This is a genomic window from Streptomyces sp. KL116D, from assembly GCF_030766975.1.
Taxonomy (GTDB): domain Bacteria; phylum Actinomycetota; class Actinomycetes; order Streptomycetales; family Streptomycetaceae; genus Streptomyces; species Streptomyces longispororuber_A.
In genome coordinates this window covers 1-115,343 of record NZ_JASERH010000138.1, presented here as the reverse complement: position 1 = coordinate 115,343, position 115,343 = coordinate 1, and the positions used below count along the sequence as shown (strand labels likewise).

At 73.2% G+C, this 115,343-nt stretch carries 92 protein-coding genes and 2 pseudogenes (1 of these 94 running past the window's edge); 46 read left to right on the top strand and 48 right to left on the bottom strand.

Annotated elements, in window-relative coordinates:
• A protein-coding gene (locus tag RBJ77_RS53620; protein ID WP_372351676.1) for an acyl-CoA dehydrogenase family protein crosses the window boundary here: on the top strand, positions 1-83 show its 3' end. It extends 1,096 nt beyond the left edge of the window; 83 of the gene's 1,179 nt are visible here — the last part of the coding sequence; its start codon lies off the left edge, out of view; it ends in the stop codon at positions 81-83.
• 36 nt (positions 84-119) lie between these two features.
• Here the strand turns inward: RBJ77_RS53620 and RBJ77_RS53615 are convergent, their stop codons facing one another.
• Complete coding sequence (locus tag RBJ77_RS53615; protein WP_372351675.1) at positions 120-1,136, bottom strand: endonuclease/exonuclease/phosphatase family protein; 1,017 nt, start codon at positions 1,134-1,136, stop codon at positions 120-122.
• A gap of 213 nt (positions 1,137-1,349) precedes the next feature.
• Here RBJ77_RS53615 and RBJ77_RS53610 point away from each other — a divergent pair, with 213 nt between their 5' ends.
• The 5 genes from RBJ77_RS53610 to RBJ77_RS53590 all read left to right on the top strand — a co-directional run bounded on the left by RBJ77_RS53610 (position 1,350) and on the right by RBJ77_RS53590 (position 8,882).
• Entirely contained in the window at positions 1,350-3,122 is a 1,773-nt protein-coding gene (locus RBJ77_RS53610) for an aminotransferase class I/II-fold pyridoxal phosphate-dependent enzyme (protein ID WP_372351674.1), read from the top strand.
• Entirely contained in the window at positions 3,119-3,922 is an 804-nt protein-coding gene (locus tag RBJ77_RS53605; protein ID WP_372351673.1) for a phosphatidate cytidylyltransferase, read from the top strand. Before RBJ77_RS53610 ends, RBJ77_RS53605 begins: the two co-directional genes overlap by 4 nt.
• A 104-nt stretch (positions 3,923-4,026) precedes the next feature.
• Positions 4,027-4,893 (top strand): oxygenase MpaB family protein, encoded by an 867-nt coding sequence (locus RBJ77_RS53600; RefSeq protein ID WP_372351672.1) that lies wholly within the window; start codon positions 4,027-4,029, stop codon positions 4,891-4,893.
• 51 nt (positions 4,894-4,944) lie between these two features.
• Positions 4,945-7,212, top strand: coding sequence for a tetratricopeptide repeat protein (locus RBJ77_RS53595; protein ID WP_372351671.1), 2,268 nt, complete (start codon positions 4,945-4,947; stop codon positions 7,210-7,212).
• A 128-nt stretch (positions 7,213-7,340) separates the two neighbouring features.
• Complete coding sequence (locus RBJ77_RS53590; RefSeq protein WP_372351670.1) at positions 7,341-8,882, top strand: phytoene desaturase family protein; 1,542 nt, start codon at positions 7,341-7,343, stop codon at positions 8,880-8,882.
• 14 nt (positions 8,883-8,896) lie between these two features.
• Here the strand turns inward: RBJ77_RS53590 and RBJ77_RS53585 are convergent, their stop codons facing one another.
• The 10 genes from RBJ77_RS53585 to RBJ77_RS53540 are packed head-to-tail and all read right to left on the bottom strand — an operon-like array spanning position 8,897 to position 21,705.
• Positions 8,897-9,871, bottom strand: coding sequence for an acetylxylan esterase (locus tag RBJ77_RS53585; RefSeq protein WP_372351669.1), 975 nt, complete (start codon positions 9,869-9,871; stop codon positions 8,897-8,899).
• Between the two features lie 2 nt (positions 9,872-9,873).
• Positions 9,874-12,267 carry a polysaccharide lyase 8 family protein gene (locus tag RBJ77_RS53580; RefSeq protein ID WP_372351668.1) on the bottom strand — a complete coding sequence of 798 codons (2,394 nt, stop codon included), beginning with the start codon at positions 12,265-12,267 and terminating at the stop codon, positions 9,874-9,876.
• A complete protein-coding gene (locus RBJ77_RS53575) occupies positions 12,264-13,370 on the bottom strand; it encodes a DUF1565 domain-containing protein (RefSeq protein ID WP_372351667.1) in 1,107 nt (368 codons plus the stop codon). The genes RBJ77_RS53580 and RBJ77_RS53575 overlap by 4 nt, the downstream gene beginning before the upstream one ends.
• Positions 13,370-13,990 carry a hypothetical protein gene (locus RBJ77_RS53570; RefSeq protein WP_372351666.1) on the bottom strand — a complete coding sequence of 207 codons (621 nt, stop codon included), beginning with the start codon at positions 13,988-13,990 and terminating at the stop codon, positions 13,370-13,372. The genes RBJ77_RS53575 and RBJ77_RS53570 overlap by 1 nt, the downstream gene beginning before the upstream one ends.
• Positions 13,987-15,975: a hypothetical protein gene (locus RBJ77_RS53565; RefSeq protein ID WP_372351665.1), complete on the bottom strand. Its 1,989-nt coding sequence runs from the start codon at positions 15,973-15,975 to the stop codon at positions 13,987-13,989. Before RBJ77_RS53565 ends, RBJ77_RS53570 begins: the two co-directional genes overlap by 4 nt.
• A gap of 1 nt (position 15,976) precedes the next feature.
• The gene (locus tag RBJ77_RS53560) at positions 15,977-17,797 is read right to left on the bottom strand and encodes a heparinase II/III family protein (RefSeq protein WP_372351664.1); all 1,821 of its coding nucleotides are present in this window, start codon (positions 17,795-17,797) and stop codon (positions 15,977-15,979) included.
• The gene (locus RBJ77_RS53555) at positions 17,785-18,549 is read right to left on the bottom strand and encodes an SDR family NAD(P)-dependent oxidoreductase (protein ID WP_372351663.1); all 765 of its coding nucleotides are present in this window, start codon (positions 18,547-18,549) and stop codon (positions 17,785-17,787) included. Before RBJ77_RS53555 ends, RBJ77_RS53560 begins: the two co-directional genes overlap by 13 nt.
• Positions 18,550-18,596: 47 nt before the next feature.
• Positions 18,597-19,478, bottom strand: a complete 882-nt coding sequence (locus tag RBJ77_RS53550; protein WP_372351662.1) for a carbohydrate ABC transporter permease — start codon at positions 19,476-19,478, stop codon at positions 18,597-18,599.
• The gene (locus tag RBJ77_RS53545) at positions 19,465-20,421 is read right to left on the bottom strand and encodes a carbohydrate ABC transporter permease (protein ID WP_372351661.1); all 957 of its coding nucleotides are present in this window, start codon (positions 20,419-20,421) and stop codon (positions 19,465-19,467) included. The genes RBJ77_RS53550 and RBJ77_RS53545 overlap by 14 nt, the downstream gene beginning before the upstream one ends.
• A 12-nt stretch (positions 20,422-20,433) precedes the next feature.
• Entirely contained in the window at positions 20,434-21,705 is a 1,272-nt protein-coding gene (locus RBJ77_RS53540) for an ABC transporter substrate-binding protein (RefSeq protein ID WP_372351660.1), read from the bottom strand.
• Between the two features lie 324 nt (positions 21,706-22,029).
• Here RBJ77_RS53540 and RBJ77_RS53535 point away from each other — a divergent pair, with 324 nt between their 5' ends.
• On the top strand, positions 22,030-23,073 hold the full coding sequence (locus RBJ77_RS53535) for a LacI family DNA-binding transcriptional regulator (RefSeq protein WP_255968881.1): 1,044 nt from the start codon (positions 22,030-22,032) through the stop codon (positions 23,071-23,073).
• Between the two features lie 35 nt (positions 23,074-23,108).
• On the opposite strand, the gene RBJ77_RS53530 is transcribed toward RBJ77_RS53535, so the two are convergent.
• On the bottom strand, positions 23,109-24,938 hold the full coding sequence (locus RBJ77_RS53530) for a serine hydrolase (protein WP_372351659.1): 1,830 nt from the start codon (positions 24,936-24,938) through the stop codon (positions 23,109-23,111).
• Positions 24,939-25,107: 169 nt separating this feature from the next.
• On the opposite strand from RBJ77_RS53530, the gene RBJ77_RS53525 reads away from it, so the two are divergent.
• Positions 25,108-26,214 (top strand): NAD(P)H-dependent flavin oxidoreductase, encoded by a 1,107-nt coding sequence (locus RBJ77_RS53525; protein ID WP_372351658.1) that lies wholly within the window; start codon positions 25,108-25,110, stop codon positions 26,212-26,214.
• Between the two features lie 227 nt (positions 26,215-26,441).
• Positions 26,442-27,992 carry an acyl-CoA synthetase gene (locus tag RBJ77_RS53520; protein WP_372351657.1) on the top strand — a complete coding sequence of 517 codons (1,551 nt, stop codon included), beginning with the start codon at positions 26,442-26,444 and terminating at the stop codon, positions 27,990-27,992.
• 61 nt (positions 27,993-28,053) lie between these two features.
• Here RBJ77_RS53520 and RBJ77_RS53515 read toward each other — a convergent pair whose 3' ends face one another.
• Positions 28,054-30,468: a penicillin acylase family protein gene (locus RBJ77_RS53515; protein ID WP_372351656.1), complete on the bottom strand. Its 2,415-nt coding sequence runs from the start codon at positions 30,466-30,468 to the stop codon at positions 28,054-28,056.
• Between the two features lie 137 nt (positions 30,469-30,605).
• Here RBJ77_RS53515 and RBJ77_RS53510 point away from each other — a divergent pair, with 137 nt between their 5' ends.
• Positions 30,606-32,117: an acyl-CoA synthetase gene (locus RBJ77_RS53510; RefSeq protein ID WP_372351655.1), complete on the top strand. Its 1,512-nt coding sequence runs from the start codon at positions 30,606-30,608 to the stop codon at positions 32,115-32,117.
• 9 nt (positions 32,118-32,126) lie between these two features.
• Here RBJ77_RS53510 and paaK read toward each other — a convergent pair whose 3' ends face one another.
• Complete coding sequence (gene paaK / locus RBJ77_RS53505) at positions 32,127-33,422, bottom strand: phenylacetate--CoA ligase PaaK (RefSeq protein ID WP_372351654.1); 1,296 nt, start codon at positions 33,420-33,422, stop codon at positions 32,127-32,129.
• 129 nt (positions 33,423-33,551) lie between these two features.
• On the opposite strand from paaK, the gene RBJ77_RS53500 reads away from it, so the two are divergent.
• Positions 33,552-34,394: an alpha/beta fold hydrolase gene (locus RBJ77_RS53500; RefSeq protein WP_372351653.1), complete on the top strand. Its 843-nt coding sequence runs from the start codon at positions 33,552-33,554 to the stop codon at positions 34,392-34,394.
• Here RBJ77_RS53500 and RBJ77_RS53495 read toward each other — a convergent pair.
• From RBJ77_RS53495 to RBJ77_RS53485, 3 genes are all read right to left on the bottom strand, one after another.
• Positions 34,325-35,647, bottom strand: coding sequence for an RNA polymerase sigma factor (locus RBJ77_RS53495; RefSeq protein ID WP_372351713.1), 1,323 nt, complete (start codon positions 35,645-35,647; stop codon positions 34,325-34,327). The two genes, RBJ77_RS53500 and RBJ77_RS53495, sit on opposite strands and share 70 nt — an antisense overlap.
• 15 nt (positions 35,648-35,662) lie before the next feature.
• The gene (locus tag RBJ77_RS53490) at positions 35,663-36,067 is read right to left on the bottom strand and encodes a YciI family protein (protein WP_255968901.1); all 405 of its coding nucleotides are present in this window, start codon (positions 36,065-36,067) and stop codon (positions 35,663-35,665) included.
• Positions 36,068-36,171: 104 nt separating this feature from the next.
• Positions 36,172-36,966 carry a GNAT family N-acetyltransferase gene (locus tag RBJ77_RS53485; RefSeq protein WP_372351652.1) on the bottom strand — a complete coding sequence of 265 codons (795 nt, stop codon included), beginning with the start codon at positions 36,964-36,966 and terminating at the stop codon, positions 36,172-36,174.
• Positions 36,967-37,020: 54 nt separating this feature from the next.
• On the opposite strand from RBJ77_RS53485, the gene RBJ77_RS53480 reads away from it, so the two are divergent.
• Entirely contained in the window at positions 37,021-37,794 is a 774-nt protein-coding gene (locus RBJ77_RS53480; RefSeq protein ID WP_372351651.1) for a class I SAM-dependent methyltransferase, read from the top strand.
• Here RBJ77_RS53480 and RBJ77_RS53475 read toward each other — a convergent pair.
• Positions 37,791-39,422, bottom strand: a complete 1,632-nt coding sequence (locus RBJ77_RS53475) for an acyl-CoA synthetase (protein WP_372351650.1) — start codon at positions 39,420-39,422, stop codon at positions 37,791-37,793. The genes RBJ77_RS53480 and RBJ77_RS53475 overlap by 4 nt on opposite strands.
• Positions 39,423-39,596: 174 nt before the next feature.
• On the opposite strand from RBJ77_RS53475, the gene RBJ77_RS53470 reads away from it, so the two are divergent.
• From RBJ77_RS53470 to RBJ77_RS53445, 6 genes are all read left to right on the top strand, one after another.
• Complete coding sequence (locus RBJ77_RS53470) at positions 39,597-40,397, top strand: crotonase/enoyl-CoA hydratase family protein (RefSeq protein WP_372351649.1); 801 nt, start codon at positions 39,597-39,599, stop codon at positions 40,395-40,397.
• Between the two features lie 248 nt (positions 40,398-40,645).
• Positions 40,646-41,608 (top strand): Zn-ribbon domain-containing OB-fold protein, encoded by a 963-nt coding sequence (locus RBJ77_RS53465; protein WP_372351648.1) that lies wholly within the window; start codon positions 40,646-40,648, stop codon positions 41,606-41,608.
• Positions 41,609-42,679, top strand: coding sequence for a thiolase domain-containing protein (locus tag RBJ77_RS53460; RefSeq protein ID WP_372351647.1), 1,071 nt, complete (start codon positions 41,609-41,611; stop codon positions 42,677-42,679).
• A complete protein-coding gene (locus RBJ77_RS53455; protein ID WP_372351646.1) occupies positions 42,676-43,845 on the top strand; it encodes a thiolase domain-containing protein in 1,170 nt (389 codons plus the stop codon). The genes RBJ77_RS53460 and RBJ77_RS53455 overlap by 4 nt, the downstream gene beginning before the upstream one ends.
• A 106-nt stretch (positions 43,846-43,951) precedes the next feature.
• Positions 43,952-44,194, top strand: coding sequence for a DUF397 domain-containing protein (locus RBJ77_RS53450; RefSeq protein WP_255968919.1), 243 nt, complete (start codon positions 43,952-43,954; stop codon positions 44,192-44,194).
• Positions 44,195-44,367: 173 nt separating this feature from the next.
• Complete coding sequence (locus tag RBJ77_RS53445; RefSeq protein ID WP_372351645.1) at positions 44,368-45,276, top strand: universal stress protein; 909 nt, start codon at positions 44,368-44,370, stop codon at positions 45,274-45,276.
• A 50-nt stretch (positions 45,277-45,326) separates the two neighbouring features.
• On the opposite strand, the gene RBJ77_RS53440 is transcribed toward RBJ77_RS53445, so the two are convergent.
• Entirely contained in the window at positions 45,327-46,049 is a 723-nt protein-coding gene (locus RBJ77_RS53440) for a leucine-rich repeat domain-containing protein (protein ID WP_372351644.1), read from the bottom strand.
• Positions 46,046-46,699, bottom strand: a complete 654-nt coding sequence (locus RBJ77_RS53435) for a pyridoxal 5'-phosphate synthase (protein ID WP_372351643.1) — start codon at positions 46,697-46,699, stop codon at positions 46,046-46,048. Before RBJ77_RS53435 ends, RBJ77_RS53440 begins: the two co-directional genes overlap by 4 nt.
• 63 nt (positions 46,700-46,762) lie before the next feature.
• Here RBJ77_RS53435 and RBJ77_RS53430 point away from each other — a divergent pair, with 63 nt between their 5' ends.
• The 4 genes from RBJ77_RS53430 (at position 46,763) to RBJ77_RS53415 (ending at position 53,434) form a co-directional block, all read left to right on the top strand.
• The gene (locus RBJ77_RS53430; RefSeq protein ID WP_372351642.1) at positions 46,763-47,386 is read left to right on the top strand and encodes an ABATE domain-containing protein; all 624 of its coding nucleotides are present in this window, start codon (positions 46,763-46,765) and stop codon (positions 47,384-47,386) included.
• 100 nt (positions 47,387-47,486) lie between these two features.
• Positions 47,487-50,381 carry an AAA family ATPase gene (locus tag RBJ77_RS53425; protein ID WP_372351641.1) on the top strand — a complete coding sequence of 965 codons (2,895 nt, stop codon included), beginning with the start codon at positions 47,487-47,489 and terminating at the stop codon, positions 50,379-50,381.
• A gap of 65 nt (positions 50,382-50,446) precedes the next feature.
• Positions 50,447-50,944, top strand: a complete 498-nt coding sequence (locus RBJ77_RS53420; RefSeq protein WP_255968932.1) for a hypothetical protein — start codon at positions 50,447-50,449, stop codon at positions 50,942-50,944.
• A 132-nt stretch (positions 50,945-51,076) separates the two neighbouring features.
• Complete coding sequence (locus RBJ77_RS53415; protein ID WP_372351640.1) at positions 51,077-53,434, top strand: glycoside hydrolase N-terminal domain-containing protein; 2,358 nt, start codon at positions 51,077-51,079, stop codon at positions 53,432-53,434.
• A gap of 68 nt (positions 53,435-53,502) precedes the next feature.
• Here RBJ77_RS53415 and RBJ77_RS53410 read toward each other — a convergent pair whose 3' ends face one another.
• Both RBJ77_RS53410 and RBJ77_RS53405 read right to left on the bottom strand, forming a co-directional pair.
• Positions 53,503-55,485 (bottom strand): N-acetylmuramoyl-L-alanine amidase, encoded by a 1,983-nt coding sequence (locus RBJ77_RS53410; RefSeq protein WP_372351639.1) that lies wholly within the window; start codon positions 55,483-55,485, stop codon positions 53,503-53,505.
• Between the two features lie 285 nt (positions 55,486-55,770).
• Positions 55,771-56,922: an aminoglycoside phosphotransferase family protein gene (locus RBJ77_RS53405; RefSeq protein WP_372351638.1), complete on the bottom strand. Its 1,152-nt coding sequence runs from the start codon at positions 56,920-56,922 to the stop codon at positions 55,771-55,773.
• A 231-nt stretch (positions 56,923-57,153) separates the two neighbouring features.
• On the opposite strand from RBJ77_RS53405, the gene RBJ77_RS53400 reads away from it, so the two are divergent.
• A complete protein-coding gene (locus RBJ77_RS53400) occupies positions 57,154-58,644 on the top strand; it encodes a hypothetical protein (RefSeq protein WP_372351637.1) in 1,491 nt (496 codons plus the stop codon).
• A 57-nt stretch (positions 58,645-58,701) separates the two neighbouring features.
• Here the strand turns inward: RBJ77_RS53400 and RBJ77_RS53395 are convergent, their stop codons facing one another.
• Together RBJ77_RS53395 and RBJ77_RS53390 are read right to left on the bottom strand one after the other, a co-directional pair.
• The gene (locus RBJ77_RS53395) at positions 58,702-60,126 is read right to left on the bottom strand and encodes a PP2C family protein-serine/threonine phosphatase (protein ID WP_372351636.1); all 1,425 of its coding nucleotides are present in this window, start codon (positions 60,124-60,126) and stop codon (positions 58,702-58,704) included.
• 397 nt (positions 60,127-60,523) lie between these two features.
• Positions 60,524-61,537 carry a LacI family DNA-binding transcriptional regulator gene (locus RBJ77_RS53390; RefSeq protein WP_372351635.1) on the bottom strand — a complete coding sequence of 338 codons (1,014 nt, stop codon included), beginning with the start codon at positions 61,535-61,537 and terminating at the stop codon, positions 60,524-60,526.
• Positions 61,538-61,642: 105 nt separating this feature from the next.
• Here RBJ77_RS53390 and RBJ77_RS53385 point away from each other — a divergent pair, with 105 nt between their 5' ends.
• A complete protein-coding gene (locus tag RBJ77_RS53385; RefSeq protein WP_372351634.1) occupies positions 61,643-62,890 on the top strand; it encodes a cytochrome P450 in 1,248 nt (415 codons plus the stop codon).
• Here the strand turns inward: RBJ77_RS53385 and RBJ77_RS53380 are convergent.
• Positions 62,880-63,788 (bottom strand): TIGR03619 family F420-dependent LLM class oxidoreductase, encoded by a 909-nt coding sequence (locus RBJ77_RS53380; RefSeq protein WP_372351633.1) that lies wholly within the window; start codon positions 63,786-63,788, stop codon positions 62,880-62,882. The genes RBJ77_RS53385 and RBJ77_RS53380 overlap by 11 nt on opposite strands.
• A 52-nt stretch (positions 63,789-63,840) precedes the next feature.
• The gene (locus RBJ77_RS53375) at positions 63,841-64,044 is read right to left on the bottom strand and encodes a DUF5999 family protein (protein ID WP_255968949.1); all 204 of its coding nucleotides are present in this window, start codon (positions 64,042-64,044) and stop codon (positions 63,841-63,843) included.
• 178 nt (positions 64,045-64,222) lie between these two features.
• Between RBJ77_RS53375 and RBJ77_RS53370 the strand changes: the two genes are divergently transcribed.
• Positions 64,223-65,617, top strand: coding sequence for an MFS transporter (locus RBJ77_RS53370; RefSeq protein ID WP_372351632.1), 1,395 nt, complete (start codon positions 64,223-64,225; stop codon positions 65,615-65,617).
• 63 nt (positions 65,618-65,680) lie between these two features.
• Here RBJ77_RS53370 and RBJ77_RS53365 read toward each other — a convergent pair whose 3' ends face one another.
• Positions 65,681-66,553, bottom strand: a complete 873-nt coding sequence (locus tag RBJ77_RS53365) for a universal stress protein (protein WP_372351631.1) — start codon at positions 66,551-66,553, stop codon at positions 65,681-65,683.
• Positions 66,554-66,822: 269 nt separating this feature from the next.
• On the opposite strand from RBJ77_RS53365, the gene RBJ77_RS53360 reads away from it, so the two are divergent.
• From RBJ77_RS53360 to RBJ77_RS53350, 3 genes are all read left to right on the top strand, one after another.
• Positions 66,823-67,410, top strand: a complete 588-nt coding sequence (locus RBJ77_RS53360; RefSeq protein WP_372351630.1) for a hypothetical protein — start codon at positions 66,823-66,825, stop codon at positions 67,408-67,410.
• Between the two features lie 212 nt (positions 67,411-67,622).
• Positions 67,623-68,090, top strand: a complete 468-nt coding sequence (locus RBJ77_RS53355; protein WP_372351629.1) for a Crp/Fnr family transcriptional regulator — start codon at positions 67,623-67,625, stop codon at positions 68,088-68,090.
• 96 nt (positions 68,091-68,186) lie between these two features.
• On the top strand, positions 68,187-68,888 hold the full coding sequence (locus RBJ77_RS53350) for a response regulator (protein WP_372351628.1): 702 nt from the start codon (positions 68,187-68,189) through the stop codon (positions 68,886-68,888).
• Positions 68,889-68,936: 48 nt separating this feature from the next.
• Here RBJ77_RS53350 and RBJ77_RS53345 read toward each other — a convergent pair whose 3' ends face one another.
• Together RBJ77_RS53345 and RBJ77_RS53340 are read right to left on the bottom strand one after the other, a co-directional pair.
• Positions 68,937-70,670 (bottom strand): GAF domain-containing protein, encoded by a 1,734-nt coding sequence (locus tag RBJ77_RS53345; protein ID WP_372351627.1) that lies wholly within the window; start codon positions 70,668-70,670, stop codon positions 68,937-68,939.
• A 69-nt stretch (positions 70,671-70,739) separates the two neighbouring features.
• On the bottom strand, positions 70,740-73,094 hold the full coding sequence (locus RBJ77_RS53340) for a LuxR C-terminal-related transcriptional regulator (RefSeq protein ID WP_372351626.1): 2,355 nt from the start codon (positions 73,092-73,094) through the stop codon (positions 70,740-70,742).
• Between the two features lie 329 nt (positions 73,095-73,423).
• Between RBJ77_RS53340 and RBJ77_RS53335 the strand changes: the two genes are divergently transcribed.
• Positions 73,424-74,125 carry a PP2C family protein-serine/threonine phosphatase gene (locus tag RBJ77_RS53335; protein ID WP_372351625.1) on the top strand — a complete coding sequence of 234 codons (702 nt, stop codon included), beginning with the start codon at positions 73,424-73,426 and terminating at the stop codon, positions 74,123-74,125.
• Positions 74,126-74,197: 72 nt separating this feature from the next.
• Here RBJ77_RS53335 and RBJ77_RS53330 read toward each other — a convergent pair whose 3' ends face one another.
• Positions 74,198-75,100 (bottom strand): LysR family transcriptional regulator, encoded by a 903-nt coding sequence (locus RBJ77_RS53330; protein ID WP_372351624.1) that lies wholly within the window; start codon positions 75,098-75,100, stop codon positions 74,198-74,200.
• Positions 75,101-75,181: 81 nt separating this feature from the next.
• Between RBJ77_RS53330 and RBJ77_RS53325 the strand changes: the two genes are divergently transcribed.
• The 3 genes from RBJ77_RS53325 (at position 75,182) to RBJ77_RS53315 (ending at position 77,474) form a co-directional block, all read left to right on the top strand.
• The gene (locus RBJ77_RS53325; protein ID WP_372351623.1) at positions 75,182-76,399 is read left to right on the top strand and encodes an MFS transporter; all 1,218 of its coding nucleotides are present in this window, start codon (positions 75,182-75,184) and stop codon (positions 76,397-76,399) included.
• Between the two features lie 65 nt (positions 76,400-76,464).
• Positions 76,465-77,103 (top strand): NAD(P)-dependent oxidoreductase, encoded by a 639-nt coding sequence (locus RBJ77_RS53320; RefSeq protein ID WP_372351622.1) that lies wholly within the window; start codon positions 76,465-76,467, stop codon positions 77,101-77,103.
• A gap of 110 nt (positions 77,104-77,213) precedes the next feature.
• The gene (locus tag RBJ77_RS53315) at positions 77,214-77,474 is read left to right on the top strand and encodes a DUF5133 domain-containing protein (protein ID WP_255974611.1); all 261 of its coding nucleotides are present in this window, start codon (positions 77,214-77,216) and stop codon (positions 77,472-77,474) included.
• Here RBJ77_RS53315 and RBJ77_RS53310 read toward each other — a convergent pair.
• Positions 77,451-79,253: a coagulation factor 5/8 type domain-containing protein gene (locus RBJ77_RS53310; RefSeq protein ID WP_372351621.1), complete on the bottom strand. Its 1,803-nt coding sequence runs from the start codon at positions 79,251-79,253 to the stop codon at positions 77,451-77,453. The genes RBJ77_RS53315 and RBJ77_RS53310 overlap by 24 nt on opposite strands.
• Positions 79,254-79,543: 290 nt before the next feature.
• Here RBJ77_RS53310 and RBJ77_RS53305 point away from each other — a divergent pair, with 290 nt between their 5' ends.
• Positions 79,544-81,400: a discoidin domain-containing protein gene (locus tag RBJ77_RS53305; RefSeq protein ID WP_372351620.1), complete on the top strand. Its 1,857-nt coding sequence runs from the start codon at positions 79,544-79,546 to the stop codon at positions 81,398-81,400.
• A gap of 35 nt (positions 81,401-81,435) precedes the next feature.
• Here RBJ77_RS53305 and RBJ77_RS53300 read toward each other — a convergent pair whose 3' ends face one another.
• Positions 81,436-81,990, bottom strand: coding sequence for a DUF4232 domain-containing protein (locus RBJ77_RS53300; protein ID WP_372351619.1), 555 nt, complete (start codon positions 81,988-81,990; stop codon positions 81,436-81,438).
• 132 nt (positions 81,991-82,122) lie between these two features.
• Between RBJ77_RS53300 and RBJ77_RS53295 the strand changes: the two genes are divergently transcribed.
• The gene (locus tag RBJ77_RS53295) at positions 82,123-83,769 is read left to right on the top strand and encodes a glycoside hydrolase family 15 protein (RefSeq protein WP_372351618.1); all 1,647 of its coding nucleotides are present in this window, start codon (positions 82,123-82,125) and stop codon (positions 83,767-83,769) included.
• Here RBJ77_RS53295 and RBJ77_RS53290 read toward each other — a convergent pair.
• The 7 genes from RBJ77_RS53290 to RBJ77_RS53260 form a co-directional block, all read right to left on the bottom strand.
• Positions 83,759-84,493 (bottom strand): class I SAM-dependent methyltransferase, encoded by a 735-nt coding sequence (locus RBJ77_RS53290; RefSeq protein ID WP_372351617.1) that lies wholly within the window; start codon positions 84,491-84,493, stop codon positions 83,759-83,761. The genes RBJ77_RS53295 and RBJ77_RS53290 overlap by 11 nt on opposite strands.
• A 7-nt stretch (positions 84,494-84,500) precedes the next feature.
• The gene (locus RBJ77_RS53285) at positions 84,501-88,778 is read right to left on the bottom strand and encodes an aminotransferase class I/II-fold pyridoxal phosphate-dependent enzyme (RefSeq protein ID WP_372351616.1); all 4,278 of its coding nucleotides are present in this window, start codon (positions 88,776-88,778) and stop codon (positions 84,501-84,503) included.
• Positions 88,779-88,904: 126 nt separating this feature from the next.
• Complete coding sequence (locus tag RBJ77_RS53280) at positions 88,905-90,533, bottom strand: right-handed parallel beta-helix repeat-containing protein (protein ID WP_372351615.1); 1,629 nt, start codon at positions 90,531-90,533, stop codon at positions 88,905-88,907.
• Positions 90,534-90,538: 5 nt separating this feature from the next.
• Positions 90,539-91,507: a UDP-glucuronic acid decarboxylase family protein gene (locus RBJ77_RS53275; RefSeq protein WP_372351614.1), complete on the bottom strand. Its 969-nt coding sequence runs from the start codon at positions 91,505-91,507 to the stop codon at positions 90,539-90,541.
• Positions 91,504-92,832: a UDP-glucose/GDP-mannose dehydrogenase family protein gene (locus RBJ77_RS53270; protein WP_372351613.1), complete on the bottom strand. Its 1,329-nt coding sequence runs from the start codon at positions 92,830-92,832 to the stop codon at positions 91,504-91,506. Before RBJ77_RS53270 ends, RBJ77_RS53275 begins: the two co-directional genes overlap by 4 nt.
• Complete coding sequence (gene galE, locus RBJ77_RS53265; RefSeq protein ID WP_372351612.1) at positions 92,823-93,911, bottom strand: UDP-glucose 4-epimerase GalE; 1,089 nt, start codon at positions 93,909-93,911, stop codon at positions 92,823-92,825. Before galE ends, RBJ77_RS53270 begins: the two co-directional genes overlap by 10 nt.
• Before the next feature lie 5 nt (positions 93,912-93,916).
• On the bottom strand, positions 93,917-95,761 hold the full coding sequence (locus RBJ77_RS53260; RefSeq protein ID WP_372351611.1) for a glycosyltransferase family 2 protein: 1,845 nt from the start codon (positions 95,759-95,761) through the stop codon (positions 93,917-93,919).
• 135 nt (positions 95,762-95,896) lie between these two features.
• On the opposite strand from RBJ77_RS53260, the gene RBJ77_RS53255 reads away from it, so the two are divergent.
• The 3 genes from RBJ77_RS53255 to RBJ77_RS53245 all read left to right on the top strand — a co-directional run bounded on the left by RBJ77_RS53255 (position 95,897) and on the right by RBJ77_RS53245 (position 99,054).
• A complete protein-coding gene (locus RBJ77_RS53255; RefSeq protein WP_372351610.1) occupies positions 95,897-96,628 on the top strand; it encodes a TetR/AcrR family transcriptional regulator in 732 nt (243 codons plus the stop codon).
• Between the two features lie 34 nt (positions 96,629-96,662).
• The gene (locus tag RBJ77_RS53250) at positions 96,663-97,301 is read left to right on the top strand and encodes a TetR/AcrR family transcriptional regulator (protein WP_372351609.1); all 639 of its coding nucleotides are present in this window, start codon (positions 96,663-96,665) and stop codon (positions 97,299-97,301) included.
• A gap of 139 nt (positions 97,302-97,440) precedes the next feature.
• Positions 97,441-99,054, top strand: a complete 1,614-nt coding sequence (locus tag RBJ77_RS53245; protein ID WP_372351608.1) for an MDR family MFS transporter — start codon at positions 97,441-97,443, stop codon at positions 99,052-99,054.
• A gap of 69 nt (positions 99,055-99,123) precedes the next feature.
• On the opposite strand, the gene RBJ77_RS53240 is transcribed toward RBJ77_RS53245, so the two are convergent.
• Together RBJ77_RS53240 and RBJ77_RS53235 are read right to left on the bottom strand one after the other, a co-directional pair.
• A complete protein-coding gene (locus RBJ77_RS53240; protein ID WP_372351607.1) occupies positions 99,124-99,591 on the bottom strand; it encodes a pyridoxamine 5'-phosphate oxidase family protein in 468 nt (155 codons plus the stop codon).
• Positions 99,588-100,136 (bottom strand): GNAT family N-acetyltransferase, encoded by a 549-nt coding sequence (locus tag RBJ77_RS53235; protein ID WP_372351606.1) that lies wholly within the window; start codon positions 100,134-100,136, stop codon positions 99,588-99,590. Before RBJ77_RS53235 ends, RBJ77_RS53240 begins: the two co-directional genes overlap by 4 nt.
• Before the next feature lie 47 nt (positions 100,137-100,183).
• Between RBJ77_RS53235 and RBJ77_RS53230 the strand changes: the two genes are divergently transcribed.
• A complete protein-coding gene (locus tag RBJ77_RS53230; RefSeq protein WP_372351605.1) occupies positions 100,184-100,840 on the top strand; it encodes a maleylpyruvate isomerase N-terminal domain-containing protein in 657 nt (218 codons plus the stop codon).
• Between the two features lie 11 nt (positions 100,841-100,851).
• Here the strand turns inward: RBJ77_RS53230 and RBJ77_RS53225 are convergent.
• Together RBJ77_RS53225 and RBJ77_RS53220 are read right to left on the bottom strand one after the other, a co-directional pair.
• Positions 100,852-101,949: pseudogene (locus RBJ77_RS53225) on the bottom strand (polysaccharide lyase family 1 protein); the annotation flags it as partial.
• A gap of 103 nt (positions 101,950-102,052) precedes the next feature.
• A complete protein-coding gene (locus tag RBJ77_RS53220) occupies positions 102,053-103,339 on the bottom strand; it encodes an ROK family protein (protein WP_372351604.1) in 1,287 nt (428 codons plus the stop codon).
• A 206-nt stretch (positions 103,340-103,545) separates the two neighbouring features.
• Between RBJ77_RS53220 and RBJ77_RS53215 the strand changes: the two genes are divergently transcribed.
• Genes RBJ77_RS53215 through RBJ77_RS53200 form a run of 4 tightly spaced genes read left to right on the top strand, consistent with a single transcriptional unit; the run spans position 103,546 to position 108,164 of the window.
• Entirely contained in the window at positions 103,546-104,862 is a 1,317-nt protein-coding gene (locus RBJ77_RS53215) for a sugar ABC transporter substrate-binding protein (RefSeq protein ID WP_372351603.1), read from the top strand.
• A gap of 14 nt (positions 104,863-104,876) precedes the next feature.
• Positions 104,877-105,884, top strand: coding sequence for a carbohydrate ABC transporter permease (locus tag RBJ77_RS53210; protein ID WP_372351602.1), 1,008 nt, complete (start codon positions 104,877-104,879; stop codon positions 105,882-105,884).
• Complete coding sequence (locus RBJ77_RS53205) at positions 105,877-106,749, top strand: carbohydrate ABC transporter permease (protein ID WP_372351601.1); 873 nt, start codon at positions 105,877-105,879, stop codon at positions 106,747-106,749. Before RBJ77_RS53210 ends, RBJ77_RS53205 begins: the two co-directional genes overlap by 8 nt.
• Before the next feature lie 41 nt (positions 106,750-106,790).
• On the top strand, positions 106,791-108,164 hold the full coding sequence (locus tag RBJ77_RS53200; protein WP_372351600.1) for a GH1 family beta-glucosidase: 1,374 nt from the start codon (positions 106,791-106,793) through the stop codon (positions 108,162-108,164).
• A 135-nt stretch (positions 108,165-108,299) separates the two neighbouring features.
• Here the strand turns inward: RBJ77_RS53200 and RBJ77_RS53195 are convergent, their stop codons facing one another.
• The 3 genes from RBJ77_RS53195 to RBJ77_RS53185 are packed head-to-tail and all read right to left on the bottom strand — an operon-like array spanning position 108,300 to position 109,893.
• A complete protein-coding gene (locus RBJ77_RS53195; RefSeq protein WP_372351599.1) occupies positions 108,300-108,572 on the bottom strand; it encodes a metal-sensitive transcriptional regulator in 273 nt (90 codons plus the stop codon).
• On the bottom strand, positions 108,569-109,135 hold the full coding sequence (locus RBJ77_RS53190) for a rhodanese-like domain-containing protein (protein ID WP_372351598.1): 567 nt from the start codon (positions 109,133-109,135) through the stop codon (positions 108,569-108,571). The genes RBJ77_RS53195 and RBJ77_RS53190 overlap by 4 nt, the downstream gene beginning before the upstream one ends.
• Positions 109,136-109,182: 47 nt before the next feature.
• On the bottom strand, positions 109,183-109,893 hold the full coding sequence (locus RBJ77_RS53185) for an FAD-dependent oxidoreductase (protein WP_372351597.1): 711 nt from the start codon (positions 109,891-109,893) through the stop codon (positions 109,183-109,185).
• Between the two features lie 229 nt (positions 109,894-110,122).
• Between RBJ77_RS53185 and RBJ77_RS53180 the strand changes: the two genes are divergently transcribed.
• Positions 110,123-111,085, top strand: a complete 963-nt coding sequence (locus tag RBJ77_RS53180) for an SDR family oxidoreductase (protein WP_372351596.1) — start codon at positions 110,123-110,125, stop codon at positions 111,083-111,085.
• Positions 111,086-111,142: 57 nt separating this feature from the next.
• On the opposite strand, the gene RBJ77_RS53175 is transcribed toward RBJ77_RS53180, so the two are convergent.
• Complete coding sequence (locus tag RBJ77_RS53175) at positions 111,143-111,388, bottom strand: hypothetical protein (protein ID WP_372351595.1); 246 nt, start codon at positions 111,386-111,388, stop codon at positions 111,143-111,145.
• Positions 111,389-111,430: 42 nt separating this feature from the next.
• Entirely contained in the window at positions 111,431-112,267 is an 837-nt protein-coding gene (locus RBJ77_RS53170) for an alpha/beta fold hydrolase (RefSeq protein WP_372351594.1), read from the bottom strand.
• 76 nt (positions 112,268-112,343) lie between these two features.
• On the opposite strand from RBJ77_RS53170, the gene RBJ77_RS53165 reads away from it, so the two are divergent.
• The 3 genes and pseudogenes from RBJ77_RS53165 to RBJ77_RS53155 all read left to right on the top strand — a co-directional run.
• Positions 112,344-113,258 carry a MerR family transcriptional regulator gene (locus RBJ77_RS53165; RefSeq protein ID WP_372351593.1) on the top strand — a complete coding sequence of 305 codons (915 nt, stop codon included), beginning with the start codon at positions 112,344-112,346 and terminating at the stop codon, positions 113,256-113,258.
• Positions 113,259-113,344: 86 nt separating this feature from the next.
• A complete protein-coding gene (locus tag RBJ77_RS53160) occupies positions 113,345-114,325 on the top strand; it encodes a hypothetical protein (protein ID WP_372351592.1) in 981 nt (326 codons plus the stop codon).
• A 180-nt stretch (positions 114,326-114,505) separates the two neighbouring features.
• A pseudogene (locus RBJ77_RS53155) lies at positions 114,506-115,343 on the top strand (hypothetical protein); the annotation flags it as partial.

The following is a 115,343-nucleotide window of genomic DNA, read 5'->3' as shown; positions in this document are numbered from 1 at the left end:
TCACGTTCGGCGGCGGCAACAACGAGATCCAGCGGGAGATCATCTCGTGGATCGGGCTCGGGATGCCGCGCGTGCGGCGCTGACCCGGCCCCCTCGGCGACCGGCTCGCAGGCCGGTCCTCAGCGCGGCGTGACCCGGGTGAGCACCGGCAGGTGGTCGCTGCCGGTGGCGGGCAGCGTGCGCATCCGGCCGACCGTCGCCGAGCGGGCCATGACCTGGTCGATCCGGGCCACCGGGAGGGCCGCCGGGTAACTGAACGCGAAGCCGCGCGCCGACACGTTCAGCCGGGACGTCAGCGGGTCGAGGCCGCGGTCGTCGACCGTGCCGTTCAGATCGCCGAGCAGCACGACGGTCTCCAGCGGCTCGGCGGCGATCGCCCGGCCCAGCAGCCCGGCGCTCTCGTCCCGCCGGGCCGACGTCAGACCCGTCGCGCCGACCCGCACCGAGGGCAGGTGCGCGACGTACACCGCGACGTCCCGCCCGCCGACGCGGACCGCGGCGCGCAGCCCGCGGTTCCAGGGCTCCGTGATGCCGGCCGGCTTGATGGCCGTCGCCCGGACACCGGTCAGCGGGTGCTTCGACCACAGTCCGACCGTGCCCCGCACCGCGTGGTACGGATAGCGCCCCGCCAGAGCCTTCTCGTACCGGGGCAGCGCCTCGGGCAGCAGCTCCTCCAGGGCGATCAGGTCCGGTCCCGCGGCGGCCAGGGAACGGGCCGTGCCCACCGGATCGTCGTTCTCGTCGCTCGCGTTGTGCTGCACCACCACCAGATCGTCAGGACCCGTGCCGGGACCGGGGAGCAGCAGCCCGCCGAACAGATACGTCCACGCCGCCGCCGGCAGCAGCAGGGCGACCAGGGCGAGCGCCGAGCGGCGCAGCAGCGCCAGGCCCAGCAGCACCGCGACCGGGACGGCCGACCAGGGCAGGAACGACTCCAGCAGACTGCCGAGGCGCCCCGGGGTGTTCGGGACCAGCCCGTGCCCCACCAGCACCAGGGCCGTCAGCGCCGACAGCGCGGCGAGCACCCGCCCCCGCCGCCACGGCGACGAACCCCGCCCGTCCCCGCCGTCGCCCGTGGACGCGGGAGCCTCCAGATCCGCCCGCACCGCCGTCGCGCCGTCGGCCCGCTCGCCCATGTCGTCCCGTCCGCTCGCCCAGCACCGTCGCCCCTCAGGACGAACCAGGTGGGCCGTCGGGTTCCGCCACCCCGCGCGGAGTGCGGCGAACGACCGGGGCGCCTGAGTATCCGTACTCAGACGCCGTGCGTGCGGGGGCTCTGCCGCCGTCGCGCCGGCCTTCCGAGGATGGGACCGCCCCCCACGCCACGCGCCACACCGAAAGAGGGAGCCATGGGCCGTCACCTGCAGCTGCGCGCCGCCACCCCGGAGGACCTGGACTGGATCCACGAGCTCCGCCACCGGGTGTACGCCGAGGAGTTGGGCCAGCACGCCCCCACCACGGCCGGACGGCTGAGCGACGGGCTCGACGGGGACAACGTCTATCTGGTCGCGGCGCGCGGCACGGACCGGGTCGGCTTCGTCAGCCTCACCCCGCCCTGGGTCGGCCGGTACGGACTCGACAAGTACCTGACCCGCGACGAACTCCCGCTCCTCGCCGAACCCGACGTGTTCGAGGTCCGCATCCTCACCGTCGAACCCCGCTGGCGGTCCACCGCCGCCGCGCCCCTGCTGATGTACGCGGCACTGCGCTGGATCGCGTCCCGCGGCGGCCGCCGCGTGGTGGCCATGGGCCGCACCGACCTCCTCGCCATGTACCTCGCCGCGGGACTGCACCCGGCGGGCCGGACCGTGCGCAGCGGCGCGGTGACCTTCGAGGTCCTCACGGGTGACGTGCGCGAGGTGACCCGGACCGCCCTCGACCGGCACCGCACGCTCCTCGACCGGCTGCGGGCGGCCGTCGACTGGCGCCTCGACGTGCCGTTCGCCCCCCGCGCCGACGGGTGCGAGCACGGCGGCGCCTCGTTCACCGCCGTCGGCACGGACTTCCGCAGCCTGCACCGGCGCCGGCAGATCGTCGCCGCCGACGTGCTGGACGCCTGGTTCGACCCGGCCCCCGGGGTGCGCGCCGCGCTCGCCGACGACCCGGGCTGGATGGCCAGGACCTCCCCGCCGACCGACGCCGACGGCCTCGTCGCGGAGATCGCCGCCGCCAGGGGACTGCCCGCCGGGACGCTCACCGTCGGCGCCGGCTCCTCCGACCTGATCTTCCGGGCGTTCGGGCAGTGGCTCACGGCGCGCAGCCGGGTGCTGCTCATGGACCCGGGATACGGCGAGTACGCCCACGTCACCGAGCAGGTCGTCGGCTGCCGCGTGGACCGGTTCCGGCTGCGCCGCGAGGAGGACTGGCGGATCGACCCCGACCGGCTCTCCGCGGCCGTCGCGCAGCGCCACTACGACCTCGTCGTCGTGGTCAACCCCAACAACCCGACGGGCCGTCACGCCCCGGCCGCCGTCCTGCGCGAGGTGATCGCCACGGCCCCGGCCGCGACCCGCTGGTGGATCGACGAGGCCTACCTCGGTTACGTCGACCCGGCCGAGTCCCTCGCCGAACTCGCCACGACCGACGCGCGCGTGACCGTCTGCACGTCCCTCTCCAAGATGTACGCACTGTCCGGCGCACGAGCCGCCTACCTCGTCGCGACCCCCGACACCACGGACCTCCTGCGCCGCTGGACACCGCCCTGGCCCGTCGGACTGCCCGCCCAACTGGCCGCCGTGGCCGCCCTGCGCGACCCCGCGTACTACACCGAACGCTGGCGGCGCACCCACGCCCTGCGCGCGCGGCTCGCCACCGACCTCGCCGAACTGGGCGAAGGCGTGCTGGTCGAGGAAGGCGTGGCGAACTTCCTGAACCTGACCCTGCCGGCCGGCGGACCGAGCGCCGCGCACCTGGTCGCCGAGTGCCGCAGGCACGGCGTGTACCTGCGCGACCTGTCCCCGCTGTCGCCCGAGTACCAGGGGCGGACCGTACGGATCGCCGTCCGGGACACCGCCGAGAACGCCCGCATCGTGACCGCCTGCCAGGCCGCCCTCGACGTGCTGCTTCCGCTCCTGCCGCGCCGGACCGCGTCCGCACCCCTGGCCGCCGGAACCGCCCGATGACCACGGTCGCCGGCCTCGCGCCCTACCTCGGCGGGGCCCTCGCGGCGGGCGGCGTCGCGGTGGCGGCGTCCCGGCGCCGGGAGCTGATGGTCCGCTGGTGCGCGTGGGCCGTCGGCGTGCCGCTGGTCAGCGCCGCGTTCTGGTGGGGCCGGCCGGGCGCCGCCGCGATCGCCGCCGTGGCCGGGGTGATCGCGGTGTCCGAGTTCGGCGGACTCATGCGGCTCGGCCGGGCCGACCGGCTCGTGCTCGCCGCCGCCGTCACCGCGGTGATCGCCGCCGCCTGGCTCGCGCCCGACCAGGTGCCGCGGGTCGTCGCCGTCGGCGCGCTCGCCGTGGCCGCCGTCCCGCTGCTGGCCGGCGACGCCGACGGGGGACTGCACCGGCTCGGCGCCGGACTGCTCGGACTCGCCTGGCTGAGCGTGCTGGCCGCACTCGTACCGCTCGGGGCGAGCGCGCTCGCCCTGTTCGTGGCGGTCTCCGTCGCCGACATCACCGCGTACTTCGCCGGGCCCCGGCTCGGCGGCCCGCACCTCTCGCCGCTGTCACCCGCCAAACGCTGGAGCGGCACCCTGGCCGGCGCCGTCACCGGCATCGGCGTGCTCGCCGTCCTCTCCTCGCTGAGCTGGCCCACCGCCCTCGCCGTGGCGGTCGGCGGCCCGGCGGGCGACCTCCTCGAATCCATGGTGAAACGGGGCGCGCGGGTCAAGGACGCCGCGTCCTGGCTGCCCGGCTCCGGCGGCCTGCTCGACCGGATCGACTCGCTGCTCGTCGCCCTGGCGGTGGTCCTCGTCCTGAGCTGAGGCGACGGCTCCGGTCGTGCACGACCGGAGCGGCAGGTCACCGTGTGGTCGCGGTTGTCGCGTGACCCGGGCCGGGTCCGTACCCTGCGATCAGGAGGTGCGGCATGCGCGAAGCGGACCCGGGACTCTTCGGCCCCGACTCGGTGACCTGGCAGATGCACGCCGACCCGATGATGTGGATCGCGGGCGTGCGCGCCCTCTACTTCCAGGCGCTGCACCCACGCGCCGTGCGCGGCGTCATCCAGAACTCCGACTTCCGGCGCGACGCGTGGGGCCGCCTCATGCGCACGGCGAGCTTCGTCGGCACGACCACGTACGGCACGACGGAGGCCGCGGAGAAGGCCGGGGCCAGGGTCCGCACCATCCACCGCCACCTCACGGCCACCGACCCCGACACCGGCGAGCGCTACAGCGTCGACGAACCGGACCTCCTGCTGTGGGTGCACTGCGCCGAGATCGACTCCTACCTGCACGTCGCCCGCCGCTCCGGCTTCCGCCTCACCGCGGCCCAGGCCGACCGGTACGTCGCCGAACACCGCACCAGCGCCCGGCTCGTAGGCCTCGAACCGGCCGAAGTACCGGGCAATCAGGCCGAGTTGGCCGCCTACTTCGAGAAGGTGCGGCCGGAACTCGCCGCCGGCCCCGAAGCGCGCGAGGTCGACGACTTCCTGCAACGGCCGCCCACCCCCGCCCTGCTCGTCCCGGCGCGCGCGGCACTGTGGCGGCGCGTCGCGAACCTGGCGTACGCCTCTCTGCCCTCGTACGCCCACGACCTGTACGGACGACCCGCGCCCGCCCCGGCGGTGGTCACCCGCCGCCTGCGCGCCACGGGCACCGCACTGCGGTGCGTCCCCGCCCGGGTCCGCTGGCAGCTCCCGCCGAAACACATCCTGCGCGCCATGGCCCGACTCGGTCCCGGCACCCGCCCCGCACCGTACAAAGTCGGTAGATGGGCAGCCATACTGGACTAGGTCCTGTCCGGGGAGGGCGCAGCGGCTAGGCGACGGGGGCGACAGCGGGACATGCCAGAGCTGGGGGACACCGGGAACACCAGGCTGATCCACGGGCGGTACCGACTGCTCGACCAGATCGGCCGCGGCGGCATGGGCGAGGTGTGGCGGGCCCGCGACGAGTCGCTGGGGCGGCAGGTCGCCGTCAAGTGCCTCAAGCCGCTGGGGCCGCAGCGCGACCACTCCTTCACCCGGGTCCTGCGCGAGCGCTTCCGCAGAGAGGCCCGCGTCGCCGCCGCGTTACAGCACCGCGGGATCACCGTCGTGCACGACTTCGGCGAGTACGAGGGCATCCTGTACCTGGTGATGGAGCTCCTGGAGGGCAAGAACCTCAGCCAGCTCCTGGAGGAGAACCGGCACCACCCGCTGCCGGTCGACGACATCGTCGACATGGCCGAGCAGGTCGCCGCCGCCCTCGCCTACACCCACGAACAGGGCATCGTGCACCGGGACCTGAAGCCCGCGAACATCGTGATGCTCGGCGACGGCACCGCGAAGATCTGCGACTTCGGCATCGCCCGGCTCGGCCACGACATCGGCTTCACCGCCCGCCTCACCGGCACCGGCATCGCCATGGGCACCCCGCACTACATGTCGCCCGAGCAGATCGGCGGCACCCACGTCGACCAGCGCAGCGACCTGTACTCGCTGGGCTGCGTCCTCTACGAAGTCGCCACCGGGGCACCGCCGTTCGACCTGGCGGACGCGTGGGCCGTGCTCGTCGGACACCGCGACACCGCACCGCGGGCCCCGCGCGACCACCGCCCCGACCTGCCGGCCTACGTCGACCGGATCATCCTCGACCTGCTGGCCAAGGACCCCGGGCAACGGCCGCGCGACGCCCGCGAGCTGGGCCGCCGGATCGCCGCGGGACGGTCCGGGCGCGGCGCCTACGTGCCCACGGTGCGGGCCCCGCAGGCCGAACCGCGCACCAGCACGCAGGTGGTGCGGGAGCAGCCCGCCTCCCGCGAGCCGCGGCTGCCGTCCTGGACGCGCGGCATGACCACGGGCCACAAGGCGACCGGCGGATCCGGGCTGCGCGCCACCCCGCCGGACGGCGCCTCGGGCCTCGCCGGCGAGTGGATCCCGCGCCCCGCGGGACGCACCCCGGCGACACCCCCCGACGCCGTCGAACGGCCCACGCCCGCACCGGAGTTGCTCGCCACCCTCGTCTCCCGGCACAACGCGGGCCTCAGCCTCGGCCGGCTCGGCCGCTGGACCGAGGCGGGCGAGGTGCACCGGGCCGTCGCCGCCGAACGCGAGCACGCGCTCGGCCCCGACCACCCCGACACCCTCGCCAGCCGCTACGAGGTCGCCTTCTGTCTGAGCCGCACCGGGCGCGCCGCCGACGCGCTGCGCGAGTACCGGCGGGTCGTGACCGGCCGGGAGCGGGTGCTGGGCGCCGACCATCCCGAGACGCTCGGCGCGCGCCAGGAAGTGGCGTACGTCCTGGGCAAGCTGGGCCGGCACTTCGACGCGCACCAGGCGTACACCTCGGTCCTCGCCGCCCGTGAGCGCGCCATGGGGCCCGACCATCCGGACACCCTGCGCTGCCGCCACAACCTCGCCTTCAACCTGAGCCGCCTCGGCCGCCTGGAGGACTCCTTCCGGATGGCGAGCGAGGTCGCCGACGCCCGGGCCCGCGTCCTCGGCCCCGATCACCCCGACACCCTGGTGACCCGCTGCGAAGTCGGTTACACGCTCGGCCAGTTGGGGCGCTGGAGCGAGGCGCTGCGCAGCTACCGGGACGTGGCTCAGGCCCGTGCGCACGCGCTGGGCGCCGACCATCCGGACACCCTGGCCGCCCGCTACGAGGTCGGCATCAGTCTCGGCCGGCTCGGCCGCAGCGCCGAGGCGCTCACCCTCTACCGCGACCTGATCGACGACCGCACCCGGGTCAGCGGGCCCAACGACCCGGAGACGCTGCGCGCCCGACACGGACTGGGCGTCAACCTCGGCCGCATGGCCCGCTGGGAGGAGGCACTCGCCGAGGCCCGGGACGTCTGCGCGATCCGCGAGCGGGTACTCGGTCCCGACCATCCCGACACGCTGATCAGCCACCGCGAGGTCGCCGTCGGGCTCGGCTGGCTCGGCCGCTGGCAGGACGCGCTGACCGAGTACCGCACGGTGGCCGTCGCCCGGGAGCGGGTGCTCGGTGAGGCCCACCCGGACACGCTGGCCAGCCGCAACGACGAGGCGCACTGTCTGGAGCAGCTGGGCCGTGGGACGGAGGCGGTCCAGTTGTACCGCCGGGTCGCGGCCCTGCGGCAGCGTGGCTGAGGTCGCGGGGCGCCGCCCCGGACCCCGCTGCTCAATCGCCGCAGGGGCTCGATACGGTCCCTCCCGCCTACGATCATCAGCATCGAGGCGCAACGGCGCGCAGACGTCCACCCCGAGGAGCCTGAACTGTGCAGAACCGCGACGTAGTCATCGTCGGCGGCGGCCACAACGGACTGGTGGCCGCCGCCTACCTCGCCCGTGCGGGCTACACCGTCACCGTGCTCGAAAGACTGGGCACCACCGGCGGAGCCGCCGTCTCGACCCGCCCGTTCGCGGGTGTGGACGCCCGCCTCAGCCGCTACTCGTACCTGGTCAGCCTGCTGCCCCACAAGATCGTCCGGGACCTGGGGCTCGACTTCGCGGTGCGGCAGCGCACCGTGTCCTCGTACACGCCGACCGTGCGCGACGGCCGCCCGACCGGACTGCTCGTCGGCGGCGGGGAGGACGCCACCCGTGACTCCTTCGCCCGGCTGACCGGCTCGGACCGCGAGTACGAGGCGTGGACCCGCTTCTACGAGACGACCCGGCAGGTCGCCGAGCGGGTCTTCCCGACCCTCACCGAGCCGCTGCCCACCCGCGACGCGCTGCGCGAGAGGGTCGGCGACGACGCCGCGTGGCGGCTGCTGTTCGAGCAGCCCATCGGCGTCGGCATCGAGGAGACCTTCAGCGACGACCTGGTGCGCGGCGTCGTCCTGACCGACGCGCTCATCGGCACGTTCGCCGACGCCCACGACCCGACGCTCGCCCAGAACCGCTGCTTCCTCTACCACGTGATCGGCAACGGCACCGGCGACTGGGACGTGCCCGTCGGCGGCATGGGCGCCCTGACCGACGCGCTCGCCGCGGCGGCCCGCGCGGCGGGCGCCGACCTGCGCACCGGATGCGAGGCGACCCGGATCGAGACGGACGGCCGGGCCGCCGAGGTGACCTACCGGACGGACGACGGCGAACACACGGTCGCGGCCCGGCACGTCCTGGTCAACGCCTCGCCGCAGGAACTGGCCCGGCTGCTCGACGAGGTGCCGCCGTCGCCCGCCGAGGGCGCCCAGCTCAAGGTCAACATGCTGCTGAAGCGGCTGCCGCGCCTCCGGGACACCACCGTCGACCCGCGCCAGGCGTTCGCCGGGACCTTCCACGTCGCCGAGGGATACGGCCAGTTGGCGACCGCCTACGCCGAGGCCGCCTCCGGCGCGCTGCCCAGCGCCCCGCCCTCCGAGATCTACTGCCACTCCCTGACCGACCCGACGATCCTCGCCCCCGGCCTCGTCGAGCGCGGCTACCAGACCCTCACCCTCTTCGGCCTCCACACCCCGGCCCGGCTCTTCACGGCCGACAACGACACGGCGCGGGCCGGCCTCCTCAAGGCGACGCTCGCCCAGCTGGACGCGCAGCTCGCCGAGCCGATCGAGGACTGCCTCGCCGAGGACGCCGACGGCCGCCCCTGCATCGAGGCGAAGACCCCGCTCGACCTGGAGCGCGACCTGCGGCTGCCCGGCGGGAACATCTTCCACCGGGAGCTCGCCTTCCCGTACGGACAGCGGGGCACGGGCCGTTGGGGCGTGGAGACGGCGCACCCGAACGTGCTGCTGTGCGGCGCGGGCGCGGTGCGCGGCGGCGGGGTCAGCGGCATTCCCGGGCACAACGCCGCGATGGCGGTGCTCGGCCGCTGACCCCGTGACCCGGCCTACGTACCGAACACGCCCCGCAGCGCGGAGATCTTCCGCGGCAGGTCGTACTCGGCGCCGCCCTCGTGCCCGTTGTACGGGAACACCTCGATGGCGGCGGGCCCGGCGTAGCGGTGGTACGCGGCGAAGACGGTGGAGGACGGACAGATCTTGTCCATCAGGCCGACCGAGAACCAGGCGGGACTCGTCGCCCGCGCCGCGAAGTTGACCCCGTCGAAGTAGGAGAGGGTCTCCATCGCCGCCTCGATGCCGAACCGGTGCCCCGACAGGAAGCGGGCGATCTCCGCGTACGGGCCGCTGTCCGTGATCTGCGAGGCCCGCCGGTAGTGGCACAGGAACGGCACGTCGGCGACCGTCGCCGCCACGTCGTCGCGCAGCCCGGACACGGCGAGCGCCAGACCGCCGCCCTGGCTGCCGCCGAGGACCGCGACGCGGGCGGCGTCGACGTCCTCGTGCTCCCGGACCGCGTCGACGGCCCGGACCGCGTCGGTGATCAACCGCCGGTAGTAGTGCCGGTGCGGGTCCTCGATGCCGCGGGTCAGGAAGCCGGGCGACGACGAGCCGTGGCCCTCGGGCGCGACGTCGGGGGTGTCGGCGGTGTTCTTGCCGCCGCCGCCCTGGCCGCGGTTGTCCATGATCAGATGGGCGTGGCCGAGGGCGCTCCAGGTCAGCCAGGAGTACGGGATGCTCCGGCCGCCGTTGTAGCCGATGTACTGGACGACCGCGGGCAGCGGCCCGGTCCGTCCGCGCGGCAGCAGCAGCCACGCCTTCACGGGCTGGCCGCCCCACCCGTTGAACGTCACGTCGAACACGTCCACGGTCGCCAGGCCCGCCCCGTACGGCACGAAGCGGGCGTCCACCGGGTGACGGGCGGTGTCGTCGAGCGTCTTGCGCCAGAACGCGTCGAAGTCCGCGGGCTCCTCCGGCGCGGGACGGTACTCCCGCAGCCGGTCGAGCGGCATGTCGAACAGCAAGGTCAGCTCCTCGAAAGGGTCAGGGAGACGGTCGCGCCGTGCAGGCCGGCGGTGTCGACGGTGATCCGGGTGCCGGACCGGCCACGGGCGACGGCGACGCCCCGGCCGGCCCGCCGCACCTTGTAGCCGCGCAGTTCGAGGTCGAGGACCACGCGGTCCCGCAGCTGGGTCGGATCGCTCACCGCCACCTCGACCTGTCCGTCGCGCGGCCGCACGAGGACGGAGGCCGGGCCGTCGGAGGTGAGCTCGCCCGCCTGCCCGGCGGTCCAGAAGTTCGCGGCGAGCAGCCCGTCGGCGGCGCGCCGCACCGCGTGCACGGCCGTGGACGCGGCCACCGTGCTCACCGGCGGCGCGAGGGCCACCTGCGCGGTCCGCTCGGCCGAGGCGCCCGGCAGCTGGAGCCAGCAGTAGCCCGCGTCCGCCGGCGCCGTGCCGTGGTCCTGCCACAGCGTGAGGTAGGGGCGGGTGACCGGGCTGTCCGTGCCGTACTTGATGTTGATGTCCCGCCAGGTCGCGGTGCGCTGTTCGCGCAGGGCCCGCAGCGCCGTCGGGTCCGGGAAGACGTAGCCGCCGGTCCCCGCGAGGTGCACGCCGCGCACGTTCTCGTACCCGGCGGACCAGCCCGCGTCGGACGGCGCGCGGACCCCGTCCACGGTCAACTCGGCCGCGGGGTCGCGGAGTCCGCGGTTCTCGACGATCGTCTCGACCGGTCCGGCGCCGGCCGTGATCCCCGAGCCGACGTGCACGATCACGTCGTCCAGGCAGAACCAGCTCTTGAGCGCCCTGAGGTCGCTCCCGAACGCCCGCAGGTCCTGCCCGTACGCGCCGAGCGTCGTGCCGGGCAGCGCCGCCCCGCCCGCCCAGTCCGCCGCGTTCGTGGTGCGCTGGCCCGCGGCGTCGGCGGGGCGCTGCGCGACGACCGTGGTGCCGGCCAGCCGCAGCGGGTCCACGGTCGGCCAGTAGTCCTCGCTGTAGTGGCCGAGGTCGTCGTCGTACAGCAGGACCATGCCGTCGGACAGGTGCCAGCCGTGCAGGTTCTCGTTCTGGATGGACTCGTAGTTGTAGATGCGCGTGGAGTAGGCGGAGATGCCGAGCGTGAAGCCGGGACGGTGGTGCATCGCCTTGTCCATGCGCGGGAACTGACGATGCGTCACGAGCGGGCCGCGCGGCTTCGTGCTGGAGGCGAGCAGGCGCTGCGCGGCCACGAGCGAGGCCAGGTCGGTGACGTCGAGGAAGTCCCGGTACGTGTCCTCGGTGATCCACTGCTTGACCAGCGCCGCGAACCGGTCGGCGTCCGCGCCGGTCAGCCCCGGCAGCAGCCGCAGGACCGCCTCGATCACGGTCTGCGCCGCGACGTGGCCCTGCTTGCTGGAGCGGGCGATCTCCCGGCCGCACACGCCGTGCTGCACGTCGCCGCGCGCGACGAGCGGCTCGAAGCCGTCCGTCACCCAGTGCCGCACGTTCGCGACGTCCGGGTCGGTGAGCTCCCAGGAGGTGCCGTCGAGCAGGTTCAGGAGCCGGGACAGATTGCCCAGCAGCTCCTTCCCGTAGCCGCCGTTGTAGGGGTGCTTGTAGTGCTGGAGGAAGGAGCCGTCGGAGTAGAAGCCCTCGCCGGTGCCCGAGCCGGAGTCCTGGAACGCGAGCACGCTGTTCGCGCCGCCGCCGTCCACGTCGGACAGGGCGTCCCGCACGCGTGCCAGGTCGGTGCCGTCGCCGCGCAGCACCGCGTTGACCGCGACGACCGTGCAGATCCAGACGCGGTTGGCGCCGGTGGCGATCTGCCGGTCCGCCCGCCACAGGTTCGGGTCGGGCGTGTAGTGGCGCACGGCGTCGTTGATCCGGGTCAGCCGGTCGGCGCCGAGCGCGTCGTGCAGCAGGACGGCCGCGTCGTTCAGGGCCAGGGCGCAGCCGATCTCCCAGTCCCAGTCGTTGTCGAAGCGGGTGTGTCCCGGTCCGTAGCGGTGTTCCAGCATCCAGTCGACGCCCCGGCCGAGCAGGTCGGCGAGGGCCGGGTCGCCGTACCGCGTCGTGCCGGGCACGGCCCACGCGGTGGCGGCCGTGGCGAGCCGCTTGAACGACGTGGTGACGTGGTTCGAGATCGCGGTGCTGGTCAGATCCGGCCACAGGCCGTCCGTGCGGGACGGGTCGAGCCCCTTCAGGGCGGTCGTCGCCGCCCGGTCGATCCGGGCGATCGCGGCGGCGATCCGCGGCTCGGCCGTGTCGAGCCCGGGGCCGCCGGTGAGCAGGGTGTGCCAGCGGGTGCGCAGGAGCGTCGTGTCGTCGGCGCCGGCCGCGGAGCCGGCGGCGTGCGCCGCGCTCAGCAGCGGCGTGGGCAGGGCGAGCGCGGCGAGGGTGGCGCCGGTGCCGGCCAGGACGGTGCGGCGGGTGGTGTTCATGACGCGGCCCCGGCCGAGCAGAGGGCCGTCGGGTCGTAGTCGGCGCCGTAGGTGCCCACGGAGTTCCCGCCGGTGTTGCCGCTCATCGTGTTGCTGCACACCTGGCCCTGCGGGGTGCGCATGACCTTGATGCCGCCGCCCGCGTTGTCGGTGATCGTGTTGCCGTAGACCTCGGTGTCGATGCCGTCGGTGGCGGTGTCGCCGCCGAGCCGGACGCCCGCGCCCGTGTTGTCGTGCAGCGTGTTGTACCGGAAGATGTTGCCGCTGCCGCGCGCGTCGAGCCCGCCCGAGCTCGCGTCGCGCTGCTGCGAACAGTCGTTGTACTCCACGTAGTTGTGGGTGGAGTTCTCCTTCACGTCGACGCACTCGTTGCCGCGCGTGGCGATCGTGTTGTGGTGGATGCGGTTGTTCCTGCTGACGTCGGGCGCCGCGTCCGGCGCGCCGTTCGCCCCCTGCTGCTCGGGGGCCGTGCCGAGGTAGATGCCCTCGCCGTTCTTGCCGCCCCCGCCGAACTTGAAGTCGGCGACTCCGCAGTCGCTGATCGTGTTGCCCGAGACGTCGGCGCCGGTGATCAGATAGCGCAGCCGCAGGCACTCGTCGGCCGCGTTCTTGAGCGTCATGTTCGTGATGCTCAGGGCGTTCACGCCGTTGCCCGGGGTGGTGCTCATGACGTAGACGAGCTTGAGGCGGTAGCCGGCCACGTCGCTCGACGAGCCGAACAGGCCGTCCACCGTGAACCCGTCGAGCACGGTGCCGTCGTGCTGCACCTGCACGATGCGGGCGTTGCCCGCACCCTTGACCACGGCGGTCGACGGACCGGTGAGGGTGACGTTCTCGCGGCGGGTCACGACGTCCTGCCGGTAGGTGCCCGACGCCAGGTGGACGACGGCGCCCTCCGGCGCCACGTCCAGCGCGTGCTGGATGGTGGCGAACGGCGCGCCCGACGACGTACCGGCGTTGCCGTCGCTGCCGCTCGGCGCGACGTAGTACGCGGACGCGGCCGACGCCGGTGCGGCGGGCAGGGCCAGGGCGGCGCAGGCGCCGAGGGCCAGCGCGTACAGGGCGCGCGCGGACGGTCTCGGCAGTCTCGGCGGGTTCGACATCAGGTGGTCCTCTCTGGTTGCGGTGCGGCGAGGTGCAGGGCGAGCAGGACGGGCACGCTCGGACCGAACAGCAGGGGGCCGAGCGGGACGGGCAGGGTCAGGACGACCGCGGAGACCGCGGCGCCGAGCAGGGCGGTGCCGCGGGCGGGCGAGGCGAAGGCCAGGGCGAGCGCCCGCCGGTGCCACTCGGCGGGCGGTTCTTCGGGCGCGAGGCCCGCGTGCGCCGCGAAGGCCGTGCAGTGGACGAACAGCGCGGCCCCGAGACCCGCCTGCGCGGCCAGCAGCACGAACGCGTACGGGCTCGAACGACCGGTCAGGAAGAGCGAGTTGGCGGCGAGCACGGACACGGCCGCCGCCGTCAGCGCACTGTGCCGCCACAGGACGCGCCAGTAGCGGGGGAATGCGCCGAACACCCCGGTGAAGGACCGGTTGTCGCCGTCGGAGCGCCAGCGCTGAAGCGTGTGCGCGAGGGCGGCAAGGGCCGGCAGCCAGGTGACGACCCCGAGCGCGATGACGACGAACGCGGCGCCCGCGGCGGCCGGTTGGGCGATCCGGTCGAGGACCCGCAGCAGTCGGCCGCGACCGCTGCCGCGCCCGGCGACGGACAAGGACAGCGTCATCGCTCCACCACCGCTCCGGTGTACGGCTCGGCCCACTCCCGGACCGGCTGCCCCGGCAGGGCCAGCCGCCGGGCCGCCACCACGTACGGGGCGCGGCCCGGCGCGAGCAGCACCGCCGCCGCGTCCGCCGTCACCTCGGCGGTGCGGATCGCGTGGTCGGCGGGGGAGAGCAGCACCGTCTCCGTGCCGTCCGGGGTGTCGAAGGCGACGCCGTGCGGCACGGCGCGGGCCGTCGCCGCCCCGGCCCCGGGCTCGATCGTCGTCAGGAAGCCGGCGCGTTCCCGGGCGGGGGTCGTCACCGACAGCGTGTGCAGGGTGTGCGTGATGCTCAACTCCGGTGTGCTGGACGTGGGATTGGCGGCCACGTGGGTCTCCTCCGAGGTGACGTCGGCGTCGTCGGGAGCGAGGCGGCGCAGCCACGCGCGGGCGTCGCCCGCGCGGATCAGCCGGTCCCGGCCGTCCGCCGGTCCCGCGGCGGTCGGCGCGTCCGTCTGCAACAGGAACGTCCAGGAGCGCGGCGCCCCGGCCTCGGCGTCGTCGGACAGCACGAGCCGCCCCGACGGGGTGCAGACCAGCGTGCGGTCCAGGCGTCGCACGTCGAGCTCGGCCGGGTACATCGCGCCGATCTCCGCGGTGCCGTGCGCCCAGCCGCCGTCGGCCAGCACGTCCCGCATCCGGGCCTGCTGCTCGAACGGCAGCCCCTCGTAGACGTGATAGCGGTCCTCGCCCGCGAAGCCCCGGCCGTCGACCAGCAGCAGGTTGTGGTGCGCGGCCCGCTTGCGGTTGCTGTAGCCCTCGTCCACCGCCAGGAAGGCGCCCTGGGAGGTGAGGACGAACGACCCGGAGTCCGGGTGGTGGTGCCCCTGGTTGAGGGTCTCCCGGCCGAGCTCCGCCCGGTGCTTCGCCGACGTCTCCCAGGCCTGGTGCCCGCCGCCCGGCGACGCCTTGAACGACACGAACGTCGCCGCCGCGTCCCAGCCGGTACGGGCCGTCAGCAGCCCCAGGTCGGGGAAGTACGCGTGCGTGCGCCCGGGCGCCACCGGCCGCACCGACGGGTCGTGCCACAGGTACTCCAGATACGCCTCCGCCCGGATCCCCGGCCGCACCCCGCTCAACGCGGCCTCGCCGTCGAAGAGTTCACGGTCGACGAGGTCGGCGAGCCACTGCGCCTCGCCGATCCCGAACCGGGCGGCGAGCCGCCGGTACAGGGCGACGCTGTGGCCGCTGCGCCGGTCGTGGCAGTCGCCGTGGCCGGTCTGCTCGGCGAATCCGGGCGCCGACTGGTGCAGCCGGAAGCCGAAGGTGTGCTCCATGAAGCCGCCCCGGCCCCACCAGTCCAGGCCCTCGCGCTCCTGGAGCAGGTCGAGGTGGATCGCCAGCCACGGCACCCCGTACCGCCAGTAGACGACGCCCTCCGCGTGCGAGCCGTCGGCGGGCAGCGCGTCCAGCACCCGCCGGAGGTTGTCCTTGGCGCGCTCCGTCCACTCCTCGCGGCCCAGCGCGTATCCGGCCGTGGCCAGACCCGCGTAACAGATCCAGTTGTGGTTCTGCCAGTACGAGGACGACCACCAGCGGCCCTCCGTGGCCACCGCGAACTCGTACAACCGGCGCCCCTGGACGAGGAGTTTGTAGCGCAGCAAATCCGCGAGGTCGGGGGAGAGGGCGTCGCCCAGCCAGTGGTGGGCCAGGCCGAGGCCGTGCAGCAGCCAGCCCGCGTCCAGGTCGTGATCGGGCATGTGGGCGCGGCCCCAGTGCGGGAAGCGGACCGCCGCCGCGATCCACCGCTCGGCCTCCGCCAGATGCGCCGGGTCCCCGGTGACATGGTACGCGAGCGCCGGGTTCGCGGCGGCCGGACCCAGCCAGGTGATGCTGGCCATCGGGTGCCGGGCCGGCGGCACCAGCGCCCGGTGCCGCACCGCCTCGTCGAGCAGCCGGCGCTCCTGGTACGGGCGGGGACCGGCGGGCGGCGTCGCGGACAGCAGCACGTCAGACCCCCGTCCCGTGCACGGCCCGGGAGCCGTCCGCCAGGTCCACCACGACCTCGTACCCGGCCAGCCGCACGCCCGTCACCGCCGGGCCCTCGGCCGCGCACTGGTACACGGAGACGAGCACGAACCGGTCCGTCGACGCCGTGAAGTCGACCCAGGTGCGGGTCAGTTGGGGATCGTCGGCCGGACCGGGGCCAGGCCGGGTCACCGGCCGCACGGGGACCGACGCCGCGTGCCAGCCGTGCAGCACCTCGTCGTCGCCGTACCAGGTCGTGCGGACCGGTCCCGTCGGCTGCACCTGGACGTCGAGGGCGACGCCCGGCCGCAGCTGGCCGGTCACCTGCCGCTCGTCACCGGCCACCACCGTCAGCACGTCCACGAGGTGGCAGGCGCCCGCCTCGACCCGGCGCACCGCCCGCACCCCCGGGTACGCGTCCGTCACCTCGGCGGTCACCGACGTCGCGTCCCGCGCCAGGAGCCGGCCCGCGCACTCCGCCTGCTCGGCACCCTCCACCCGGAACGCCGGATGCGCGGCCGTCGAGGCGTAGTGGTCGCGGAACTCGGCGTGCGCGTACGGCACTTCGCCCGGATCCGGCTGCCAGCACGCGCCCGCCCCGTACAGCGACAGGGCGAGCTTGTCGCGGTGGCCGTGCGAGCCGCCGTGCGGCCCGAACGCGAGGACGGCCTGCACCCCGGCGGCCCGTACGACCGCGTAGCCCGCCTCGTCGAACACGGTGACCGGCGCGGGCGCCGGGCGTTCCGGCAGGGCCGGGCCGGCGAACCAGCCCGTCCCGGCCACGAGCCGGTCCAGCCCGTCGTCCGCCGCACCCGCCTCGGCGCGCGCCCGCCGGGCGACCGCGCCGAGCCGCGGCGACGGCGTGAACTCCTGTGCCAACGCGCACAGTTCGAGCCATTCGAGGGCGAGCGGGGCGCGCAGGTAGGGGCCGTCGTTGAGGGCGGGCAGCACCCCGCCGTCCGTGGCGATCGCCGCGAGGACGTCCACCATGCCGGCCAGGCGCTGGGCCACGTCGGACGGCACGGCGGCGGGGGCGACGCCGCGCAGCGCGAGCAGCGCGGCCCGCAGCACGAACCCGTGGTAGTACGTGCTGCCCTCCCACTCCCAGCCGTCGCCGCCGACGCACGCCCGCAGCTGCGCGTACAGCCCGTGCGGGCCGTCGAGCCACTGCTTCGCGCCGTCCCACTCCGTCCCGCGCACCAGGGCCGCGGCCCGGCCCGTCGCGATCCCCGCCGCCGTCAGCCACGTCGTGTAGTTCGACGCCAGGTCGCCCCGGTCGACCAGGACGTGCCGGGCGTCCAGCGCGGCCCGCTCCAGCTCGTCGAGCAGCGGCAGCAGAGCGTCGGTGCCGGGCGTGCCGCGCAGCGCGAGCGTCCACACCGCGTGTCCGACGTTCACCGCCCAGATCGCGTCGGTCAGCGCCTGGTGGAAGAGGCGGCCGCGCAGCATCCAGGACTGGGCGCCCTCATGCCCCTCGGCGGCCAACTCCCGGTACACGTCGGCGTATTCGAGAAGCAGCCGGACCGCCTCCGTGCCCTCGCCGCCCTCGCCGCCCTCGCCGTTCTCGTCGCGCAGCGCCAGGACCCGGATGCGCCGGGCCCACGCCTGATGGGAGAGGACCGTCCACGCGCCCCGCACCTCGGGGGTGTCCACCCGGCAGCCACGGGCGCACAGCGCCCCGCCCTCGGGGAACACCCCGGACAGCACGTCGCCGTGATCCAGTTCGAGACCGTGCGCGGGACACACGAACGCGTGCCACCAGCCGCCCCGCTCCCGCGGGATCATCCGGTTCACCGGGGCCATACGCCACCGTCGATGTCCAGCGTCGTACCGGTGAGGAAGCCCGCGGCGGGCGAGGCGAGGTGGACGACGGACGCCGCCACGTCCTCGGGCGTGCCGGGCCGGCCGACGGGGATGCCCGCGGCCATCGCCTCCTGCGCCTCGGGCGCCGTGAACGTGTCGTGGAACGCGGTGCCCTTGATGAAGCCCGGCGCGACCGCGTTCACCGTCACGCCCGACGCCGCGACCTCCTTGGCGAGCGCCTTGGTGAAGCCGCGGACACCGGCCTTCGCGGCGGCGTACGCCACCGAGCCGGGCCCGCCGCCGTTGTGCGCGGCCAGCGACGACATGGTGACGATGCGCCCGGCGGACGACGCGGCCAGGTGCGGCAGCGCGGCCCGGCAGGTGCGGAACGTGGACGTCAGGTTCGCGTCGACGACCTGGTCGAAGTGCGCGTCGCTCATCTCCGCGACGGTCGCCCGGCCGATCAGATGGCCCGCGTTGCAGACGAGGACGTCGAGCCCGCCGAGGAATCCGGTGGCCTCCGCGACGAGCCGGTCCACCTCCGCCGTGACGGTGACGTCGGCCTGGAACGCCTTGGCGCGCCGCCCCAGCTGCTCGATCGCGGCGACCGTGTGCCCGGCCTCGTCGGCCGAGCTGCGGTAGTGCACGGCGACGTCGCAGCCCGCCTCGGCGAGCGCGACGGCGATGGCCCGGCCGATGCCGTGGCCCGCGCCGGTCACGAGCGCACGGGAACCCTGAAGATCACTGGACATGCGGAAGAAGACCTTTCACAGAAGGACAGAAGGGGAGTCACGAGAAGTCACTTGAGGCCGGTGTGCGCGAACCCCTGGACGAAGTAGCGCTGCCCGACGAGGAAGAGCAGCACCATCGGCAGCGTCGCGAGCGTCGTGCCGGCCATGAGGAAGTGCCACTGGGTGCCGTTCTCGGTCTTGAAGACCGACAGGCCGACCTGGATGACGCGCAGACTGTCGGTGCGGGTCACGAGCAGCGGCCACAGGAAGTTGTTCCACGACGACTCGAAGGTCAGCAGCGCCACCGTGGTCAGGGCGGGCTTGACCTGCGGCGTCATGATGCGGGCGTAGATCCGGAACTCGCCGAGCCCGTCGAGCCGGGCCGCCTCCTCCAGTTCCACCGGCAGGTCCAGGTAGAACTGGCGGAACAGGAACACCGCGAACGGGGTGACCGCGTCGGGCACGATCAGCGCCCACCACGTGTCGAGCCAGCCGCTGCCACCCTGCCCGAACAGGTCGTTGCCGCCCGCCAGCGGCATGAACCGCACGATCAGGAACTCCGGCAGGACCTTCGTGTACGTCGGGATCATCAGCGCCGCGACGAAGCAGTAGAACAGGAACTCACTGCCGCGGAACCTGATCCGGGCCAGCGCGTAGCCGGCCATCGACGCGAAGACCACGTTCAGGACGGTGTGGCTCGCCGCGATGACGAAGCTGTTGCGGGCGTACGTCGCGAACGGCGCGGCCCGAAGGGCGTCGGCGTAGTTCCCGAAGGCCCAGTGGGTGGGCAGCAGGCTCGTGTCGGCGGAGGCGATCTCCGCCGGTGTCTTCAGGGACGTCACGATCATCCACAGGAACGGCACCACCATCAGGAGCGCGACCAGGGACAGCGTGACGTAGAGGGCGACGCGGCCGGGGGCCGGTGGCCGCCGGGTGTCAGTCGTGGCCACGGGTGCCTCCCATGATGCGCCGGTTGACCAGGGTGAACCCCATGAGGAGCACGAACAGCACCAGCGACTGGGCGCAGGCGTAGCCCACGCGGAACTCGCGGAACGCCGACTTGTAGATCTCGTACGTCATCATCGTCGTGGAGCCCGCCGGGCCGCCGTCGGTGAGGATGTAGATCTGGTCGAAGGACTGGAACGCGCCGATCAGCGAGGTGATCAGGACGAAGAACGTGGCGGGCTTGAGCAGCGGCAGCGTGATCGAGAAGAACTGCCGCACCGGCGACGCCCCGTCGACCGACGCGGCCTCGTACAGGTCCTTGGGCAGGTTCTGCAGCGCGGCCAGGTAGATCAGCATCTTCATGCCGATGCCCTGCCAGATGCCGACGAGGATCACCGAGGGCATCGCCCACGACGTGGACGCGAGCCAGGCGGGGCCCTCGATGCCGAACAGGCCGAGGAGCGTGTTGAACAGGCCGTTGCGCGGGTTGTAGATCCACAGCCACACCAGGGCGATGGCCACGGTCGCCGTCACCTGCGGCAGGAAGATCGCCGTGCGGAACACCCCGCGGGCCCGCAGCCCCCGGTCGAGGGCGAGGGCCAGCAGCAGTCCGAGGAGCATCCCGAACGGCACGGTGAAGAAGGTGTAGATGACGGTGTTGACGATCGACTTGCGGAACATCGCGTCGTCGAGCATGTCGCGGAAGTTGGCGAGGCCCACGAACCGCGGCGCGGTCAGCACGTCGTACGACGTGAACGCCAGGTACACGGCGGCGACGATCGGCAGGCCGATCCACAGTGCCGCGTGCAGCAGGGCGGGCGTCACCATCAGCAGACCGGCCCGGCGGCGGCGGGCACCAGGGCCCTTGCCGCGCGGGGGAGTCGACGGACGGGGTGGTTCAGCGGGCGCGGCCGGCGGCCGCGTCTTCAGTACGGAGACGGCTCCCACGGTCAGCGCCCCTCACAGCCGGGAGATGGCCGCGTCGGCCAGCTCGCCCAGCTCGGCGATGGCGGCGGCCGCCGACTTGCCGCTCACGACGGCGGGCTCCAGCGTCGGCTTGATCTTCTCGCGGATCTCCATCCAGGCCGGGGTGCCGCCCTCGGCGCAGGCGTCCTTGAGGTTGCGCACCGAGAAGTCGACGAGCTTGTTTCCCTTCACGTACGACGACGAGCGCAGCGAGGTGATGCCGGGCACGGTCTCGCGCTGCGCGGCGGCGGCGAGGACGTTGTCCGGCGCGGCCAGGTGCGCGACCAGCGCCTGGGCGGCCGCCGCGTGCTGGGTGCGGGCCGACTGGCAGACCAGGGTGCCGCCGGTGAGCATCGCGGGCTTGCGGCCGCGCAGCACGAACGCACCGATGAGGTCCTTCTCGATGAGGTCCGGGCTCTGCTCCTGCAGCTGCTTCCACAGTCCGCTGCCGGTCATCATCATCGACGCCTTGCCGAGCTGGAGGTTCGTGGTGGCACCGGCGTCCCCGTCGGTCTTCTTCGTGTAGTCGGCGGAGCCGTCCTTCTGCAGGTCCTTGAAGAACTGCAGCGACTCCACGCCCCGCGCGCCGGTGAACGCGGGCTTGGTGCCGTCCGCGTTGAACAGCGTGGCGCCGTTGGCGTAGAGGAACGTCTCCCAGCACTGCCGCAGATCGATGGAGAACGGGTCGATGCCCATCCGGTCGCCCTTGGTCAACTCCTTCGCCATGGCGCGCAGTTCGTGCAGGGACGTCGGCGGCTTCTTGATGCCGGCCGCCGCGAAGTGGTCCTTGCGGTAGGCGACCAGGCGGGTCGCCATGACGGTCGGCAGCGCGTACAGCTTCCCCTGGTAGCGGGAGGGTTCGAGGACGCGGTCCTCGTAGTCGTACTTGGCCGCGAGGGACTCGGGCAGCTCGGCGAGGACCTTCTTCGCGGCGAACGGCGGGATCCAGCCGACGCCCATCATCAGCACGTCGGGCAGCAGCCCGCCGGCGAGCGCGGTGGTGATCTTCTCGTTGAGCTGGGTGTAGTTCGTGTAGTCGACGTTCACCTTCACGTCGGGGTGCTTCTTGCGGAACTCCTTGAGGATCTTGCCCTCCAGGAGCTGCTTGCCGTCCGCACCCTCGTAGATCGGGGCGAGCAGCGTGATCTCCCCCTCGGCCGGTCCGTCGGCCTTGCCGCCTGCGTCGGTTCCGGCGCCGCAGCCGGTGAGCGCCGCAGCCGTGCCGGCGCCGAGCGCGGCCAGGAGCGATCGTCTCGAGAGTTCCATGGGACACCCCTTAAGAGGCGAGGGAAGCGAGATGTGACTGATGCCAGTGGTGCACCGATCACTGCACCGATGCAGTGATCGGCACAGTCAGGCCCGGTGAAGTCGGCCAGGCAGAAGGCAAGATGGGGAACCCGTGGCGGGTCGGGCCTTCGGTAAATCGATGCACTGATGCTAGGAACGGCCTCAACGAGGCGTCAACAGCCAAGGCACAGTTATTTTTCCGGGAGGTTACGGGGATCAAGAAGCGCTCGGGCGGTGTTGCTCGTTCAGTAAATCGGTACACTGCTGCGTACAGTGACGTGACGAGCCGGAGGTGGCACCGCGTTGAACGGGGTAACGATCCATCAAGTCGCGCAGGCGGCAGGGGTGTCGGCGAGCACGGTCTCGAACGTTCTCAACGGACGCACGGACCGCATGCAGCCCGCGACCCTCGCCCGCGTGGAACAGGTCATAGAGACGCTCGGGTACCGGCCCAACCGCGCGGCCCGCATGCTGCGCACCGGCCGGATCCAGGTCATCGGCCTGATCGTCCCGTCCGTGGCGAACCCCTTCTGGGGTGCACTGGCACGGGAGTTGGAGGCGGTCGCGCTGGCCGAGGGCTATCACGTGCTGCTGTGCAACAGCGAGCGCGATCCGGCCCGCGAGCTCAAGTACGGCGAGGAGCTCCTCGCCGACGGGGTGAGCGGCGTCGTCCTGTGCTCCTCGCTGCCCACCCTCGACCATGTGGCACCGCTGCTCAAGCGGGGCCTGAAGATGGTCGCGTTCGACCGGGCGGCCCAGTCGGGCGACCCGGCGTCGCTCGCCAGCATCAGCGTCGACAACGCCATGGGCGCCGAGCTCGCCACCCGCCATCTGCTCGAACTCGGCCACCGCAAGCTGGCGTTCGTCTCCGGCTCGGTCAGCAGCGTCAACCGGCGCGAGCGCATGCGGGGCTTTCGCGCGGCTCTGGAGGACGGCGGCGTCGACCCGGCCTCGGCAGTGGTCTGGCCGGGCGCCGCCACCAGCGAGTTCGGCGACAAGGAGTCCGCCGAGCTGGGCCGGGCCGCGGCCCGCGAACTGCTCACGGCGCCCGAGCCGCCCACCGGGTTCGTCGCCATCAACGACATGTGCGCGATCGGCGTGTGCCGGGGCGCGAAGGACGCCGGGGTCAGCGCGGGCCGGGAGGTCTCGGTGGTCGGCTTCGACGACATCCTGCTCGCCGAACTCTTCGAGCCGCCGCTCACCACGGTCCGCCAGCCGCTGCCCGAGATGGCCGCCGAGACCTTCCAGCAGCTGCGCTCCCGCATCGAGACGTCGTCGGGCGCCGGCCGCTCGCTGCTGATCCGCCCGCGCCTGGTGGTCCGCGAGTCGACGGCGCCCGCCCGCTGACCGCGCGGGTCACGGGGCGGGCGCCGCGCGGCGCGTCAGTCCCGGGAGGCCGTCCAGCCGGTCGCCTCGATCCGGGACGAGTCGGCCGGACGCGACTCGTCGAAGGCCACCTTGCGGCCGTCGTCGACCCGGATGCCGTCCACGTACGCCCCGCGTCCGACGTACAGCTGGTCCGTCGTGTACCGCCAGCGCACCCGGGCCGCCGCCGACGTGAAGCCGCCCAGGTCCGCCGTGAGCCGGTGCCAGGAGCGGCCCGCGTAGCCGTCGATGGCACCCGCCGGACGGGCCTCCGTGCGGTCCGTCGTGAACGGGAGCGGAGCCCAGCTCGCGCCGCCGTCCGTCGACACCTCCAGGTACAGGAAGTCGGAGTGCGGCTCCGTGTCCCACCACAGCGCGCACGACAGCCGGGCGTCCGGTGAGGTCAGCCGCAGGTCCGGCAGCGTCAGCGTGGCGGAGGCGGCGCTCGCCATGCCGGAGAACCACGCGGTGCGGCCGTGCGCGGGACGCACCGCGACGGCGCGCGCCATGTTGTTCGCCGCGGCGACCCGGGGAGCGGAGCCGGACCGCCAATTGCGCACGGGGTGAACGGAGTTGCCCAGCACGATGAGGAAGGAGTCGGTCGTCGGGTCGAGCACCAGCGAGGTGCCGGTGAAGCCCGTGTGACCCGCCGTGCGGGGCGTCGCCATCGCGCCCATGTACCAGTGCTGGTACAGCTCGAAGCCGAGGCCGTGCTCGTCACCGGGGAAGGCCGTGTTGAAGTCCGTGAACATCAGGTCCACCGACTTCTCGGAGAGGATCCGGGCCTTGCCGTAGATCCCGCCGTTGAGCAGCGTGCGGCCCAGGATCGCCAGGTCCCACGCGGTGGAGAAGACCCCCGCGTGGCCGGCGACGCCGCCGAGCCCGAACGCGTTCTCGTCGTGCACCTCGCCCCAGACCAGGCCACGGTCGAGCCCCGACCACGGGGCGCGCGCGTCCTCGGTCGCCGCGACCTTCGGCTTCCAGGCGGCGGGCGGGTTGTAACGGGTGCGGGTCATCCCCAGCGGTCCCGTGATCCGCTCGCGCAGCAGCACGTCGAGCGCCTTGCCCGTGAGTTCCTCCAGGACGAGCTGGAGGGAGATGAGGTTGAGGTCGGAGTAGAGGTACGTGGTGCCCGGCGGGTTGAGCAGCTTCTCGTTCCAGACGAGCCGGATCTGGCCCTCGCGGGTGGGCTCCTTGTAGAGCGGGATCCACGAGCGGAACCCCGAGGTGTGGGTCAGCAGTTGACGGATCGTCACGTCCTGCTTGCCCGCGCCCGCGAAGTCCGGCAGGTACGAGGCGACCTTCGCCTCCAGCTCCAGGGCGCCGCGCTCGATCTCCTGCACGGCCAGGATCGAGGTGAACAGCTTCGACACCGAGGCCAGGTCGAAGACCGTGTCCTCGGCCATGTCGATCTGCTGGTCCGGCGGGAATTCGATGCCGGTGTCCGTCGTGTCGTCGTAGTGGGAGTAGCGCACCGCCTTGCCGATCGGCTGGTGCAGCGCGACCGTGCCGCCGCGGCCCGCGAGCAGCACCGCGCCCGCGTACCAGGGGTGCTTGGGGCCGCCCGGGTAGGGGCCGAGGAACTTCTCCGCGTCGACGACCAGCTGCCGCAGGTGTCCGGCGAGCAGACCCGCGCGCTCGGGGGAGCCGCGGCGCAGCGTGGGCCGCGCGCGCTCCGCGGTGGCCGCGGCCGCGGTCGCGGGGCCCGCGGGGAACGGGGCGAGGGCGAGCGCGCCGCCCAGCGCGAGGCCGAAGGCGCCCAGTTGGCGCCGGGTGGGTCCGCCCGCTGCCGGGTCGGGTCTGTCTGCTCTCTCCGGCCTGTCCGCAGCTTCGGTTGTTCCGGTCATGAACGGGGCCCTCCTGAAAGTATCTTTCGGGATCTACCGCGACGGGTGAAACTTTCATGTCAGTGGTGGCCCGTGTCAACCACTTGTGCCCGTGACCGGCCCGTGAAGAATCTGACGCTGCATCAGAAAACCTCTTCCGTCGGCCGGTTCGCTGCGGCATCCTGCGCCCATGCAGACGGAGCTGAGCAAGAAACTGGGGATCGAGCACGCCGTCTTCGGCTTCACGCCGTTCCCTGCGGTGGCCGCCGCCATCAGCAGGGCCGGAGGCTTCGGCGTGCTCGGCGCGGTCCGCTACACGGCACCCGACGAACTCAAACGCGACCTGGACTGGCTGCAGGCGCACGCCGACGGCAAGCCGTACGGACTCGACGTCGTCATGCCCGCCAAGAAGGTCGAGGGCGTCTCCGAGGCCGACGTCGAGGCGATGATCCCGGAGGGCCACCGACAGTTCGTCAAGGACACCCTCGCCCGGCACGGCGTGCCCGAACTCGCCGAGGGCGAGGCGTCCGGCTGGCGCATCACCGGTTGGATGGAACAGGTCGCCCGCAGCCAACTCGACGTCGCCTTCGACTACCCGATCAAACTCCTGGCCAACGCGCTGGGTTCACCGCCCACCGACGTCATCGCCCGCGCCCACGACCAGGACGTCCTCGTCGCCGCGCTCGCGGGCAGTGCCCGGCACGCCCGCAAGCACGCCGACGCGGGCATCGACGTCGTCGTCGCCCAGGGCTACGAGGCCGGCGGCCACACCGGCGAGATCGCCTCCATGGTCCTCACCCCCGAGGTCGTGGAGGCCGTCGACCCGCTGCCGGTCCTCGCCGCGGGCGGCATCGGCAGCGGACAGCAGGTCGCCGCCGCGCTGGCGCTCGGCGCGCAGGGCGTCTGGCTCGGCTCGGTGTGGCTGACGACGACCGAGGCCGACATGCACTCCGCCGCCCTCACCCGCAAGCTGCTCGCCGCGGGCTCCGGCGACACGGTGCGCTCGCGCGCGCTGACCGGGAAGCCGGCGCGGCAGCTGCGTACGCAGTGGACTGACGCGTGGGACGACCCGGCGGGGCCCGGCACGCTGCCCATGCCGTTGCAGGGGCTGCTCGTCGCCGAGGCCGTCTCGCGGATCCAGAAGTACGAGGTGGAGCCGTTGCTCGGGACGCCCGTCGGGCAGATCGTCGGCCGGATGAACGAGGAGCGGAGTGTGCAGGCCGTGTTCGACGAGCTGACGCGGGGCTTTGAGCGGGCGATCGACCGGCTGAACCGGATTGCGGGGCGGGACGCGTGAGCGCCGCGGGGGCGTGCGGACGTTCGCGACTGCGGGCCGGTGGTCCACCCCCGCGCAGTTCCCCGCGCCCCTGAGGGCTTGCGGCTTCGCCGCGCCCTCATGAAGGCGCACCGAGTGCGCCCTTCAGGGGCGCGGGGAACTGCGCGAACAGCCCCCACGACCCGAGGCCGCCCACCGGACGGAACCGGGCAGACGAGTGGACGGACCCACAGGAGGAGAGCCGAGCCATGAGCACACCCCCGAACGGATTCTGGGCGCAGGCCACGGCCGACCCCGACCGCACGATCCTGCACGCCCCGGACGGCGAGACCTGGACGGCAGGCCGCCTGCACGCCGCCGCCAACCAACTGGTGCACGGCCTCCGCGAGGCCGGCCTCACCCGCGGCGACGCCTTCGCCGTCGTCCTCCCCAACGGCGTCGAGTTCTTCACCGCCTACCTGGCCGCCTCCCAGGCCGGCTTCTACCTCGTGCCGGTCAACCACCACCTCGTCGGCCCGGAGATCGCCTGGATCGTCGCCGACTCCGGCGCCAAGGTGCTGATCGCGCACGAGCGGTTCGCCGAACAGGCGCGGGCCGCCGCCGACGAGGCGAAGCTCCCGGCCACCCACCGGTACGCCGTCGGCACGGTCGACACCTTCCGCCCGTACGCCGAACTCCTCGACGGGCAGAGCGAGTCGGCGCCGGACGACCGGACCCTCGGCTGGGTCATGAACTACACCTCCGGCACGACGGGCCGCCCGCGCGGCATCCGGCGCCCGCTCTCCGGCAAGCTGCCCGAGGAGTCCTACCTCGGCGGCTTCCTCGCCATCTTCGGCATCAAGCCCTACGACGACAACGTGCACCTCGTCTGCTCGCCGCTCTACCACACGGCCGTGCTCCAGTTCGCGGGCGCGTCGCTGCACATCGGGCACCCGCTGGTCCTCATGGACAAGTGGACGCCCGAGGAGATGCTCCGCCTCATCGACACCCACCGGGCCACGCACACCCACATGGTGCCGACCCAGTTCCACCGCCTCCTCGCGGTGCCGCAGGAGACGAAGGACCGCTACGACGTGACGTCCATGCGGCACGCCATCCACGGCGCCGCGCCCTGCCCCGACCACGTGAAGCGGGCGATGATCGACTGGTGGGGGACGTGCGTCGAGGAGTACTACGCGGCCAGTGAGGGCGGCGGCGCGTTCGCCACCGCCGAGGACTGGCTGAAGAAGCCGGGAACCGTCGGAAAGGCGTGGCCCATCAGCGAGTTGGCGGTCTTCGACGACGACGGCAACCGGCTGCCGGCCGGGCAGCTGGGCACCGTCTACCTGAAGATGAGCACGGGCGGGTTCGCGTACCACAAGGACGAGGGCAAGACGAAGAAGAACCGCATCGGCGACTTCTTCACCGTCGGCGACCTCGGCCTGATCGACGAGGACGGCTACCTTTTCCTGCGCGACCGCAAGATCGACATGATCATCTCGGGCGGGGTCAACATCTACCCCGCCGAGATCGAGTCCGCCCTCCTCACCCACCCCGCCGTCGCCGACGCCGCGGCCTTCGGCATCCCGAACGACGACTGGGGCGAGGAGGTCAAGGCCGTCGTCGAGGTCGCCGAGGGCCGGGCGGCCGGGCCCGCCCTGGCCGCCGAGATCCTCGCCCACTGCGAGACGCAGCTCGCCGGCTACAAACGGCCCAAGAGCGTCGACTTCATCGAGACGATGCCGCGCGACCCCAACGGCAAGCTGTACAAGCGGCGGCTGCGGGACCCGTACTGGGAGGGGCGGACCCGGGCGGTGTGAGGCCGCCGAGGGCTTCGGGCCGGCCGGGATCCCGTCCCGGCCGGCCCGTCGCCACGGCTGCCTAGTCGCGCACCCGCACCACCCTCAGTGCCGGCGACTTGCGGATGTCCTTCTCGCAGAACCGCTCCGTGACCCACTTCTGCTGCGAGTAGAGGTGCGTCTGGTCGCTGTAGTGCGGCGAGTTCGGGTTCGACGACTGGGAGTACGTGACGAGGGTGCGCGCCACCGGGCAGCGCCCGCCGTCCCAGCCGACCGCCTGGATGTAGCTCGACCCGTGCGCGACCTCCGTGTAGCCGCCGCCCGCCGCGTCCCACACCGGCTCGACCTTGTTCCAGACGCCGAGCGACTCGGTACCGCCGGGCACGGGGATGCGCTCACCGCCGCGCACCACGAACTGGTTGTCGCCCAGCTTCGCGTCCAACGGGATGCCCGCGGCCTTCAGTTCGGCCACCGTGTCGGCGAGCGCCGTCGCGAAGCCGGGCGCGTCCGTGGCGAGGGTGTTCGGGGTCCGGACCGGATCGGCCGCCGAGAAGGGGACCTTCCACAGCTGCGCCGCCGGCACCGCCGCCGTCAGCTTGCGCCAGAACCGGTCGAAGAGCAGCGCTCCCCGGCTGCCCGTGGTCATGGTCCGGTCCCAGGAGGCGAGCGCGGTGCACGCCCCGGACACGTCCACGGCCGTGCCGTCACTCGCGGTCGCCCGGCCGGCGGGCAGGGCCGCACACGCCTTCGCCGCGTCCGCCGCCGCCAGGTCACCGGCCGGCACCCGGTTCGTGAACTGCTGCCGCTGCAGGTCCGCGACCGTCAGCGAGCCCTTGTCCGCCATCGCCGCGACGTCCTCGACCGCACCCCGCGTCCGCATCGAGCGCTGCGTGCCGACCGTCCCGAAGACCCGCTCGTAGCCGGTCAGCGGCCGGTCCGCATTGGCCAGCCAGGCGCTGTCGTTGGAGTTCTCGGCGTACGGGGCGTCCTTGAGCACCGGCATCTTCGACGGTCCGAAGATGCCCGGCTGCACCGCGTCCTTGTCGCTGCCCAGCGCGCAGTCGCCGCGCGAGCCGTCGAGGACCGCGACGCCCGACGCCGGATACGTGACCTTGCCCAGCGGCGTCGAGCAGCGGGCCGCCAGGTCGTCGGTGATCCGCGGCAGGACCTGCGACTGGGTGAACAGGGAGTGGCCGGAGGAGTCCGCCGCGATCGTGTTCACCCACGGGATGCCCTGGCTGCGCCGCAACGACCTGAGCACGTCGTCCGTCGAGCGTGCCTTGCTGAAGCCGAGCGCGGTGTCCGAGGCGCGCAGGTTGGCCGCGTTCGGGTCGTTGAGGGCGTACGCCGTCGTCGCCGACCAGGGCAGGGGCAGGCCCGCGCCGAGCGAGGTGACCACCGGCCCGTACCGCGTCCACCACTGGGTCCGCGTCACGTCGGCGGCGCCCCGCACGGGCACGGTCACCGTCCGCTTCGTCATCCGCTCCCGCTTGCCGTCGACCAGGTAGGCGGTCGGGTCGGCCGGGTCGAGGGTGAGCTGGTGGACGTTGAGGGTGACGCCGGTGGCGACCGTGTGGCTCCAGGCGACGTGCGCGTTGTGCCCGATGGAGATCCCGGTGGTGCCGAGCAGCGAGCCGCCCATGACGTCGAGTTCGCCGGGGATCGTCTGCTGCGACTGCCAGAAGCGGCGGCCGCCCTGCCACGGGTAGTGCGGATTGCCGAGCAGTAGGCCCCGCCCGTTCGCCGTCGTGGCGCCGCTGAACGCCACCGCGTTCGAGCCCATGGTGGAGTCGTCCTGGGAGAACAACGCCCGGGCGGCGTCGGCCAGTTCGTCCTTCGAGGGCGCCTTGCCGGGGGCCGCGGGTGCCGTCGGCGGCTGCGCGGCCGTGATGCCGTCGATGCCGCGCCCCTGCCCGCCGAGCACCGAGATGGCAAAGCCGCGCGCCGCCACGTCCAGCGACGTGACCGGCCGCACCCAGGCCGCGCCCTTGCAGGCGGGGTCGGTGATCCGGTTCTGCTTCAGCCACGCGTTGTACCCGGCGGCCCAGCCCCGCATCGCGTCCTCGGCGTCGTCGCTCGGCCCGGCCGGCGCCGGCGTGGCGAGCAGCTTCTCGACCGTGCGCGACTCCCGTACGCCACGGAAGTAGAGGTCGCTGGAGAGGTTCTTGGTCGCGGAGGAGAGCGAACCGTCGGGTGCGCCGTCCGCGCCGAAGTAGCGCGACCGCTCACCGCGCACCGTGACGAACCCGTCGGCCAGCGTGCACACCTGGTCGGCGGCCTGCGCCCAGCCCGTGCCGAAGCCGAGGTTCGCGTAGTCCTTGGCGACGATGTGCGGAATGCCGTACTCGGTGTACCGGATCGTGGCGGACAGGCCGCCGCCGTGCGGGCGCTCGGGCCGGTCGGCGGCGGCCGACGGCAGCGCGGCGGTGGAGGCCAGCGCGGTGAACAGGGCGATCCCGGCGACCGCGAGGCGCCGTTGTCTCGGGCGGTAGCGCATCGTGCTCCCAACTGCAGTGCGGACAGGGGCGGTTGAGCGTACCAATCGGTATGTCGCCTGCCGAGGGTCGGCGGCGCCCTTGCGGGTCCGGTGTCCGGCACCTTGACCTGGCGTCCGGCACCGCACAGGATCACGCCATGACGAGGTCACAGGCAGCAGGAGCGGCGTCCAGCACCGTCGACGGAGTGCTGCGGCGCAGCGCTCGCCGCACCCCGGCGCGCGTCGCCGTCCGCTACGGGCCGCGCGCCTGGACGTACGAGGAGCTCGACGACGCGGTCTCCCGCGCGGCGGGCGCCCTGCGCGGCCTGGGCCTGGCGCCCGGCGACCGGGTCGGCGCCTACGCGCACAACTCCGACGCCTACCTCATCGGCTTCCTCGCGTGCGCCCGCGCGGGCCTGGTGCACGTCCCCGTCAACCAGAACCTGACCGGCGACGACCTCGCGTACATCGTCCACCAGTCCGGCAGCGCCCTGGTGCTCGCCGACCCCGATCTGGCCGGCCGCCTCCCCGACGGGGTGCGGACCCTGCCGCTGCGCGACGCGGACGACTCACTGCTCGCCCGCCTGGCGACCGCCGCCCCGTACGACGGGGAGCAGCCGGGCGCCGACGACCTCGTGCAGCTCCTCTACACGTCCGGGACGACGGCCCTGCCCAAGGGGGCCCGGATGACGCACCGGGCGCTCGTCCACGAGTACGTCAGCGCGATCCACGCGCTCGACCTGAAGGAGACGGACCGCCCGGTCCACTCGCTGCCGCTGTACCACTCGGCGCAGATGCACGTGTTCCTGCTGCCCTACCTCGCGGTCGGCGCCACGAACACGATCCTGGACGCGCCGGACGCCGCCCGGATCTTCGACCTCGTCGAGGAGGGGGCGGCCGACAGCCTGTTCGCGCCGCCCACCGTCTGGATCGGCCTCTCCCAGCACCCGGACTTCGCCACCCGTGACCTCGGCGGACTGCGCAAGGCGTACTACGGCGCCTCGATCATGCCGGTGCCGATCCTGGAGCGGCTGCGCGAGCGGCTGCCCGCGCTCGCCTTCTACAACTGCTTCGGGCAGAGCGAGATCGGCCCCCTGGCCACCGTCCTCGGGCCCGACGAGCACGAGGGGCGGATGGACTCCTGCGGGCGGCCCGTCCTCTTCGTCGAGGCGAAGGTCGTCGACGACGACGGCAAGGACGTGCCCGACGGCACGCCCGGCGAGGTCGTCTACCGGTCCCCGCAGCTGTGCGACGGCTACTGGGACAAGCCGGAGGAGTCCGAACTGGCCTTCCGGGACGGCTGGTTCAGGTCCGGGGACCTCGCGGTGCGCGACAGCGAGGGCTACTTCACCGTGGTCGACCGGGTGAAGGACGTCATCAACTCCGGTGGCGTACTGGTCGCCTCCCGGCAGGTGGAGGACGCCCTCTACACGCATCCGGCCGTCGCCGAGACCGCCGTGATCGGGCTGCCCGACGAACGCTGGATCGAGGCCGTCACCGCCGTCGTCGTCCGCTCGGGCGACGTCACCGAGGACGAACTCGTCGCGCACGCACGCGAGAAGCTCGCCCACTTCAAGGCGCCCAAGCGGGTCGTCTTCGTGGACGAGCTGCCGCGCAACGCGAGCGGCAAGATCCTCAAGCGCGAGCTCAGGGACCGGTTCGCCGGCTGACGCGCCCGGTCACGGGGTCCGGTCGCGCAGGTCCATGATCCGCTTGATCTTGCCGACCGAGCGCTCCAGGGTCTCCCGGTCGACGATCTCGACGGCCACCGTGACGCCGACCCCGTCCTTCATCCCCGCCGCGATGGCCCGTGCCGCCGCGTCCCGCTCCTCGCGGGTCGCGTCCGGGCGGGCCTCCGCGCGGACCGTGAGCGCGTCCATCCGGCCCTCGCGGGTCAGCCGCAGCTGGAAGTGCGGCGCCACTCCCGGCGTGCGCAGCACGATCTCCTCGACCTGCGTGGGGAAGAGGTTCACCCCGCGCAGGATCACCATGTCGTCGCTGCGTCCGGTGAGCTTCTCGATCCGCCGGAAGGCGGGCCGCGCCGTGCCGGGCAGGAGCCGCGTCAGGTCCTTCGTCCGGTAGCGGATCACCGGCATCGCCTGCTTCGTCAGCGAGGTGAAGACCAGCTCGCCGTGGGAGCCGTCCGGCAGCACCTCGCCGGTGAGCGGATCGACGACCTCGGGGTAGAAGTGGTCCTCCCAGACGTGCAGCCCGTCCTTGGTCTCCACGCACTCCTGGGCGACGCCCGGTCCGACGACCTCCGAAAGCCCGTAGATGTCGACCGCGTCGATCCCGCAGCGCTCCTCGATCTCCCGGCGCATCTCCTGCGTCCACGGCTCCGCGCCGAAGATCCCCACCTTCAGGGACGTGGAGCGCGGGTCCACGCCCTGGCGCTCGAACTCGTCCAGCAGCGTCAGCATGTACGACGGCGTCACCATGATGACCCGGGGCTTCAGGTCCTGGATCAGCCGGACCTGGCGGGCGGTCATGCCACCGGAGGCGGGCACCACGGTGCAGCCGAGCCGCTCCGCCCCGTAGTGCGCGCCGAGACCGCCCGTGAACAGGCCGTACCCGTACGCCACATGGACCGTGTCGCCGGGCCTGCCGCCCGCCGCGCGGATCGCCCGCGCCACCATGTCCGCCCACATCGACAGATCGGCCTCGGTGTACCCGACGACCGTCGGCAGCCCCGTCGTGCCGCTCGACGCGTGCAGCCGGCGCACCTCGGAACGGTCCACGGCGAACATCCCGAACGGGTAGTTGTCGCGCAGGTCCGCCTTCGTCGTGAACGGGAACCGGGCCAGGTCCTCCAGGGCCGCGCAGTCCTCGGGGCGCACTCCGGCCTTGTCGAACGCGTCCCGGTAGAAGGGCACCCGCTCGTACACCCGGTGCAGGGTCTCGCGCAGCCGCTCCAGTTGCAGCGCCCGCAGCTCCGGCGCGCTCAGCCGCTCGCCCTGGTCCCACCATTCCGTCATCGAAACGCACTCCCGACCGATCATTCGGTTGATTTGCTGGCGCCAGTAACGCAAGGCGGGACTGCCCACGTCAAGGGATGTGCCGCAAACGCGTTGCCCTCGTGACGGCGGGCCTGTGAAGATCACGGCATGTTCACGTTCACCGCACCCGACGGCACCGCCCTCGCCTGCCACGTCCGGGGCTCCGGGCCGCCACTGGTGTGCCTGCCCGGCGGACCGATGCGCGCGTCCGAGTACCTCGGGGACCTGGGCGGACTCACCGCACACCGCACCCTGCACCTCCTCGACCTGCGCGGCACGGGGGAGTCCGCGGTCCCGGCCGACGAGGCGACGTACCGCTGCGACCGGCAGGTCGAGGACGTCGAGGCGCTCCGGGTCCGGCTCGGCCTGGAGCGGATGGATGTCCTCGCCCACTCCGCCGGCGGCAACCTCGCCGCGCAGTACGCGGCCCGCCGTCCGGAGCGGATCGGCCGCCTCGTCCTGGTCACCTCCGCGCAGCGGGCCCTCGGCTGCGCGGCGAGCGCCCAGGAACGCAGGGACGCGGCCGCCCTGCGGTCGCACGAACCGTGGTTCGCCGCGGCGTACGCCGAGTACGAGAAGCTCCTCGCCGGCCGCGACGACGCCACGTACCTGTACGACGCGTTCTTCTACGGGCGGTGGGACGAGCGGGCGCAGGCGCACGCCGCCCGCACCGACGCGCAGACCAACGAGGGGGCCGAGGCGGTCTTCGCGTCCGAGGGCGCCTTCGACCCGCCCGCGACCCGCGCCGCCCTCGCCCGCCTCGACGCGCCCGCTCTGCTGCTCGCCGGGGAACTGGACGGCGGCCCGAACCCCGAACTGGTGCGGCGCACCGCGGAGTTCTACCCACGCGGTCAGGTCGTCGTCCAGCCGGGCGCCGCGCACTACCCCTGGCTGGACGACCCGGAGTCCTTCGTCGGCGTGGTGGAGGGGTTCCTGGCGGCGGAGTCCTGACCCGGTTCGTCGGGGGCGGCGGCCAGCTCCGCCGCCCTGATGGTGAGGTGGTGCCGCTCCGGCAGGCTCGCCGTGCGGGCGGCCGCCGCCCGGTAGTCGGCGATCGCACCGTCCAGGTCACCGGCGAGCTGCCGCAGATGGGCGCGGACCGCGAACAGCCGGTGGTGCGCGGCGAGCCGGGGATCCGCCGCCAGGACCCGCACCGCGTCCAGGCCCGCGCCGGGACCGTGCACCATCGCCGTGGCGACCGCCCGGTTCAGGGCCACGAACGGGTTCGGCGCGATGCCCTCCAGGACCCCGTACAGCGCAAGGATCTGCGGCCAGTCCGTGTCCTTCGCGCTCTCGGCCTCGTCGTGCACCGCCGCGATCGCGGCCTGCACCTGGTACGGGCCGACGGGCCCGCGCGGCAGGGCCGCCGTGATCAGGGCGACGCCCTCGTCGATCGCCGCCGCGTCCCACCGCGAGCGGTCCTGGTCGGCCAGCGGGACCAGCTCGCCGTCCGGACCGGTGCGGGCCGCGCTGCGGGCGTGCGTGAGCAGCATGAGCGCGAGCAGTCCGGTCACCTCGCTGTCGTCGGGCAGCAGCCGGTGCACGGCGCGGGTCAGCCGGATCGCCTCCCGCGACAGCTCCACGTGCTGCAGCGCGGGGCCCTCCGTGGTCGCGTACCCCTCGTTGAAGATCAGGTACAGCACGTGCAGGACGGCCGCGAGCCGCTCGGGCCACTCGTCGGCGCCCGGCATGGCGAAGGGGGCGCCCGACGCCTTGATGCGGGCCTTGGCCCGGCTGATGCGCTGCCCCATCGTCGCCTCGGGCACCATGAACGCCCGCGCGATCCCCGGCGTCGTCAGACCGCCCACGCAGCGCAGCGTCAGCGCGATCGCCGACGCGGGGCTGAGCGCCGGATGGCAGGACAGGAACAGCAGCGTCAGGGTGTCGTCCCGGCCCGCCGGGTCGTCCGCGTCGGCGGCCGGCGCCGCCCACAGGTCGTCCGGGGTGCGCGCCGCGACCAGGTCCTCCCGGCGCCGCCGCGCCTGCTCGCCGCGGACGGCCTCCGTCATCCGCCGCTGCGCCACCGTGATCAGCCAGCCGCGCGGCCGCTCCGGCACGCCCTCCCGCGGCCACTGCCGCACGGCCGCGAGGAGCGCCTCCTGCACGGCGTCCTCCGCGGCGTCGAAATCGCCGAAGCGGCGGGTGAGCACGCCGACGACCTGCGGCGCGAGCGTGCGCAGCAGGTCGTCGAAGGAACCCTCGATGCGGTGGGGCAGCGGTCACAGCTCCTGGGGCGGCGCCGACATCACCTGACGCACCTCGATCGGCATGTTCAGCGGGCGGCCGCCGGGACCGGGCGCCGCCGACACCTGGGCGGCCAGTTCCACGGCCCGCTCCTCGCTCGCGCAGTCCACGATCCAGTACCCCGCGAGGAACTCCTTCGTCTCCGGGAACGGCCCCTCGGTGATCACCGGAGCGCCCTGGCCGCCGGCCCGCACGATCCGTGCGGTGTCGGGCATCGCGAGACCCTGCGCGTCGACGAACTCGCCGTTCTTCTCCAGCGTCGCGTTCGTCTCGCCCATGAACGCGATGTGCGCCTTGAGCTCGTCGGGCGACCAGCTGTCGATCGGCGGGACCTCGTCGTGCTGGGCGGCGCTGAACTGCATCAACAGCATGTACTTCATGGTGTTCTCCTCAAGGTCGGTGCCCGCTTCTCGCCGGCTCTCACGAGGAGGTAGAAGCCGATGCCGCGCTTTCGACATCGCCGAGCGGATTCCCCGGAAAAAAGTTAGCGGGACTTCGGGCCGGCCGCCTCCAGAACGTACGGCGTGGTCGTCCCGAGGGCCTCGAACCCCAGCCGCCGCAGGATCGGCCGGCTGAAGGAGGACGCGTCGACGTGCACGTACGAGAAGCCGCGCTCGGCGGCGATCCGCACCCGGAACGCGACGAGCGCCCGGTAGATGCCGCGCCCGCGCCACGCGGGGACCGTGCCGCCGCCCCACAGACTCGCGAAGTCCGTGCCCGGATGCAGTTCGAGACGGGCCGCGCTGACCGGCTCGTCGCCGTGCAGGGCGACCACGGCGGGCACGGTCGACGGGTCGTGCGCGAGCTGCCGGCGCACCTGGTGCCCGATCGAGGACCGGCCGCCGTCGAAGGCCAGGTCGTGCACCCGCTCGACCAGCTCCACCTGCGCCTCGTCCGTCACGGGCAGCAGCCGCACGCCGTCCGGCGGGGCCACGTCCACGGGCACCCGCGCCGTCTCCGCGACCAGCAGTGTCTCCGTCTCCTCCGCCACGAACCCGGCGGCGAGCAGCCGCGCGGGCAGGTCGGCGGGCCGGTCGTGCCCGTACGTCTTCCACTCCATCTCGACCCCGCGCGCGCGGGCGAACCGCACCTGCTCGGCGACGGCCGCGTCCACGGTGTGCTCGTCGAGGTCCGACCACAGCACCCCGTTCCACCCGGCGGGCGGTCCGGTCTGCCGCACCACGTCGCCCACCCGCTCGACCCGGGCCCCCGGCTCGTCGGGGCGCGCCTCGCGCCGCAGCTGCCGGTCGAACAGGTTCAGCACCGCTTCTTGATCCATCGGGTCACTCCAGCAGGGGCCCGCCCGGGCGGCAACCGGATTAGGGTGCCGGTCATGTCTCCGACATCGTCATCGGTGCGCCGGTTCTACGACGAGCTGGCCCCCGACTACCACCGGATCTTCCCGGACTGGGACACGAGCATGGCCCGGCAGGCGCGCGCCCTCGACGCGCTGCTCGGCGCGGGCCCGCACCGGATCCTGGACTGCGCCTGCGGCATCGGCACCCAGGCGATCGGACTCGCGCTGCGCGGCCACGACGTCACCGGCACCGATCTGAGCCCGGTCGCGGCGGCCCGCGCCACCGCGGAGGCGGCCGCACGCGGGGCACGCCTGCCGACGGCCGCGGCGGACATGCGGGCCCTGCCCTTCGCGCCGGACACCTTCGACGTGGTGCTGTGCGCCGACAACTCCCTGCCCCACCTGCTCACCGCCGCCGACGTGCGCACGGCCCTGACCGGCATGCGGCGCCTGCTCCACGACGAGGGCGTCCTCGTGCTCACGGTCCGCGACTACGACGAACTCCGCCGCACCCGCCCCGCCGCCACGCCCCCGCAGCTCTCGGACGGGCCCGACGCCGACGGGACCATCACCTTCCAGCTCTGGGACTGGCACGACGACGGCGAACGCTACGACCTGCGCCACTTCCAGCTGCTGCCCGACGGCCAGGAGTGGCGGGTGCGGGAGCGGCGCACGACCTCCTGGGCGCTGACCGCGCAGCAGCTGACGGACCTGGCGGCGGAGGCGGGCTTCACCGACATCACCTGGCACGCCCCGCGGACGACCGGCTTCTACCAGCCGGTCCTCACCGCCCGCCGCACCGCCCGCTAGGCACTCGCGGGTTTCGCCGAGTCGGCCGCCACCGACCGAGCCCACCGGTAGTCCGCCTTGCCGCTGGGCGAGCGCTGGATGTGGTCCGCGACCACGAGCTGGCGGGGAATCTTGTAGCCCGCCAGGTGCGTGCGGCAGTGGACCTGGACCGCGTCAAGGGTCAAGTCGGCCGCGCCGTCCCTGAGTTGGACGACGGCCGCCACGTGGTTGCCCCACTTCGGATCGGGGACACCGGCGACCAGCGCGTCGTAGATGTCCGGATGCGACTTGAGGGCCTGCTCGACCTCCTCCGGATACACCTTCTCGCCGCCCGTGTTGATGCACTGCGAACCCCGGCCGAGCACCGTGACGATGCCCTCCGCGTCGACCGTCGCCATGTCGCCGAGCAGCACCCACCGCTCGTCGCCCTTCTGGAAGAACGTCTCGGCCGTCTTCTTCGGGTCGTTGTAGTAGCCGAGCGGTACGTGGCCGCGCTGCGCGATCCGCCCCACCTCACCGACGGCGACCGGCTCGTACGTCGCCGGATCCACCACCTGCGTACGGGCGTTGACCCGGAGCCGGAAGCCCTGGCCCGCGCCGGAGTCGTCCGTCGCCGTGCCGTTGAAGCCGGACTCGGACGAGCCGAAGTTGTTGAGCAGCATCACGGTCGGCACCAGGGCCTGGAACTGGGCGCGCACCGTGTCCGACATGATCGCCCCCGACGACGACACGCTGAACATCGACGAGCAGTCCGTGCCCTTCAGCGGGCCGCTGAGGGCGTCGATCAGCGGGCGCAGCATCGCGTCGCCCACCAGCGACATGCTCGTCACCTTCTCCTTCTCGATCGTGCGCAGCACCTCCTCCGGCACGAACTTGCGGTGGATGACGATGCGTTGCCCGAAGTTGAAGCCGATGAAGGCGGTCAGCGTGGAGGTGCCGTGCATCAGCGGGGGAGTGGGGAAGAACGTGATGCCGTCGCCGCCCGCGGCCACCCGCTCCGCCAGCTCCTCGGGCCGCGCCACCGGCTCGCCCGTCGGCGCGCCTCCGCCCAATCCCGAGAAGAACAGGTCCTCCTGACGCCACATCACCCCTTTGGGCATGCCCGTGGTGCCGCCGGTGTAGATGATGAACTGGTCGTCCGCGGACCGTTGCGCGAAGCCGCGCTCCGCCGACGAGGTCGCCTCCGCCTCGGTGAAGTCCACGGCCTTGAGCGGCGGCGCACCCGCCGGCGGGGTTCCCACCCGCACCAGGTGCCGCAGCTTCTCCGTGCGCGGCAGCGCCGCCGCCACGCGCTCGGTGAACTCCGCGTCGAAGACCAGCGCGGCGAGATCGGCGTCCTGGTAGAGGTAGATCAACTCCTCTTCCACGTAACGGTAGTTGACGTTCACCGGAACGACCCGTGCCTTGAGGCAGGCGAGCACCGTCTGGAGGTACTCGACGCCGTTGTACAGGTGCAGCCCCAGGTGCTCGCCCGGGCGCAGTCCGCTGTCGACGAGGTGGTGCGCGATGCGGTTCGCCGCAGCGTCCAGTTCCGCGTACGTCAGCCGGCGCTCCGCCCCCGTGCCGGGATGGTCGACGTAGACGAGCGCCTCGCGGTCGGGGACCACGTCGACGACCGACTCGAACAGGTCGGCAAGGTTGTACTCCACCGCTCCTCCTGACCCAGGCCGCATCTCGTGTGGCCGTCATCAGAGCAGAGACGGGGGGAAGGCGGAAGGGCCTCCGCACAAGAAATCTGACTGAGTGTCAGAAAACTCTTGAACTGGTCGGTCCCCTCCTGCAACCTGTTCCGGGTCCGAGCTCCGGCCGACTGGAGGACAGCCATGGGTGGGACCGAACATCTCGACGTGCGCCGCGAGGGCGCGACGCTCGTGCTCACGCTCAACCGGCCCGAGGCCAAGAACGCGCTGTCCCTGCCGATGCTCGTCGGCCTGTACGACGGGTGGCTGGAGGCCGACGCCGACGACACGATCCGCTCGGTGGTGCTCACCGGGGCGGGCGGCGTGTTCTGCGCCGGCATGGACCTCAAGGCCCTGGCCGGGAAGGGCATGGCGGGCGAGCACTACCGGGACCGGCTCAAGGCGGATCCCGATCTGCACTGGAAGGCGATGCTGCGCCACCACCGGCCCCGCAAACCCGTCGTCGCGGCGGTCGAGGGGCACTGCGTGGCGGGCGGCACGGAGATCCTTCAGGGCACGGACATCCGGGTGGCGGGGGAGTCGGCGACGTTCGGCCTCTTCGAGGTGAAGCGCGGACTGTTCCCCATCGGCGGCTCGACCGTGCGGCTGCCCCGCCAGATCGCGCGGACCCACGCCCTGGAGATGCTGCTGACCGGGCGTCCGTACGCGGCGCCGGAAGCGGCGGCGATCGGGCTCGTCGGGCGCGTGGTGCCCGACGGCACGGCGCTGGACGCCGCCCTGGAGATCGCCGAACGGATCAACGCGTGCGGCCCGTTGGCCGTCGAGGCCGTGAAGGCGTCGGTGTACGAGACCGCCGAGATGACCGAGACGGACGGGCTGGCGGCGGAGCTGAAGCGGGGGTGGCCGATCTTCGACACGGTCGATGCGAAGGAAGGGGCTCGTGCGTTCGCGGAGCGGCGGGAGCCTGTGTTCCGGCGGGAGTGAGGGTGCCGTCCGGCGGGGTTCGGGGTTCGTCTGCGGGTGCGTGGGGGCTGGTCGCGCAGTTCCCCGCGCCCCTGAGATGCACACCCTTCGGGTGGCATCTCCCCGCCGTTGAAGGCCGCGCGTCAGCGCAGGTCTTCAGGGGCGCGGGGAACTGCGCGACCAGCCCCCACCGACCCGTACCCGGCGACGTACACCGACCCGGCAGACGGCACTCCGTATCCCCCACCACCACCGAAGGAGACCGCACCATGGCAGTCGCACCTCAACCGGAGATTCTCAAAGCACCCCTGGTCGTGGAGTTTCCGTTCACCCGGTCGCTCGGACCGGTCCAGGCCGCGTTCCTGAGCGGACTGCGCCACCGCACCGTGCTGGGCGTCCGCACGACCGACGACCGGGTCCTCGTCCCCCCGGTCGAGTACGACCCGGTCACCGCGGCCGAGATACGGGACCTGGTCCAGGTCGGAGACACCGGCACCGTCACCACCTGGGCCTGGAACCCGGCCCCGCGCCGCGGCCAGCCCCTGGACACCCCGTTCGCCTGGGTCCTCGTCAAGCTGGACGGCGCCGACACCGCGCTCCTGCACGCGCTCGACGCCACCGGGCCCGACGCCGTCCACAGCGGCCTGCGCGTCCGCGTCCGCTGGGCGGCGGAACGCACCGGAGCCATCACCGACATCGCCTGCTTCGAAGCCGACGACAGCGCCCCGGATCAAGTCCAACCGGCCGCGCACAACGGCGAGTTCGAGGACGGAGTCACCGGCATCGTCGCCGCCGCCCGCCTCGACTACACCTACAGCCCGGGCGGCGCCCAGAGCCGCTACATCAACGCCCTCGCGGACAACCGCACCGTCGGCGAACGCTGCCCCTCCTGCCGCAAGGTCTACGTCCCGCCCCGCGGCGCCTGCCCGACCTGCGGCGTGGCCACCACCGACCAGGTCGAGGTCGGCCCGGCCGGCACCGTCACGACGTACTGCATCGTCAACGTCAAGGCGAAGAACCTCGACATCGAACTGCCCTACGTCTACGCCCACATCGCCCTCGACGGCGCCGACCTCGCCCTGCACGGACGGATCGGCGGCATCCCCTACGACCAGGTCCGGATGGGCCTGCGCGTCGAACCGGTGTGGACCGAGGGCGGGCGCTACCCCGACCACTACCGGCCGACCGGCGAACCGGACGCCGACTACGACACGTACAAGGAGCTGATCTGAATGCGGCCGCCGATCCGGGACATCGCCGTCGTCGCCTTCGGGCAGACCGACCACCGGCGCACCACCGAGGAGCAGTCGGAGGTGGAGATGCTGATGCCGGTCCTCCACCAGGTCCTCGACGCCACCGGCCTGAAGACCAGTGACATCGGGTTCACCTGCTCGGGGTCGAGCGACTACCTCGCGGGGCGCGCCTTCTCCTTCACCATGGCGCTCGACGGCGTCGGCGCCTGGCCGCCCATCTCCGAGTCGCACGTCGAGATGGACGGCGCGTGGGCGCTGTACGAGGCGTGGACGAAGCTGCTGACCGGGGACGCCGACACCGCGCTCGTCTACTCGTACGGCAAGTCGTCGCCCGGCTCCGTGCGCGACGTGCTCACCCGGCAGCTCGACCCGTACTACGTCGCCCCGCTCTGGCCCGACTCCGTCGCCCTCGCCGCCCTCCAGGCACAGGCCCTCATCGACGCGGGCCACACCGACGAACCCGCCCTCGCCGGGGTCGCCGCCCGCAGCCGCGCGGACGCCGCCGGCAATCCGCACGCCCAACTCCGGGGCGCGGACGTCCCGCACGGCGACTACGTCGTCCAGCCGCTGCGCACCGGGGACTGCCCGCCCATCGGCGACGGCGCCGCCGCCGTGATCCTCGCCGCGGGCGACCGGGCCCGCGAACTGTGCGAGCGGCCCGCGTGGATCAGCGGCATCGACCACCGCATCGAGGCGCACAGCCTCGGCGTGCGCGACCTGACCGACTCGCCCTCCACGCGGCTCGCCGCCGAGAACGCGGGGCTCTTCGAACGGCCCGTGGACACCGCGGAACTGCACGCCCCCTTCAGCTCGCAGGAGGTCGTCCTGCGCAAGGCGCTGCGGCTCGGCGACGACGTGGCCGTCAATCCGTCCGGGGGCGCGCTCGCCGCCAACCCGGTCATGGCCGCCGGCCTCATCCGCATCGGCGAGGCCGCCGCCCGCATCCACCGCGGCGAGTCCCGGCGCGCACTCGCCCACGCCACCTCCGGGCCCTGCCTCCAGCAGAACCTGGTCGCCGTACTCGAAGGACGTCAAGGGGAGGACCGATGACGAACAAGGAACCGGTAGCGATCGTCGGCATCGGGCAGACCCACCACGTCGCCGCCCGGCGTGACGTCTCCATCGCCGGACTCGTCCGCGAGGCCGCACAACGCGCCCTGGCGGACGCCGAGTTGACCTGGGCCGACATCGACGCCGTCGTCATCGGCAAGGCGCCCGACTTCTTCGAGGGCGTCATGATGCCGGAGCTGTACCTCGCCGACGCGCTCGGCGCGGTCGGCAAGCCGATGCTCCGGGTGCACACCGCGGGCTCCGTCGGCGGGTCGACGGCGCTCGTCGCCACCAACCTCGTCGCGGGCCGCGTCCACGGCACGGTCCTCACCCTCGCCTTCGAAAAGCAGTCGGAATCCAACGCCATGTGGGGGCTCTCGCTGCCGATCCCCTTCCAGCAGCCGCTGCTGGCCGGCGCCGGCGGCTTCTTCGCGCCGCACGTCCGCGCCTACATGCGGCGGACCGGGGCGCCCGACACCGTGGGCTCCCTCGTCGCGTACAAGGACCGGCGCAACGCGCTCAAGAACCCCTACGCGCACCTGCACGAGCACGACATCACCCTGGAGAAGGTCCAGGCGTCGCCCATGCTCTGGGACCCGATCCGCTACTCGGAGACCTGCCCGTCGTCCGACGGCGCCTGCGCCATGATCCTCACCGACCGGGCCGGCGCCGCCCGTTCGCCGAAGCCGCCGGCCTGGCTGCTCGGCGGCGCGATGCGCAGCGAGCCGACCCTCTTCGCGGGCAAGGACTTCGTGTCCCCGCAGGCGGGCAAGGACTGCGCCGCCGACGTGTACCGGCAGGCCGGGATCGCCGATCCGCGCCGGGAGATCGACGCCGTCGAGATGTACGTGCCGTTCTCCTGGTACGAGCCGATGTGGCTGGAGAACCTCGGCTTCGCCGACGAGGGCGGCGGCTGGAAGCTCACCGAGTCCGGTGTGACCGAGCTCGACGGTGACCTGCCCGTCAACATGTCCGGTGGCGTCCTGTCCACGAACCCCATCGGCGCCTCCGGCATGATCCGCTTCGCCGAGGCCGCCCTCCAGGTCCGTGGTCAGGCCGGCGAGCACCAGGTCGACGGGGCGCGCAAGGTCCTCGGGCACGCCTACGGAGGCGGCTCGCAGTTCTTCTCGATGTGGCTCGTCGGCGCCGAGCCGCCCACGCGCTGACGGACGGATGAGCATGCGGTGACCTTCGACCACCGTCGTGGCCTGTGCGGGGCACGGACCGATCGCTAGGCTGACGCACGGACGACGAACCGGGAGGAGCACGGACGTGGCCGAGAGCACCATCGACCAGCACCCGCTCACGGGGTGGGACAAGCCGGACCTGGACCTGAGCAGCGCGGACTGGCGCTCCAGCAGCAGGGGTCTGGGCGATGTCCAGATCGCCTTCGTCGAGGGATTCATCGCGATGCGCAACGGAGGAAGCCCGCAGAACCCGTCGCTGATCTTCACGCCGGCGGAGTGGGGGGCGTTCGTGCTGGGCGCCCGGGAGGGCGAGTTCGACCTGACGTAGCGGAGCGGACGGCGCCGTCCCACGAGCCGTGGACGGGCGCCGGATTTCATCCGGTTTCCGACACGTGACCTTCGGCCCTGTCCTGTGGCCCTCGCGTGAGCGACCCTGGCCACAGGAACAGCCGGTCAAATCAGGGCACGACCAGCGTGCCCGGTGTCGGAGGCGAACCAGTCATGAGCACGCCGCACAACCTGCCCGTCGTCGCCGCGGTCGACGGGTCCGACGACAGTCAGCGCGCCCTCGAATGGGCCCTTGCCGAGGCGGCCAGGCGCGGCGCCGATCTGCGCATCGTGCACGTGGCGCAGTACGCGTACCCGCTCCAGCCCGGCGTGCTGATGGCAGGCCCCCCCGAGCCCATCGAGGACCCCCTCATCGAGGAGCTGCGCGAGAAGCTGGCGGGGCGTGAGGGGCTGCCGGCCCTGGAGTTCATCAGCCGGACCGGTCTGCCCGCCGCGGTGCTGCCCGAGATGAGCAAGGAGGCCCAGCTCGTCGTACTGGGCTCCCGCGGCCGCGGCGGGTTCGCCAGTCTGCTGCTCGGCTCGAACGGCGTGGCCGCCGCCCGCGACTCCGTCTGCCCCGTGGTCGTGGTACCGCGCCCCGACCGCACCGTGGACAGCGAGGCACCCGTACCGCCGGGACCCCGCGTCGTGGTCGGCCTGCAGACCGACGACCCGGACGAGACCACGCTCTCGTTCGCCTTCGAGCACGCCGCGCGCACCGGCGCCAAGGTGCAGGTCGTCGCCGCCTACCCGTGGCCGGTCCTCGCCTGGTCGGCGTTCGGCGACTTCACGCCGACCGCCGTCGACCAGGAGGCGGCCGAGCGGGAGACGCTGAACTTCGCCAACGACGCCGTCGCCGAGCTGCGCAAGGCCCACCCCGAGGTGGCGGTCGACCTCTACGTGGCGCCCGGCGACGCGGCCGGCCACCTCGTGGAGAACTCCCGCGAGGCCGACCTGGTCGTCGTCGGCCGGCACCGCCGCCGCTTCACCCGGCCCGCCCCGATGCTCGGCTCGGTCACCCACGCCGTCCTGCTGCACGCGGCGGCCCCGGTCGCCGTGGTGCCGCCCGCCCCCGCCGACTAGCAGGTCGGCGCAGCACCACACAGCCGCGCCCGGTCAGCTCGTCGAGCAGGTCAGCGTAGTACCACACAGCCGCGCCCGGTCAGCTCGTCGAGCAGGCCGGGCGCGACGTGCACCTCGTTCCAGCGCAGGTCCAGCTTCTCCAGCGCGGGCAGCTCCGTGAGCCACCCCGGCAGCTCCCGCAGGCGGTTGCTCCGCAGGTCGAGGCGGCGCAGCCGCGGCAGTGCGCGCAGCGCCCCGGGCACCGCGCCGAACGCGTTCTCCCTGAGGTCCAGTTCGCGCAGTTCCCGCAGACCGGCCACGGAGTCGGGCAGCTCGGTCAGCGCATTGCCGCGCAGCCACAGTTCCCGCAGCGCGGAGAGGGAGCCGAGGGTGGTGGGCAGGGCCGTGAGCCGGTTGTGCTGGGCCCGCAGCTCCACGAGTCCGGCCAGGTCGCCGAGCGTGTCCGGCAAGGCGGTGAGCCGGTTCTCGCCGACGTTGAGGTAGCCGAGCCGGGTGAGCGCCCCGAGGCCGTCCGGCAGTTGCGTCAGCCGGTTGTCGTGCAGGTACAGGAACCGGGTCAGGCCGGTCAGCTCGCCGAGCTCGCGCGGGACCGACGTCAGCAGGTTGTGGCCGAGGTCGAGCGTGTGCAGGCGGTCCAGCGTGCCGATGCGCGCGGGCACGGACGTCAGCCGGTTGTCCGGCAGCAGCAGGACCTCGAGCGCCGGTTCCCGCCACACCTCGTCGGGTACGGCGTCCAGGCCCGCCCGCCAGTAGTTCAGCGTCCCCCCGGTCACGGCCACAGCAACTGCTTCCGCCAGCCGTCGCCGGTGCGCAGATAGCTGAGCCGGGTGTGGCGCCGCTCCTTGTCGCCCTGCCAGAACTCCACCGCGTCCGGCCGCACCGTGTGCAGCGTCCAGCCCGGCGCGACGAGACCGGGCTCCCGCGCGAGGCGGGCCTCGGCCTCCCGCACCGCGGCGTCCCGCTCGTCCAGGGCGGCCAGCGGCCGGGACTGCCGGCCGAGCAGCGCCTCCGCGCGCGCCGCCGCGCCCCGCGCCCGGAAGTCGGCCGCGCTCGCCTCCGCCGGCTCCCGGACGACGGGTCCGCGCACCCGCACCTGGCGGGCCAGCGGCGACCAGTAGAAGGTGAGGGCCGCGTAGGGGCGGTCGGCCAGATCGCGGGCCTTGACGCTCCCGCCGTCCGAGGCGAACTGCCAGCCGTCGGCCGTCACCGCCTTCAGGATCAGTGTGCGGGCCTGCGGGTTCCCGTCGGCCCCCGCCGTCGACAGGGTCATCGCGTGCGGTTCGCGCACCCCGGCGTCCACGGCGCCGAGCAGCCACTCGGCGAACAGCTCGGCGGGCGTGCCGGGCGCCGCGGCCGGATCGAAGACCGGCAGTTCGCCCGCGAACACCTCAAGACCGCGCAGCAGTCGACGCAGATCGTCCATGGTCCCCTCCAGTGGAAGCACGCCCCGATGCTAATGGTTGACGTGGAACCTATCATTAGGTCCATGCGTGACATCAGCACAGGACCCGACGCCGCCCGGCTCGTCCTCGACCTCGCCCTCACCATCCGCCACGACGGTCAGGGCGGAGTGGCCGACGACCTGCTCGCGCCCGAGGGCCTCACCGGCTGGGTGCGCGAGCACGCCGCCGCACTGCCCCTGACCGAGGACTACACCGGCGACCCCGAGGGCCTGGAGCGGGTGCGCGCGCTGCGGGCCGCCGTCCGCGCCCTGTTCGCCCGCGCCGTACGCCCCGGCGAGCCCAGCCCCGCCGACGCGCGCCGGCTGCTGCCGGTCGCCGAGGCGCTGGCCCGGCTGAACGCCGCCGCCGCGCTGGTCCCCGCCGTGCCCGCACTGGAGTGGCCGGACGAGGGGCCGACCGTGCGCGAGCTGGCCGTCACCGAGCCCGGCGACACCGACCTGCTCGTCGCCACCCTGGCCCGGGCGGCCGTCACCTTCCTCACGAGCGAGGACCGGACCAGGCTGCGCGCCTGTCACGCGCCGCGCTGCGTGCGCTACTTCCTCAAGGAGCACCCGCGCCAGGAGTGGTGCAAGCCCTCCTGCGGCAACCGGGCCCGGGTGGCCCGCCACCACGAGCGACACAACTCCCGCGCCCAGAACGCCACATGACGCTCCGTCCGGGGTCCGGAGGCGTACGCTGAGTGGCCTGGAACCCGCGGTGTGCACCGGCTCCCCGCGCCGGGCGCACCACCGCGGCAGGGGGTGCCTGATGGTGCAGCGCGGTGGCCGGGGCCATCGAGGACGACGGACGCTCTTCGAGCGCGAGAGCGAACTCGCCACGGTCGACGAGGCGTTGGCCGAACTGGCCGGATTGCGACGGGGCGGCGCCGAGCCGCCCGAGCGGCCGCACGGCGCCCTGCTCGCCGTCGCCGCGCCCGCGGGACTCGGCAAGACGACGCTGCTCGCCGAGGTGCGCAGGCGCGCAGCGGCCAAGGGCTGCACCGTCCTGTACGCGCGCGGCGGCGACCAGGAACAGGGCGTCGCCTTCCACGTCGCCCGCCAGCTCGTCCAGCCCCAGCTCGCCGGAACCCCCGAGTCGGAACTCCGCTCCAGGCTGGGCAGTTGGTACGCCATCGTCGGCCCCGCCCTCGGCCTGTGCGCGGCCACCGAAGGCGCGCCGCCCGACCCGCAGGGCCTGCGCGACGGCCTCGACTGGGTACTCACCCATCTCGCCGTGCAGCGCGCCCCCATGGTCCTCGTCCTCGACGACGCGCACTGGGCCGACCCCGAGTCGCTCGGCTGGCTCGCCGCGTTCGCGCCGCGCGCCGAGGAACTGCCGCTGCTGCTCGTCGTCGCCTACCGGCCCGAGGAACTCCCCGACCACGCCGAGGCGTTGCGCGGCCTGCCGGGCCGCTCCGGCCAGCGTCCGCTCGGTCTCGAACCGCTCAGCGCCCTCGCCATCGCGGGCCTGGTCCGCGAGTCGCTCGGCGCGCACGCCGACGACGCGTTCTGCCGCGAGTGCTGGGCGGTCACCGCGGGAAACCCGTTCGAGGCCGTCGAGCTGACCGCGAAGATCCACGACCGCGGCCTCGCGCCGACGGAGAACGGCGCCCACCTGCTGCGCGACCTCGCCGCCGCCGTGAAGGGCAGCGGCCTGATCGCCCGCCTCGAACGGCTCGGCTCCGCCACCGTCCGGTTCGCCTGGGCCTGCGCGGTCCTCGGCACCGAGATATCCCCCGAACTCGCCGCGGGCGTCGCGGGACTGGGCGCCGAGGAGGCCGCCGACGCCGCCGACCGCCTCCGCACCGCCCGGATCCTCACCGGCGTGGAGACCCTGGAGTTCGTGCACCCGCTGATCGCGACGGCCGTCTACCGAGCCATCCCCGGCGGCGTCCGCGTCGCCCTGCACGGGCAGGCCGCGTGGACCGTCGTCACCGCGGGCCTCGGCCCGTCGGCCGCCGCCCGCCACCTCCTGGAGACGCACCCGGACGGCGACCCCTGGGTCGTGCAGCAACTGCGGGCCGCCGCCCGCGAGACCGTCCGCGCCGGCGCCCCCGACGCGGCCCGCCGCTACCTCGCCCGCGCCCTGCGCGAACCCCCGACCTTCGACGACCGCGCGGTCGTCCTCTACGAACTCGGCAGCGCCTCCCTGCTCACCGAGCCCGCCACCACCGTCAACCACCTCCGCGCGGCGCTGGAGGAACCGATCACCGACCCGGCCCTGCGGCACGGCATCGTCTACCGCCTCTCCCAGGTCCTCGCCCACAGCGACCGGCTCGCCGAGGCGTCGGAGACCCTCGCCCGCGAGATCAGGTCCACCGGCGACGCCCGGGTCCGGCTGCGGATGCAGGCCGAGCAGTTCATGTGGGACGCCTTCCGCGCCGACGAACCCGACTCCCCGGCCCGCTCCCGCCGCCTGGCCCGCCTCGCCGACCGGCTCACCGGCCGCGACCTCACCGAGCGGTACATCATCGGCCTGCGCACCTGGGACGCCACGCTGCGCGGCGAACCCGTCGAGACCGTCCTGCGGCACGCCGACCGCGCCCTGGCCGGCGGACTGCGCTGGGCCGCCGACGAGGACCGCGGCTTCGAGGTGCCCGTCCTCGTCGCCCTCTCCTTCCTCTACGCCGACCGGCCGGGCCGCACCGAGGAACTCTTCGTCGAGGGCATCGCCGACTTCGAGCACGCCGGCTGGCACGGCGCCCACCTCTCCTTCGCGTACACGATCCTCGGCTACGTCCGCTACCGGCGCGGCCGGCTCGGCGAGGCGGAGGACTTCGCCCGCGCGGGCCTGCGGCTCGCCGAGCGCGTCGGACCCGGCACCCCCGCCCACTGGTACGCGGTCGGCACCCTCGTCGAGGTGCTGCTCGCCCGCGGCCGGGTCGGCGAGGCCAAGGAGGTGGGGGAGGCGTACTCCTTCGGACCGCCGTTCCCCGCCGCCGTCGTCTTCCCCGACGCCCAGACCGTCTACGGGCAGCTCCTCCTCGCGCTCGGCCGCACCGAGGAGGCCGCCGCGGAACTCGCCGCCGCCGGACGCCGCCTCGACCCGCGCGGCATGCGCAACCCCTCGTGGTGCCCCTGGCAGCTGTACCTCGCCCGCGCCGAGGCGTACGACGCCCCCGAGCGGGCCCTGTCCGGCGCCCACGACGCGGTCGAGCGGGCCCGTCACTTCGGCGCGCCGTCGGCCATCGGCCAGGCCCTGCGCGCCGCCGCCGAGGTGTCGTCGGGTGCGGCCCGCGCCAAGCTCCTGGAGGAGTCCGTCGCCCATCTGGAGCGCTCGCCGGCCGGCTACGAACTGGCCTGCTCGCTCGTCGCCCTCGGCGCCGAACTCCGCCGTACCGGGCGCGTCAGGGAGGCCGCCGAGCAGCTCTACCGGGGCCTGGACGCCGCGGTGGTCTGCGGCGCGGACGGTCTGGTGGAGCGGGCGCGTGACGAACTCGCCGCCGCAGGTCTGCGGCCCCGGCCGCTGCACGGAGCGGCGACGGACACCCTGACCGCCCGGGAGCGGGCCGCCGCCGGATGCGCGGCACGCGGGCTCAGCCCCGTGGAGGCGGGCGCCGAGCTGCACCTCGACGAGGCGGTCGTGGTGCGGCTGCTGTCCGCCGTGTACCGGAAGGTCGGCACGGACCAGGCGGGCCTGGCCGAGGCCATCTCACGCGAGTGACCGGCCGCCCGCTCCCACCGGGCCCGGGGCAGGTGAACCCCCGTGGGCGACGTACCATGGGCGGCATGTCCTTCCTCCGCCGCCGAGCAGCGACCCCCGCGGGCCCCGACTTCGACGTCCTGGCCATGGACCCGGGCGACTGGCCGGGCAACCTCGGCGCGGGCCTGCTGCCCGCCCCCGACGGCAGCTGCCAGGGCGTGTTCCTGCGCTACGACCTGTTCGGCGGCCGTGGCCCCGCGATGATCATCGGCAACCTCCCCGAGGGCTCCCCGGCCCGGGAGATCGCCGAGGGCGAGATCCCCTTCGAGGTCGCCCAGCTCCTGATCGCGCTGGAGAACGACGAGGAGGTCACGGTCACCGGAGTCGAGGACGTCCCCGTCATGCAGGGCGACAACCTCCTCATCGTGCGCCGTCTGAAGCTCTCCGAGACGCGGATCTCCTGTGTCCAGTTCGACCGCAGCGACAACGTCCTGGTGACCATCGCGTCCTGGGACCGGCCGATCACCGACGACCTGTACGCGCTGCTCAAGCCGCTGCCCGCGGAGCTCTTCCAGCAGGGCTGACCTCCCCTCGCCCGTACGCGGTGCGTGCACACCTCTTGCCGGAGAGTCATCGGACCTCTAGCGTCACGAGGCATGCCTTCTGGGAACCCTGAGCACTCCACGGGACACAACGGGATCACGCGAAGAACCACCATGAAGGGCGCGGCGGTTGGCGCCGCCGCGCTGACCGCGGGGACGGGGCCGTGGGCGGCCGCTGCCTCCGCCGCCGAGAGCATCGCCGATCGCCCAGTCGACCGCCCCGCCGACCCCTCCGATGAATTGCGCCTCTGGTACACGGCGCCCGCCGCCGACTGGGAACGCGAGGCCCTGCCCATCGGCAGCGGCGCCCTCGGCGCCATGGTCTTCGGCACCCTCGCCTCCGAGCGCCTCCAGTTCAACGAGAAGACCCTGTGGACCGGCGGCCCCGGCGCCCGCGGCGGATACGACTTCGGGAACTGGCGCGCCCCGCGCCCCGACGCCCTCGCCGACGTCCGGCGCCGCCTCGACGCCGAGACGAAACTCGACCCGGACACCGTCGCCGCCGAACTCGGCCAGCCCCGCATCGGCTACGGCGCCCACCAGACCTTCGGCGACCTCCACCTCGACGTCCCCGGCGCACCCGCCACCACCCCCGCCGACTACCGCCGCTCCCTCGACCTGCGTGACGCGCTCGCCACGGTCACGTACACCCACCAGGGCGTCGCGCACCGCCGGGAGTTCCTCGCCTCGCACCCCGACGGCGTCCTCGCGGGCCGGCTCTCCGCCGACCGGCCCGGCAGCGTCACCTGCACCCTCCGCCACACCTCGCCCCGCACCGACTTCACCGCCACGGCCACCGGTGACCGCCTCACGATCCGTGGCCAACTCGCCGACAACGGGCTGAAGTTCGAAGCGCAGCTCCGCGTCCGGCACGACGGCGGCACCCTCACCGCGAACAACGACGGCAGCCTCACCGTCACCGGCGCCGACAGCGTCTCCTTCGTCCTCGCCGCCGGGACCGACTACGCCGACACCTACCCGGACTACCGCGGAGCGGACCCGCACGCCGCGGTCACCGCCACCGTCGACGCGGCCGCCGCCAAGGACCACCCGGCCCTCCGCGCCCGGCACCTGCGCGACCACCGCACCCTCTTCGACCGCGTCGCCCTCGACATCCGGCAGACGGCGCCCGCCGACGTCCCCACCGACCAGCTCCTCAAGGGCTACACGGGCGGCACCACGGCCGCCGACCGGGCGCTCGAAGCGCTCTTCTTCCAGTACGGCCGCTACCTGCTCATCGCGTCCTCGCGGGCCGGCTCACTGCCCGCGAACCTGCAAGGCGTCTGGAACCAGTCGACGACCCCGCCCTGGTCGGCCGACTACCACGTCAACATCAACCTCCAGATGAACTACTGGCTCGCCGAGGCCGCCAACCTGCCCGAGACCACGGCCCCGTACGACCGGTTCGTCGCCGCGCTGCGCGCGCCCGGGGAACGTACGGCGAAGGAGATGTTCGGCAGCCGCGGCTGGGTGGTGCACAACGAGACCAACCCGTACGGCTTCACCGGCGTCCACGACTGGTCGACCGCCTTCTGGTTCCCGGAGGCCGCCGCCTGGCTCACCGCCCAGCTCTACGAGCACTACCGCTTCGGCGGCTCCACCGACTACCTGCGCACCACCGCCTACCCGCTGATGAAGTCGGCCGCCGAGTTCTGGCTGGACAACCTGCGCACCGACCCGCGCGACAACACCCTGGTCGTGACGCCGAGTTACTCGCCCGAGCACGGCGACTTCTCGGCCGGCGCCGCCATGTCGCAGCAGATCGTGCACGACCTGCTCACCAACACCCTGGAAGCGGCCAGGACCTTGGGCGACGCGCCCGCCTTCCGCAAGCAGCTCGCCGACACCCTCGACCGGCTGGACCCCGGCCTGCGCATCGGATCGTGGGGCCAGCTCCAGGAGTGGAAGACCGACCTCGACGGCCCCACCGACGACCACCGGCACGTCTCCCACCTCTACGCCCTGCACCCGGGCCGCCAGATCGAACCCGGCAGCGAGTGGGCCGACGCGGCCAAGGTCTCGCTCACCGCGCGCGGCGACGGCGGCACCGGCTGGTCCAAGGCCTGGAAGATCAACTTCTGGGCTCGGCTGCGCGACGGCGACCACGCCCACAAGATGCTCTCCGAGCAGCTCAAGGCGTCCACCCTGCCGAACCTCTGGGACACCCACCCGCCGTTCCAGATCGACGGCAACTTCGGGGCCACATCGGGCGTCGTCGAGATGCTGCTGCAGAGCCAGTTCGACGTGATCGAGGTGCTTCCCGCGCTCCCGGCGAGCTGGCCCGACGGCTCCGTGCGCGGACTGCGCGCACGCGGCGGCGCCACCGTCGACGTGACGTGGGCCGACGGCCGGGCCACCCGGCTCGTCGTGACCGCCGCCCGCACCCGTGAACTGACCGTGCGCAGCACCCTGTTGAGCGGCGGACAGCAGACGTTCCGGGCGATCGCCGGACGCCGCTACGTCTTCGACTGACCCACACGTCGGGCCCGGCTCCGCCCCCACGGCGAAACCGGGCCCGACCGCCCTGCGAACCCTGTCGGCTACGACACGGTGGACGGCGTCACCTGGACGTCCGCCGCCCGCACGTACGCCACGCGGTGACCGAACTGGATCTCGTAGTACACGTCCTTGCCCCGGACCACCCGGTGACTCGTCGTGTCGAACGTCGGGGAGTAGAAGTACTCGCCCGTCGTCCGGCCGCCGACCACGTAGCGCTGTCCGGCGAGCAGCTTGTACGGCAGCGGCGAGATCGCCTGCGGCGTCATGCCCGCGGGGTACGCCTCCTTCTCCGGGTAGGCCCGCCCGTACACCGGGACCTCGGTCGCACCGGCCTTCGGCGTGACCACGAGACCCTTGGCGTCCACGGCGGTCGGCTGCTTCGCCGGGTTCTTGAACCAGGCCTTCTGGCCCAGGTACCAGACCGCCGTCCAGTCGCCCCGGCGCTCCGCGACCGCGTACTGCTGGCCCGTGGAGAGCCGCGACGCCATGTCGTTCACGTCGGTCGTGGAGGCCTGACCGCCCGGCCGCAGACCGATGTCCTTGATCAGCGGAGCGTCCTCGCTCGGCTCCGTGTACACCCGCACGGCGCTCGACCCGTGCGGCGCGCACGTCTCGCCCGCCTTCACGCAGCCCGTGAACACCGGCTGATTCGTGGCGAACCGCGGATCGACCGTCACCACACCGCCGCCCGGACCCGCCGTGCGGTGGAACGGCTTGCCCATCAGCGCGAAGTAGTGCGCCCAGTCCCAGTACGGGCCCGGGTCGGTGTGCATCTGCGGGATGTTCACCGTCGTCGGTCCGGGCACCGTGTCATGGCCGAGGATGTGCTGCCGGTCCAGCGGGATGTCGTACTTCTTCGACAGGTACTTCACCAGGCGCGCCGACGACCGGTACATCTCCTCCGTGTACCAGGAGTCCGGCTGCGTCAGGAAGCCCTCGTGCTCCAGGCCGACCGACTTCGCGTTCACGTACCAGTTGCCCGCGTGCCAGCCGACGTCCTTCGCCTTGATCGACTGCACGATGTGGCCGTCGGTCGAGCGCAGCGAGTAGTGCCAGGCCAGATACGTCTTGTCCTGGACCAGCTTGAGCGTCTCCTCCCACGTCGCCTCCGTGTCATGGATGACGATGTAGTCGATGCTCTGGTCGTTCGGCCGGTCCGCGAGGTCGTGGTTGCCGTAGTCGCCGTCGCCGAACTCCTCGTACGGCGCCGGGATCCACTCGCACGACACCGTCTTCGGGCACTCGGTGTCCGAGGCGTTCGCCTTGCGCAGGCCCATCTTCTCGATCTGCGCCGCCTGCGGCTTCGCGTCGGACTCGGCGGCGAGCGTCACCGTCTGGCCCTCGTCCGTGGTGCGCCGCTCGCCGTCGCGGATCACCGCGAACACGTCGTTCGCGTACGTCGCAGCGGTCGCCGCGTCGTCCGCACCGGAGAACGTCGCGACCGCGCCGTACCAGTCCGCGGGGTTCTCGCTGAGCGGCTTGCCGAGCTTGTGCTGCGCCGCGGCGAGGAGGGCGGCGCCACCCCGCACGTTCGCCGCGGGGTCGCTGCGCAGCTCCTCGGCGGGGATGCCGCTGACCTGGGCCGCGCGCACCAACGTCTTGAGCCGCGCCGGGAGTTGGGCGTCCGTGGGCACATCGGCCGCGGTCGCCTTCAGCGGTGACCGCGAGTCGTCGCCGCGGGCGTCGCCCTCGGCGTGGTCGTGCACCACGGTCCGCGCCAGGGCCGTGCGCGCGTCGGTGAGGTGCATCGGCCCGTACCCGCCGGTGACGCTCGGCGCGCCGCCGTGCGCGTCCCAGCGGGACTGCAGATAGGAGACGCCGAGCAGCACGCTCTGCGGGACCCGGTACTCGGCGGCCGCCGAGGCGAACGCGCCCTGCAGACGCGCCGAAGGGGCGGCCGCCGGGCTCTCCGGCGGCGCCGCGCCCAGCAGCGGGAGCAGCAGGGCCGCTGTCGCGAGGGAGCCGGCCGCGCGTACTCCCGTACGGGAACGTCTGGCGGTGCGGGGACGGATGGACCGATGCAACGGTGCCTCCTGGAAACGCCGGGGTCGGGATGGAGCGCGGGTGCGTGCGGGGCCGATCGTGCTCAGTGGTATCGGCTCACCGACGATCCGTCAATCATCCGACGGGTCACGGGATTTCCAGGGATTGCGCATGTCAGCAGGCGTGTGCCGGGGTTTCCTCAGCGGTGGTGCGACCGCCTGCGACGCGTCAGTGGTGTGGACCTCTGGACGGTGCGGCGGCCGGGCGACACAAAGATCCGCGGTGCGCCGACTTCCTCCCGGGCGCACCGCGGATCCCCGTCCCCGTCAGCGAGTGCCGACTGCCGCACGGACCGCCCTTCGGGCCATGTTGCAGTCGTCGTGCAGGCGGCGCAGCAACAGCCGCTGCTCCTCGCCGGACGGCGCAGCACCGGGATGGGCCTGAGTCGGTGCCGCCGGGGTCTGCTCGTGCATGGAACGCTGCACGGCCGTCTCGTAGGTACGGATCTCCCTGGTCAGGACGAGCATCAGATTGACCAGGAACGCGTCCCGGGACGCCGGGCCGCCGGACTGCGCGAGCTGGCTGATCTGCCGGCGCGCGACCGGGGAGTCGCCCAGGACCGTCCAGAGCGTCGCCAGGTCGTAGCCCGGCAGGTACCAGCCGGCGTGCTCCCAGTCCACCAGGACCGGACCCGCGGGGGAGAGCAGGATGTTCGACAGCAGCGCGTCGCCGTGGCAGAACTGGCCCATGCCACCCCGGCCCGACGTGTGCGCGATGCCGTGCAGCAGCTTCTGCAGGTCCCCCATGTCGCGGTCGGTCAGCAGGCCCAGCTCATGGAACCTGTTGATCCGCTCCGCGTAGTCCAGTGGCGCCTCGAAGGTGCCCGCCGGCGGCCGCCACTGGTTCAGCCGGCAGATCGCGCCGAGCGCGGCGCGCACGTCCGCCCGCGGCGGTGCCTCGACCGGGTGGCGCTGCAGGGCCGCCACCCGGCCGGGCATCCGCTCGATCACCAGCGTGCCGTTGTCCGGGTCGGCCGCGATCAGACGCGGGACCCGCACCGGCGGCCGGTGTCGGACGAACGAACGGTATGCGGCTATCTCGTGCCGGACCCGCTCAGCCCACACGGGGGAGTGATCCAGTAAACACTTCGCTACGGCGGTGCTGCGCCCTGTCGTACCGACGAGCAGCACGGAGCGCGGGCTGCGGCGCAGCACCTGCACCGGATGGAACTCCGGGCAGATCCGGTGCACCGAGGCGATCGCCGTGCGCAGCTGGGCGCCCTGAGGGCCGGACAAGTCGAGTCTCCCGCTGAGGGGTTGCGTGCCGAGCCCCGGGACGCGCCGAGTCCTGCCGACGCCACCGAGCGCCGGGGCGGCGGTCCGCGCGGGGTCGAGGTACGGGCCGCTGCCGGGGACCGCCGGACGGGCGGGACGCAGCGGCCGGGGCGGGGCGGACACGGAGGACGATGCTGTGTACATGGGAGATACAGATCCCTTCGCGTGCCGACGAGTTGCTGCGCCGCCCGGCCCGGCCGATTCGGTACACCCTGGGGAATGCCCTGCGGCGACCGGGTCGGGGTGGCGCATTCCTACCTGACACCCGAGGGCCAGAGGCACAACAGCTGGCGCACCCTGGCGAACCATGGCGAATAGTCGCTCAGCAACTGACAGAGGGCTACTGTCAACTCAGCCGAGAACCTGGGGGCTTACGTGAACGGACAACCCAACACCCGCCTGAACGACCTGTTCGGCCTCGCCGGCTGGTCCAAGGGGGAGCTCGCGCGACTCGTCAACCGGCAGGCGGCGGCCATGGGCCACCCGCAGCTGGCGACCGACACCTCGCGGGTGCGGCGTTGGATCGACATGGGAGAGATCCCGCGCGATCCGGTGCCACGGGTGCTGGCGGCTCTGTTCACCGAGCGACTCGGCCGTGTCGTGACCATCGAGGATCTCGGTCTCGTCCGGCACGGGCGCACGGGGAAACGGCAAGGCGCCGGGGGCCTGGAACAACAGGGCCCCGACGGAGTGCCGTGGGCGCCCGAGCGGACAGCTGCGGTCCTCACCGAATTCACGGGAATGGACCTCATGCTCAACCGACGCGGCTTGGTGGGCGCGGGTGCCGCGCTCGCCGCAGGATCCGCACTCAGCAGCGCCATGCACGACTGGCTGCACACCGACCCGGCCCTCGTGGCCGACGCCCCCCGTTCCGCTGATCCCCTGCACGCCGACCCCGCTGGGTTCGACCGCTACGAGGCCGCCCCCATCGGGTCGCAGGAGATCGAGGAACTGGAGCGCTCGGTCGAGGTGTTCCGGGCCTGGGACGCCTCCCGCGGCGGCGGGTTGCAGCGCAAGGCAGTCGTGGGCCAACTCAACGAAGTCGGCGGAATGCTCTCCTACCGCCACCCCGACCACCTGCAGCGGCGCCTCTGGGGTGTCGCCGCCAATCTCGCCGTCCTCGCGGGCTGGATGTCCCACGACGTCGGCCTCGAACCCACGGCCCAGAAGTACTTCGTCATCGCCGCGCACGCCGCGCGCGAGGGCGGCGACCGGCCCCGGGCCGGCGAGGCCCTGTCCAGGGCCGCCCGCCAGAAGATCCACCTGGGCGCGCCCGACGAGGCGCTCGACCTGATGAAGCTCGCCAAGTCCGGCTCGGGGGACGCGGTGCTGCCGCGGACCAGGGCCATGCTCTACACCATCGAGGCCTGGGCACAGGCGTCGATGGGCAAGGGGCAGGCGATGCGTCGCACCCTCGGCGAGGCGGAGGACCTCTTCGTCTCGGACAAGGGTGACGTGCCACCGCCGAGCTGGATGCAGATGTTCGACGAGGCGGACCTGCACGGCATGCAGGCCCTCGCCTACCGCACCCTCGCCGAGCACGAGCCCGGTGCCGCCGTGATCGCGCAGCGGCACGCCAAGGAGGCCCTCGCGCTGCGCGCGGGCGGCCGCGACCGTTCGAAGATCTTCGACCACCTGTCGATGGCGTCGGCGTGCTTCATCGCCGACGACCCCGAACAGGCGGACCGGTACGCGCGGTTGGCGCTCTCGTCGATGGGGTCGAACTCGTCCCATCGCACCTGGGACCGGCTGCGTGAGATGTACCGGCTCACCGGGCACTACGCCGGCTACCCGAAGATCGAGGACCTGCGTCAGGAGATCAAGCTGGCGCTGCCGAGGGTGCCGGGGAAGCGCATGCAGGCGTAGCCCTGGCTCCGTACCGGAGCAGATCGACCGAGTACCCGTACGCCGCCAGGGACCGACTCAGGAGCCGATCCTGGCGACGAGCACACAGGCGTCGTCCTCGCGCTCGCCCACACCGAACTCGTCCATGATCACGCTCAGGCACTCCTGTGCGTCACGGGCCTCGGTCAGGCGCGGTGCCAGTGCGAGCAGCCGGCCCGCGGCAGCGGTCTCGCCGCGCCGTGGCACCAGGCCGTCGGTGTGCAGCAGCAGCAGATCGCCGCTGCGCAGGGTCTCCTCGGCCTGCCCGTACGCGGCGCCGGTGGTGGCGCCGAGCAGTACGCCCTCGGGCGGCGTGAGCGCACACCCCGTCCCGTCGCGGAACAGCAGCGGGGCGGGGTGTCCCGCCTGCGCCCACGCCAGTGTGCGGGCCGCCGGGTCGTAGCGGCAGCACAGGGCGCTGCCGAGGGAGGGTTGCGCGGAAGAGTCGAGGAGGTGGTTGAGCCAGCCGAGCAGCTCGGCGGGACGGGTGCCGGAGACGGCCATGCCGCGGACCGCACCGAGCATCATGGCCATGCCGGAGGTGACGGCGACGCCGTGTCCGGTGAGCCCGCCGACGGTCAACAGGGTCTGTCCGTCGGGCAGTTCGAGTGCGTCGTACCAGTCGCCACCGATCGGGGAGCCGGTCGTGGCGGGGAGGTGGCGGGCGGCGAGGTCGAGACCGCCGGGGCCGCCGTGCGGGAGCCGCAGGGAGCCACGCCACGGCGGCAGCACGGCCTCCTGCAACTCGACCGCGAGCCGGTGCTCGGTCTGCGCGATGTGCCGCTGGCGCTGGAGCGAGTCACGGGTCTCGCTCACCGCGCGCTGGCTGCGGCGCAGTTCGCTGACGTCCCGCACGACCGCCCACATCGAGGCGGTCGAGCCGTCGGCGTCGAGCACGGGCTCGCCCATCATGTGCACGGTGCGCACGGAGCCGTCCGCGCGCGCGATGCGGAACTCGCCGTCGATGGGCTTGCCGTCGATCAGGCAGTCGGTGACCATCGCGGTCAGCTTCGGCTGGTCGTCGGCGTGCACCACGGCGGGCAGTTCGTCGAGGGTGAGGGGGGCGGCGGCCGGGTCGCGGCCGAGGATCTGGTAGAGCTCGCCGGACCAACTGGCCTCGTCGGTCAGCAGGTTCCATTCGGCGCTGCCGACCCGGCTGATCAGCGAGCCGGTTCTCGATTCGGCGCCGGCCCGCTGGGGCGGCACGTTCTCGCGGGTGGCCGGACCGTCCCGCAGCTGGGCCAAGTGCCGGTCCAGGTCGTTGAGTTGGTGCACCGCCAGTTCGTACAGGGCGCGCTGCCAGCGGGCCTCGGGGTCGGTCGCGTCGACCGTGGTGCCCGTCTTCTCGCGCCGGACCGCGTCGACGTCGCCGAGCAGACGGCGGGTCTGCGTGATCAGCGCGTCGACCGTGCCTCGCTCCGGCGGCTGGCCGGTGGGGCGGTCCGCGAAGACATGGGGCGGCATGACGAACTCCGATGCAGGCACGGGTGGCCAAGGCTGACGGAAGGACCGCTACAGACTCTGGCACAGGCCGCCTGGCCTCGTAAGGCATTTCGCCATACACGATGCGGTGGTGCTTCTGGCATATGCCGTAGTCCTCGCGGACGGCTCCGAAGGGTGCCGCGGTCGAACGCGTGGCCGGGTGATGCGTATGCCAGGCTCATACGTGCGATCGCTGGACGGGGGTCGATCGGCGTAGTGCGGCCTACGCCGCGGGAGCGGATCCTCGGTGCCGCGCGAGGGCCGGTGGCGCCAGGGCGCCCGGGTGGGTCGGGCGACGGGCATGTGCACGTTGTCGCGCATTCCGCGCAAAAAGCGAAGCGTCTCCGGACGGTCCGGCGGTGTGCCGGCCACGGGTCCGTCACGCGTCCGCGGGTGCCTGCCCGGTCGAGCCGCGGACCACCAGCTCGGGCTCGAAGAGGAGCTCGCCGGGCGGCACCGTGCTGCCCTGGATCTGCGCGACCAGCAGCTCGACCGCGGCCCGGCCCATCGCCTCGATCGGCTGGCGGACCGTCGTCAGGGGCGGCTCCGTGCAGTTCATGAACGCCGAGTCGTCGTAGCCGACCACCGAGACCTCGCCGGGCACCGAACGGCCCGCGCGGCGCGCGGCGCGGACCGCGCCGAGGGCCAGGGGGTCGCTGGCGCAGATGACGCCCGTGATGCCGCGGGCCAGCAGCCGGGCCGCCGCCGCGTGCCCGCCCTCCAAAGAGAACAGGGCCCGCTCCACCGCGTCGTCGGGCAGCTCGCTGCCCAGCGATGCGGCCGCGGCGCGCGCCGCGGCCAGCTTGCGCTGCGAGGGCATGTGGTCGTGCGGGCCGAGCACCAGGCCGATCCGCTCGTGCCCCAGCGAGGCCAGGTGCCGCCACGCCTGCTCGACCGCGACCGCGTCGTCGCAGGCCACGCATGGGAAGTCGAGCTGCTCGATGGACGCGTTGACGAGCACCACCGGCACGTTGCGCTCGGCCAGCCGCTGGTAGTGCCCGTGCTCGGCGTCGGCCTGCGCGAACAGTCCGCCCGCGAAGACGACGCCGGAGACCTGCTGCTGGAGCAGCAGCTCCACGTAGTCCGCCTCGGACACGCCGCCCTTGGTCTGGGTGCACAGCACCGGCGTGAGCCCCTGCTGTGCGAGCGCGCCGCCGATCACCTCGGCGAACGCCGGGAAGATCGGGTTCTGCAGCTCCGGCAGGACGAGTCCGACCAGCCGGGCGCGCTCGCCGCGCAACTGCGTGGGCCGCTCGTAGCCGAGCACGTCGAGCGCGGTCAGCACCGACTGGCGGGTCGCCTCCGAGACGCCCGGCTTGTTGTTGAGCACCCGGCTGACCGTGGCCTCGCTGACCCCGACCTTCTTCGCCACCTGAGCAAGTCTGCGCGTCATGGAACGCAAGATTAGCGCAAGCCTTGCACCCTGTTTGCGTAGTGGGAACACCCGATCGGACGCACCGGCGTTGCCCCGCGGACACCCCGGGGAAGGCATGGGCGCGTGAACGAGAAGACCGTACGCGAGGACCTGGCGGGACCGGAACCGGTCGGCGGTGACCGGCCCGTCCGCGCCTGGGCCCTGGAGGACCTGCCCGCGCTCACCTTCGACCCGCTGCTCGCCGACGTGCTGCGCGAGGAACCGGTGGCGCGGGTGCGCATGCCGTTCGGGACGGAGCGGGACGCCTGGCTCGTCACCCGCTACCCGGACGTCCGCCTGGTCACGTCCGATCCCCGGTTCAGCCGGTCCGCGCTCGTCGGGCGTGAGGTCAACGGCATGATGGCGCACCGCGTCGCCGCCACCGTCGGCCTCAACTACGCGGACCCGCCGGACCACACCCGGCTGCGCAAGGTGATGACCAAGGCGTTCACCGGCCGCACCATGAAGGGGCTGCGGCCGCTCGCCGAGCGCACGGCGGCCGGACTGCTCGACGCCATGGAGGAGGCGGGCCCGCCCGCCGACCTGGTGGCGCACCTGCACGGCCCGTTCCCGCTCGCCGTGGTGAGCGATCTGCTCGGGGTGCCGGCCGAGGACCGGGCGCGCCTCGCGGACTGGCCGGACGTGATCCTCTCGGCGGGCCCGGGGCCCAAGTCCAGCGAGGCCGCCAAGGAACGGATGCGGCAGTACATCGTGGAGCTGCTCGCCGACCGGCGCGGCAGCACGGACGACGACCTCGCCTCGGTCCTCGCCCGCGCCGAGGCGGCCGGCGAGATCAGCGAGGCGGAAGCCGTCTCCCTGGCCACGGCCGTCCTGGTCAGCGGCGCCCACGCGGTCCGCAACAACAGCGCGAACATGGTCTACACGCTGCTCACCCGGCCCGAACTCGCGGACCGGCTGCGCGCCGAGCCGGAGCTCGTGCCCCAGGCGGTCGACGAACTCCTGCGGCACATCCCGCACCGCAACGGCGTCGGCCTGCCCCGGATCGCCACCGAGGACGTGGAGGTCGGCGGCGTGCTGATCCGGCAGGGCGAGGCCGTCTACGCCTCGTACCTCGCGGCCAACCGGGACCCCGACGTCTTCGCCGAGCCGGACACGGTCGACTTCGACCGGGCCGGGACGGCGCACCTCTCCTTCGGGCACGGGCCGCACCACTGCATCGGCGCGATGCTGGCCAGGATGGAGTCCGAGGTGATGCTGGCGGGCCTGCTCGCCCGCTTCCCCGGCCTGCGGCTGGCCGGGGACCCGGCCGACACGCGGTGGCAGAGCAAGGGGTTCATCCGGGGGCCGCAGACACTGCTCGTCAGCTGGTGAGCGCGGCGGCGCCGATGACCTTCTCGACCAGCAGCTCCAGGACCCGCCGGTCGTCGTCGGCGCTGCCCCGCGCCGCGGGGTCGCCCGGGTAGGTGTCGAACAGGACGTGCGTGGCGCCGAGTTCGGCCAGGACCTCCACGTCGGCACGGATCCGGTCGATGCTGCCGTGGCCGAGCGGCCGGTCCTCGGTGTCCGGGACCGCGCCCACGGCCAGCTGGATCCGCGGGGTGAACTCCGGCACCGGGCGCCCCGCCCGCCCGGCCTCCTCCGCGAGCCGGGGGAGCTGTGCGCGCAGTGCCGCGAGGGTCGGCCGGAAGGGGTGCCACGCCTCGCCGAGCCGCGCGGCCCGGCGCAGCGCCGCCGGGGAGTCGCCGCCCACCCACACCGGTACGTGCGGGGTGGAGGCGGGCGCGGGCGCGGTCCTGATGCCCTCGAACGAGACGTACCGGCCCTGGAAGTCGCAGGGGTCCTGCGTCCAGGCGGCGCGGATCGCCGTGAGGTACTCGTCGGTGATGGCGCCGCGCTCCTCGAACGGGACGCCGAGCGCGCGGTACTCGGCGGCTGACCAGCCGACGCCGGCACCGAGGATGAAGCCGCCGTCGGTCAACTGGTCGACGTTCGCGGCGAGTCGGGCCGTCTGGAGCGGGTGCCGGTACGGGATCACGGTGATCGTGGTGCCGAGCGTCAGGCCGGGGACGCGGCCCGCGAGATGCGCGGCGAGCAGGAACTGGTCGTAGAACGGGGCGGGATAGACCGCGTGCACGTCCGGGGTCACCGCGATGTGGTCCGAGATCATCGCGAAGGCGAAGCCGAGGTCACGGGCGTCCGTGGCCTGCCGGACCAGGCTCTCGGGGGTCGTGCCGGAGCCGAAGTTGAGGAGGTTCACGCCGAATTTCATGCTGCGCAGTCTTGTTGATCTTGGGGCTCCGCGTCGAAGCGGAGCGATCGTTTCAGGCCGCGAGGGACATCGTCGGCCACACCGGCCGCACGGGTGCCAGGGCGCTGCCGCCCGGCAGCAGTTCGCCGGTGTCGTCGAAGACGATCGTGCCGTTGCAGAGCAGGTTCCAGCCCTGCTCGGGGTGGGCGGCGACGATGCGTGCGGCGTCGCGGTCGGGGCGGTCGGCGGACGGGCACGGCGGCTGGTGGGAACACATGGGGCACCTCCTGGTCCGGCGCCGGAGAGGCGCTCGGGTCGGTACTGACGTCGGTTCGGGAGCCGGTGCTGAAGCTGTCACTGAAGTCGTCACTGAATACGACTCCAGGCGGGGCTTGTACTCATCGCTGCGCGGGCGCGGTTGTGCGGTCGGCGCGGCGCACGCTACGTTCACCGCCATGACAGTTGGAAAATCAAACTCACTCACCGTGTGGATCGTCTCCGCCGGCGTCTTCGTCGTGAACCTGGACCTGTTCATCGTGAACGTCGCGGTGCCTGCGCTCGGCGCCTCCTTCGACGGCGCGTCCCTCGCCTCCCTGTCGTGGGTCCTCAACGCGTACGCGATCGTCTTCGCGGCGCTGCTGGTCCCGGCGGGCCGCCTCGCCGACCGGTACGGGCACCGGCGCGGATTCCTGCTCGGGCTCGCCGTGTTCACGGCGGCGTCGGTGCTGTGCGCGCTCGCACCGGGCGTGGGCTGGCTGATCGCGGCCCGGGCCGTGCAGGCCGCGGGCGCCGCCGCGCTGATGCCGACGTCGCTCGCCCTGCTGCTCGTCGCCACCCCCGCACAGCGACGGCCGCGCGCCGTCCGGTCCTGGGCCGCGATCGGCGGCATCGCCGCCGGACTCGGACCGGTCGTCGGCGGACTCCTGGTCGAGGCCGACTGGCGCTGGGTGTTCCTGGTGAACGTGCCCGTCGGTGTCGCGGGGCTCGTCGCGGGGGCGCGGGCGCTGCCCGCCGACCGGCCGGACCGCTCGGGCCCGCTGCCCGATCTGCCCGGCGCGGCCGTGCTCACCGGCGCGATCGGCGCCCTCGCCCTCGCGCTCGTCAAGGCGCAGGACTGGGGCTGGAGTTCGGGCCGCTTCGCGGGGACGCTCGCGGTGGCGCTCGGCCTCGTGGCCGCCTTCCGGTGGCGGTCGGCCCGGCACCCCGCGCCGGTCGTGGAGCTGCCGCTGCTGCGGATCCCCGCCTTCGGCGTCGCGACCGTGGCGGCGCTCCTGTTCACCGTCGCGTTCGCGGCGATGCTGCTCACCGCCGTGCTCTGGTGCCAGCAGGTGTGGGGCTGGTCGGCGATCCGCACCGGGCTCGCCATCGCGCCGGGCCCGCTGGTCGTCCCCGTCCTCGCCGTCACCTCCGGGCCCGTCGTGCGCCGCCTCGGCGCCGGCGGGACGGCCGCGGCGGGCTGTCTGCTGTTCGCGGCCGGGCTCGTGTGGTGGGCGGTGGGCGCCGACACCGTGCCGCGGTACGCCACCGGATTCCTGCCCGGCATGCTGATCACCGGGATCGGCGTGGGGCTCGCCCTGCCCACGCTGGTCGGCGCCGCCGCCACCGCGCTGCCGTCGGACCGCTTCGCCACCGGCTCCGCGCTCACCACCATGGCCCGTCAGACCGGCTCCGTGCTCGGCGTCGCCGTGACCGTCACCGTGCTCGGCGCTCCCGCCACGGCGCGGGCCGCGTCGACCGCGTTCCGGCAGGGCTGGTACGCGGCGGCGGGGGCCGCGGTCGTCGCGGCGGGCATCGCGCTCGCGCTGCGTCGCCCGGCGCCGGTCCCCGTGCCGGTCGCCGCCGCGCGGTGACGGTGACGGCTCTCGCCGACGGAGTGCGGGCGGCCGTCGTCTGCTTCGGGGACCGAGTCGCCGTCAGGTGTGCGGGACCACCGCGACCGGGCTCGTCACGTGGTGCACCACCGAGTGCGCGGTGCAGCCCAGATGGGGCGAGTCGGCGCGGCGGCCGATCACCGTCAGGCTCGCGTCGGTCGACGCCTTGAGGAGGTGGTGGCCGGGCTGCCCGTAGACGAGGCGCTCGACGACCGGCACGTCCCGGTACTTCGTGCGCCACGGCCGCAGCGCCTCCGTCAGGGACCTGCGGCGCAGCGTCTCGCGGCGGGCCGCGTCACCGGGCAGCGCGTCCCCCGGCGTGTTGCCGCGCAGCGGCGGCAGCGTCCAGGCGTGCAGCGCGTGCAGCGGCGCCCCCCGCAGGGCCGCCGCCTCGAAGGCGTACGAGAGGACCTCGTCGGCGGGCGTCGTCACGTCGACGCCGACGACCACCGGCCGGTACCCGTCCCCGTCGGTGGTCCGCTCGTCCTGCGGAAGGCCGCCCGCCCGCACCAGGACGACCGGATGCAGCGACCTGGCCGTCACGGCGAGCGCCACCGAGCCGACGAGAAACCCCGAGTAGCCCGTGAAGCCGCGCGAACCGAGCACCAGGGACTCGGAGACCGCCGCCGTCTCCAGGAGCGCGGTCACCGGCGGCGCGGTCCTGCGCCGCGCGACGATGTCCAACTCCGGGTAGGCGTACGAGAGATGCAGTGCGACGCGGTCGAGGAGGCTGCGGGCCGGCAGGTCGACGTCCGGCGGCGGCGGGGCGGACCGCTCCGCCGGGCCGCCGGTGTCGGCGTGGACGAGCCGCAGGGGCAGCCTGCGCCGCAGGGCCTCCCGGGCCGCCCAGTCTGCGGCGTCCGCACTCTCGCGGGAACCGTCCGTCCCGACGCTCAGGACGCGGGTGCTGGTCATGACGGGTTACCTCTCCATGGCGGTGACGCGGACGGTGTGCTCCGGTACGGGTTCCACGCACGGGGGTGGTCACTCGTGCCGGCCTCGCGAAGCGGGCGTCCGATCCGGTGCGGCGAGCCGGGCTGCAAGGGCGCGCGCTGACTCGGACCGTGCCACCGGAGCCACCCCCACCGGGAGAGGCGAACCGGCCCTGTGCGAGGGGTCGTTCGGCCCCTGTGCCGGGACCCGGGCGGCACGCGAGCGTGGGACCTCCCGGGAGGGAGGCGGCCATGGTGACGGGCAGGTCCGCGGGACGGCGCCCAGGCAATCCACTGCGCCGCAGGTCCGACGTGATCGAGGCATGGGCGGGGGTGCTGCTTGGCGTGCTGGCCCTCCTGGTGGCCCCGGCGGCGGGCGTACTGACCGGCTGGGGCGCCCACGCCGACGCCCGCGAGCACGCACGCCGGCAGGTGGTCTCCCGGCATCTCGTCCGGGCCGAACTCATCGAGGACGCACCGGACTTCGTGGCGTCGGCCAGCGGCACGCAGGACGACCAGCGGTATCCGGTCGCGGTCCGCTGGACCGACCCGGCGGGCCGCACGGTCACCGCCCTGGCCCCCGTCCCGGCCGGTCTCGACCGGGGTGACGGCACCGCCGTGTGGCTCGACCGCAGCGGTGCCGTCACCACGCCGCCCTGGGGGACCGACGACATCTGGGCCCACACCCTCGCCGCGGCGTTCCTCGTCACCGCCGCCGTCCTCGGCGTCGCCCTGACCGTACGGCTCGTCCTGCGCGGGGCCCTGGACCGCGGCCGGTCCGCCGCGTGGGAGCGCGAGTGGGCCCGCGTCGAACCGGACTGGCGGCGCCGCCCCATCTGACGGGATCCGACAGGCCCCCAGGCCGGAGCCGTTCGGCCCCTGTCCCCCCGAGCGCCGGGCGGCGATCGTCGAGGTATCGCACGACGGCAGTCCGGACGGTGCGAGACCCGCCGCCGCGGCCCACACGCCGACGTAACTCCCGGCCCGGCGGCGGGGTGACCGGAGGGAACCGTTCCCGGCCGTCGTGCAGCGCCCCCGGAAGGAGGCCGCTCATGACCACCACGGCTCCGCGCATGGGCCAGACCCTGCCCGAGGAACACCGAGGCCGGCTGATGCGCATCGCCCGCGAGGTGGCCTTCCCGCAGGACCGTCGGCTCTTCGAGGAGGGTTCGCGCGCCGACCGGTTCTGGATCGTGCGCAGCGGCAGCATCGCCCTCGACATGCGGGTACCGGGACAGCGGTCGCCCGTCGTCGAATCGCTGGGCCGCGGCGAACTCGTCGGCTGGTCCTGGCTCTTCCCTCCGTACGTGTGGCAGCTCGGCGCACGGACCGAGATGCCGGTTCGGGCCGACGAGTTCGACGCCTTCACCGTCCGTCTGATGTGCGCGTCCGACCCCGGCCTCGGCTCCTTCGTCGCCCAGTGGGTCGGCGGCGTGCTCGCCCACCGGCTGAGCGTCACCCGGACCCGGCTGCTCGACCTGTACGCGCCCCAGGGGTCGGGAGCACTGCTCTACGGATGACGGTCCGCAGGACACGGCGATCGGGGCCGTTCGGCCCTGGCGGATCACCCCCTCCGGCCCCAGGATCTAGGGGACACCACAACGGAGGGGGTCCGCATGCCGTCACCACCACGCAGTTTCTCCGCGGACGGTCCCATTCGCATTCTGCTGCTCGACGATCACGAGGTGGTCCGTCGGGGCCTGCGCGATCTACTCGGCGCCGAGCCCGACATGGAGGTCGTCGGGGAGGCGGCCACCGCCGCGCAGGCCCTCGCCAGGGGGCCGGCGCTGCGGCCCGACGTGGCCGTCCTCGACGTCCGCCTCCCGGACGGTGACGGCATCACCATCTGCCGTGAACTCAAGGGTCTGCTGCCGGAGTTGAGCTGTCTGATGCTGACGTCGTTCGACGACGACGACGCACTTCTCGACGCCATCATGGCCGGTGCGTCCGGCTACGTCCTCAAACAGATCAAGGGTTCCGACCTGGTCTCCGCCGTCCGCACGGTCGCCTCGGGCCAGTCCATGCTCGACCCGGCGACGACGGCCCGGCTGATGCGCAGTCTGCGCGGGCCCGAGCACGACGAGACCGAGAACGGCGACGAACCGGCCACGGGACAGCTCGCCGAACTCACCGTGCGCGAACGCGAGATCCTCGCGCTGGTGGGGGAGGGGCTGACCAACCGGCAGATCGGGCACCGGCTCTTCCTCTCGGAGAAGACGGTGAAGAACAACATCTCGCGGCTCCTGGCGAAACTGGGCGTCGAACGCCGCATCCAGGCCGCCGTGATCGCCACGCGACTGCCGCAGGCACTGGACTGAGCGAGGCCGGGCCGGGCGCCGCGCTCGTGCGTCGTCCGGCCCGGCGGCTCACTGCTGCGCCTCGTTCAGCGGGACCTTCCACTCCAGGTGCGTGCCGCCGCCCTTGCCCGGGCCGACGGTGAGGGTGCCGCCGCGGCGCTGGGCGCGGGCCGTGAGGTTGGCGAGGCCGCTGCGGTGCGAGTCCGCCTCGGACGTGATGCCGATGCCGTCGTCCGCCACGGCCAGCGTCAGCGACCGGCCCCGTACGGTCAGGGCGACCTCCGCCGACGACGCCCGCGCGTGCCGGGCCACGTTCGTCAGCGCCTCGCCGAGCACCGCGAGCGCGTCGTCGGCGACCGCGCGCGGCACGTCCACGTCGAGCAGGCCCTCCATGCGCAGCGCGGGGGTGAAGCCGAGGACCCGGGCCGCCTCCTCGATGGCCCGCACCGTGCGCAGCCGCAGCCCCGCACCGGTCGGCGGCGCGTCCTGCTCGCGCAGGCCGAAGATGGTCGACCGGATGATCTTGATGGTGGTGTCCAGGTCGTCCACGGCCCGCATCAGCCGCTCGGCCGCCTCCGGGTGCTGTACGAACCGCTGCGCGCTCTGCAGCGTCATCCCCGTGGCGAACAGCCGCTGGATCGCCAGGTCGTGCAGATCGCGGGCGATCCGGTCGCGGTCCTCAAGCAGGCTCATCTGCTCCGTGTCCCGCCGCCGGTCGGCGAGTTCGAGGGCGAGCGCGGCCTGCCCGGCGAAGCCGACCAGCGGGATCAGTTCGGCGGCGGAGAACGGCTGCGAATCCGCCTTGCGGGCCAGCATCAGGACGCCCCGCACGCTGGCCGCCGTGCCGATCGGCGCGGCGACGGCCGGTCCGAGGCCGTCCCAGCGCGCCGGCTGGTAGGTGATCCGCGGGTCCTTGCGGATGTCGTCGGACGTGACCAGTTCGCCCGCGGACAGCGCCGTACCGGCGAACGTGCCCTTGCGCGGCAGCGTCACGTCGTCGTGCACCTCGGCCTGGTGGCCGAGCGCGAGCGTCTCGTGCAGGTCGTCCTGGTCCGGGAGGATCAGTGCGACCACGCCGAGGTCGGCCCCGGCGATCTCCTTGGCCCGCTCGACCATCAGACGCAGGACCTCGCTCTCCTCGGTGCCCGACAGCAGGCTCCCGGTGAACTCGGCGCTCAACTTCAGCCAGCGCTCGCGGAGTTGGACCTCCTCGTACAACCGCGCGTTCTCGATCGCGACCCCCGCCGCGGCGCCCAGCGTCTGGAGCACCGCCACGTCCTCGTCGTCGAAGTCGCCGCCGCCGCGCTTCTGCGTCAGGTACAGGTTCCCGAACACGGCCTCGCGCACCCGCACCGGCACCCCCACGAACGTGTGCATCGGCGGATGGTGCGGCGGGAACCCCGACGACGCGGGGTGCTCGGCGAGTTCCGACAGGCGCAGCGGCTCGGGGTGCCGGATCAGCTCGCCGAGGAGTCCGTGCCCGGACGGCAGGTCACCGATCTGCGACCGGAGTTCGTCGCTGATGCCGACCGGAAGGAACTGCGACAGCTTGCGCCGGTCCTCACCGATCACCCCGAGCGCCCCGTACTCGGCGTCGACCAGCACCACGGCCGCCTCCACGATGCGGCGCAGCACCTGGGAGAGGTTCAGCTCCTGACCGACGGAGAGCACCGCCTCCAGCAGACCCTGAAGGCGGTTGCGGGTACCGCGCACAGCGTCGATCCGTACTTGGAGCTCTTCGAGCAGTTCGTCGAGTCGCAGTCGGGGCACCGGTCCGGCCCCCCGTGCACCGTCCTCGCCCATCCGACCTCCGTGGGACTTCGGGCCTGCCTCTCACGGTAGCCGCTGAAGGCCCCGTGACGACCTGCTTCGTCAGACCTCGGACGACGGAACGAGTGACTCCGACCCCGGGCCGGTGTGCAGCGCGGCGATCTGCGAACGCGAGGTGAAGCCGAGCTTGGTGAGGATGTGCTCCACATGGGAGTCGATCGTGCGCTTCGACACCACGAGCTTCGCCGCGATCTCCCGGTTGGTGAGGCCCTCGCTCACCAGCGCGGCGACCTGTCGCTCCCGGGGCGTCAGCCCGTCGGCGGGACCCGAACGCTGCGGCGGCACGTCGGGTGCCGCCGCGGTCTCGTCATCCAGCGCCAGGTCCACCACCACCTCCAGCGGCAACTGCCCGCCCTCGACGAACGAGTCGTGGTACCCGTCGGCGCCCAGCGCGGCCCGTGCCTGCCCGGCCGCCCGGTCGTGCAGTTCGTGCAGCGCCGGAATGCCGAACCGGGCCTCCTTCGCCGCCCGCCGCCACAGCGCGTCGGCGGCGCCCTGCAGCACGGCGACCCGCTCGAAGTGCCGCAACTGCGCCGCGTGCCAGGCGAGTCCCTCCGCGAAGTGGGCGAGCCCCATCAGGTCGTGCAGCGCCGCCTTGCTGCGGATGCCCTCGCGGGAGCACTCGACCGACGCGTCGTGCTCGCCCTTGAGCCACAGCCCCACGCTCTTCACCCACAGCGCCCAGCTGCGCGCCCACTGCTCCGCCGGATACGCCGCGCCCCGCGCCAGCGAGTCGTCGCACCAGGCGATGCCCTTCTCGTGGTCGCCGGAGATGATCAGCATGAAGCCGCCGTAGAAGCCCAGCATCCGCAGGCCCGTGTCGTCGCCGAGCGCCGTCATCCGGGTGCGGGCCTCCTCGAAGTCGGCGGCGCAGCCCTCCATCCGGCCCAGGAAGTAGCGGCGGTGCGCCTGGAAGGCGAGCGTCCAGGCCGCGCCGTTCCGGTCCGAGATGTGGGTGGCGATCCGCTCGGCCTCCTTGAGGAGGTCCTCGTTGTTGCCGCGCTCGCCCTGGATGTCCATGTACCAGCTGGTCAGATAGAGGCCCTTGACGCGTACGGGCGTCTCGTCGCGGCAGCCGTCGAGCGTACGGCGCAGCCAGTAGCGGCCCTCCGTCAACAGGCCCGTGGTGTGCCAGTACCCCCACAGAGCCGTCGCCATCTCCAGCCCCTTGCAGTGCAGCCGGGGCGAGGCCACGCAGTGCTCCAGGGCCACCCGGACGTTGGCCTGGTCGCGGACCAGGGCGCGCAGCAGCGGGATCTGCGAGTCGCCCGTCCACTCCTCGTCGAAGCACCGGGCCACGTCCAGGAAGTACGCGAGGTGCCGCTGCCGGGTGCGCTCCTCGCCGCCGAGCGAGGCGAGCTGCTCCAGACCGAACTCGCGGATCGTGTCGAGCATCCGGTACCGGGTGCCCTCGGGCGTCTCGACCCGCACCACCACCGACTTCTCGACGAGTCCGATCAGCGACGTCAGCACGTCGTCGACCGGCAGCACGTCGTCGTCGGCGCACACCGACTCGGCGGCCTGGAGACTCAGCTCCCCGGCGAACACCGAGAGCCGGGCCCACAGCAGCCGCTCCGGCTCGGTCGACAGGTCGTGGCTCCAGCCGATCGCCGTACGCAGCGTCTGGTGGCGCGGTACCGAGGTGCGCCGCCCGCCCGTGAGCAGCCGGAACCGGTCGTCGAGGCGGCTCAGCATCTCGTCCAGGGAGAGCACCCGCAGGCGGGACACGGCGAGTTCGATGGCGAGCGGGATCCCGTCCAGACGGCGGCACAGGGCCAGCACGTCGGCCCGGTTGTCGTCGCTCACCGTGAAGCCCGGGACCGCCGCCGACGCCCGGTCCTCGAACAGGGCGAGCGCGTCGCAGTCCTGCCCCGCGGCGCCGGGATACAGCTCGGGCACGCTCAGCGGACCGATCGCGAGGACGTGCTCGCCGGCCACGTCAAGGGGCTGCCGGCTGGTGGCCACGATCCTCAACCGGGGCGCGGCGCGCAGCAGTTCGTCGCAGAGCATCGCGCAGGCGTCGACCAGGTGCTCGCAGGTGTCGAGCAGCAGCAGGAGGTCCTTGTCCTCCAGGAAGTCGGCGATCACCTCGAGTGCGGGACGCGCCGCCTGTTCCGGCAGGTCGAGGGCGGCGGCGACGGTGTTGGCGAGCAGTTCCGGGTCGCGCAGCGCGGAGAGCTCGACCAGCTGGACCCCCGCCTCGAACGTGGTGCGCAGTTCGTGCGCGGCGCGCACCGCGGTCCGGGTCTTGCCGACGCCGCCGGGGCCGGTCAGGGTGACGAGCCGGGCCCGCGTCAACACCTCGGCCACTTGGGCCAGTTCGCGCCGCCGCCCGACGAAGCTGGTGGCCTCGGCGGGGAGGTCGCCCGGCATACGGCGACCGGAGCTGCGGTTCATGGGGGCACTCATTCCGTGCGGTTCGGAAGGTTGCGGCTGTCTTTCGCCGCCACGCTAGACGGAATCGGCCAGGGGGCGGACCGCTTCGGGCGAGAACCATCCCGGACCCGTACAGAGATGGGAAACTGTCTCCCCGCCCGTGGTGGCGGAGCGTCCCGCTCCGCGGGGAGGGCGTCGTGCGCATCGTGTGCGCGCTTCGAGGAATGTGCGCACTTCGAGGAATCCGTCACACGCCGCGTCCGGCTGACTACACTTCCCCCGTCATCGCACCGGTCGCCCCACCCCCACTCGCCGGAGCCGCTGGACCGGCTCGTCCCCGGAAGGCCCCCATGACCGCCCGCCCGCCGTCGACCACTTCGCTTCCGGAGACCGTCGGCACCCTCAGCGTCAGCGCCCGCCGGATCACGCCGGGCGGCGCGTACGACGGTGGCGGCGACGTGCACGGAGTCGTCGACACGCCCTTCGGCACCCGGCTGCTCATCGGCGACGTGATGGGCAAGGGCCCCGAACTGTCCCGCACCGCGGACGCCTTGCTGCACGCCTGGCGCGAAACGGCCCCGCAGCAGCGGTCGTTGGAGGTCCTCGCCGTGCGGCTGCACACGCTCGTCGCGCATTCCGAGGAGCCCGACCGGTTCATCACGGCGACCCTCGTCACCATCGCGCCGGACGGCTCCGCCGAACTCGTCTGCTGCGGCCACCCCCCGCCGCTGCTCATCCGCGGCGGCGGCGCGGTCCCGGCCGCGGTGCCCGCACCGGCGCCGCCGCTCGGGCTGCTCGACCTCGCCCAGGGCTGGTGCGCGGCCCAGCCGATACCCAGGACCGCCTGGGACCGCATGCTCCTGCACACGGACGGCGTCACCGAGGCCAGGGACGCCACCGGCACCTTCTACCCGCTCGCCGAGCGCGCCGCCGAGATCGGCACCGTGCCGCTCGCCTCCTTCACCGCCACTCTCGCCGCCGACCTGCTGCACCACGCGCAGGGCCGCCTCCAGGACGACGCCTCGCTCCTCGCGGTGGAGGCGGCTGCCTAGGGCCCGTCTCCCGGGTCCCTCCGTCCGCCCGCGGGGCAGGAGGGACCCGGGAGACAGGCCCTGGGGCCGGCGTCAGACTCCCGTCCGCCCCGAGGCGTCCGGCACGGAGTCCAGGAACGCCGCGGCGGCGGGCGAGCGACGCGTCTCGCTCCACACGAGACGTTCCTCCCGCACCGGCCCGCCCGCCACCCGCACCACCGCGAGCCCCGGCAGCTGCGGCACCAGCCGGGACGGCAGCAGGGCGATCCCGAGCCCGCCGCGCACCAGGTCGGCGAGGAAGCCGAGGCCCTTGGCCTCGAACGCCACGTCGCGGCGCAACCCCGCGGCCTGGAACGCCTCGTCGCTCTGCAGCCGCGCCGCGAGCCCCGCGGGGAAGTCCACCCACTCCTCGCCGGCGAGCCGCTCCAGCGGCACCGGATCGCCGCCCGCCCGGTCCGCCAGCGGATGGTCGGGAGCGACCACCGCCACGTGCCGGTCGACCACCAGCGTCCGGCTGCCCAGACCCGGATCGTCGGTACGGAACGACGGCTGCACGCCCAGGAAGGCCAGGTCGAGCTCGCCCTCCCTGACCCCGCGCACCAGCGCCTCGCTCATCCCGTCGATGAGCCGCATCCTCACTTGCGGGTAGCGGTCGTGGTACGCCCGCATCAGGCCCGGTACGTCGACCGCCGTGACCGTCGCGATCGCCCCCATGGCCAGCCGGCCCCTGATCTCCCCGGTGGCCGCGGCGACCTCCGCCCTGGCCCGCTCCGCCGCCTCCAGGGCCTGCCGTGCCGCCGGCAGGAACGCCTCGCCGGCGGCGGTGAGCGCCACCCGGCGGCTGGTCCGCTCGAAGAGCCGCGCGCCGAGCTCCTTCTCCAGCTTCCCTATCTGATGGCTGAGCGCCGACTGCACGACCAGGCACCGCTCGGCGGCCCGGGTGAACCCGCCGGTCTCGGCGACGGCGACGACGTAGCGCAACTGCTGCAGCTCCATGCCGTCCATCGTGCTTCGCGATCGTTGGGATGACAAGGATGTGTTGGACTCATCGTTGGTGGTGGGCGCAGGCTGACTGCCATGACACAGACGGGAATTCGGCCGGGAACGGCCCAGCAGCAGCCGGCAACTCCGAGCGGCACCACCGACCCCCGCAGGAGCCTGCTCCTCCTCATGGCCGTCGCCACCGGACTGTCCTGCGCCGGCAACTACGTGGCCCAGCCGCTGCTCGACCTGATCTCCCGGGACCTGCACCTCGGCAGCGTCCTGGCGGGCCTCGTGGTCACCGCGTCGCAGGCCGGATACGCGCTCGGCCTGATGCTCCTGATCCCGCTCGGCGACGTGCTGGACCGCCGCAGGCTCACCGTGCTGCTGTTCTCCGCCACCGCGCTCTTCCTCACCGTCTCCGCCCTGGCGCCGAGCGGCCCCGTCCTCCTCGCGGGCACGGTCCTCGCCGCCCTCACCTCGGTCGGCGCCCAGGTCGTCGTCGCCCACGCCGCCGCCCTCGCCTCCGCCGACACCCGCGGCCGGGTCGTCGCCGTCGTCATGTCGGGCGTCCTGCTCGGCGGACTGCTGGCCCGCACCGCCGCGGGCGGACTGTCCGAACTGGGCGGCTGGCGCACCGCGTACTGGGTCCTCGCCGTGCTCATGGCGGTCGCCGCCGTCGTCCTGCACCGCAAGCTGCCCCAGCTCGCCGTCACCGCGGAGCTCCGCTATCCGGCCCTGCTCCGCTCCACGCTCGCCCTGCTGCGCGAGGAGCCGGTGCTGCGCCGCCGCGCCCTGCTCGGCGCCCTCTCCCTCGCCTCGTACAGCGTCCAGCTCACCGCGCTCACCTTCCTGCTGTCCGGCTCCCCGTACCACTGGTCCGCGCCCGCCATCGGTCTGTTCGGCCTGGTCGGAGCCGTGGGCGTGGTGACGATGACCTTCGCGGCCCGGCTCGGCGACCGCGGCCACGCACAGAAGGTCACCGGTGGCGGGGCCGCCCTGCTGGTCACCGGCTGGCTGCTGCTGCTCGCCGGGCAGAGCTCCCTGTTCTGGCTCGCGATCGGCGTCGTCGTCCTCAACGTCGGGCAGCAGGCCGTCCTCAACAGCAGCCAGACCGTGCTGTACGCACTGCGCCCCGAGGCCCGCAGCCGCATCAACTCGGCGTTCATGACGAGCTTCTTCCTCGGCGGCGCGCTCGGCTCCGCGCTCGCCTCCGTCGTCTGGGCCGCCGCCGGCTGGACCGGAGTGAGCACCCTGGGCGCGGCCCTCGCGGCGGGCGCCCTCGCCGTCTGGACCTGGGAACGCACCCGCTGACCCCGGCTCCGTCGTCCCCTGCCCGATTCCCGTCGTCCCTCGATCGATCACCAGGAGCGTCACCCATGAACATCACCGTCTTCGGAGCCGCCGGAAACGTCGGACGCCGGGTCGTCGCCGAGGCACTCGCCCGCGGCCACCGGGTCACCGCGGTCGTCCGCGACCCGGCCCGCGCCACCGACCTGCCCGCGGGCGCCACGACGCGGATCGGCGACGCCGCGGACCCGCGGTCCGTCGCGGCCCTCGCCGCCGGCCAGGACCTGGTCGTCTCCGCGACCCGCCCGGCACCCGGCAGAGAGCCCGAACTCGTCGCCGTCACCGAGGCGTTGCTGAGCGGACTGCACGCCACCGGAGTGCGGCTGCTGCTCATCGGCGGCGCCGCGGGACTCACCGTGCCCGGGACCGGCACCGCCCTCGTCGACGCCCCCGGCTTCCCGGCGTTCCTGCGGCCCATCGCCCTCGCCTGCAACGAACAGTACGAGGCCCTGCGCGCCACGGCCCGCGACGTCGACTGGGCCTACGCCGCGCCGGCGGCCGAACTGGAGCCGGGCGTGCGCACCGGGTCCTACCGGCTCGGCGCCGACGAGCTGGTCGTCGATGCCGACGGCGTCTCGGCGATCTCCATGGAGGACTTCGCGGTGGCTCTGCTCGACGCCGCCGAGCGGCCCGAGCACCACAGGGCCCGCTTCACCGCGGCGTACTGAAGGCCCCGTCCGCCCCGCCTGTTTGACCTCGGACAGGCAGGGCAGCCGGTGGGGGACCGCACCGGTCCCGACGAGCCCCGACGAGCCCCGACGAGAAGGAGCCCGTATCCATGCTGCTGGCCCACCCCGCCGTGCTGACCGATCTGGTCCGCCAGTACGAGACGCTCAGCACGCTCGACGCGGCAGGCGGACGCCCGGACGCCCGGCGCCGCATGGCGGACATCGCCTACTCGCTCTGCGTCGCCACCGGCACCGGGGACGTCGACGCGGCCCTGGTCGCGGCCCGGCACCGGTTGCCCGGCGCGCGGGTCCACGACGACTCGCTGATCAGGGCGCGGCCCCGGCCGTCAGGGGTACGACACCACCGTTGACGGCACGGTCGAGGTGCCCGACGTGGCGGCCCCGATGTCGTTGACGACGTGCTCGTACTGGCCCTGGCCGCCCAGGGACACGACCAGCAGGTCGTGGAACTTCACCCCGGGCGTGTTCGGTGCGGCGAACCCGTGTCCCTGGACGATCGTCGGGTCCACGTTGTAGTAGCAGTACGAGCCGAGTCCCCAGCCCTCGTGCGTCGTCACGGAGTCGGCGACCTTGTAGGCGGCGAAGCCCTTGGTGTTCCCGTTCTGGATCGCCGCCTGGTTCGGCGCGTCGTACGCCTTCTCGTTCTGGAAGAAGATCGTGCGCCCGCGCTCGCCGTTCCACTGCACGTCGTACTTGTTGAAGTGCTCCACGAACAGGCCCGTGGCGAGCACGTCGTCGCCGTTGACGACGACGCCGTAGTCGGCGCGGTTGGTCTCCCAGCCGACGCCGTCGCCGTGGTCGGCCCGCCACACCCAGGTGTGGTCGACGATGGTGTGCCGGGCGTTGATCACCATGCTGGTGGTCGCCTTGCCGGCGCCCGCGCCGCCGATCCGCACGAAGACGTCCTGCACGGTGATCGGGTCGGCGGAGTGGTCGGCTGCGGCGCCCTGCGGGCCGACCTCGATCAGGGTGGCGGAGTTGACGGTCCCCGCGTCGACGAGGAACCCGGCGAGCCGCACCCCGTCCACGTCGGCGACCTTCACCGCGGTCGCCCCGCCGTCCGGTACGAGGGTCGCGTAGCCGAGGCCGAGGACGACCGTGCCCGCCCGGTCCACCTGGACCGGCGTGTCCAGGTGGTAGACGCCGGGGGTCAGCAGGAGGTGGAGGCCCTGGCCGAGCGCCGCGTTGAGGGTGGCGGCGCTGTCGCCGGGCTTGGCCACGTAGAACTGGTCGAGCGGGAGCGAGGTGCCGCGCGGGGTGCCGTTGCCCCAGGTCGTGCCGCGGGCGTTCGTCCGCTTCTCCGGCAGGAAGACCTTGTAGTCGGCGCCGTCGAGGTACAGGAAGGGCTTCTCGCGGGAGACCGGGGTCGTGTCGAGGGTGGTGTACGGAGGGTCGGGGAAGCTCTGCGCGGGGGCGCCCTCGACACCGGAGAAGACCATGTTCCAGACGGCGTTGAGCCAGCCGCCCACCGACGAGTCGCGGGTGTACCACTGCTGTTGCGAGTACGGTCCGACGCTGCCGTCGATGCGGCTGTCGGCGATGTAGCCGCCGCTGGCCCAGCCGTAGCCGTCGGGCGAGAGGTTGAGTCCGCCGCGCACGTGCATCCGGCGGAACGGGGCGGCCTGGGCGACTGCCCACCGGTTGGTGCCGTTCACGGGGACCAGCGCCAGGTTCTCGGCCGAACGCCAGAAGTTCTGCGTGGCGTTGCCGTTGAACCAGCCGGCGTCGACGGTCACGTCCCCGTTGATCGTGGTGTCGTCGGGGGAGAGGCCGAGCCCGGATATCGAGGTGTAGAAGCCCAGTTGGGCGTTGAGCCCGTTGTAGGTGCCGGGCTTGAAGAGCAGCTGGTAGCGGCCGGTGCCGAACTGCGCCGACTCCTGCTGCTCGAAGATCTCGTCCAGCTTGGCCTGGATGCCGGGTGTGGACGGGTCGAACACGATCACGTTGGGGCCGAGGTCGCCGCCGCCGGCCAGCGCCTCGCGGGGTGTGGCGGCGTCCGACGCTGCCTGCGCGGTCGACGCTGCCGACGCGGTGGCCGCGCCGAGGGCGGGCAGGACCGCGGCCGTGGCGGCCGCGCCGAGGACCCGGCGCCGGGACAGTCGGGACAGGGGTGTGGGGAGGTGGGGCACAGCGGCTCTCCTGGTTCATGAAGTGAACGAGTGGGGGTGTGGGAGCGCTCTCCTGGCGACGCATGCTTCAGGTGTGTGAATCGAGCGTCAAGAGTTGTGACGGAAGTTCACGAGAATCCAGGGGACTGAGCGTCAATAAATCGCCCGTATCGGCCAGTTTGGACTTCAGGAAGTTATGGAAAGCGATTTCTTCGCCTCCGTCCCACCGGCCCCCGTTGACACGCGGCGGACCGCCCCCTACGTTCCGCCTCCGGAGCGCTCTCCTTCCGTCACGTCGTGAAGGAGACGCCATGCGCCGCCCCCTCCTCCTGCTCAGCATCACCGCGACCCTGGCCGCCCTGGCCACCTCACTCGCCCCTCCGGCCGCCGCGGCGGCCCCCGACTGGAACACCGACCTGGCGGCGGCCGCGTACGCCGCCGACCCCGCGTCCGTCACCGCGTCCGGCAGTGAGAACGCCGCCACCGGACCCGCCGAGGCGGTCGACGCGGACCCGAACTCCCGCTGGTCCAGCGAGAGTTCGGACTCGGCATGGCTGCGCGTCGACCTCGGCGCGACCGTGCGCGTCGACCGCGTGACCCTCGACTGGGAGGCCGCCTACGGCAAGCAGTACGTTCTGGAGGTCTCGAAGAACGGCACCGACTGGCAGCCCTTCTACACGGAGGACGCCGGCACCGGCGGCAGCGTCACCGCGCACACGTACCCGCAGGAGGTGACCGGCCGCTACGTCCGCCTGCGCGGCGTCGAACGCGCCACGCCCTACGGGTACTCCCTGTACTCGTTCAAGGTCTACGGCGGCACGCCCGCCCCCGCCTCGACGACCCGCACCAACCTCGCCCTGCACCACCCCGCGTACAGCAACTACTACCAACACGCCGGGAACTCACCGGCGTTCGTCACCGACGGCGGCAGACCCGCCGACCTGAAGACCGACCAGAGCCGCTGGTCGAGCGACTGGAACGCGGACCGCTGGGTCGCCGTCGACCTGGGCGCGACCTCGACCATCGACACCGTCGACCTGTACTGGGAGGCCGCTTACGCCGTCGACTACGAGATCCAGGTGTCCGACGACAACAGGAGCTGGCGCACCGTGTACCGGCCGAGCGCCGACGAGGTGGCGGCCCGGCGCGCCGACATCAAGTCCCCGGGCGAGGCGACCGGCCGCCGCGACACCGTGAAACTGCCCACCCCCGCCGCCGGCCGCTACGTCCGCATGCTCGGCAAGGAACGCCGCTCCTTCTACAACCCGGCCCCGGCCACCGCCCAGTTCGGCTACTCCCTCTACGAGTTCGAGGTGTGGGGCACCGGAGGCAGCGCGGCCGCCGCGTACCCGGCGCTGCCGGGCGAGCAGCCGGGGGCGTACCGCACGACGTTCTTCGACGACTTCACCGGTGGCGCGCTCGACCGCGCCAAGTGGCGGGTGGTCAGGACCGGTTCGGAGATGGGGCCGGTCAACGGCGAGTCCCAGGCGTACGTCGACTCCACCGACACCGTCCGCACGGAGAACGGCAGCCTGGTCCTCGCCGCGCGGTACTGCAAGGGCTGCACCCGGGCGGGCGGCGGCACCTACGACTTCACGTCGGGGCGCATCGACACCCACACCAAGCTCGACTTCCGGTACGGGAAGGTGAGCGCGCGGATGAAACTGCCGGTGGGGGACGGGTTCTGGCCCGCCTTCTGGCTGCTCGGCAGCGACGTCGACGACCCGTCCGTGTCCTGGCCGGCCTCCGGCGAGACGGACATCATGGAGAACATCGGCTACGGCGACTGGACCAGCACCTCGCTGCACGGCCCCGGCTACTCGGCCGACGGCAACATCGGCGCGCTCCAGCACTATCCCGACGGCGGCCGCGCCGACCAGTGGCACACCTACGCGGTGGAGTGGACGCCGACCGGGATGCGCTTCACCGTCGACGACAAGCTCGTGCAGTACACCTCCCGCACCAAGCTGGAGTCCACGCGCGGCCAGTGGGTCTTCGACCACGACCAGTACCTGATCCTCAACCTCGCACTCGGCGGCGCCTACCCGGCCGGCTGGAACAAGGTCACCCAGCCGTACTGGGGCCTGCCCCAGTCGAGCGTCGACGCGGTCGCCCGCGGGGGCGTGCGGGCGGACGTCGACTGGGTGCGCGTGGAGCAGAAGGGCTGACGGGGCCGGTCGAGTCCGGTCGGGGCCGGGCGGGGTCAGACGGCGAGCTTGCCCTGGCCGCTGACCTGCTCGGTGAGGACCTGCTCGGCCCGCGCCGGTGACGACTGCCAGAGCGTCGTCACCGGCTCCCACACCTGGACCCCGGCCGGGGCGCCGAGGTTGAGGGCGGGGAAGCGGCGGCCGTCGTGGTCGGGGACCGCGGAGACCGTCACGTACATGACGGTGCGGGCCTCCTTCGCGGCGTCGGCGGAGTCGGAGACCGAGCGGACGGCCGCGTACGCGGTGTCGTGCGCGCCCAGGGTGTACCCGCCGTGCGGCACCGTCGGCAGCGGCAGTGCCGCGCCGTCCAGATCGCCGTACAGGACGGTCGGGACCCGGTCGACGAGGCAGGCCTTCGCCGCGTCGTTGCGCACGCTCAGGTCCAGGACGCCCTCGGTGTCGTCGGAGAGCCCGGCCCGTACGGTCAGGTCCTTCTCCGCGCAGCGCGGCAGCGCCGCGGGGGTGGCGTCGGCCGCCCAGGACGCGGGGACGGCGAGGGCGGTCAGGGCGAGGGCGGCCGCCGTGGCCGCCGTGACGTGACGTGCGCGCATCCGATGTCCCCTGTCCGTGGTGGTGGGCCGTGCCCGTGCTGCGGGAAACAGCACGAAGAAATTCTGCCTCAATGCGGACAAATGAGCCTATCCTGAAAGTGCGGCTCTGTGTACGGCGGCGTAGTTCCGATCATGGATTTCCGTATCGAGGACCACGCCCTTCTCGGGGACCTGGAGACTGCCGCGCTGGTCGGCAGGGACGGGTCCGTCGACTGGCTGTGCCTGCCCCGCTTCGACTCGCCCGCCGCCTGTGCCGCGCTCGTCGGCACCCCGGCCAACGGCTCCTGGCGGCTCGCGCCCCGCGCCCCGGACGCCCGCGCGCACCGCGCCTACCGCCCCGGCACCCTCGTCCTGGACACCGTCTGGGAGACGCCCGACGGCGCGGTGCGGATCACCGACTTCATGCCGCCGCGCGCCACCCGCCCCTGCCTGGTCCGCCGGATCGAGGGGATCCGGGGCGCCGTGCCGGTGCGCGGCGTGCTGCGGCTCCGCTTCCACCAGGGGCGGATCGTGCCCTGGCTGCGCTCCGTGGGGCCGTGCACGGTCGCCGTCGCGGGCCCCGACGCCGTGTGGGTGCGCGCCGACGGCCCCGCCCACGAGACCCTCGACCCGGCCACCGGCACCGCCACCCTCGACACCGCCCTCGCCCCCGGCCAGCGCTGCGCCCTCACCCTGGTCTGGGCCCCCTCCCACCTGGCCGAACCCCCGGCCGAGCTGACCGTGCCGGCGCAGACCCTGCTCAAGGAGACCGTCGCCTTCTGGCGGCGCTGGACCGCGCGGTGCGCGTACGAGGGCCCCTGGCGGCCGGCCGTGCTGCGGTCCCTGATCACGTGGAAGGCGCTCACCCACGCCCCGACGGGCGCCGTCCTCACCGCGCCCACGACGTCGCTGCCCCACGGGCCGGACGGCGAGCACGACGGCGACGGCCGCAGCTGCGGGCTCGACGGCTTCGGACCCGCCCTCGGCACCCTGCTGCGCTGCGGGCTGCGGACCGAGGCGACCCATCGCCTCGACTGGCTGCTGCGCGCGGCGGCGGGCGACCCCGGCGGACTGCAGGCGGTCTACGGGATCGCGGGGGAGCGGCGGCTGCGGCAGACCGACGCGGGATGGTTCGGCGGGCGGCCGGTGCGGTTCGGCGACGCGACGGCCGGCCGGTTCCGCTTCGCGGCCCACGCCGAGGTCCTGGACGCCCTCCGGGTGGCGCTCGACGCCGGGCTGCCGACGCCGGGCCTGGGCTCGGGCCGGTTCGTCGCGGATCTGACCCGGACCGTCGAACGGGCCTGGCGGTGCCCGCGGGCACCGGTGCCGGCCGACGAGGCCCTCATGGCGTGGATGGCCGTGGACCGCGGCCTGCGCACGGCCGGACAGCTCGGCCGGGGCGACGACCCGGCGCCGTGCGGCGCGCTCCGCGCGGAGATCCGCGGCCACCTGGAGTCCCTCGGCGCCCTGCCCCGCGGGACCGCCCTGCGGATGGCCGACGTGGGCTTCCACCCCGCCTCCCACCCGCGCGTCCGCGCGGCCCTCGACGGCCCCCGGGGAGCCGCGCCGCCGGTGACCGAGGAGCTGCGGCGGATCCGCGTGCTGGCCGGCCTCGGCCGCCGGGGCGCGGCCCGGGCCGCGTTCGAGCGGGTCCTCGCCGCCCGCAGCGACGTGGGACTGCTCGCCGAGCGCTGGGACCCCGGCACCGGGCGGCGCCTCGGGAACGCGCCGAGCGCCCCGGCCCAGCTCGCCCTCGTCACGACGGCGCTCGCCCTGGACGACGCCCGGCTCACCGGGTGACGGCCGACAGGAGCACCATGCCGGAGTCCCCGTAGTCCGGCAGCGTCGGGTCCGCGTCGATCCGCGTCACCGTCAGCTCCCTCGTCAACGGAGCGAAGACGGACCGTACGGCCGGCACGTCCACCGGACAGCCCGGCCAGACGGTCGTCCCGCCGATCCGGTACGTCGGCATGTTCTCCATGAACGCGGCGATCAGCCGCCCGCCGGGCGCGACACAGCGCGCGAAGCACGCGCACAGCGCCCCGAACTCGTCGAGGTCCTCCGTCACGCCCTCCGCGACGAAGTTCATCGACGCGAGCCCGTACCGGCCCGGCACCAGCGCGCGCACGTCGCCGTGGACCACCCGTACATGGGCGAGCGCGGCGGCGGGGGAGGCGGGCAGCCGCGGATCGAGCTCCCTGGCCAGCGCGTGGAAGGGACCCCAGCTCGGATCGGGCCCGTCCGCCAACTGCCGCCTGAGATACGCCACGTTGGCGGCGCCCGCCTCGACCGCGTCGACCCGCCGGCAGACCGCGGCGCCCAGCATCAGCGGGTACAGATTGGGCCCGGCCCCGAACTCCACCGACCGCTCCACCCCGCCCGCCGGCAGGCTCCGGTAGCAGGCGCTGTGGTGGGCGAGGACGGCGGCGTCCGAGGGGTGCAGCTCCCGGTAGTTCTCGGCGAGATAGGCGTCGACGGGCCAGCCGTCCCAGTCCACGTCGTCGTTGAACGTCCGTCCGGTCACGGTCCGTTCACTTCCGCACCCGCATCGGGAACCGCTCCTTGAGGCGGGTCAGCGTCGCGTTCAGCCGGTCGATGTCCTCGTCGGAGTTGAGCGCCGTGAGCTGGATGCGGAAACCCACCCGGTCGTGCGGCACCAGCGGATACGCCGCCACCGTCACGTAGATCCCGCTGTCCCACAGGAAACGGGCCACCGCGTCCACGTCCGACGCCTGGCCCAACGGAATCTCGACGATGGGCAGTTCGTCGCGGTTGAGCGTGTCCAGGCCGAGCGCGTGCACATGGTCGAGGACCCGCTTCGTCCGGGCGTGGAGGTCGGCCCGGATAGCATCGCCGCGCCGTTCGTTCACCTCGAGCCCGGCCAGCGCCGTCGCCAGCGACGCGGTGGGCGAGGGTCCCGAGTACAGATAGGGCGCCGCCGACGTCTTGAGGTGGTCCTTCAGCCAGGTCGGCAGCGCCAGGAAGGCCAGCAGCGACGAGTACGCCTTGGAGAACCCGCCGACCAGCACGATCCCGTCGTAGGTCTCCCCGAGGTGCCGTACGACGCCGTTGCCGCGGGAGCCGTACGGGCACGGTTCGGTGGCCCCGCGCTCCCCGATCACGCCGAAGCCGTGGGTGTCGTCGATGTAGAGGGTCGCCTCGAACGACCGGCACAGCCGGGCCAGGCCCGGCAGGTCGGGCAGGTTGCCGCTCATGCTGTTGACGCCGTCGAGACAGACGAGCCGGGACACGCCCGGCGGCACCGACCGCAGCAGCGACTCCAGTTCGTCGGGCCGCTCCGCGTGGAAGCGGTGCAGCGTCGCGCCCTGCCCACGCGCCGCGACACAGCCGTCGTAGACCGTGCGGTGCGCGGTGGCCTCCACGAACACCTGGCCCTGGCCCGCCAGGACCGGGATCACCGAGGCGTGGATGAGCGTCGCCGTCGGCAGCAGCAGCGTGTCCGGCGCGCCCAGCAGGGCCGCGAGCCGCTCCTCGATGTCCGGGTACAGCCGCGGACTGCCCAGCAGCCGGGACCAGCTGGGGTGGGTGCCCCACCGCTCGACCGCCGGGCCGATCGCCGCCATGATCTCCGGATCCCGGTCGAACCCCAGGTAGTTGCAGGACGCGAAGTCGATCAGCCAGTGGTCCCCGCTGCGGATGTGCCGGCCGCGCACCTCGTCGAGGACGGCGTCGCTCATCGGGTTGGTGCGGCGCAGCCGCTCCAGGTCGCCCCAGCGCGGATCGCGCCGCACTCCCGGGGGCTCGGGTGCCGCATCGCTCATAACCGTCGTCTCCTTCGGTGCGGGGCGGTCGAGCAGCGTCAGGGCGTGCTCGGGGGTGAGCGGGCGGGCGAAGAGGAAGCCCTGCCCGAACCGGCAGCCCATCCCGGCCAGCAGCGTGCGCTGCGCCGGGTCCTCGATGCCCTCGGCGATGACCGAGAGGCCGAGGGTGCGGGCGATCCGCACGATGCCCTCGACCAGCGCCACCTGCCGGGTGTCGGACGTGATGTCGTCGATGAACGACTTGTCGATCTTCAGGACGTCGATGGGGAACTCACGCAGGTACCCGAGGCTGGAGAAGCCCGTGCCGAAGTCGTCGACGGCGATCCGCACCCCGAGGTCCTTCACCTCCTGCACGACCGTGTCGATCTGCTGGTCGCGACGCATCAGCACCGTCTCCGTGAGCTCCAGTTGGAGCGATCCGGGCGCGAGGCCCGGGGTGGCGAGCGCCGCCCGCACCTGGTCGACGAAGTCGGTCTCGCGGAACTGCCGCGCCGACACGTTCACGCTGACGTACGGCGGTGCGGCGGGCGCCACGGCCTGCAGCCGGGCGGCGCCCGCCGTCGCGTTGCGCAGCACCCACGCGCCCAGCGACGCGATGTGCCCGGTCTCCTCGGCGAGCGCCACGAACTGCTCGGGCGGCACCGTCCCGCGCGGGTCGTCGGGCCAGCGCACCAGCGCCTCGAATCCGACCACCTGGTCCGTCGCGAGGTCCACGACCGGCTGGTAGCGCAGTGCGAACGCGCCCTCGCCGACCACCGTGTCCAGCCGGGCCTGCAACTCGTGGCGGCGCACCACGCGCTCGTGCAGCGGCGGCTTGAAACGGCGCCACTGCCGCTTGCCCGCCGCCTTCGCCGCGTACAGGGCGAGGTCCGCGTGCTGCAGCAGCTCGTCGGCGTTGGTGCTGTCCAGGGCGGTGGCCACCCCGACGCTCGCGGACACGCTCACCGCGTCCTCCAGGAGCCGGACCGGCCGGCTCAGGGTCTGCAGCACCTGCGCCGCGAGGAGCTCCGCGTCGACCGGATCGCGGGCGTCCTCCATCAGCACGGCGAACTCGTCGCCGCCGAGCCGCGCCGCCGTGTCCGAGCGGCGCAGCGACGCCGAGAGCCGCTCACCGACCGCCATCAGGAGCAGATCGCCCGCCGGGTGCCCGAGGGTGTCGTTGACCAGCTTGAAGTCGTCCAGGTCGATGAAGAGCAGACAGGTCAGACCGGGTTCGCGGCGGCTGCGCAGCAGGGCCCGCTCCACCCGTTCGAGCAGCAGCGTCCGATTGGGCAGTCCGGTCAGCGCGTCGTGGAAGGCCCGCTGCGTCAGCTCCTGCTCCAGCTGCCGCTGTTCGGTGACGTCCCGGAGCGTGACCACGATCCCGTTGACCGTCGGGTCGTCCCGCAGGTCGCTGCACCGCACCTCCACCTCGGTGCGCCCTTCCTCCTGCGTCACCCACCAGTGGTCGTGGGTCTCCGGCGCCCCTTCGGTGCGCAGCGCCTCCAGGGCCTGCGTCGCCCGCTCCCGGTCGCGCGGCCCCACCAGGTCGGGCAGCACGGCCCCGACGGGCCGCGCACCGCGGAAGACGGCGTGCGCGGACGGGCTCGCGTACCGGACGGTGTTGTCGTCGTCGACGATGAGGATCACGTCGGAGGCGTTGCGCACCAGCGTGCGGAAGTACGCCTCGCTCTCCCGGCGGATGATCTCCTGGCGCAGCGCGATCCGTTCCATCGCCAGTCCCGCGTGCGCGGCGAGGCTCTCCAGCGGGCTCCGGACCTCGCCCAGCCGCTTCGGCGGCCCGGCCACGACCAGCACGCCCGGCAGATCGCCGCCGGGCGGCCGGTCGGCGGGCACCATCGGGCAGGCCAGCGCGGTCGGCAGGCCCCGCAGCCGGGCCGCGGCGGAGGGTTCCAGCTCGTCGACGGGCATCAGCCGGGTCGCATCGTGCGGGCCGCGCGACTCGGTGTCGGGGATCATCGGCAGCAGGACCGAGGCGTGCGCGACGCCCGGGCCGAGCAGGGCGCTCACCGCGGTGTCGCAGGCCGTGGCGATGTCCTGCGGATGCACGGCCGACACCAGGGACGCGGTGGCGGTGCGCAGCGCGAGCTCGCGCGCCACCGCATTGCGGTGCGCGACCACCATCCCGCCGAGCCGCAGCAGCACCAGCAGGAACAGCACGGCACTGAACCCGGCGATGGCCGCGCCGTCGTGCGCGGTGCCGGACAGCGCCTCGTGCAGCAGGATCGCCGGCGCGATCAGTGTCGCGACGCCCAGCATCACCACGCGCCGGCGCGGTGGCAGCAGCGTCGGCTCGCGCGGCTGCTGCGCCGTGAGGTCCGCCATCGACGGGTGCAGCGCGGCCAGGCCCCACGCGGTGTAGAACACGACCCAGCCGGTGTCCAGGAGCGTGCCCGCCTGCCACGTCCCGTTGAGCTGGAGGATGCCGTACGCGACGTCGAAGCAGAGCAGCGTCAGGGTGCCGGCCACCAGGAGCTGCACCGAACGGTTGCCGCGCGGACCGGGCCCCGACGCGAGGAGCCGCGCGAGCAGCGCGAGGACCAGGACGTCGCCGAGCGGGTACGCGATGCTGATGGCGCGCTGCTGCCACGTCATGTCGTCGGCGAGGGTCAGCGGCTGCACGAGGAACACCCAGACCGGCAGCGCGAGCCCCGCCGTGAGGATCATCGCGTCGAGCACCGCGGGCAGGTCGCGCCCGGCCCACCGGTAGCGCACGAGCCCGAACAGGCCGACCGCGAACAGCGGGTACGTCAGCAGGTAGAAGGCGTCGGACGGGGAGGGGAACGGGTTGGACGCGGCGTAGTACTGCTCCTGCACGTTGTAGTACGTGTCGCCGAACGAGAAGGCCAGCAGGGCGCCGGCCAGGAAGTACCAGGGCCAGGTGTGCGCGGGCCGGTACATGCGCACTCCGGCGACGACCGCGACGGCGGACGCGAAGCCGATCGCCGCCCACAGCGGCGCGTGCATCGCGGGGATGGTCAGGTAGACGGCGGTGGCGGCCGCCACGAGGGCGGCATAGAGGGCCATCAGCCGATGTGCTCGCAGCAATGGCACGCGCCTCCCTGCGTCGGGGACACCGGGCGGCGTACAGGGCATCTGGCCTGGGCCTCGCTCCTCAAACGATCGTAGGCACGGGCAGGGGCACCCTGCATCTCAGCGCGGCACGACCCCTCCGACCTGCGGCGCGGCATCGAAGGACCGGCCGAACCAGTCGGCCCCGCCGGCCGGGGGCGCGCCGTGCGGCAGCGGCAGGTCGACGCCCTGCCCGGCGAGCGCGTCGCACGTGGGCACCACCCGCGGCGCGTCGTCGGGCGACCCGATCCGCGGCAGCGCGCCACCGGCCAGGCACGGGTCGACGTCGAGTCCGACGGCCCCGCCGCCGTGCATCTCCTGCCCCGTGGCCGCCTGCCACGCGGCGAGCGAGCCGTACCGCTCGGCGCCCCACCGGACCTGCCAATCACCCTTCGCCGAGCGGTAGTTGTTGCCCTGGAGCGTGACGTTCGAGGGGCCGAGGCCCGGGTCGGCGACGACCAGCGGGACGTCTCCGGTCACCAGGAGGTTGTTGCGGACCACCACGCCCCGTTCCCCGGACTGCAGGCGCAGCGCGGGCCCGGAGCCGGCGGGCGAGCGCGACAGGACCACCGTGTTCTGCACGACGGCCAGATCGCGGATGTCCTGGCCGTACACGGCGATCGCGCCGTGCCCGGGCAGCGCGCGGCCGTCGTCGACGGTGATGTTGTGGCTGATCGTGTTGCGCAGGTGCGCCCCGTTGACCCAGCGCTGGTACGCGTAGAAACCGGGGCCGTCGTTGTCGAACGCCAGGTTCCCGCGCAGCGCCGACTCCGACACGTTCGAGTCGAGCCCGAAGCCCGCGCCGTCGACGGCCGAACCGGTGTGGTTGCGGTAGGCGAGGCTGTGCTCGACCACGACCCCGGTGGCGTCGTACGCCCACACGCCGACCGGGCCCTCCGGCGCGTCGCTCGCGGCGCGGGCCCCGTTGTCGTGGGCGGCGACGTGCCGCAGCGTCGCACCACGCACCGAGCCGACGACGATGCCGTCCCCGGTGTGCCGGTCGTGCGCCCGGGGATCGCCCGGATTGCCGTACGCGGTCACCGAGTCGAGGGTGAGATCCGCGTGCGCGTACACCGGCCGGGCGGGCTTGAAGTCCGGGCCGTACGCCAGGAAGCCCGCGTCGGTGTTGCCGTGCAGGACCGCCCGGCGGACGGCGACGTCACGGAAGCCGACGCCGTGGGCGGACGCGCCGACCGCGACGCCGACCCGGAAGCCGGCCACGTCCACGTCGGAGACGGTTACCCCGGCGGGCCGGCCGCCGCCGTCCAGGTCGCTGTAGAGGTTCAGTCCCGCGTCGCGCGCGCGGGAGGTGCCCGAGCCGCGCAGCGCCAGGTCCCGCACCTGCACGCCCCCGGTGTCGTACACGGAGACGGCGGGTCCCGCGGGGGAGTCGATCGTGGCACGGCCCGTGCCGAAGGACCCGAGGACGACCGGTCGGCCGGCGTCCCCGGCGTCCTTCGGCCCGACGGTCACCGAGCCCTCGAAGCGCGCCCCGCCCTCCAGCAGCAGCCGGTCACCGGGCGCGAGGCCCGCCCGGTCGGCCCGGTCCAGGGTGCGCCAGGCCGTGCCCGGGGACGTGCCGGCGGCGCCGTCGTCCCCGTCCCGGGCCACGTAGTACGTGTGCGCGGGCGGCACGTAGTGCGGGGTGGCCGCGCACCCGGCCGCCACCACGGTCAGGCCCACCGTCACGGCGAGCGCCGCGCCGCGCATCGCCCTCACACCTTCACGGGTTCCCGGGCCCGCACCTCACGGGCGCGGGAACGGGCCCGGGACCAGGCCACGGTGCGGCGCAGTCCCTCTTCGAGGGGGATCGACGGGGCCCAGCCGAGCTCGGTGCGGGCCAGGTCGATGACGGGGCGGCGCCGGGTCGGATCGTCGACCGGCAGCGGCCGGTGCTCGACCGCCGACGACGAACCGGTCACCTTCAGGACGAGGTCGGCCAGCTCCCGGACGGTGAACTCGGCGGGATTGCCCAGGTTCACCGGTCCCGCGGCGCAGCTGTCGAGCATCGCCGTCAGACCCCGTACGAGGTCGTCGACGTAGCAGAAGCTGCGGGTCTGGCCGCCGTCGCCGAAGACGGTCAGCGGCCGTCCGGTGAGCGCCTGGCGCAGGAACGTCGAGACGACGCGGCCGTCGTGCGGACGCATCCGTGGTCCGTAGGTGTTGAAGATCCGCACGATGCCGGTGTTCGCGCCGAGGGAGCGCCGGTACGCCATGGTGAGTGCCTCGGCGTACCGCTTCGCCTCGTCGTACACGCTGCGCGGACCGACCGGGTTCACATGGCCCCAGTAGTCCTCCGGCTGCGGGTGCACCTCGGGGTCGCCGTACGCCTCGCTCGTCGACGCCAGCAGGAGGCGCGCGTCGTGGTGGAGCGCGAGCCGCAGCGCGTTGTCCGTGCCGCGGCTGCCGACGGCCAGGGTCTCCAGCGGGAGCCGGTGGTAGTCGGGCGGCGAGGCGGGGCTCGCCAGATGGGCCACCGCGTGCACCGGTCCCGGCACCTCGAACGGCTCGGTCACGTCGCACGACACCAGCCGGAACCGCGGCTCGGGCAGCAGGTGCGTCACGTTCGCCGGGGCGCCGGTGGAGAAGTTGTCCAGGCACCAGACCGTGTCGCCGCGGTACAGCAGTGCCTCGCACAGATGGGAGCCGAGGAATCCGCCGCCTCCCGTGACCACCACTCTCATGACGCACCTCCCACGGTGCTCAGCGGGCGGCCCAGCGCCCGGAAGGCCCAGCCGGCCGCACCCCACGCCCGCGGGTCGAGACTGTTGCGGGCGTCGAGGATCAGCGGGGTGCGGACGACACCGGCCAGGGCGGCGGGATCGATCGCGCGGTACTCGGGCCACTGCGTCAGGTGCAGCACCAGATCCGCGCCCTCGCACGCCTTCGGGACGTCCAGGGTGTACGTGAGGTCCGGGCACGCCGCGCGGGCGTTGTCCAGGGCCTGCGGGTCGTGGACGCGGACGGCGGCGCCCTCCGCCTGCGCGGCGGCCGCCACGGCGAGCGCCGGCGAGTCCCGCACGTCGTCGCTGCCGGGTTTGAACGCGGCGCCCAGGACGCCCACCCGGCGCCCGGCGAAGGTGCCGCCGAGCAGCTCGCGGGCGCGGTCGACGGTGCGCCGCCGCTGCCGGGTGTTGATCCGGTCGACCTCGTGCAGGAAGGCCACGGCCTCACCGGCGCCCAGCTCCTCGGCGCGGGCCGCGAACGCCCGGATGTCCTTGGGGAAGCAGCTCCCGCCGAACCCGAGTCCCGGATCGAGGAACTGCGGACCGATCCGCGAGTCGGCGCCCATGGCCCGCGCCAGGACCGTGACGTCGGCGCCCGCGCTGTCGCAGACCTCCGCCATCGCGTTGACGAAGGAGATCTTCGTGGCGAGGAACGCGTTCGACGCGACCTTCACCAGCTCCGCCGTCGCCGGGTCGGTGCTGAACACCGGGATCCCGGCCCGCCGCATCGGCCAGTACACGGCCCGCAGCAGCGCGTCCGCCCGGTCCGACGACACCCCGATCACCAGCCGTTCCGGATGCATCGTGTCGTGCACGGCGGAACCCTCGCGCAGGAACTCCGGGTTCCATGCGACCTCCGTCCCCGGTGCGAGGTCCGCGAGCCGCCCGGCGAGCCGGGCGGCCGTGCCGACCGGCACCGTCGACTTGCCGACGACCAGGGCGCCGGGCCGCAGCCGCGGTCCGATGCCCTCGACGACGGAGTCCACGTACCGGAGGTCGGCGCCCGCGCCGTCCGGGCGCTGGGGCGTGCCGACGCAGATGAAGTGGAGGTTCGCGAAGGCGGCCGCCTCGGCGAGCGACGTCGTGAACCGCAGCCGTCCCGCCGAGACCCCGCTCGCCAGCAGGGCGTCGAGGCCCTGCTCGTGCAGTGGGGCACGGCCCGCCGCCAGGGCCGCGACCCGCTCGGCGTCGATGTCCACGCCGAGCACCTCGTGCCCGATGTCGGCCATGCACGCCGCGTGCACGGTGCCGACGTATCCCGTGCCGATGACTGTCATCCGCATGGTCCTGCTCCTTCGTCGTGCCGGCCCGGCCGCCGGGGCGTGCCCTGGTAGCCGTGCGGGTTGAGCTGCTGGAAACGCCAGGCGTCCCGGCACATGTCGGCCAGGTCCCGGACGGGACGCCAGCCCCAGGCGCGCGCCACCGCGCCCGCGTCCGCGACGAGTTCGGCCACGTCGCCCGCGCGACGGCCGGTGATCTCGTACGGAAGGGTCAGGCCGCTCGCCCGTTGGAAGGCGGCGACCACGTCGAGCACCGAGCTGCCGTGTCCCCGGCCGAGGTTGAAGACCTTCATGCCGGGTCCGTCGGCGAGCCGGTCGAGGGCCACCCGGTGCGCCTCCACGGTGTCCATGACGTGCAGGTAGTCGCGGATCGCGGTGCCGTCCGGCGTCGGGTAGTCGGAGCCGAACACCCGCAGCCGGGGCCTGCGGCCCACGGCGACCTGGGAGACGTAGGGGAAGAGGTTGTCCGGGGTGCCGTGCGGGTCCTCGCCGAGCAGGCCGCTGGGGTGCGCGCCCGCGGGGTTGAAGTAGCGCAGGCACAGCACGCTCCAGCGCCGGTCGGCGCGGCACAGGTCGGCGAGGACCGTCTCGCAGACCGACTTCGACGCGGCGTAGGGGTTGGTCGGCCGGTGCGGGGTCGCCTCGTCGAGGGGGCCCTCGCCCGCGTCTCCGTACACCGAGCACGAGGAGGAGAACACGAGCCTGCGGACGCCGTGTTCGTCCATGACGTGCAGCAGAGCGGTGGTGCCGCCGATGTTCGTGTCGTAGTACGCGGCGGGCATCCGGGTCGACTCGCCCACGGCCTTGTGCGCGGCGAAGTGCACGACGGCGTCCACTGGGTGACGGTCGAAGACGGCCGAGAGGGCGCGCCGATCACGGATGTCCAGCTCGTACACGGCGCCGACGAACCGGCCGGCGATCCGCTCCACCCGCGAGAACACCCGCGGGCAGCTGTTGGAGTAGTCGTCGACCACGATCACCTCGTAGCCGTGGTCGAGGAGTTCGACGCAGGCGTGGCTGCCGATGAAACCGGCGCCGCCCGTGACGAGGACGGTCGAGGGGGAGCCCTTGCGTCCGGCCATCTTGCTCACCAGTCCAGGACGGCGGCCGCGTAGGCCGGGTAGAGGACGACGGCCGTGGCGACGGTCAGCGCCGCCGGGACGGTCGCCGCGAGGGAGCCGCGCACCGTGCCGAGCGCCGCCGAGAACGGCACTCCGGCGGACCGGGCCGCCTCACGGACGTGCAGCAGCGGCAGCGCGAGCGCGACCAGGGTGTAGGTGGCGCCCGCGACCAGGCACAGGAAGACGTAGCCGGCCGCGGGGCTGGTCAGTTCGCCGGCCACGGCGACCGCGGCGAGCGTGCCGCCGAGCACGGCGAACGGCACGGTGAGCCGGGCCGGCAGCGGCCGCGGCCCCGTCACCTGCTTCGGCGTCACCTTGAACGTGACCTGCCCCGGCCGGACCCGCTGGCGCAGCGCCCCGGCCAGACCCGCGATGACGAACGGCCAGCGGGCCAGCGCGAACAGCCAGACCTCCCAGCTCACGAGCGGGGCGCGGCGCGGCCGCAGCAGCCCGCGCCGGCGCAGCAGCGCCAGCGTCAGGAGCAGCCACACGGGCAGCGTCCAGAAGTGCAGCAGGAAGGCGAAGTAGTCGACGTTCATCCAGGGCAGTCCGGTGACGACGGCCACCGGCGGCAGGATCAGGCCGGCCACGATCATCAGGCCGAGCAGCGGGTAGTACGCGAGCGCGTACGCGAAGCGCAGCCGCAGCACCGCCGGCAGGCGGCCCAGATGGCGGGGGAGCAGCCCCAGCAGCATCGTCGTCAGGCTCCGCGACCACTGGTACTCCTGCGTCACGAGGTCGGCGAAGGTGAGCGGTCCGTCGCCGTGCGCCTCCGCGTCGATGGCGAACGCCCCTTGCCAGCCCGCCGAGTTGAGCAGGTAGGTCGTGGAGAAGTCCTCGGCGAGCTCGGGGCCGAGGCCGCCGATGTCCCGCAGGGCGCGGGTGCGCACCGCGTAGTGCGAGCCGATGCACATCGGGGCGAGCCCGTCGCTGTGGCCGAGCTGCACCGCCCCGTGCCACACGGCCTCGCGGTGCAGCCGGCCGCGCGCCGACCAGGAGGCGGCACCGTTCGCGTCACAGATGCTGGGCGCCGCCACGTATCCGATGGCGGGGTCGGCGAACGGGCGGACCATCTCGGTGAGATAGCCGCGCGCGGGCACGTGGTCGCAGTCCAGCTGGGCGACCACCGCGTACTCGGCGTAGCCCCACAGGTCGTAGAAGTAGGCGAGGTTGCCCTCCTTGCAGCGGGTGCGGCGCGGCCAGGCGGGGCGGTGGTAGGCGCCGACGCCCTGCCGCGACGACAGCCGTACCCCGTGCGCGTGGCACCACTCGACGATGTCCCGCGTGGGCGCCTCGTCGCACAGCCACACGTCGTAGCGGTGCGGGAAGTCCTGGGCGAGCATCGCGGTGAGGGTGCGGCGCGCCGCGGGCCACGGCTCCGATGGCGCCCGGGTCACGACGAAGGCGACCGGTAGCGAGGGGACCGCCAGCGCCGGGTCGACCCGGCGCAGCCGCAGGGCCGTGGCGAAGAAGTAGGCGGGCAGGCCGGTCAGGTACAGCAGCAGCACGCTGTTCACGATCAGGCCGGGCCAGCCGGCCCGGTGCTCGGGGCGCAGCCACCAGGCCCAGAACCAGACCAGGCTCACCGCCCAGCCCGCCGCGATCAGACCCAGGGCCACGCGGTCGCGGCGGGGGAGTGCGGACACGAACGTGGTCTCCCGCACCTGTCGCACCCGGCACGGCCGTCCGAAGACCGGGCCGTCGGCGGCCACCCGCACCACGTTCCCCCCGGAGATGCGGGAGAGGTGGGCGGCCACCTCGCGCACGTCCGTCGCCTGGGGTTTCACCGGAACCGGCTCGCGGTGCGTCATGGCCGCACGCTCCTGCGCTGTACGCTGACGACGTATGTTTACGACGTATATGTACGACTTTGCGCCTATGGTGGTCCTGAGTCAAGAGGCACTTTCCGAGGTCGTACGGGACTCCGGGGACGAGAGGGGCGCGTGATGCCGAAGAAGTCGTCGGGGGCGACCGACGGAGCGGCCCCCGCGCGCCGCGCCTCCGACCGGGGCCGCTACGGGCGGCTCAGCCGTGAGCGCGTGCTCGCCGCGGCCCTGGAGATCGTCGACCGGGACGGACTGTCGGCCCTCAGCATGCGCGGCCTCGGGGCCGAACTCGGCGTCGAGGCCATGGCGTTGTACCGGTACGCCGACGGCAAGGACGCCCTCCTCGACGGGCTCGTCGAAGCGTTCTGCGACGAGCTGGAGACCGCCCTCGACGCGGGCTCCACGAGTCCGCAATGGCGCACGGAGCTCGACCGGATCGCCCGCGCCGCGTACCGGGTGGGACTGCGACACCCGCACGTGGTACCGCTGTTGGCGACCCGGCTGCTCTCCACCCCGCTGGCCCGCCGGCCCGCCGCCGTGCTCCGCGCCGACGAGCGGATCCTCGCGCTGCTGCTCGACGCCCGGCTGAGCAACCGTCAGGCGGTGCGGCTGCACCGGGCGTTCACCGCCTGGCTGCTCGGCTGGCTCATCGTCGAACTGCGCGCCATGGACGACGACCCGGACGAGCCCGACCCCGCCTTCCGGCTCGGGCTGCACCGGCTGCCCGCCCGCGAGCTGCCCCGGCTGCGGGAGAGCGCTCCTCTGATGGCCGAGCAGGGCGGCGAGGACGAGCTGAGCGCCGGGCTCGACGCCCTGCTGCGTGCGCTCGGACCTGACGCCGGGGTGCAGTGACCGCAAGTTTGCACGGTGTGCAAGAATCTCGGCCGTGACCCACTCCGACCAGCAGCAGAGCGCCCCCGCCGAGGGGCTGCGCGCACGCAGGCGCCGCGAGACGCGCGCCGAACTGCACGCGACGACGCTGCGCCTCGCGCGCGAACTCGGCTTCGCGCGCGTCACGGTCGAGATGATCGGCAAGGAGGCCGGGGTCTCGCCCCGCACCTTCTTCAACTACTTCCCCAGCAAGGAAGCCGCCCTCTTCGCCCTGCCCGGTTCTCTGCCCGCCGCCCTCGCCGAGCGCTTCGCCCAGGGCACGGGCACGGACACCGACACAGTGCTGCGCGACCTCGGCGACGTGCTCGCCGACCACCTCCAGGAGGCCGCCCCGAGCCCCCAGGAGCTGGAGGACATCCTGCGCATCGCCGAAGGCGTGCCGTCCGTGCTCGCCACCTTCCTCGCCCAGTGCGAGGCGGTCGAGCGGGAGCTGGCCGACACCCTCGCACGGCGCACCGGGACCCCCGCCGACGGCGCGGCGGCGGAGCTGCTCGCGGGCATCGCCATGGCGACCGTGCGCAGCGGACTGAAGCGCTGGTCGCAGCAGTCCGACCACCGCGACGGCCCCGCCGCCTGCATCCGCGACTCCTTCGGCGCGCTGCGCACCCTGCTCGGGCAGGCCCCCGTGAAGTAGGCGCCCGCCGTGTGACCGGACCCCCGCGCGGTCACCCACGCACCTCTCCCCACCCCCGAAGTACCCGTACGCGGCGACCGCTCTCCCCTGCCGCAGGGCCCTCAGCACCATCCGCACACCATCAACGGAGTACCCCGCAATGACGCACGCCCCCGCATCCGAGGGCATCGACACCGGCGCCGGCCCGGCCGCCGACGAGAGCATCGCCAAACCCGCCAACTTCGGTCTGATCTTCGCCGCGCTGATGCTGACCATGCTGCTCGGCGCGCTCGACCAGACCATCGTGTCCACCGCCCTGCCGACCATCGTCGGCGAGCTCAACGGCATCGAGCACATGGCGTGGATCACCACCGCGTACATCCTCGCCGCCACCATCGGCATGCCGGTCTACGGCAAGCTCGGCGACCTCATGGGCCGCAAGAACATCTTCCTCGCGGGCATAGCCCTGTTCCTGGTGGGTTCCGTGGTCTGCGGCATCGCCCAGAACATGGGCACGCTCATCGCGGGCCGCGCCCTCCAGGGACTCGGCGGCGGTGGCCTCATGATCACCTCGCAGGCGATCATCGCCGACCTGGTGCCGCCGCGCGAGCGCGCCAAGTACATGGCCCCGATGGGCGCCGTGTTCGGTCTGTCGTCCGTCGTCGGACCGCTGCTCGGCGGCTGGTTCACCGACGAGCACTCCTGGCGCTGGGCGTTCTGGGTCAACCTGCCCCTCGGCGTGCTCGCCTTCTTCGTCGCGGTCGTCGCGATCAAGCTGCCGCGCAAGGCCGTCCAGGTCACCCTCGACTACCTCGGCACCGCGCTGATGGCGGCCGCCGTCACCTGCACCGTGCTGTTCGCCAGCTGGGGCGGCACGCAGTACGAGTGGTCCGACCCGCTGGTCATCGGCCTCGGCATCGGCGCGGTCGTCGCCTGGGTGCTGTTCTTCGTCGCGGAGAAGCGCGCCGAGGAGCCGGTCATCCCGCTGCACCTGTTCCGCAGCCCGATCTTCAACGTCGCCACCCTGATCGGCATGATCGTGATCGGCCTCGGCATGTTCGCGATCGTCGGCTACATGCCTACGTACCTGCAGATGGTCTACGGCAAGTCGGCCACGGAGTCCGGTCTGCTGCTGATCCCGATGGTCGTCGGCATCATGGGCACCGCCCTGCCGTCCGGCGCGATCATGTCCAAGACGGGCCGCTACAAGATCTATCCGATCGTCGGCACCGCGATCATCATGCTCGTCGCCTACCTGATGTCGACGCTCGACGTGTCCGACCCGGTCTGGCTGGTCTGCCTGTACGTCGGTCTCGCCGGCGCCGGCGTGGGTCTGATGATGCAGACCCTCGTCCTCGCCGTGCAGAACGACTTCCCGGGCGCGGAGGTCGGCACCGCCACCTCCGCGAACAACTTCTTCCGGGAGATCGGCGCGACCCTCGGCACCGCCGTCGTCGGCGCCGTGTTCGCCAGCCGCCTCACCGACAAGCTCGCCACGAGCATCCCGGCCGAGGCCGCGGCCAAGGTCGGCGACAGCGACTCGCTGACCCCCGCACTGGTCCGCGCGCTCCCCACCGAGCTGCGCGAGACGGTCGTCAACTCGTACCAGGAAGCCCTCGTCCCGATCTTCCTGTACCTGCTGCCCGTCTTCGCCGTCGGCCTGGTCCTCGCCTTCGTCCTGAAGGAGAAGCCGCTCGCCGACAACGCCGACTGGCACGCGCAGAACGCGGGCCCCGACGCCGTCACCGACAAGGAGCCGGAGCCGGCCGTCTGACCCGCGTCCCGGCGCCCCTCTCGTCCGTGCCCCCGCCGCGCAGCACAGCGCGGCGGGGGCACGCGCACGTCACCCCTCGACCAGCCACTTCCCGTCCCGCATCAGGTCCCGGCCGGTGAGCTCGTTCGCCTCGCGCCAGGCCTGGATCCGGACCGGCCTGACCGCGAAGTACACGTACGCGCCGCGCGTGGCCCGCGGATCGAAACCGGTGCGCTCCGCGAACGCGTCACCCAGCTCGGCGGAGATCTCGGCCTCCGGCACCGCGTCGCACGCGCCGATCACGTGCACGACGTCCCGGGTCCGCCCGATGCCCAGGTGGACCGTGCCGCCGGCGAGCAGATTGCGGGCCAGCGGGTTGGTCTCCCGCGTGGAGATCCACACGACGCCGTCCCGCCACAGGAACGACAGCGGCATCATGTACGGCGCCCCGCCCTCCGGCCCGGCCGTCGCGACCCAGGCGTCCACCTCCCCGGCGAGCCGGTCGAGCGTGTCCTGCTTGCGCTGCTCGGCCGTTCTGGCGGGCGCGGTCTCGGTCATGGGGTCTCCTCGGAGTCCGGATCGGCTGCGGCGGGCGGTGCCGCGTAACACCGTACGTCGACCAACTCGCCCGGCCCCCACTCCTGTTGCCCGCGTCCGAGGAACTCCCAGCCGAGCCGTTCGTACAGCGCGATCGCGGCGGTGTCGGTCGCGACGACGTCGAGCACCGCCCGCACGCCGAGCCGCCGGGCCTCGCGCGCCGCCCGCCCCAGCAGGAGCGCGCCCACCCCGCGGCCCCGGGCGGCCGGGCCCACGAACAGCCGGCCCACCACCGCGACCCCGGTGCCCGGTGAGACGAGGGCGGGTGCCACGTCTCCCGCGCCCGGCCCGGCCAGCACGACGTGCCCCACGACCCGCTCGTCCGCCGACGCGACCCAGGCCGCCGCCTGCCCGCGCACGGTCAGCCAACCGGCCGGATCGGCGGGCCAGTTGACGGGGTAGCCGTCCTTGTCGTGCACCTCGCGGAGCGTGCGCACACAGTCCGCCAGGTCGTCGTCCCACCGCGCCCTGACGTGCGGGGCGGGCTGCTCACCGTTGCGTTCCATCGCGGCATGCAACCACATCGCCCACCGGTGACGGGTACCGTGCCGACGTGGATCACTTCTCAACGTCATGGGCGGCGCTGCGCGCGGCCGTCGCCGGCCTCCCGGACGAGGCGTTCGAGCGGCCGTCCGGCTGCGCCGGCTGGCTCGTACGGGATCTGGTGTGCCATCTCGTGATCGACGCGCAGGACGTCCTGATCACCCTCGTCACCCCGGCCACGACGGAACCCACCGTCGACGCCGCGACGTACTGGCACGTCGCCGACGAGGCGCCGGCCGGGGACGACCCGCTCGACGCGCTGACCGTCCGGCTCGCCGCCGCCTACCAGGACCCGGCCCTGCTCACCTTCCACCTCGACGACGTCGGCTCCGCCGCGGGCCGTGCCGCCGGACTCGCCGACCCCGCGGCGCGGGTGAGCACCCAGGACCAGGTGCTCACCGTCGCCGACTACCTCACCGCGTACGTCCTGGAGTGGACGCTGCACCACCTCGACCTGACCGCCCATCTCCCGGAGGTGCCGGGACCGCCCGCGGAGGGGCTGGCGCGGTCCCGGGCACTGTTGGAGACGATCGCGGGCGCCCCGTTCCCCGCGTCGTTCGGCGACCGGGACGCCCTGCTCGTCGGCACGGGACGCCGGACGCCGACCGACGCGGAGTCGGCCGAGCTCGGTGACCTGGCCGCGCGGCTGCCGCTGTTCCTCGGCTGAACCGCGGGTCAGCAGCTGCCGTCGGACACCTTCAGGCCCTTGTTCGCGCCCGCCGTCCTGCTGACGATGGCCGGCACACAGGTCGCCGTGTCGAGGGTGTACGCGTACGGGATCGACACGGTGGTGTTGGACTTCGGGTCGGGGCCCGCCGGGTTGTTCTCGTCACCGGGCTCCGACCAGGTCACGTTGTCGAAGACGTTACCGCTGACCTGCCAGTACCCGGCGGCGTCGGTGTAGAACGTGCCGAGCACGTCCTTGGAGTTCTTGAAGTAGTTGTTGTCGACCTTCGCCTTGGCGCCGGCCCGCGAGTTGATGCCGGACTCGTTCAGGCTCACGTACGAGTTGTTGTAGATGTGGGCCGTGCCGCCGCGCAGCAGCGGGGCGCGCGAGTCGATGTTCTCGTACAGGTTGTGGTGGTAGGTGATGTAGCCGTTCGAGAGGTCGGACTCGCTGGAGCCGACCAGGCCGCCGCGGCCGGAGTTGCGCAGGGTGCTGTACGACAGCGTCACGTACTGGGTGTTGTTCTTCATGTCGAAGAGTCCGTCGTAGCCCTCGGACTCGCCGCCCGACGCCAGCAGGCTGACGTGGTCGACCCAGACGTTGCGGACGTTGCTCTCCATGCCGATCGCGTCGCCGCCGTTCGACGTGGGAGAGCCGGACTTCTTGACGTTCTGGACGGTCACGTTCTGGATGATGATGTTGCTCGACTCGCGGATGTGGATGCCGAGTTGGTCGAAGACGGCGCCGTTGCCGACGCCGACGAGCGTGACGTTCTTGATCTGCTTGAGCTCGATCACGCCGTCGGCGGTGTTGCAGCTGTCGCCCGACACCTTGCTGGTGTTGCCGTGGTTGATCGTGCCCTCGACCTGGATGGTGATCGGGGTGTCCTTGGCGGCGCGGTTGCACAGGGCCTGGTGGATCTGCGTTCCGGTGGTGGCCTTCACGGTCGCGCCGCCCGCGCCTCCGCTCGTCCCGCCGTTCTGGCTCGCGTAACCGGTGGCGGTGACGGCCGCGGACGCCTCGTTCGCGGACAGTGCCACACTGATTCCCCCGGCGAGGGCGGTCGCGGCCAGCGCCGCGGAGAGTCGCAGCGCTACGGGTCGTCTCATCGTGGTCTCCCCAACTCGTCGTCGGGCAACGGATGTTGCCGATTCATGTCCGTGTCGTCACGACGAGGCAAAAGGTTGCCGGGGGTGGCGGGGCGGGGGATCGTCAGGTCCGGCGCGCCACCAACGCCCGCCGCCACCCGGCCAGTTCCTGGATCGGGGCCGGCTCGGCCCGCCGGCCGCCGCGCGCGAAGAACGCCGCCAGCGGGAGCGTCGCCGCGCCCACCGTCACCGCGTCCGGGCCGAGCCGCCCCATCGCGACGCCGACCCGACCCACCGGATAGTCGAGCGCGTACGCCCCGACGTGCCGCCGTACCGCGTCCAGGAACCGCGGGCCGAGGCGCAGTCCGGCCCAGCCGCCGATCAGGATCCGCTCCGGCTGGAAGAGGTTGACCAGGTCGGAGAGCCCGGCCCCCAGGTACTCGGCGGTCTCGTCCAGGACGGCGGCGGCCCGGGCCCGCTCGTGCGGTGCGGCCCGGTCCCCGTAGGCCGCGTCGAGCAGTTCGGTCAGCGCGCCCTCCTCGTCGCCGCTCGGCTCACCGCCCGCCTCCCGCCACCGCTCGACCAGGGCCTGCGCCCCCGCGTACGCCTCCAGGCAGCCGAGCGCCCCGCAGCGGCACCGCCGCCCGCGCACCCGTACGGTCAGATGCCCCCACTCCACGGCCCGCCCCTGGGCGCCCTCCTCGGTGACCACGCAGGCGCCGACACCGGAGCCGAACAGCACGACCACGGCGCTGGCCGCGCCGCGCCCCGCGCCGAACCACATCTCCGCCTGGCCGAGCGTCTTGGCCCCGTTGTCGATGAAGTACGGCGCGGTGTCGGGGAGTTGGGAGCGCTCCCTGAGCATGCGTTCGAGCGGGACCGCGCGCCAGCCGATCGTCTGGCCGTGCACCACGGCCCCGTGCTCGGGGTCCCGGGCGACGATGCCGGGCACCCCGACGCCCGCGCCGAGCAGCCGCGCCGGATCCGCGCCGGCCGCGGCGAGCACCTCGGCGATGCCGTCGCGTATGTGGTCCACGACCACGTCCACCGCGTAGCCGTCGCGTGGCGTCAACGGCCTTTCGGCCCGGGCGAGTTCGGTGAGCACCAGGTCGAAGAGCTCGACGCGGACCAGGTTCTCGCCGACGTCCACGCCGATGAGCAGCCCGCTGTCCGGCGCGATCCGCAGCAGGGTGCGCGGGCGGCCGCCGTCGGACTCGACGCTGCCCGCCTCCTCGACCAGTCCCTCGGCGACCAGCTCCGCCATCACATTACTGACGGAACCTGAACTCAACCCGGTGGCCGGACCCAGCTCGTACCGACTCAGTGGCCCATCGAAATACAACTGTTGCAAGAGGGCTGCCCGGTTCTCCCGCCGCAGGTCGTGCACCGTACGCCCGTTCCGACCGGCCATGTTCTCCCTCTCCTCGCACCGACAAAGCCTCAACCACACGCCACACGCCGCAAGATACCCCTGTCGGAGCCCTTGACGCCCCGTTCCCTTGCGGCTTAACTCACAGCCTAAATTAAGCCCTGAGGGCGTTCACTACTTGAACTCGCCATGCGAGCACGGTGTAGGGACGCGGTCGGGGTTCCTCCGGATAAGGGACACCTGGAGCCATGAGCAGAATCCGAGCCGCAGCCGTCGGTGCCGCCACCCTCACGCTCGCCCTCACCGCGACCGCCTGCGGCGGTGGCTCGTCCTCGGGCGGCGGGTCCAACGACTCCCCGAAGACGCTCACGTACTGGGCGTCGAACCAGGGCGCCAGCATCGCGGTGGACAAGAAGGTCCTCCAGCCCGAGCTCGACAAGTTCGAGAAGCAGACCGGGATCAAGGTCAAGCTCGAAGTCATCCCGTGGTCGGACCTGCTCAACCGGATCCTCACCGCGACCACGTCGGGCCAGGGCCCCGACGTCCTCAACATCGGCAACACCTGGAGCGCCTCGCTCCAGGCGAGCGGCGCCCTGCTGCCGTGGGACGCGAAGAACTTCGACAAGATCGGCGGCAAGGACCGGTTCGTCGAGTCGGCGATCGGCTCGGCCGGCGCCCAGGGCAAGGACCCGGCCGCGGTCCCGCTGTACTCGATGTCGTACGCGCTCTACTACAACAAGAAGATGTTCAAGGACGCCGGGATATCCAAGCCCCCGACGACCTGGGACGAGGTCGTCGCCGACGGCAAGAAGATCTCCAAGAACGGCAAGTGGGGCCTCGCCGCCGAGGGCTCGAACCTGTCCAACAACATCCACCAGGTCTTCGTCCTCGCCAAGCAGCACGGCGCCGACTGGTTCACCGCCGACGGCAAGCCCGACTTCACCTCCGACGGCGCGGTCGCGGCCGTGAAACAGTACGTCGACCTGATGGCCAAGGACAAGATCATCGCGCCCGGCAACGCCGAGTACGCGCAGAACCAGTCCCTGAGCGACTTCTCGAAGAACAAGACCGCGATGGTGCTGTGGCAGGCCGCCGCGTCCACCTTCAAGTCGCAGGGCATGAAGGACGACGAGTGGGGCGTCGTGCCCGCGCCCGTCCAGTCCGGCGCCCCCGGCCAGGGCCAGAACGTCAACTCCATGGTCGCCGGCATCAACATCGCCGTCTTCAAGAACAGCAAGAACCTCGACGGCGCCACGAAGTTCGTCAAGTTCATGACGAGCGACGAGGAGTCCAAGCTCCTCAACAAGACCTACGGCTCGATCCCGCCGGTCAAGGCCGCCCAGGAGGACCCGGCGTTCAACGCCCAGTCCACCGGCGTCCTCAAGGAGACCCTCGCCAAGAGCGCGGCGCCGCTGCCGCAGGTCGCCGACGAGTCGCAGTTCGAGACCGCCGTCGGCACGGCCGTGAAGGAGCTCTTCGCCGACGCCGCCGCGGGCAAGCCGGTCACCACCGAGTCCGTGAAGGCCGCGCTGACCAAGGCGCAGCAGTCGATGCCGACGAAGTGAGTGCGGAGACCGACATGACCACGACCGCCACGTCCCCCGCCGAGGCGGGGGAGGGGCGGGCTGTCGGCAAGAAGACCCCCGGGGCGGCGCGCGGCAAGAGCCGCCGCCCCGGGCGGATCCGCCGGATCGGCCTGCCGTACCTGCTGTTGCTGCCCGCGCTCGTCCTCGAACTGCTCGTCCACCTCATCCCGATGGTCATGGGCATCGTGATGAGCTTCCGGGAACTCACCCAGTTCTACATCCGCGACTGGAACTCCGCGCCCTGGTCCGGCTTCGACAACTTCAAGATCGCCGTCGACTTCGACGCACCCGTCGGCCAGGCCCTGCTCCACTCCTTCTTCGTCACCGTCCTGTTCACGGTGCTCTCGGTCGGCCTGTGCTGGGCCATCGGCACGGCGGCGGCGGTCTACATGCAGGAGACGTTCAAGGGCCGCGGCATCCTGCGCGCCCTGTTCCTGATCCCGTACGCGCTGCCCGTCTACGCCGCCGTGATCACCTGGGTCTTCATGTTCCAGCACGACAACGGCCTGGTGAACCACGTCCTGCACGACCAGCTCGGCGTCACCGACAAGCCGTCGTTCTGGCTCATCGGCGACAACAGCTTCTACGCGCTGCTCACCGTGTCCGTGTGGAAGGGCTGGCCGTTCGCCTTCCTCATCGTGATGGCCGGCCTGCAGAACATCCCCAAGGAGATGTACGAGGCCGCCGCGCTGGACGGGGCGGGTCTGTGGCAGCAGCTGCGCCGCATCACGCTGCCGTCGCTGCGCCCCGTCAACCAGGTCCTCGTGCTCGTCCTGTTCCTGTGGACGTTCAACGACTTCAACACGCCGTACGTGATGTTCGGCAAGGCGGCGCCCGAGGCCGCGGACCTCATCTCGGTCCACATCTACCAGTCGTCGTTCGTCACCTGGAACTTCGGTACCGGCTCCGCCATGTCCGTCCTGCTCCTGCTGTTCCTGCTCGTCGTGACGGGCGTGTACCTGGCGCTCACCTCGCGGGGAAGGAAGACCGCCGATGTCTGACACCACTGTGCGGCACCGGTCGCCGATGGCGGCGCCCCGCTCCTTCGTGTGGTCCCGCCGGATCTTCCTGACGCTGCTCGCCGGCTTCGTGCTGCTGCCCGTGTTCGTCATGGTGTCCAGCTCGCTCAAGCCGCTCCAGGACGTCCAGGGCGAGTTCCGGTGGATCCCCAGCGGACTCACCATCCGGCCCTACATCGACATCTGGTCGACCGTCCCGCTCGCCAAGTACTTCACGAACTCGGTGATCGTGGCGGGCGCCGCGACGGTCTGCTCGGTGATCATCGCCGTGTTCGCCGCGTACGCGGTCAGCCGCTACCGCTTCCGCGGCAAGCGCGTCTTCACGGTGACCGTCCTGTCGACGCAGATGCTGCCCGGCATCCTCTTCCTGCTGCCGCTGTTCCTCATCTACGTCAACATCGGCAACGCCACCGGGATCGCCCTGTTCGGCTCGCGCGGCGGACTGATCCTCACCTACATGACGTTCACGCTGCCGTTCTCGATCTGGATGCTCATCGGCTACTTCGAGTCCGTGCCGCGCGACCTCGACGAGGCGGCCCTCGTCGACGGCTGCGGCCCGCTCGGCGCGCTGTTCCGGATCATCGTGCCGGCCGCCATCCCCGGCATCGTCGCGGTCGCCGTGTACTCCTTCATGACCGCCTGGGGAGAAGTGCTCTTCGCCTCCGTCATGACGAACGAGACGACCCGCACGCTCTCGGTCGGCCTCGGCGCCTACGCCAACCTCAACGACGTGTACTGGAACCAGATCATGGCCGCCTCGCTGGTGGTCAGCGTGCCCGTCGTGGCCGGCTTCCTGCTGCTGCAGCGCTACCTCGTCACCGGCCTGACCGCCGGTGCCGTCAAGTGACCGACTCCCGTACCCCCGTACGGTCCTCCGAAAGGAACCCTGTGTCCGACCCCCACTCCTCCGTGGATCTTTCCGCCTTCCCGCACGACTTCCTGTGGGGCACGGCCACCTCCGCGTACCAGATCGAGGGAGCCGTCGCCGAGGACGGCCGCTCGCCCTCGATCTGGGACACCTTCTCGCACACCCCGGGGAAGATCGACAACGACGACCACGGAGACGTCGCCTGCGACCACTACCACCGGTGGCGCGACGACATCGCGCTGATGAAGCAACTGGGCACGAACGCCTACCGGTTGTCCGTCGCCTGGCCGCGCATCGTGCCCGGCGGCGACGGACCCGTGAACCCCAAGGGCCTGGACTTCTACGACCAGGTGATCGACGCGCTGCTCGCCGAGGGCATCACGCCGTCCGTCACCTTGTACCACTGGGACCTGCCGCAGGTGCTCCAGGACCGGGGCGGCTGGCCCGAGCGGGAGACCGCCGAGCACTTCGCCGCCTACGCGGCCGTGGTCGCCGAGCGCCTCGGCGACCGCGTGAAGCACTGGACGCCGCTCAACGAACCGCTGTGCTCGGCGTGGATCGGCCACCTGGAAGGGCGGATGGCCCCCGGCTGGACCGACCTGACCGCCGCCGTCCGCGCCTCCTACCACCTGCTCCTCGGACACGGCCTCGCCACCCAGGCCATCCGCGCCGCGGTGCCGGGCGCCGAGGTCGGCATCGTCAACAACCTCGCGCAGGTCGCCCCCGCCACCGACCGGCCCGAGGACGTCGCCGCCGCCCACCGCATGGACGGCCACGCCAACCGCTGGTGGCTCGACCCGGTGCACGGCCGCGGCTTCCCGGCCGACATGATCGACGTGTACGGGGTCGAACTCCCGGAGCGGGCAGGGGACTTGGCGACCATCGCCGAGCCGCTGGACTGGCTGGGCCTGAACTACTACTTCCCGTCCGCCGTCGCCGACCACCCGGCGGGCCCCGCCCCGTACGCCGACGCCGTGCGCCGCCTCGGCGTGCCGCGCACCGGCATGGACTGGGAGGTCGACGCCGACGGCATCGAGTCGCTGCTGCTGCGCCTCACCCACGAGTACGGCGCCCGCAAGCTGTACGTCACGGAGAACGGCTCCGCGTACCCGGACGTCGTCCGCCCCGACGGGACCGTCGACGATCCGGAGCGCGAGGAGTACCTGGTGAACCACCTCGCGGCGTGTGCCCGCGCGGTCCGCAAGGGAGCGCCGCTCGCCGGGTACTTCGCGTGGTCGCTGCTCGACAACTTCGAGTGGGCGTACGGCTACGACAAGCGGTTCGGCCTCGTCCACGTCGACTACGCGACGCAGGCCCGCACCATCAAGGGCAGCGGGCACCGGTACGCGGACATCGTGCGCCGCCACGGCGCACGGGTGCGGCGCGCCGCCTGAGAACCCCGGCTCGGCGGGGCGGCCCGGAAGTGGCCCCGCCGAGCCGGTCCAGGACGTGACCCGTCCGGTCCGGGGCGTGGTGGTGCCCGCGCGGGCCGTCGCCGCACCGGAGGGGGACCGGTGCGGCGACGGGGCTCACGCCAGCGACAGGAACAGCTTCTCCAGCTCGTCCTCGCTGAGCGGCGGCTGCTCGCCGTCCGCCGCGTTCATGCAGTCCCGCATGCCGGATGCGATGATCTTGAAGCCGGCCCGGTCCAACGCCCGGGAGACGGCGGCGAGTTGCGTGACCACGTCCTTGCAGTCGCGGCCCGCCTCGATCATCGCGATGACCCCGGCCAGCTGGCCCTGGGCGCGCCGCAGCCGCTTGAGGACCGCGTCCATCGCCTCCGGGTTGTCGGGGCCCTTCATGAGCGCAGGGCGGCGCGGGCCGCGTCCAGGGCGCCGGGCTCGGGCCGGTTGAACGGGAGCTTGCCGAGCATGGCGGCCATCCCGCAGGTGTTGCTCAGGCCGGAGTAGACCAGGCCCGACGCGATGCCGGCGGCGAGGAGGCGGCCCTTCGGCGCGCGGCGGCCGAGGGCGAGACCGGCCAGCACGAGCGAGCCGGCGGCGAACCGCACCTGGCGGTCCATCGCCCACACGCTGCGGCCCGCGCGCTCGACCGTGTCGACCGGCCGTCCATCGGCGGTCCAGGCCTGCGTGCCACCCGCGAGACCGACGGCCTCGACGCCCGCGTCGGCGAGCTTCGCGCAGGCCGCGGCGGAGCGCGAGCCGGCCGCGCAGACCACGACGATGCGGCGGCGCTCGGCCGCGGACCGCAGGTCGGGCAGCAGCTCGTCCAGGTGCTCGGCCGGCACGTTCACCGCGCCGGGGACGTGACCGGACGCGAACTCGCCGGGGGCGCGCACGTCGAGGACGAGCGTGCTGTCCGTGGGGCGGGCGTGCAGTTCGGTGGGGGTGAGGGTGGTGCTCATGCTTCTCCCGGGTGAGGTGGTGTGCGGGACGGACGGGGGTGTGGGGGTCATGCGGCCTGACCTGCGGACCAGGTGGCGAAGCCACCGTCGAGGTTCGCGGCGTCGCGGCCGAGTCCGGCGAGCAGCCGCAGGGCCGTGTGGCCGCGCAGCCCGACCTGGCAGTGGACGACGAGGTCGCCGTCGGGCAGCTCGGCGGCACGCTCGCGCAACTCGTCGAGCGGGATGTTCAGCGCGCCGGGGATGGCGCCGCGGCCGTGCTCGGCGGCCGTGCGGACGCCGACGCAGATGAAGCCGGCGCCGGCGACCGCGGCCGTGCGCGCACCGGCGGTCGGCTCGGCGGCGATCCGGTCGGTGTCCGAGACGTCCCGCAGCGTGAACGCCCGCTCCACGCCCGGCAGTTGCGGCACGAACGGCCGCGCTCCGGGGTTGAGCACCAGACGGTCGAACGACTCCGTGCACTCCTCGCCGGTCACCAGGTCCCGCACCCGCACGGTCCGTGCGTCGCGGTCCACGGCGACGGCCTCGTGCCGGACCCGGACGTCGATCCGGAACCGGGCGTGCAGGGCCTCGGGGGTCTGTACGAGCAGCGCGTCCCGGCCCTCGATGACGCCGCCCAGGAAGTACGGCAGGCCGCAGTTCGCGTAGCTGACGTGGGCGCCGCGCTCCAGCACGACGATCTCCGCCTGCTCGTCGAGACGGCGCAGCCGGGTGGCCGCGGACATTCCGCCCGCCACGCCTCCGACGACGACAACCTTCACGACAACCTCCTGCGACCCTCGCCACTCTATACCCCCGAGGGTATCAAATATACCCATGGGGGTATTCCTGAGGGTGGTGGCGCACCCCGGACGCCCATCCGTACGGGAAGTCGGACAGGAGATGTCGGGATTCGACGCGATGCTCGACGACGTTGCAGGACGCCGCTCAAGGCCGTCCACGAGGCCGACCGCAGGGCATGGGAGACACCGCATGACACAGGAATCCCGGATGGCAGGGGAACCCCGGACGACTCCGGAACCCGGGGACGACCGCACCGCCGACGCGCCGCTGCGCGGGAAGGTGGCCCTCGTCGCGGGCGCCACCCGGGGCGCGGGCCGCGGCATCGCCGTGGAGCTGGGCGCGGCGGGCGCCACCGTCTACGTCACCGGCCGCACCACCCGGACCAGGCGCTCCGAGTACGACCGGGCCGAGACCATCGAGGACACCGCGGACCTGGTCACCGCGGCGGGCGGCCGGGGCATCGCCGTGCCCACCGACCACCTGGAGCAGGACCAGGTCAAGGCGCTCGTCGACCGCATCGGCGCGGAACAGGACGGGCTCGACGTGCTCGTCAACGACATCTGGGGCGGCGAGCACCTCTTCGGCTGGGACCAGCCCGTCTGGGAGCACGACCTCGACAAGGGGCTCAGGCTGCACCGCCTGGCCGTCGAGACGCACGCCATCACCAGCCACTTCGCGCTGCCGCTGCTGCTGCGCAGGCCGGGCGGTCTGCACGTCGAGGTGACGGACGGCACCGCCGACTACAACGGCGTGAACTACCGCAACTCCTTCTTCTACGACCTGGCCAAGAACTCCGTGCTGCGGATGGCCTTCTCCCTCGGCCACGAGCTCGGCCCGCGCGGCGCCACGGCCGTCGCCCTCACCCCGGGCTGGATGCGGTCGGAGATCATGCTCGACGCGTTCGGGGTCACCGAGGAGAACTGGCGGGACGCGCTCACGGACCAGCCGCACTTCGCCATCTCCGAGACCCCGCACTACGTCGGCCGGGCCGTCGCCGCGCTCGCCGCGGACCCGGACGTCGCCCGGTTCAACGGGACGTCGCAGTCCAGCGGCGGACTCGCCCAGGTCTACGGCTTCACGGACCTCGACGGCAGCAGGCCCGACGCCTGGCGCTACCTCGTGGAGGTCCAGGACACCGGGAAACCGGCCGACGTCACCGGCTACCGCTGAGACGTCCGGTCACTCAGAGTCACTCGCAGGGCACGGCCGACGCGGCGGGCACAGAGGTCACAGGGTCTGACCTTCGTCCGGGTCGTCGGCCCGCGCGGGCCAGATCGCGGTGCCGCCGCCGCGCCACTCGACGACGTCCGGGTCGTCGAGCGGCGCGCCGGCAAGCCCGGCTCGCCGCAGGAACTCCACGACGTCCGCCACCGAGGTGGCGAGCCCCGCGTCCTCGCCCCGGATGTAGACCCGGCGCCCGCCGGGCTGGGCCGCGTGCACGACGACCGAGGGGTATCCGTCCAGTCCGTCCATGCCCCTCAGCTTCGCCGGATCCGGGGAGTGCCGCACGTGGAGTCACCCGGCGGCGGCCTCCCCGGCGGCCTCCCCGGAGGCTTCTCCGGCGGCCTTTTCGGCAGTCAGCCGCTCGCCCTCGTCCGCCGCGGCCCGCAGCAGCACGCCGGCCACCTCCCGCGGCGCCGACAGCATCGGCCAGTGACCCGTGGCCAGCTCGAAGTACCCCACGGTGGGCCGTGCGAGGGGCGCGAACCGGGGATCGCCCGTGGCCACGAGCGACGCGATCGTGGCGATGCCGGGACCCCCGCCGAGCGTGCAGAAGACGCCCGTCGTCGGCAGTTCGGGATCGAGCGGCGCCGCCATGCGCAGCGGCTGCGTCAGCACCCCCAGCGGCATCGGCGCCGCGTACCCGGCGAGCCGCTCGCGCGCGTCCGCGTCCAGATCGTGCAGGTCGCCCCAGACGCGGGCCTCCGACAGCGGGGGCGGCGGCACGCGCACCCCGTCGCCCTCCGCCGCCGCCCGCGCGAGGAGGTAGCCGCGCACCTCGTCCGTGACCAGGTCCATGCAGCTGTCCCCGTCAGCGGGCAGCCCCGCGTCGAGATACACCAGGCGCACGACCCGCTCCGGCCTGCGGGAGGCCGCGCCCAGCGCCGGATGGATCCCGTAACAGTGCCCGACCAGGACCACGTCGTGTTCGGGCACGTGGTCGACGAGCTGGACCAGGTCCTCCACGTGGGTGTCGAGACCGGTCGTGGGCCGGGCGAGATGGCGCCGGTCGCCGAGGCCCGTCAGCGTCGCCGGGTACACCTGGTGCCCGTCGCCGCGCAGCACCGCGGCCACGTCCCGCCAGATCCAGCCCGCCGTGTACCCCCCGGACACCAGCACGAATGCCGTCATGGTGCGTCGACCCCTTCTCCTGAGACGCGTCGTGGACGGACGTACCGTAGGAACTCCCCCGAAGGGAGGTTCAACCGTGGCGCCGGAGCACGAGATGGGCATCGGGGAACTCGCCGAGCGGGCCGGTACGAGCGTGAAGACCGTCCGGTTCTACGCCGACCGCGGCCTGCTGCCCCAGTTGCCGCGCACCACCGGCGGACACCGCCGGTTCGGCGCCGAAGCGCTCCAACAGCTGCGCACGATCAGGGCGTTGCGCACCCTGGACGTGCCGGTCCCCGACATCGAGCGCGCGCTGCGCGGCGACTCCGCCCTGCGGGACGCCGTCGCCCGCCACCTCGTCGGCGTACGGGACGAACTCGCCGTGCTGCGCTGGCGCGAGAGCGCGCTGCGGCTCGTCGAGGAGTCCGCTTCGCCGGCCGAGCGCGCCGAACGGCTCGCCGTCGTCGCCGCCGCCCCGCTGCCCCCGGACCCCACCGAACTCGCCCGGTTCTGGCGCCGCCGCCTCCCGCTGCGCAGACTGCCGCGGAAGCTCTCCACGGCCATCGTCGACGCCGCCGTCCGCATCCCGCCCACCGACCCGGCCCCCGACCGGCTCCTCGCCTACGCCCGGCTGCACGCGCACGCCCGCACCTCCGTCGCCCCACGCCCACCGGCACGCGACGCGGGATGTGATCCGGTCGCCCTGTACGAAGGCCTCGGCGTGGCCTACGCGTTGGGCGCCGCCGAGCTCGCCGCGGGCAGCGAGCCCGGACCCGGCGCCGCCCTCGACGCGTTCGTCGCCGCGCACGCCGGGGCCCAACTCGCCCGGGACACACCCGCGTTCAGGCGGCTGCTCGCCGTGCTCCTGGACCGCACCGCCGACCCGGACGTCGACCGCTTCTGGCAGCTGAGTGCGGCCGTCGACCCGTCCGCACCGCCGACGATGGGCGCCGCCCACGACTGGCTGCGCGCCGCGCTGGCCACGAACACGGCGGTCCCGCAGGGAGGTTGACCGGGCCGCCGCCTCCGCCGCGCGGCGGAGGCGGACCGTCCCGGCGGCGGACGCGTCGGGCGCACCCGCGCCACGACACTCCGATCATGAACGCATCCACCGTGCAGCGGTGTGCGGGCCTCGGCGCGGCCGCCGCCCTCTCCCTCTACCTCGGCGTCAAAGTGGTCTGGGTCGCCGTCGGCCTCTTCGGTGGCGGCCCCGACGAGGCCCGGTCGAGCCCGGGGGAGTGGGTCCTGCTCAACGCGGTCACCGTCGTGATGGCCGCGGTCGGCGTCGCTCTGGGCCTCGGCCTCGCCCTGCCGTTCGGCCGCCGGCTGCCCGCGCCCGCCGTCCTCTTCTTCGCCTGGACGGCCTGCGGATTCCTCGGCTCCCTCGTGCCGTACGGGGTGGTGCTCACGGCCCTCGGCGCGGCCGGTGCCGACCTGGGCGGCGGAGCGGACCAGGGGCGGGACGAGAGCGGTGGGGACGGTGGGGGTGGCGGGAACGGCCTGCCCGGCTGGGAATCGGCCCTGATCACGATCGGCTTCGCCGGCATGGCCGTCGGGATCGCCGTCGCCCTGCCCCTCTACCTCCGGTCCCGCTGGCAGCACGCCTTCCGCGGGACGACCGGTCGCACCACGTCCGCCGTCGGCCTGCCGCGGCTGCTCACCCTGAGCGCCGCCGCACTGGCCCCCGCCGCACTCTGGCTGTACTGGTCGGCGGGAGGCCGTGCCGGTCTCCGACCGGGTTCACCCGCCTGGGAGTTGAGCATCCGGCTGCTGTTCGGCAACGGTGCCCTGTGGGCCGTGCTCGGCACCCTCGGCGCGTGGCTGCTCGCCGGACGCCTGCTGCCCGGCACGCCTCGATGGGCCGCCGTCACGCTCGCCTTCGTCGGCTCCGGTTCCCTGTTCGCGTGGAACGCGTGGCGCCTGCTGTGGGCCGTCCTGCGGCCCGGCGACTACGAGCCCTACCAGCGCATGCCGCTCGCCCTCGCCGAGCACACCCTCGCCGTCGGCGCGGGGGCGGGCCTGCTCGCCCTGATGCTCCGGGCCGTCGTGCGTGAATCGCGGGTGACGGCGGACGCGTGACCGATCCACGGGGTGCGGGTGGCGGCGCGGCGCGACACCGAACCGCGGCACGCCCGTGTCCGGGAGGAGCCACGAGGCCGGGGCGCGTGGTCGAAAAGGGCCGAAAACCGCCCGTAGGCGGACCAGTTGGGGACCGTGTGAGCGGCGCGTCCCGTGCCGAGTTCCGGTTACGGTGCTGTCGTGGTGATCAATGCGCAAGGCAACAACGAGACACACCCCACGGAGCCGGGGACGGCGCTGCTGCTCGCGGCCGCCCCCGCCGGGAAGGGGTGCCTCATCGACGCGGCCGCCGTGCTGCCCGCGCTCGCGGCGGTGCCGCCGAGCGCGCTCACCGGCACGGCGGCGGCCACCGTCGTCGAACTCGCCGACCCGCTCGACCCGCAGACCGTGCTCACCCGCCTCCGCACGGCCGCCGCGCTGCCCGGACCGCTGCACGTCTACGTCACGGGCCAGCTCCACCTCGACCACCGCCAGCACCTGTTGCACCTGGCCCTGGCCAGGACCACGCCGTCGACGCTGCGCTACACGGCGCTGCCCTGGCACTGGCTGACCGGTGAACTCGCCCTGCGCCGCCCGCACACCACGACCGTCGTCCTCGATCTCGTCGCCGACGCGGACGCCTGGCAGCACGTGCGGACGGGCGGCCTCGGACTCGGCCACGGCGTCCGCCTGTTCGGCCGCGTCGTGCCGCCGCCGCGCCGCCGTACGACGCTGACGCCCGCCTATCTCAAGGCGTACGCCGACGTCTGGCGCACCGGCGAACGCCCGCCCCTGTCCCGCCTCCACGAGGAGGCCGCCGCCCGGTCAGGACCGGCGGACGCGCTCTTCGTCGCCCTGGACACGGCCCCCGTGCCGCACCAGGCGCCCCCGCCCGCACCGTCGTCGACCCCGCCCGCCCGGTTCGCGCCGCCGGCGCCCGTCCCCGCCCCGGCCCCTCCGGCGCCCCGAGCGGCAGCCCCCGTGCCCCGCCCCGCGAGCGCGCCGCCCACGGCCCCCGCGGCCGCCACGGCTCCCGCGG

Coding starts and splice junctions, on each gene's coding strand:
- RBJ77_RS53445 (WP_372351645.1), top strand. CDS start 44,368: ATGAGCACGCCGCACAACCTGCCCGTCGTCGCCGCGGTCGACGGGTCC.
- RBJ77_RS53320 (WP_372351622.1), top strand. CDS start 76,465: ATGAACATCACCGTCTTCGGAGCCGCCGGAAACGTCGGACGCCGGGTC.
- RBJ77_RS53350 (WP_372351628.1), top strand. CDS start 68,187: ATGCCGTCACCACCACGCAGTTTCTCCGCGGACGGTCCCATTCGCATT.
- RBJ77_RS53180 (WP_372351596.1), top strand. CDS start 110,123: ATGGCAGGGGAACCCCGGACGACTCCGGAACCCGGGGACGACCGCACC.
- RBJ77_RS53325 (WP_372351623.1), top strand. CDS start 75,182: ATGACACAGACGGGAATTCGGCCGGGAACGGCCCAGCAGCAGCCGGCA.
- RBJ77_RS53375 (WP_255968949.1), bottom strand. CDS start 64,044: ATGTGTTCCCACCAGCCGCCGTGCCCGTCCGCCGACCGCCCCGACCGC.
- RBJ77_RS53195 (WP_372351599.1), bottom strand. CDS start 108,572: ATGAAGGGCCCCGACAACCCGGAGGCGATGGACGCGGTCCTCAAGCGG.
- RBJ77_RS53275 (WP_372351614.1), bottom strand. CDS start 91,507: ATGAGAGTGGTGGTCACGGGAGGCGGCGGATTCCTCGGCTCCCATCTG.
- RBJ77_RS53480 (WP_372351651.1), top strand. CDS start 37,021: ATGTCTCCGACATCGTCATCGGTGCGCCGGTTCTACGACGAGCTGGCC.
- RBJ77_RS53390 (WP_372351635.1), bottom strand. CDS start 61,537: ATGACGCGCAGACTTGCTCAGGTGGCGAAGAAGGTCGGGGTCAGCGAG.
- RBJ77_RS53270 (WP_372351613.1), bottom strand. CDS start 92,832: ATGCGGATGACAGTCATCGGCACGGGATACGTCGGCACCGTGCACGCG.
- RBJ77_RS53470 (WP_372351649.1), top strand. CDS start 39,597: ATGGGTGGGACCGAACATCTCGACGTGCGCCGCGAGGGCGCGACGCTC.
- RBJ77_RS53355 (WP_372351629.1), top strand. CDS start 67,623: ATGACCACCACGGCTCCGCGCATGGGCCAGACCCTGCCCGAGGAACAC.
- RBJ77_RS53540 (WP_372351660.1), bottom strand. CDS start 21,705: ATGGAACTCTCGAGACGATCGCTCCTGGCCGCGCTCGGCGCCGGCACG.
- RBJ77_RS53555 (WP_372351663.1), bottom strand. CDS start 18,549: ATGTCCAGTGATCTTCAGGGTTCCCGTGCGCTCGTGACCGGCGCGGGC.
- RBJ77_RS53615 (WP_372351675.1), bottom strand. CDS start 1,136: ATGGGCGAGCGGGCCGACGGCGCGACGGCGGTGCGGGCGGATCTGGAG.
- RBJ77_RS53525 (WP_372351658.1), top strand. CDS start 25,108: ATGCAGACGGAGCTGAGCAAGAAACTGGGGATCGAGCACGCCGTCTTC.
- RBJ77_RS53425 (WP_372351641.1), top strand. CDS start 47,487: ATGGTGCAGCGCGGTGGCCGGGGCCATCGAGGACGACGGACGCTCTTC.
- RBJ77_RS53530 (WP_372351659.1), bottom strand. CDS start 24,938: ATGACCGGAACAACCGAAGCTGCGGACAGGCCGGAGAGAGCAGACAGA.
- RBJ77_RS53210 (WP_372351602.1), top strand. CDS start 104,877: ATGACCACGACCGCCACGTCCCCCGCCGAGGCGGGGGAGGGGCGGGCT.
- RBJ77_RS53220 (WP_372351604.1), bottom strand. CDS start 103,339: ATGGCCGGTCGGAACGGGCGTACGGTGCACGACCTGCGGCGGGAGAAC.
- RBJ77_RS53300 (WP_372351619.1), bottom strand. CDS start 81,990: ATGCGCGCACGTCACGTCACGGCGGCCACGGCGGCCGCCCTCGCCCTG.
- RBJ77_RS53430 (WP_372351642.1), top strand. CDS start 46,763: ATGCGTGACATCAGCACAGGACCCGACGCCGCCCGGCTCGTCCTCGAC.
- RBJ77_RS53395 (WP_372351636.1), bottom strand. CDS start 60,126: ATGCCGCCCCATGTCTTCGCGGACCGCCCCACCGGCCAGCCGCCGGAG.
- RBJ77_RS53360 (WP_372351630.1), top strand. CDS start 66,823: ATGGTGACGGGCAGGTCCGCGGGACGGCGCCCAGGCAATCCACTGCGC.
- galE (WP_372351612.1), bottom strand. CDS start 93,911: ATGGCCGGACGCAAGGGCTCCCCCTCGACCGTCCTCGTCACGGGCGGC.
- RBJ77_RS53600 (WP_372351672.1), top strand. CDS start 4,027: ATGCGCGAAGCGGACCCGGGACTCTTCGGCCCCGACTCGGTGACCTGG.
- RBJ77_RS53405 (WP_372351638.1), bottom strand. CDS start 56,922: ATGTACACAGCATCGTCCTCCGTGTCCGCCCCGCCCCGGCCGCTGCGT.
- RBJ77_RS53335 (WP_372351625.1), top strand. CDS start 73,424: ATGACCGCCCGCCCGCCGTCGACCACTTCGCTTCCGGAGACCGTCGGC.
- RBJ77_RS53190 (WP_372351598.1), bottom strand. CDS start 109,135: ATGAGCACCACCCTCACCCCCACCGAACTGCACGCCCGCCCCACGGAC.
- RBJ77_RS53575 (WP_372351667.1), bottom strand. CDS start 13,370: ATGTCGAACCCGCCGAGACTGCCGAGACCGTCCGCGCGCGCCCTGTAC.
- RBJ77_RS53235 (WP_372351606.1), bottom strand. CDS start 100,136: ATGGAACGCAACGGTGAGCAGCCCGCCCCGCACGTCAGGGCGCGGTGG.
- RBJ77_RS53340 (WP_372351626.1), bottom strand. CDS start 73,094: ATGAACCGCAGCTCCGGTCGCCGTATGCCGGGCGACCTCCCCGCCGAG.
- RBJ77_RS53605 (WP_372351673.1), top strand. CDS start 3,119: ATGACCACGGTCGCCGGCCTCGCGCCCTACCTCGGCGGGGCCCTCGCG.
- RBJ77_RS53560 (WP_372351664.1), bottom strand. CDS start 17,797: ATGGCCCCGGTGAACCGGATGATCCCGCGGGAGCGGGGCGGCTGGTGG.
- RBJ77_RS53305 (WP_372351620.1), top strand. CDS start 79,544: ATGCGCCGCCCCCTCCTCCTGCTCAGCATCACCGCGACCCTGGCCGCC.
- RBJ77_RS53175 (WP_372351595.1), bottom strand. CDS start 111,388: ATGGACGGACTGGACGGATACCCCTCGGTCGTCGTGCACGCGGCCCAG.
- RBJ77_RS53295 (WP_372351618.1), top strand. CDS start 82,123: ATGGATTTCCGTATCGAGGACCACGCCCTTCTCGGGGACCTGGAGACT.
- RBJ77_RS53160 (WP_372351592.1), top strand. CDS start 113,345: ATGAACGCATCCACCGTGCAGCGGTGTGCGGGCCTCGGCGCGGCCGCC.
- RBJ77_RS53455 (WP_372351646.1), top strand. CDS start 42,676: ATGACGAACAAGGAACCGGTAGCGATCGTCGGCATCGGGCAGACCCAC.
- RBJ77_RS53485 (WP_372351652.1), bottom strand. CDS start 36,966: ATGGATCAAGAAGCGGTGCTGAACCTGTTCGACCGGCAGCTGCGGCGC.
- RBJ77_RS53435 (WP_372351643.1), bottom strand. CDS start 46,699: ATGGACGATCTGCGTCGACTGCTGCGCGGTCTTGAGGTGTTCGCGGGC.
- RBJ77_RS53365 (WP_372351631.1), bottom strand. CDS start 66,553: ATGACCAGCACCCGCGTCCTGAGCGTCGGGACGGACGGTTCCCGCGAG.
- RBJ77_RS53245 (WP_372351608.1), top strand. CDS start 97,441: ATGACGCACGCCCCCGCATCCGAGGGCATCGACACCGGCGCCGGCCCG.
- RBJ77_RS53285 (WP_372351616.1), bottom strand. CDS start 88,778: ATGGCCCTCTATGCCGCCCTCGTGGCGGCCGCCACCGCCGTCTACCTG.
- RBJ77_RS53215 (WP_372351603.1), top strand. CDS start 103,546: ATGAGCAGAATCCGAGCCGCAGCCGTCGGTGCCGCCACCCTCACGCTC.
- RBJ77_RS53330 (WP_372351624.1), bottom strand. CDS start 75,100: ATGGAGCTGCAGCAGTTGCGCTACGTCGTCGCCGTCGCCGAGACCGGC.
- RBJ77_RS53515 (WP_372351656.1), bottom strand. CDS start 30,468: ATGCGCTACCGCCCGAGACAACGGCGCCTCGCGGTCGCCGGGATCGCC.
- RBJ77_RS53345 (WP_372351627.1), bottom strand. CDS start 70,670: ATGGGCGAGGACGGTGCACGGGGGGCCGGACCGGTGCCCCGACTGCGA.
- RBJ77_RS53315 (WP_255974611.1), top strand. CDS start 77,214: ATGCTGCTGGCCCACCCCGCCGTGCTGACCGATCTGGTCCGCCAGTAC.
- RBJ77_RS53240 (WP_372351607.1), bottom strand. CDS start 99,591: ATGACCGAGACCGCGCCCGCCAGAACGGCCGAGCAGCGCAAGCAGGAC.
- RBJ77_RS53460 (WP_372351647.1), top strand. CDS start 41,609: ATGCGGCCGCCGATCCGGGACATCGCCGTCGTCGCCTTCGGGCAGACC.
- RBJ77_RS53170 (WP_372351594.1), bottom strand. CDS start 112,267: ATGACGGCATTCGTGCTGGTGTCCGGGGGGTACACGGCGGGCTGGATC.
- RBJ77_RS53595 (WP_372351671.1), top strand. CDS start 4,945: ATGCCAGAGCTGGGGGACACCGGGAACACCAGGCTGATCCACGGGCGG.
- RBJ77_RS53570 (WP_372351666.1), bottom strand. CDS start 13,990: ATGACGCTGTCCTTGTCCGTCGCCGGGCGCGGCAGCGGTCGCGGCCGA.
- paaK (WP_372351654.1), bottom strand. CDS start 33,422: ATGACGGAATGGTGGGACCAGGGCGAGCGGCTGAGCGCGCCGGAGCTG.
- RBJ77_RS53380 (WP_372351633.1), bottom strand. CDS start 63,788: ATGAAATTCGGCGTGAACCTCCTCAACTTCGGCTCCGGCACGACCCCC.
- RBJ77_RS53520 (WP_372351657.1), top strand. CDS start 26,442: ATGAGCACACCCCCGAACGGATTCTGGGCGCAGGCCACGGCCGACCCC.
- RBJ77_RS53580 (WP_372351668.1), bottom strand. CDS start 12,267: ATGAACACCACCCGCCGCACCGTCCTGGCCGGCACCGGCGCCACCCTC.
- RBJ77_RS53500 (WP_372351653.1), top strand. CDS start 33,552: ATGTTCACGTTCACCGCACCCGACGGCACCGCCCTCGCCTGCCACGTC.
- RBJ77_RS53370 (WP_372351632.1), top strand. CDS start 64,223: ATGACAGTTGGAAAATCAAACTCACTCACCGTGTGGATCGTCTCCGCC.
- RBJ77_RS53510 (WP_372351655.1), top strand. CDS start 30,606: ATGACGAGGTCACAGGCAGCAGGAGCGGCGTCCAGCACCGTCGACGGA.
- RBJ77_RS53465 (WP_372351648.1), top strand. CDS start 40,646: ATGGCAGTCGCACCTCAACCGGAGATTCTCAAAGCACCCCTGGTCGTG.
- RBJ77_RS53205 (WP_372351601.1), top strand. CDS start 105,877: ATGTCTGACACCACTGTGCGGCACCGGTCGCCGATGGCGGCGCCCCGC.
- RBJ77_RS53260 (WP_372351611.1), bottom strand. CDS start 95,761: ATGACGCACCGCGAGCCGGTTCCGGTGAAACCCCAGGCGACGGACGTG.
- RBJ77_RS53490 (WP_255968901.1), bottom strand. CDS start 36,067: ATGAAGTACATGCTGTTGATGCAGTTCAGCGCCGCCCAGCACGACGAG.
- RBJ77_RS53420 (WP_255968932.1), top strand. CDS start 50,447: ATGTCCTTCCTCCGCCGCCGAGCAGCGACCCCCGCGGGCCCCGACTTC.
- RBJ77_RS53415 (WP_372351640.1), top strand. CDS start 51,077: ATGAAGGGCGCGGCGGTTGGCGCCGCCGCGCTGACCGCGGGGACGGGG.
- RBJ77_RS53255 (WP_372351610.1), top strand. CDS start 95,897: ATGCCGAAGAAGTCGTCGGGGGCGACCGACGGAGCGGCCCCCGCGCGC.
- RBJ77_RS53610 (WP_372351674.1), top strand. CDS start 1,350: ATGGGCCGTCACCTGCAGCTGCGCGCCGCCACCCCGGAGGACCTGGAC.
- RBJ77_RS53280 (WP_372351615.1), bottom strand. CDS start 90,533: ATGCGCGGCGCGGCGCTCGCCGTGACGGTGGGCCTGACCGTGGTGGCG.